The following is a 115,343-nucleotide window of genomic DNA, read 5'->3' as shown; positions in this document are numbered from 1 at the left end:
TTCTGTAGTAACAGGTTCTTCTATTGTTTCTTCAGTTGTTTCCGGAGTAGTTTCTTCCGGAACTTCTGCAATTATTTCTTCAACAATTTCCGGTTCTGGTGTTGGTTCTGCTTTCACTTCTTCAACAGGAATTTGTGTTTCAGTTACTTTTGAAATCGAAACTGTTTCTTCTTCTTTATTGAAAATGGTTTCGATTTCTTCTGTAATTTCACTATGGCTTATTGTTGGTTTTACGGTGTCGAAATTTTCGTCAACAAATTTTAAAATAGCCAGTTTCTCATATAATTTCTGCGTTTCAAGATACAATTGATTGATATCGGATTTGTTTTTAAGCTTTAAAATTCGATGTGCAATACTGATTAAATCGGCTTCCAATTTTTTTTTCATAACTGTTGAAATTATAGTGAATAAGGTATTTTAGTGTATTTGATGTCTGAATGTCTTTAATCTTAAAGAAATTCAAAAGATATTTTTTTATTTCTGTTAATAAACATTTCCAAATCTCCGATTTGATAAAATTTTTCTACTTTTGAAAAAATGTAAAACAGCACATTTTTACGTCGATTTATTACCAGTACAAAGTAATAAAAACTATTCATCTTTAAAGGTAGAAAAATACAAAATGTTTCTCGAAAATACAGTAAATCACAAAGAACAATTTGGTTGGATTGAAGTTATTTGTGGATCAATGTTTTCGGGTAAGACCGAGGAATTAATCCGCAGATTAAAACGCGCACAATTTGCCAAACAGAGAGTCGAAATCTTCAAACCTGCTATTGATACCCGTTATCATGACGAAATGGTAGTGTCTCACGACGCCAATGAAATTCGTTCAACGCCAGTTCCGGCGGCTGCTAATATTTTGATTTTGGCGCAAGGTTGCGATGTTATCGGAATTGACGAGGCGCAGTTTTTTGATGATGAAATTATTACAGTTTGTAATGATTTAGCCAATCAGGGAATTCGTGTAATTGTTGCAGGTCTTGATATGGATTTTAAAGGAAACCCTTTCGGGCCAATGCCTGGGTTGATGGCTACCGCCGAATATGTGACGAAAGTGCATGCAGTTTGTACCAGAACAGGAAACCTTGCTAATTATAGTTTCCGTAAAACGGATAATGATAAATTGGTAATGCTGGGTGAAACGGAAGAATATGAACCGCTTAGCCGTGCAGCATATTTTAATGCAATGAAGAAAATTCAGGAAAAATAGATTCAAAATTCATTTAAGCTTTACAAAATGCAAGACAAGCAAACTAAAAGAAAACAAAATATTTTACTATTACTTGTAATTGGAGTTGCAATAGCTTTGGCTGTTTATTTTCAGTTCTTTCTTTCCGAAAATAAAGAGGAAGTAAATACTGAAGTAATAGAATTAGTCGGGAAATATAATAAAAACTGCCCGCTGAATATCCAGGAAGGAATTCGTTTGGATAGTGTGAGTTTGCATGAAGAAGAAGTTGTTCAATACAATCTAACTTTGTTGAATGTTGAAAAAGAAACGGCAGAGGTTGATGTTATAAAAGCAGAAATTGAAAAAAGTCTTTTAAGCACAGCTAAAGCAAATCCAGGACTTCAGGTTTTTAGAGATAATGATTATACTTTGATTTATAGTTATAGCGATAAAAAGAAAGCATTTTTATTTACGGTGAAAATATTGCCGGATCAATATAAATAACAAAGAAAATATATGTTGGTAAACCCGACAGGTTTTTAAAACCTGTCGGGTTTATTTTTTAGATAAAATCAAAATGCGATATGTAAACTGGACTGAAGTCCAGCTCTACAAAATAATTCGTTCCTCCGGAACTAAAAGAGCCTTCGGCTCGATCCATATTGTAGGGCTGGACTTCAGTCCAGTTTAATATGCGAACGGAAAAAAAGAAACCCGACAAATTTTAAAATTTGTCGGGTTTGCTATTTTAAATGAACTTATATCTCTTATATGGTTAAAAAGAATTAAATCTTCTTTCTCATTCTCGCAACCGGAATATCAAGTTGTTCGCGATATTTTGCAATCGTTCTTCTCGCAATTGGATATCCTTTTTCTTTTAAGATTTCGGCCAATTGATCGTCTGGAAGCGGTTTCTTTTTGTCTTCTTCTTCAATAGTATTCTTCAGAATCTTTTTGATTTCTAAAGTCGAAACATCTTCACCCTGATCATTTTTCATCGCTTCAGAGAAGAATTCCTTAATCAGTTTTGTTCCGTATGGCGTTTCAACATATTTACTGTTAGCAACACGGGAAATCGTCGAAATATCCAAACCTACCATATCCGCAATGTCTTTTAAGATCATCGGTTTTAGTTTGGTTTCGTCGCCGTCTAAGAAATATTCTTCCTGATAATGCATAATTGCATTCATCGTAACAAAAAGTGTTTCCTGACGCTGTCTGATGGCATCGATAAACCATTTAGCAGAATCCAGTTTTTGTTTGATAAACTGAACTGCATCTTTCTGCGCAGTCGATTTATCGCGAGATTCTTTATAGGTTTGCATCATTTCCTGATAATCTTTAGAAACGTGCAGAGAAGGAGCATTTCGTCCGTTTAAGGTCAGTTCCAGTTCACCGTCTACAATTCTGATGGCAAAATCCGGAACAACATTTTCAGTAACTTTATTATTTCCGGTAAAAGATCCGCCCGGTTTTGGGTTTAGTCTTTCGATTTCGTGAATCGCTTTTTTAAGCTGTTCGTTCGAAACTCCGTATTTCTGTAATAATTTATCGTAATGTTTCTTTGTAAAAGCATCGAACTGATTTTCGATAATATCAATCGCTAAATCAACATATTCTGTTGGTGTTTTGTGCTTTAACTGAAGTAGTAAACATTCTTGTAAATCACGTGCTCCAACTCCCGAAGGTTCCAATTCATGAATTACAGTCAGCATTTTTTCGACCATCGCTTCATCAGTATAGATTCCCTGAGTAAAAGCCATATCGTCTACAATGTCTGGAACGCTTCTGCGGATATAACCCATATCATCAATACTTCCAACAAGGAATTCGGCGATTTCGCGTTCTTCGTCGTTCAAAATAAAAGTATTCAGCTGATTGATTAAATCCTGATGAAAACTAATTGGCGAAGCAAATGGCGTTTCGCGTTCTTCATCATCACTATAATTGTTTACCTGAGTTTTATAATCAGGCGTATCATCGTCGCTTAAGTATTCGTCTATGTTAATGTCGTCTGCTTCGATTCTGTCAGATTCTGCATCATCATAATCGTCGTAGTCTTCATTAGCAAATTCATCAGCTTCATATTCGTCTTCTTTTCCAGCTTCCAGAGCTGGATTTTCGTTCATTTCTTCTAATAAACGCTGTTCAAAAGCTTGCGTAGGCAATTGAATTAACTTCATCAGCTGAATTTGCTGTGGAGATAATTTTTGGGATAATTTTAAATTTAAAAATTGCTTTAGCATAAAAAAAGTTGCTAAGATACTAAGCTCCTAAGAGGCTAAGTATCTTATGTTGACGAATTGAATTCGCGTAAAATTATTTTATTTATATTTTAAAAACTTAGAATCTTAGTGTCTTAGCGACTTAGAATCTTAGATTAAAACTCTGCACTTCCAGGAGTTCTTGGGAAAGGAATTACGTCTCTAATGTTTGTCATTCCAGTAACAAACAATACCAAACGCTCAAATCCTAAACCGAAACCTGCGTGTGTTGCCGAACCAAATCTTCTTGTATCTAAATACCAGTATAATTCTTCTTCGTCGATTTCTAAAGCTTTCATTTTCTCAACCAAAACATCGTAACGCTCTTCTCTTTCAGAACCACCAACGATTTCTCCAATTCCAGGGAAAAGGATATCCATTGCACGAACTGTTTCTCTTCCAGGTTCTGTGTTGTCGTTCAAACGCATGTAAAACGCTTTGATGTTTGCTGGGTAATCAAATAAAATTACCGGACATTTAAAGTGTTTTTCAACCAAGTAACGCTCGTGTTCTGACTGTAAATCAGCTCCCCATTCGTTGATGATATATTGGAATTTCTTCTTTTTATTTGGAGTTGAATCTCTTAAAATGTCAATTGCTTCCGTATACGAAACACGTTTGAAGTTGTTCTCCAAAACGAAGTTCAATTTCTCTAACAAACTCATTTCGCTTCTTTCAGCTTGTGGTTTTGATTTTTCTTCTTCAAGAAGTCTTCCTTCTAAAAATTTCAAATCATCCTGACAATTGTCTAAAGCATATTTAATTACGTACTGAATAAAATCTTCAGCCAAATCCATGTTGTCGTCAAGGTCGTTGAAAGCAACTTCCGGCTCGATCATCCAGAATTCTGCCAAGTGACGAGAAGTGTTTGAATTTTCAGCTCTAAACGTTGGTCCAAAAGTATAAATCTGACCCAAAGCCATAGCAAAAGTTTCACCTTCTAATTGCCCAGAAACCGTTAAGTTCGTGTGTTTTCCAAAGAAATCTTTTTTGAAATCAATGTTTCCTTCTTCATTTTTTGGAAGATTATCCAATGGCAAAGAAGTAACTTGGAACATTTCTCCAGCACCTTCAGCATCAGCTCCAGTGATAATTGGCGTGTTTACGTAAACAAAACCTTTATCCTGAAAGTATTTATGAACTGCATAAGACAATACCGAACGCACACGCATAATTGCTCCAAAAGCATTGGTACGTACGCGCAAGTGAGCATTTTCACGTAAAAACTCCAAAGAGTGTTTTTTAGGCTGCATTGGGAATTTCTCCGCATCAGAATCTCCAAGAATTTCAAGTTTATTCACCTGAATTTCATATTTCTGACCCGCACCTTTACTTTCAACCAAAGTTCCAATTACAGAAACGGCAGCTCCAGTCGTGATTCTTTTTAAAGTTTCTTCCGGTGTATTTTCAAAATCAACAACACATTGAATATTATTAATTGTAGAACCGTCATTAAGCGCGATGAACTGATTATTTCTAAAAGTTCTCACCCATCCTTTTGCATTCACTTCCTGTAGCGTCGTCGTACTGTTTAATAAGTCTTTAACCTTTGTGTGTCTCATTTTAATTTTAGATTTATAGATTGCTGATTTTATATCAAAATAAAACCAGTGTTTTTTATATCGAATTGCAAATATAAACGATAATAATTAATTTTTGAAGCTATTTCCCGCTCTCCGCTGTATCTTTTTCTTGCTAAAGGAGCAAGAAAAAGGATGCCGCTTCGATCGGGGCTAGGGCACTCGTTTTCAAAAGAACCAATTGTTTTTTTGTTTTTGTCATTCCGAGGAACGAGGAATCACACTAGTAATTCCGCAAAGTAAATCGCCAATCTTTGTCGAGTTTCGAGTGTGATTCCTCGTTCCTCGGAATGACAAACTATGCGTAATCTTTGTCAAAGTTTAAAACTTTGACAAAGATTGATGTTTTTAATTCGTGCCAATTCGTGAAATTCGTGGCAAAAAAATTATTTCTCCAATCCCTCCAATTCCTCTTTATTAGTTTTCTTCTTCTCAAAAGTCAGAACCAAAGAAGGCAAAACAACCAAATTCGCAAACATCGCAAAAGCCAAAGTACAAGAGATTAATCCTCCCAGCGCAATCGTTCCGCTAAAGCTTGATAATGTAAAAGTGGCAAAACCTAAAATCAAAACTACAGAAGTATAGAAAGTACTGATTCCAGTTTCTCTTAAAGAACTGAAAACTGATTTCTTTACTTTTCCGCCACTTTGAATCAAATCATGTTTGTATTTCGCCATAAACTGAATCGCATTGTCTACCGAAATTCCGAATGCAATACTAAATACCAAAATCGTAGAAGGTTTTAACGGAATTCCGAAATAACCCATTAATCCAGATGTAATGCAAAGCGGTAAAACATTCGTGATTACAGATGCCATTACCATTTTGAATGATCTAAATAAATACAACATTAATATGGCGATAACAGCAATTGCAAAAATTAGCGATTCAATTAAGTTGTCAACCAAATAGGATGTTCCTTTTTGGAAAACCAATGCTTTTCCGGTAACGGTAACTTCATAACGGTCTTTCGGGAAAATTTCGGCAATTTTATTGTTTAATTTTTTCTCCACTTTCGCCATTTCATCCGTTCCAATATCTTTCATGAAAGTCGTGATTCTCGCGTATTGTCCGGTAGAATCTACATAAGCTTTCATTAAGTTTTCTTTGCTGTTTTTGGTCGCATTTTTGGCATAACTCAAAATGAAAGCCTGTTCTTGAGAAGTCGGTAATTGGTAATATTCCGGATTTCCATTATAAAAAGCTTGTTTCGAATATTTAACCAAATTCACAATAGAAACTGGTTTTGCCAATTCTGGAATTTCCGCAATTGTATTTTGCAGTTCATCCATTTTACGAATAGTTGAAGCTTTCATAACACCTTTTTTCTTTTTGGTGTCAATCATGATTTCCAATGGCATAACGCCGTTGAATTCTTTTTCGTAGAATAAAATATCTTTAAAGAAAGAAGCGCCTTTTGGCATTTCGCCAATTAAACTTCCTGAAACTTTCATTTGAGAAACTCCAATTACACTGAAAACCAAAAGTAAACCGTAAACGATATAAACAAATTTACGCTTCGTTTTAACTAAATTTTCAACCACATTCAATAAAGTCGAAATGTAAGTTTTGGTCAAATGGTACAAATGCTTTTCTTTTGGCAAAGGCATGAAACTGTAGATAATTGGCACAATAAAAAGCGTCAATAAATAAACAGAAATCACGTTGATAGAAGTCACTAAACCAAATTCAAAAAGCAAATCATTTCCAGTAATCATAAATGTTGCAAAACCTATCGCAGTCGTCAAATTCGTCATTAAAGTCGAAACTCCAATTTTAGAAATTACACGTTGCAACGCTTTTGCCTGATTGTTGTGCAATTTGATTTCCTGCTGATATTTATTAATCAGGAAAATACAGTTTGTAATCCCGATTACGATAATCAGCGGCGGAATAATAGCTGTTAAAATTGTGATTTTATAGCCAAATAATCCAAGCGTTCCAAACGACCAGATTACGCCAACAATTAAAATACAAATCGAAATAAATGTTGCTCTGAACGAACGGAAAAAGAAAAAGAAAATCAATGAAACAGTCAATAAAGCTGCTCCAATGAACAATCCGATTTCGCCTTTCATGTCATCAGCATTGATGGTTCTGATGTATGGCATTCCCGAAACTTTCAAATCGATTCCGGTTGTTTTTTCGAATTTATTGATTTTCGGAACTAAATTTTCAAGTATAAAAGTCTTTCTTTCCGGCGTGTTAACTAACGTTTTGTTGATATAAATCGCAGAACGAACACTTCCGCTTTCTTTGTTAAATAAAAGACCCTCATAAAAAGGTAAATTATTAAATAATTCGTGCTGAATACCTTTTAAATAGGCTGGATCTAAAGTTTTGCTTTGATCGATAAATGGCGCTAATACAAACTTTTCATTAATCGTATCTTTTTCCAGTTTTTTCAAATCGTTTAAAGAAACGACTAAATCAACTTCTTTCGATTTTTTTAAACCTGTCATTAATTCATTCCAGGCAGCATAATTCTTAGGCGTAAAAAAACTTTTATCTTGAAAACCAATCACGACAAGATTGCCTTCTTCTCCAAACTTGTCTAAGAATTTTTGGTAATCTTTGTTTGCTTTGTGATCTTTCGGAAGTAGGTTTGCTTCAGTATACGTCATAGAAAGGTTTTTCCATTGATAACCAAGGAAAATGGTCAAAGCCGAAAGAATAACCAGAATTGTTATTCTGTTTTTAAGTATGATTCGGGCCAGTTTTTCCCAAAATCCAACTTGAATAGCGTTTTTCATAAAATCTTTAAAAATGGTTGCAAATGTAGTGAAAAGTGCTCGAAATCATAAACAATCGATTGTATTTTACTTAATGTTAACACAAATATGGAAGTCTTTGTTTTGTGATAATTTTCTTGTTTTATGTTATAGAACCATTAGCTTTTCTCATATTTGTAGTGAATTTCAAAGGTGAAAACAAATGAATTCAGATCAAATCTGTAGAAATAATAGATAAATATGCAGCAAAACAACGCCACAACATTTATTTTTTTAGCGATTCTATTATTACTCGTCGTTATCATTTGCTTTATGGTTTACCAATTGGTACAAGCAAAAAAAGCAAAAGAGGATGCCGAAAAAAGTTTTTATGCACTCGAAGTAAAAGTAAATGACCTTCAGCTGGAAACTTTAGAATCAAAACTCAATCCGCATTTGTTTAAGAATATTCTAAACTCGATTCAGTCGCATGCGTATCAGACTTATTTTGCACTTGATAAACTCGCAAATGTTCTGGATTATATTTTATACGAAAGCAAAAAGAAATTCGTAACCGCGAAAGAAGAAATTGATTTTGCACTGAATTTAATCGAAATTAATAAGATAAAAATCAGTCCGCTTTTTGAATTGAAGATTAAGACTAATATCAATAAAGAAGACAAATTATACGATCAGCCGTTATTGGCACCATTAATTTCAATTGATTTAATCGAAAACGCTTTTAAACATGCCGATCTTCAAAGTGCTGATGCTTTTATTTCGGTTGTTTTTGAGTTTAAAGACAATGCTTTTTTTATGACCGTTTCGAATAAAATTTCGGATAAAAAAGTATTGAAAAAAGAACGTAGCGGTTTTGGACACGCTACTTTAGAACATCGTCTTCGAATTATTTACAAGAATAATTTCAAGCTCGATAAGTTTGTAGAAAACGACGTTTATATTGCTCATTTAAAAATAGATTTACTTGGATACAAAACTGAAATGCTTGCTTCTGGACGATGAGCTTCCGGGATTAACGTACCTGAAAATGCTTTGCGAACAAATTCCGGAACTGGAAATTGTAAAAACATATAATAATCCTGAGAAACTTTTGGCTGATTTTGCCGATCTTGATTTCGATTTACTGATTTCGGATATTGAAATGCCAGGAATCGATGGACTTCATTTGGCCGAAATGCTCCAAAATAAATTGGTTATTTTTTGCACGGCTTATAAGGAATACGCAGCTGACGCTTTTAATATTGATGCCGTAGATTATATTACAAAACCCGTAAAATTAGAGCGACTGCAGAAAGCGATTGCCAAAGCGATTGAACGTTTTGAAAAACCGGATGCAGGAAAAAAATTCCTTCAGTTAAATACAGACAAAGGAAAAACGCTGCTTTATTTTAATCAGATTCAGTACATAAAAACCGCAGTAAGCGACAGCCGTGATAAAACAGTGTTGCTGACAGATGGCAGTTTTATGAATTTGAAAAATATAAAATTCGACACACTTTTAAATGAATTGCCTGATGCCGATTTCTGTCGTGTGAATAAAAAAGAAATCATTGCCGTAAAAGCGATAAAATTCTTTAATCATAACGAAATTGTGTTGCACCATCAGGAAGAAAACAATAAAAATATAACGCTTATTTTGAGCGAAACCTACCGCGCAGACTTTTTGAAAAAGGTGAAATTATAACTTATTACAAAGTTTTACGGACTTATTACATACAATTAAAATTAGCGGTAAAATTGCTTTTTCACGTAAACTGGACTTCTGATATTTGTTCCATAATTTAAAAAAACGGATTATGAATAACTTTAAAAACTCCTTATTTTACATTACAGTTATTGGCGGTTTTACGACTCTGATATATTGGATAATTTCTCAGGGAGCATCCTTGGAAGCGGGTCGAAATGTATTAGAGAAAAAAATAGAAAGCAATCATTGGAATGATTTTTTACATTCAATGGTTGAAAATCTTCAGCATCCTCTGGCTATATTATTAGCGCAAATAGTAACTATTATTTTGGTTGCACGTTTGTTTGGATGGTTTTTTAGAAAAATCGGTCAACCCTCTGTAATTGGTGAGATGATTGCCGGGATTGTTTTAGGACCATCTTTGGTAGGGATGTATTTTCCGGAGTTTTCAGCAGCTTTGTTTCCAAAGGAATCTTTAGGAAATCTTCAGTTTTTAAGTCAAATTGGTTTGATTCTTTTCATGTTCGTTATCGGAATGGAACTGGATCTGAAAGTACTGAAAAATAAAGCGCATGACGCCGTTGTTATAAGCCACGCGAGTATTGTTATTCCATTTGCTTTAGGTTTGACTTTAGCTTATTTTATTTATGGAACTTTTGCACCTGATGGAGTAGCTTTTTCATCTTTCGGATTGTTCATGGGAATTGCGATGAGTATTACAGCATTTCCGGTTTTGGCAAGAATCGTGCAGGAGCGAGGTCTTCAAAAAACAAAATTAGGAACTATCGCGATTACTTGTGCTGCGGCGGATGATATTACGGCTTGGTGTATTTTGGCGGTTGTAATTGCTATTGTAAAAGCAGGTTCATTAACAAGTTCGTTGTATGTAATTGGTTTAGCAATTTTGTATGTAATTATCATGCTGAAACTTGTTCGTCCTTTCTTAAAACGTGTTGGCGATTTGAATTCAACTCGCGAGAGTCTGAATAAACCAGTTGTTGCTATTTTCTTTTTAACACTTTTATTTTCTGCATATGCAGCCGAGTTAATCGGAATTCACGCTTTATTTGGTGCTTTCTTAGCGGGCGCGATTATGCCGGAAAACAATAAATTCAGAAATATTTTTATTGAAAAAGTAGAAGACGTTTCGATCATTGTTCTTCTTCCATTATTCTTCGTATTTACTGGTTTACGTACTCAAATCGGATTATTGAATGATCCTGCTTTATGGAAAATTACAGGTTTGATTATTGTTGTCGCTGTAGTTGGTAAATTCTTCGGAAGCGCTTTGGCAGCAAAATTTGTCGGGCAAAACTGGAAAGACAGTTTGGCAATTGGTGCTTTAATGAATACACGTGGATTAATGGAGTTGGTTGTTCTAAATATTGGTTACGATTTAGGCGTTTTATCAACAGAGATTTTTACAATGATGGTAATCATGGCTTTGGTAACTACATTTATGACAGGTCCGGCTTTAGATTTTATCAATTTTGTTTTTAAAGATAAAGCGACTGTAGTTCCTGAAGAAATTGGAAGCAAAAGCAAATACAAGATTTTACTTTCGTTTGCAACTCCTGAAAAAGGAAAAAAATTACTTAAAATTGCGAGCAGTCTGGTTAAAAAACAAGGAGATAATTCTGTTGTAACTGGTATGCATTTGTCATTGAGTACAGAAATACATTCTTTTGATGTTAAAGATCATGAGCGAAAAATGTTAGCTCCGGTGATTGAAGAGTCAAAAGAGATGAATATGAATATGCTGAGTATATTTAAAGTAACAAATGATATTGATTCTGATATTATCGATACGGCAAATCAAGGCGAATACGATTTATTGCTTGTCGGTTTAGGACAATCTATTTTTGAAGGAACTTTACTTGGGAAAATACTTGGTTTTACAACCCGAATTGTAAATCCGGATCGTTTGATTGATAAGTTTACCGGTAAAGAAGGTTTGTTCGAAAACTCTCCTTTTGATGAAAGAACCCGTCATATTATTGCAAAAAGCAAAATGCCGGTCGGAATTTTTATTGATAAAGATTTAGAAGAAGTAGATCAGGTTTTCATGCCGGTTTTTAGCAAAGAAGATGCCTTTTTGATCGAATATGCGAAAAAACTAATCAACAATAACGGTTCTCAAATTACCGTTTTGGATGCCAGCGGTGAAGTGAAAAACACACGCGATATTCAGGAAACGATACGTTCAATTGAGCAAATTGCACCAAATCATATTATGATTATGCACGACAGAACAATCAAAAAAGAGTTTCTAGAAAGTCAAAACTTAATGATTATCAGTTTAGATAGCTGGAAAAAATTGATAGAATCTCAAAGTACATGGCTGAATAATACACCATCGGTTTTGATTTTGAAACCATAAAATTAAGAAAACGCCAATTTTTTTTAAATTCCAAATTCCAATTTTACGATTGGGGTTTGGGATTTTTTATTCCGTTTCAATATTCAGTAGAGGCGCACTGCAGTGCGTCTCCGTAACGAATATCCACTTACGTTAGGCGTACTGCAGTGCGCCTCTACAAATATGCTATGCTGTAATTTTTTGTGGTGAAAAACTTGAAAAATTGTTTAGAAATATGAATATTATTGATAAAATTCTTTTTGTCAGATATTTTAGGATTAAATTTTATTACAATCCTAAATCAATAACATAAGAAATCTTAACCGCAATATTATCTTCAAATTTCAATAATTGATTAGGTCCGTAGCGATAGAATCCGCCTAAACCAAAACCTTTGAAAATTCGGTTAAGTTCGATTCCCGATTCAAAATAACCTTTGTCTAAAGTTTTGTATGCCGGGCCAACATGCTGTTCCGGGTTTTCCATATTTCCCCAAGCCATTCTTGTCACTAAAACCAAAGAAGGACGAACTTTTTTCATGATTTTAATTCGGTCAAAGCCATGCTTTATCTGAAAAAATACATATTGACTGGAGAAAAACTCATTAAAATACATGGTTTCAAAACTATTTCTTCCGGCAAAAGTAATACGTTGAATAACGGTTTCTTTTGTTAGGTTGTTTGGCATCGTGTTGTACAAATGCGTAATCGGTACGTCGCCCATTGCGTAACCGCCCTGAAGTAGTAAACTTGTTTTTTGTCCGTTTAGGTATTTTTTTTCATACTCCGTTTTAAAATCAATTTTGCTGAAAGTAAAATCATTTTCTAAAACATTTGGAAGCGATTGCGTGTACTGAAAAGTAAATCTTGGGAATCTTTTATCTGTTTCTGTTCTTCCGTTTGGCGTTTGCATGAATTCACTGAATGGCGCCCAAACGATAGAAGCCATCGCAGTTGTCATGATATAACTCGAATACAATTGCCCGTTATAATTAAAAAGATAATCAAATTTTGGTTCAACATACGTTCTAGCCAATTCGAAAACGGCTTCCGTCTTCGGAATAATTTTGGTTTGAACATTCGCTTTCCATGCAATGTATTTATAAAAAGTACTAATGTTGATTGGCCTTGGATCATAAATTTTAAAAACGCGTTTATCTACTGCAAAAACGGTACTCGCAATCTCTCGCACATCATCCGTATACGATCCGTTTAGCCAGGTATTGGTGTTTTTGTCTAATAAAACTCCAGAACCGATGTTGTATTTAAAAACGCCGTCTTTTGTCCCATAAGCGCCATAACCTTCAATTCTGAAAAGTTTAGAAAATCGATCGTTGGTTACGCCGCCAAGACCCAAACGAAAACCTTCGTAGTTGTTATAACTAATTACCTTTTTTAAATCCAAATCAATTGGTCCGATAGGTAGATAACCGTTGATGATTTTTCGTCCCAGTCCCAGACGTTTTTCGATTCTTTTGCTCAGCGATAAACTGTCTATTAACTGATAGGTTTTTTGACCTTTAATATCTAAACTTTCCTTTCTGTAAGTATTCCAGAATTCTTCGGGTTTCTTATTGGCGTCTTCTTTGACTTCAATATAAAGCGAAGGGTTTTTTATGGACGGATTTGTGTTGTAATGAATATCAAAATTATTGCTTTCAGATATCAAATAAGTAAAATCTGAAGCTACTTTTTTTCTTTGTTCATAGTTGTCTTTAACATCACCGTCAAACTGGATAGTTCCGCCTAATATCTTGATGTCATCATCATTTTTACCTTTTACAATTTTGAAAGTAGTGTTGCTCTGAAACCATATTTTTTCCTCCGGCACATATTCAAATTCATGAATTCCGCTGATATCTAAAACCGCTTTAATACGCATTACCGCTTTCGCTACAGCGAAATTTTCCTGATCAATATACAATACACCTTCTAGAGCATTTGTTTTTCTTTTCTTGTTTTTAAAGTAAATCATAAAGGTATTTCGACCTTTAATGGGAACAGTGTCCAGAAGTTTGTAATTATAATCAGAAAATGCGTTATCAGCGATTGGACTTTGGTGTTTGGTTTCGAACAATTCATACTTCGAGTCATAAATCGAAATGGACTGCAGATTGAAAGCGATAATTTCGTAAACAGGCTGTTTGAAACCTGCCATTTTTGTTCCGAGAATCGTTTCTTTTAATTTGTTGTTTCCAAACTGATATTGTGAAACTTTCTCCGTTTGAAACAAATGCTGTTTGCTTATGATTTCTTTAAATTTATAATCTGAAGAATCGATGTTGATTTGTTTTTTATTGAAATCTTTATAGGTTGCAGAAGTATCGATTCGGCCGTCAATTGAATCAGGATTTGCAGTCACAATCAGTTTATTATACGTTTTGTATTCAAAACTCTTTAGTTTTTTCTGCGGATTATTTTTGTTTTTATTCGCAATAACTTTTTTAATGATAGTCAACGCCGGATTTTCATTTGAAACAACGACTTCTTTTAGATTGTCAGTCTTTTGCGAAAGCGCGACAGAGTAGAATTTTTTATCGCTGGTCACACCAACTATTTTGGTTTGAAACCCAATATATGAAACAGCGAAAGAGGTCGTATTTGAGCTAATTTTAAACTCAAACTTACCGTCAACATCCGTAATAGTATTAGTATTGTCTGCAGTGGTTATTGTTGCAAAGGGCAGTGGTTTGTTGTTTGGGTCGGTTACAATTCCGTTTATTTGAAATTGCGCTTGAATAGTAAGCGTAAAAAACAACATCACAAAACAGAATAGCTTCATACAGAGAATTATAATTTCAAAAACGAAAAGAATACGATTTTGGTATGCAAAAATAAGAATAAAAAAATCCGTCTGGTACAATTTTAACCAAACGGATTCTTATTTTGTGACAAATGTAATTACACTTTCATGATTTCAGCTTCTTTTGCAGCCAATAACTCATCAATTTTTTTAGTGAAAGCATTTGTTAAGTTTTGAACTTCTTCTTCAGCAGATTTGCAGATATCTTCTGAAGTTCCTTCTTTTTCTAATTTTTTAATATCCGTATTTGCATCTTTACGAGAATTACGAATACCGATTTTAGCATCTTCAGCTTCAGCTTTTGCTTGTTTTGCCAAATCACGACGACGTTCTTCTGTCAAAGGCGGAACGCTGATGATAATAACATCACCATTGTTCATTGGGTTGAAACCAATATTGGCAACCATAATTGCTTTTTCAATTGCTGTTAACATGTTTTTTTCAAACGGTTGTAAAGTAATTGTTCTAGCATCTGGAACACTGATTTTAGATACTTGAGAAAGTGGTGTTGCAGCTCCGTAATAATCAACAAAAACACCTCCAAGCATTGCCGGAGAAGCTTTTCCTGCACGAATATTTAGAAATTCTTTTTCTAAGTGCGCAATCGAACCATTCATTGATTCTTCTGTACTTTCTAATATGAAATCTATTTCTTCACTCATTTTTTTTATTTTTCAGTTTTCATTCTCAGTTTTCAGTTAAAGTCATATCGTGTTGACTGTAAACTGTTACTGATGACTATATATTTACGACAGTTCCGATGTTTTCTCCTTCGCAGATTTTCAAAAGGTTTCCAATTTTGTTCATGTCAAAAACAACGATTGGTAATTTATTTTCCTGGCTTAATGTAAAAGCAGTTGTATCCATTACATTCAATCCTTTTTTAAGAACATCATCAAATGAGATGAAGTCAAATTTTACTGCTGAAGCATTTTTTTCCGGATCAGAATCATAAACACCATCAACACGTGTTCCTTTCAGGATAACATCAGCATTGATTTCGATACCTCTTAAAACTGCAGCAGTATCGGTTGTAAAATATGGATTTCCCGTTCCGGCACCAAAAATTACAATTCTTCCTTTTTCTAAGTGGCGATCAGCTCTTCTTTTAATGTATGGTTCTGCGATAGATTCCATTTTCAAAGCGGTCTGAAGACGGGTTTTCATTCCTTTGTCTTCTAATGCTCCCTGCAAAGCCATTCCGTTAATAACGGTAGCAAGCATTCCCATATAATCGCCTTGTACTCTGTCCATTCCGGCGCTGGCACCAGCTACGCCTCTAAAAATATTTCCTCCTCCAATTACAATAGCGATTTCTACTCCTTTGCTGTGAATTTGCTTAATTTCATCTGCATATTCGGCTAATCTTTTTGGGTCAATTCCGTATTGTAAATCACCCATTAAGGCCTCGCCGCTAAGTTTTAGAAGAATTCTTTTATATTTCATTTGTGTGTTGCGTTAATTTGTGCAAATATAGACATATTCTGATTTTTAAAAATAATGTTTGCAAAAATAATCAGGTTGCCGATTTAAATTTATAAAGAATTTTACGGTTTTTTTACATCAAATGTGACAAAAGTCATTTATCAATCTTTAGAAATCCGTAATTTTATGCTAAGCAAAATAAATATTTATGAAAAGTATTGTAGCCAAAGCATTGTTCAACAGCCATTCGTATGCGGAATACCGAAAATTAGTTTCCGATTTATTATCTGAAGGAAAATCGACCGGAAATGAGCAGTCAGAGAGTCTGACAAATTATTCAAAATTGAATGAGGCCCGAATGAACCGACTGGAAAAGACGATTCAAATTTCTGAAAATGTTAGTTCAAAATTACAACACCTAGACAATCATTATATTTGGCTGGTTATCTCAGAAGGCTGGTGCGGAGATGCAGCGCAGATTCTTCCAATTTTAAATAAAATGGCACTTTCTTCAGATAAAAAAATTGATCTGCGAATTGTGCTTCGTGATGAAAACGAAGAATTAATGAATCATTATTTAACAAATGGCGGAAGAGCAATTCCGAAAGTAATTGTGATTTGTAAAGAAGCCGGAATTGTAAGAGCAGATTGGGGACCAAGACCTAAAGGCGCTTCTGAATTAATGGAAAAGCACAAAAGAGAAGTTGGGGCAATTGATGAAAAAATTAAAACAGACCTTCAATTGTGGTATTTGGCAGATAAAGGAATTTCTGTTCAGGAAGAGCTTCTCGAGATTATGGAGAACATTAAATACAATAGGCTTTAGTTTTAGTGTGCCTAAAAGAAATTGTTGATAACGTGTTGATAATTAACGAAATAAGATGTTAAAAAACAGGCTTATAATTTTTAATTAGTCTAATATTTCGTATCTTAGTATTGTTATCCCACTTCTATTATAACTTTCTGATTTACTCTTTTTATTGGTGTTTATTTAATGTTTAATTATTAAAAAATACACTATTATGAAAAAGTTATTCGAAAGATTCTATGATTTCTTTTCTACATTTTTATTTGGAGGGAAAAATGTGCCTCACTATTAATTGCGAATAAGTATGGAACAACTGTACTTTATTTAAGAGCCAGGCACATTACTTCATATTTGTAATGTGCTTTTTTTTATTTCAAGCTTTCTTCAAACAATGTAATATGAATCGCATTTTTTACATCATAATCGCCAATTTTTGTTCGGCGTAAAACGGTTAAATGCGAACCGGAATTCATTGCTTTTCCAAAATCGTAAGCGAGTGAGCGAATATATGTTCCTTTGCTGCAAACTACTCTAAAGTCAATTTCAGGCAAAGCGATTCTGGTAATTTCAAATTCGTGAATCGTTGTTTTTCTGCTCGCAATTTCTACGGTTTCTCCTGCACGTGCGTGTTCGTACAAACGAACGCCATCTTTTTTTATAGCAGAAAAAATAGGCGGTTTTTGATCGATTTCGCCCAAAAACTGTTTTACGGTTTCATGAATTAAAGCTTCATCAATATGTTCTGTTGGAAAGGTCTGATCGATTTCGGTTTCTAAATCGTATGACGGAGTAGTAGCTCCAATATAAAATGTTCCGGTATATTCTTTGGCCTGACCTTGAAGTTCAGAGATTTTTTTTGTGAATTTTCCAGTGCAGATTAATAAAAGTCCGCTTGCTAAAGGATCAAGAGTTCCGGCATGACCAATTTTAAACTTTTTTGGAAGCCCAACTTTATTAATTAAAAGGTATTTTAATTTATTGACAGCTTGAAACGAACTCCATTTTAATGGTTTGTCAATCAATAAAACTTGTCCGTTTAAATATTCTTCAGGTGTCATTATATGATGGTAAGCGGGTGAATGAAAAAGTGAATCAGTAATAAAACGATTCCGGCAATAATTCGGTAATAACCAAAAACTTTAAAACCATTTTTAGTCAAAAATCCAATAAATGTTTTGATCGCTAAAAGGGCTACAATAAAGGCAACAATATTTCCGATAATTAATATAGTAGTTTGATCTTGCGATAATTCGAATCCGGCTTTGTAATAATCGTAGCATTTTTTTACAGTTGCTCCAAGCATTGTTGGAACCGCTAAGAAAAATGAAAATTCGGCAGCTGTTGTTCTTGATAATTTTTGAGACATTCCGCCTACGATACTTGCACCACTTCGTGAAACTCCGGGAATCATGGCGATACATTGAAATAAACCAATTTTAAAAGCTTGTAAATATGTTATTTCCTGTGAAGTTTCTGCTGTATTTGGATTGTTGAACCATTCGTCAACTTTCAATAAAATCAATCCACCAATTAAAAGTGAAACGGCAACTGTAACCGGATTTTCCAACAAGCCATCGATAAAATCACTTAACAATAATCCTAAAACCACAGCTGGAATAAAGGCAACTAAAAGTTTAAAGTAAAAATCAAGTGTCTGGAAAAATCGCTTAAAATATAAAACGACTACAGAAAGAATAGCGCCAAGCTGAATAACAATTGTAAAAAGTTTGGTAAAATCTTCATGCGCAATCCCGAAAAAAGAAGAGGCAATAATCATATGTCCTGTCGAAGAAACAGGCAAAAACTCTGTAATTCCTTCAATAATGGCAAGAACGATAGCTTGTAATGTATTCATTTATTAGATTGTTAGATTATTAGAATGTTAGACTTCTTAGATTTTTTTAGAAAAGATTAATCTAAAGATCTAAGGTGTCTAAGATGTCTAAGGAGTCTATTTAGATTTTTTGAAAATAGAATAAATCGTAATTCCAAAACCAATTAAAACGGTTGTTGGCGCTAAACGAATACGTCTAAAGCTGAAAATATCTTCATTGAAAACGTTTGGATCCTGGCTTCCTCCGCCAGACATCAAAACAAATCCTAGCGCAATTACAACAATTCCAATCAATAAGATTTTGTAGTTGATGCTGTCAAAAAGAAATTCGTGATTGTCTTGTTTTTCTTCTTTTATATTGTTGTTTTTCATCTTTCTTTAATTTGTGACCCTGAACGTAGTCAAAGGTGTTTTGTTTAATACTGAATACTTAAAACTGCGACTGAATACTAATACAGATCGTCTGTTCTTAGATTTAAGAAACGTTGTGTTGCAAAATGAGTACTTACCCAGGTGATCAAAACTCCTAATCCGAAAACAGCCAGTAAAACCAATCCGATTAAGGCTTTGTCTTCTAAAATTCCTAAGCCCGGGAAGTTCGTTTCTACATAAAGAAGCAGTGCAATTAAAGCTATAATTGCTAATCCTGCGCCTAACATTCCTAATTTTACACTACGCATTACAAAAGGTTTACGAATAAAAGATTTTGTTGCGCCAACCATTTGCATGGTTTTAATGATAAAACGATTCGAGTGTATGGATAAACGCAATGAACTGTTGATTAATAAAACAGCAATAATCGCAAGGAAACCACTGATAATCAAAATCCACATACTTACTTTTTTGATATTATCGTTTACCAGATTTACCAATTGTTTGTCGTAAACAATATCTTCAATCATAGTGTTTTGACGCAAACTGCTTTCGATTTTAGAAATACTATCTCTTTCAACATAATCAGCTTTAAGATGTATGTCGTAGGAGTTCAATAATGGATTTTCACCTAAGAAAGTCAGGAAGTCTTCTCCAATGATATCTGTGTGCTCTTTTGCTGCTTTTTCTTTAGAAACATAAGCATATGATTTTGCAAAAGGAGCTCTTTTTAGTTCTGTATTGAATGCTTTGATAACACTATCATTAGCCTCATTTTTGAAGAAAACTGTCATTGCGATTTTTTCTTTAAAATCGTTTGCCAGTTTTTTAGAATTAATGATGAATAATCCCAGTACTCCTAAAAGGAATAAAACCAGAAATACACTTAAAACTACCGAAAAATAAGAGGAAATTAACCTGCGCTTTTGAAATTTATCAAAGTTAGAACTCATAGTTTGCTTAAATTATGTGGTAAAAATAATAAAGAATTTCTTTATTTAAAGTTATTAACGAACTTTTATACTATAAATGTACAATTCCCTATTGAATAAAATATGGGTTTAACCGTAAAGTGCGTAATTTTTTAGCAAAGTTTCCAAACAAAGTTGATTTAATCTCGCAAAGTCGCAGAGTCGCAAAGTTTTTCTTCAATCGATTATGAAAACTTTGCAACTCTGCGACTTTGCGAGCAAAAAAAGTAACGAAGTACTTTAGCGCTCAAAAAACTTAGTAGCTTAGAATCTCAGAACCTTAGCATCTTTATTTAACTTTATAAACTTCAATGCTTTTTAACCAATAAACATGTCGCGGTCCCGTTTTGATGTCGTTTTTGCAAATGGCGATCATTTCACCGTTTTTTACCGGTTTTCCATTTTCTTCAAAAAGAATATAAGCGTTATCTCCAGTTGGATTATTGAAAATTTCTGCCCACGAAAAAGTAGCTTTATAATCGTCTGAAGCTCTGGCTACGATATAGAAGTTTCTGTCTTTGTGCCCGTTTTGTTTGATTTTTGCTTTTTCAAGAATGTCTCTTAAAAGAACGCCTTTGCAAACTTTGTTGTCTTTTTTGACTTCTCCGCTTTGACAAACCACTTTAAAATCATCAATAGTTGCTACTTTCATCTTTTTTAAGGAATCGACAGTTAATTGCAGCTGATTTTCAACATCGCCTTTTACCTCGATAGAATGATTAACCATCTTTAAACTATCAGCAGGAGTAAGAACTACATGTTTGTCGTTGTCTGGTTTTGAAGTTTTTTCTGTGGAAACGGCTTCTTTGTTGTCTTTTTTAGGAGAATTGCACATCGCACATGAAAGTGCAATCAATAAAACGAGAATGTAATTTTTTGTTTTCATATAAAATTTATTTTTGAATTAGTTTGAACTGAAAAATCGAAGTGTGACAAAAAAGTTGCGTCCTTCTTCAGGATAACCTTCTACTAAACTGTAGTTTTTATCAAAGATATTGTTAAGACCTGCATCAACGCTGAAGTTTTTGGTGATTTTACCCGAAGCATAAAAATTCAAAAGCGTATAATCTGGAACTCTTACACCATAACTTGTGCTGAAACGTGACGAATTAAATTCGGAATTAGCAATCAATCGAAGGATTTTTATCGGACTATATTCTAAAGTTCCCATTACTTTAGTATTTGGAACATCAGTAAAATGAATAGTTGGATTGGTAATATTTTTTCTTTCGATATAGGTGTAATTTACGTTGAATGATAAATTTTCTAAAATTGGATAATTCAGCTGAGCCTCAATTCCTTTATATTCGGCTTTGCCAAAATTCTGCATTTGAGATTTTCCGGGTTCAACATTGCTAACACTTAAAATGGCATCGGAAAGTTCACTGTAAAAAAGTGCAGTTTGAAAAGTGATTTTATCAAAAATATTTGCCGTATAATTCACTTCATAATTTGTTGCTTTTTCAGGTTTTAAATCTGGATTAGGGATTGCAGTTCCCATTCGGTAGGAATAACGGTCTTTGATAGTTGCAAATCTTGTTTTTTGAGAAACCGTTGCGCCAAGTTTTTGTGTTTCATTTAATTGATAGAACAATCCAATTTGTGCATTAAAAGCATCACTCGCTTCCGCGGAAGGATAATCAGAAATTACTTTTGTTGTGCTGTTATAATCTTCAGCTTCGATGTTTTTTCTGATGTTGTAACTAACTCCGGGAATTACTGTAAATTTTGAATTCACTTTGTAAACATCTTCAATTCCAACCAAAACAGTGTTGTCTACAAAATGACGAACAGGTTCTCTAAGATTATTTTCGCGGTGAACATCTTCTTTAAAATGGAAAGCAAGTTTTAAATCGTTTTTCGGAATAAATTTAGTGTTGTATTCCAGATTTCCACCAAAAGTATAATCGTTGTAGATACTTTCAAAAGCATAAGGTTTTGTTTGAGTTGAATAAGAAGCATCGTCATAACTGTCCAAAGTATTTTTGAAACGATCAAAATACAACCTAGTTTTGAAACTGTTTTTGTCGTCAAAACTAGAATTCGAAATAAAATAAAAGCTTTCTTTATCCCAGTTTGGCCATTGCCAAAAACGTGGTTTTAATAAAAGTGTATTTAACGGATCATTGCCTGTATAAACTGGATTTCCTTTTTCTCCCTGTTGATTGATGTAACCAATGGCATATTCGCTTTTTTCAGTCGGCGTCCAGCCAATTTTAAAACTAATTTTTTGATCTGTTCGGTATGAATTATCTCTTTGTCCGCCATTTTCATTTGCTGTCGGAATAAAATTGGAAGACATTCTTGTTGAATTTCTATCCAAATAAGAAAATCCACCTTGAACATAAAATTTATTCAATTTTGCTCCAATATTGATATTTCCCTGATACCCATTTTCGTTTATCATTCCTAAAGATCCATCGTATTCCAGCTTTTTTAATGGTTTTCTCGAAACAAGATTTATAGCGCCACCAAGTGAATTGGGGCCATAAAGTACAGATGAAAATCCTTTTGAAACATCGACAGCTGCTAAATCAAAAGTGGTGAATCTGGCCAAATCGACATATCCATCATAAGGAACATAAACTGGAATTCCATCCATATAAACCGGAACTTGTCTCAAATCAAAACCTCGCACAGAAACCATAGATTCATTTCTTGGTCCCGAAGCCGTCAAACTTACTCCCGGAAGCATGTTTAAAGCTTTTGAAACTTCTGTTTTATTTTGAGATTCCATCTTTTTTGAGGTAACTCGGTTTAATGTGTCTTTGTTTTGATGATTGGTTATGATGACTTCTCCAAGCATAAAAATATTTGATGGTTTAATGGAGTCGATTGTTGCAGTGTTTTTTTGTTGTGAAAACCCGATCAGCGGAAAGAGTAAGAATGCAATAAATTTTAGTTTCATAATTTTAGGATATTTTCAGTATGTTTTTAAATGAATACTGACAGTTAAAAAAAATTGATTTTGACTAATTATATTTTTTTTGATTTTTTTCTTTGGCAAAAAAAGCCCTTTTATAAAACATAAAGTGTGATTAGAATCATACTTTAAAGTATTTGTATTTAAATTTTATTCGTTTCCCATACCAAAGACAAATAATATAAACCGCCAATCGATGGTCCGCCGAGAATTGATGTATACGATTTGTTTAAAACATTAGTTCCGCCCAATTTTGTTGTAATACCTGACTTTTTAAAATAATAATTAACCTGTGCATCCATTGTCCAATAAGCCGGAACGGTTCCGCTGACTAAAAAAGAAACATAATCAAAATTGTTTTGATAACGTGCCGTAACACTTGCGCCAAGATTCTTCCAGATATTTTGCGCCATTAATGTTCCGTTGACGTTGAATTCCGGAGTGTTGAAACCATCTTCAAGTCCGTCTTTGTCATCAGTTCTGTCGAGTTTTGTGTAGGTTAGGTTTGTCAAGGCTGTAAACATTTCGTCAAAGCGATATTTCAAGCCTAAACTTCCTCCGTAATTGTAAATTTTACTTTTAGAATTGGTCCAAAGCCTGTAACGACTTTGTGTGTTTTTAGAATATAAAGCGGTCGGAATTTGATTTGGATCTGTAGTGTTTGGAATACTCGCTTCGACTTGAGCTATGAAATTTTTGTAAGAGTTGTAATAGAAATCGGCGTCAATAAAAAGGTTTCGGTTTAATGTTATTCCCCTAAAACCAACTTCAAAAGATTTTACAAATTCAGGTTCTAAATATGTATATGGATTTTTCTGAATCGTATTTTTGTTTTTTTCGATTGCCTGCGCTTGAGTCAAACCATTTGTATTGACATCTGTATTTACCTGCGCTTGAAATTTATCAATCGAAGCTTTTGTAAACGAATTTTCGAAAATTCCATCCGACATAATTCGCAATCCGCCAACACGTTTTACACCACCGGAATTCACATTCGAAAAGCCTTCGAAAATACTCGGAAAACGATATCCATTTTGGTACGAAGCTCTAAAATTCAAACTCTCTTTTGGGGAATAAACCGCTGTAAATTGAGGAGTGAATTTGGCATCAAAATAATCGGCTTTGTCCATTCTGACCGTTGCGCCTAATCTTAATTTGTCAGAGAAAAAATCTTTTGTCACTTGCGTGAAAGCGCCAGTTTTTTGATACGTCAGATTTTCATCAGCATGAACCGGATTTATAAAATAGTTTCCGTCTGGAACAATTATGTAATTTCTATAATCGACTCCGCTTAATAATTTGGCGTCAATTTTTTCGAAGAAATCTCCAAAAGCTTTATCCCAATTAATCAACCCTTCGCCATGAACCAAAGTTGATTTTACGCGTAAAGCGGCACCAATATCCCAATTGTTGATATCGATTAGTTCTTCTTTTTTGTTTTCATACGCTTCAGTTCCGGGAATAAATCTTCCTTGATCCGATTGCGTTCTGGCAATTCTGTGCGCATCGGCAACGGTTGCACCACCAGTAATCGCATTTTTGTAGGCAGTTGTATAATCGGCAAACCATTTGTCATCTGATTTATAAGCGCGATCCATATTCTCAGCAAGTGAACGCATATTGTATGAATCTCCAGTATTTTCTGTTGTCGCGTAGGCTTTTACCTGAAAAATAGGATTGTGAAAATCAACAGCAAATTGATTTAGTGTATAATTGTCAAGTCGAAAACGATTGGAACGTTGGTAAATTGTATTTATTAAAGCCGTTTTGTAAGTCACAGAAAGTTCGTTTTCTGGTTTTGGACGAAAATAAAGTCCAACATCGGCTTTGTAATTTTTGATTCCATAATCAGAAATATCCGTTTCACGATAACCCGTTCTGGCCACAACATAATTTTTGCCGTTCAAGTTTAATGTTTTTCGATTTGCCGATTCGTTTCCGTAGCCGTTTACTTCGTCATAAGCCGGATTATCTGCACCAAACAAGCCAGTTGAAGCATTTGCATTTGGAGCCAAATCTGTTCTGTCATCCGCAACCCAATCTGTACCTCCGGTTGTCGAAGCATTAGCTTTAAAAGCGAATTTTTCATTAAAAGCTTTAGCAAATCTTAAATTAAATTGAGAATAAATCTTCGGTGAAAACCGATCAATATTGCCCACATGATTCACACCAGTTAATTGCTGAATACTTACGCCTTGATATTCAAAAGGATTTTTGGTTTGAATATTTGCCAAACCGTTAATCGCATTCATTCCATAAAGAGCGGCAGCAGTTCCAGGAATAATTTCGATTTTGTCAATATCCAAATCATTTGCACCTAAAGCATTTGCAATTGGTGCGCCTAAATGTGGCGCTTGATTGTCGATTCCGTCAACTAATTGTGCAAATCGAACATTGGTTGAATTGGCAAAACCTCTTGTATTAATAACTTTAAAACCCAAACTCGGCGTGATAATCTGAACGCCTTTTACATTTTCGAGCGCTTCATAAATACTAGGTGATCCCATTTTTTTGGCTTCCGCCGATTTTAATTGCTCGATGCTTATAGGAGAACGCATGATATTTTCAGAACGACGAGAAGCTGTAATAACAACTTCGTTTAGTTCTTCTTTTTTAATGCTGTCTTGTTTTGTTTTGGAATTTTCAGTTTGAGAAAAACTTTTCAGGCTTATAAAAATAAATAGGAGATATAGTTTTTGGTTCATGTTTTTTGGTTGTTGTTTTCAGTATGTTTCAAAATGAATACTGATGGTTAAAAAAATATGGCTTAGGTTAATTCTTTTTTTAACACATAGAAACATAGATTTTTACTTTAAAAAAAGATGATGAAAAAGAAACCAGTTTCTAAAACATAGATTTGCTATGTGTATTTAATTAAGTGAAACGCCTTTTTACGATTACTAAAGCTATGTTTCTATGTGTTTAAATATATTTTTAAAACTTCAAATTTTGAGTTTCTTTCTGAGCAAATTCTTTAATACGTTTTTCAACTTCGTAAAAAACTGCAATTGCTTTTTCACCGGCTTCAGTCAGTTTTGCACCGCCTCCGCCTTTTCCACCCAGAAGTTTTTCAACTAGCGGACTTTCGGCGCGCTGATTCATTTCTTCAACCAATTGCCAGGCTTGTCTATAAGCCATTTTCATTTCTTTTGCGGCATTTGTAATAGAACCCGTTTTCTGAATATTTTCTAAAAGCCAGATTTTTCCAATTCCAAGAAAAGCGCCTTCGGTTTCTTCAATCCAAACACGTACCTCAATTGAATATTTTTTATCGTTACTCATTTAATCCTTTTAATGACTTTGTAAAAATAATTCTTTTTAATGTAAAAATATTCTTCTATAATCGAAAAGTAAGCTTTAAAAAATAATCCATTTACGTATTTTAACTACAAACATAAGTATTTTTACGTAATTAAAAATAAGTATTTTGTTATTTTATTTGTTTGTCAATGAAATAGCTTTGCAACAAGAAACAATAAATGTAAATTTGCGGCATAATTCATTAAGTGATAAAACCTTTGAACCTTTGTCACTTTGCAACTTTGAACCTTTAAGATGAAATACAATCCAAACGAAATTGACGCCAAATGGCAAAAATATTGGGCAGAAAATCAAACTTTTGCAGCAAAAAATAACTCTGAAAAACCGAAACATTATGTTCTCGATATGTTTCCTTATCCATCTGGAGCAGGATTACACGTTGGGCACCCGCTGGGTTATATAGCTTCAGATGTGTATTCTCGTTTCAAAAGACATCAAGGTTTCAATGTTTTGCATCCAATGGGTTACGATAGTTTCGGATTACCGGCAGAACAATATGCGATTCAGACAGGACAGCGTCCAGAAGATACAACGCGTGTAAATATTGACGGTGGCGTTGACAAAGAAGGAAAACAAATTGCGGGTTACAGAAAACAATTAGATAAAATTGGATTCTCATTTGACTGGGCGCGTGAAGTTCGTACGTCAAATCCAGATTATTATAAACACACACAATGGATTTTTATCCAATTGTTCAATTCTTGGTATTGCAGAAAACAAGGAAAAGCTTTTGATATTGCTGAGCTTGTAAAAGTTTTTGAAGAAGAAGGAAACAAACTAGTTGAAGCAGTTTGCGATGACAACGTAGCCATTTTTACTGCTGAAGAATGGAACGCTTATTCTGAAGATCAAAAAGAGAAAATTTTGTTGCAATACAGAATGACGTATTTGGCAGAAACCGAAGTAAACTGGTGTCCTGGCTTAGGAACTGTTTTGGCAAATGACGAAATTGTGAACGGAGTTTCAGAACGTGGAGGCTTCCCTGTTATAAGAAAAAAAATGACACAATGGAGTATGCGAATTTCTGCTTATGCCGAACGCTTGCTTCAAGGTCTAAATGATATCGATTGGAGCGAGTCAATAAAAGAATCTCAAAGAAACTGGATTGGGAAATCGGTTGGTGCTTTGGTGACTTTTAATGTGAAAAATCATGATGAAGTAATCGAGGTTTTCACGACTCGTCCTGATACTATTTTTGGAGTTACTTTTATGACTTTGGCACCAGAACATGATTTGGTTGCTAAAATTACAACTCCGGAACAAAAAGAAGCTGTGGAAGCGTATATCGAAAAAACAGCAAAACGTTCTGAGCGTGAGCGTATGGCCGATGTAAAAACCATTTCGGGAGTATTTACAGGTGCTTATGCTGAACATCCATTTACAAAAGAAGCTATTCCGGTTTGGATTGGTGATTATGTTTTGGCTGGTTACGGAACTGGTGCTGTAATGGCGGTTCCTTGTGGAGACGAAAGAGATTACGCTTTTGCTAATTTCTTTAAAGGTCAAAACGGAATGCAGGAAATCAAAAATATCTTCGCAAATGTTGATATTTCTGAAGCGGCGCACGGTTCAAAAGATAACGTTGAAATCGCAAATTCTGATTTCTTAAACGGATTAAATTATAAAAATGCAACGCACGCAGCGATTAGCGAATTGCAAAAAATAGGTCAGGGAATTGGTAAAACAAATTACCGTTTGCGTGATGCTGTTTTCTCTCGTCAACGTTATTGGGGTGAACCGTTTCCAGTTTATTATGTAAACGGATTACCAAAAATGATTGACGCACAGCATTTGCCAATTATTCTTCCAGAAGTGGAAAAATATTTGCCAACCGAAGATGGTTTGCCACCTTTAGGAAACGCAGCAGTTTGGGCTTGGGACACAAAACAAAATAAAGTTGTCGATACAGATTTAGTTGACAATGTTTCAGTTTTTCCTTTGGAATTGAATACAATGCCAGGGTGGGCGGGAAGTTCATGGTATTGGATGCGTTATATGGATGCGCACAATGAAAATGAATTTGCAAGTAAAGAAGCTTTGGCTTATTGGGAAAATGTAGATTTATACATTGGTGGAAGCGAACACGCAACAGGTCACTTATTATATTCTCGTTTCTGGAACAAATTCTTAAAAGATAAAGGTTTTGCTCCAACCGAAGAACCATTCAAAAAACTGATTAATCAGGGAATGATTTTGGGTACAACGGCTTACGTTTACAGATTAGATGGAACAAATACTTTTGTGTCTAAAAATAAAATTGAAGGTCAAAATGTACAGCCAATTCGCGTTGATGTTCATTTTGTTAATTCTTCGGATGAATTAAATATCGAAAAGTTCAAAGCTTGGAGAGAAGATTTCAATACGGCAGAATTTATTTTAGACGAAAACGGAAAATACATTGTAGGTCGTGAAGTTGAAAAAATGTCGAAATCATACTATAATGTAGTTACGCCGGATGATATTTGTAATGAATACGGAGCAGATACATTACGTTTGTATGAAATGTTCTTAGGTCCGTTAGAGCAGGCAAAACCTTGGAATACTGCTGGGATTTCTGGTGTATTTGGTTTCTTGAAAAAATTATGGAGATTGTATTTTGATGATAACGGTTTAATCGTAAACAACGACGAACCAACAAAAGACAACTTGAAGTCATTGCATAAAACAATCAAAAAAGTAGCAGAAGATATCGAGAGTTTCTCTTTCAATACTTCGGTTTCACAGTTTATGATTTGTGTGAATGAATTGTCTTCTCAAAACTGTCATTCTAGAGCGATTTTAGAACCGTTAGCAATTTTGGTTTCGCCTTATGCGCCACATATTGCTGAAGAATTATGGTCGCAGTTAGGACATACAACTTCAATTTCAGAAGTAGCGTTCCCAATTTTTGAGGCAAGTCATTTAGTGGAAACAAATAAAGAATATCCAGTTTCTTTCAACGGAAAAATGCGTTTCACAATCGAATTGCCTTTGGATTTAACCGCAGCACAAATCGAAGAAATCGTTATGAAAGACGAAAGAACACAGAAACAATTAGACGGCAGAACACCAAATAAAGTGATTATCGTTCCTGGAAAAATTATAAACCTTGTAGGTTAGTAATTTTAAAGTTTCAATATATAAAAATTCCAAATTCCAATTTTACGATTGGGGTTTGGGATTTTTTTTTGTTTGTTATCTGGAAGAGGGAAGGATGGCAAGATTGTGGAAAAACTTTGTGAATAAAACACTTTTGCACACTTTGCGGTAAAAAATGACCCTAAAATTGGAAATTGGGATTTTCAGATTTGGAATTTCAAATTTAATGTCAAAATGTCATTTTGTTAAAATGGTTCGTAATTTGCGATTGGTTTTGTAACTTTAAAAATCAATCAAAAAGTAATACTATGGGAAGTGGATATTTAATAATTGCCGGAGCTATAATGTTATTTAGCTGGCTGGTAAGTGCAAAACTAAAAAGTAAATTTGAATTATATTCTAAACTGCAATTGCGAAACGGAATGAGCGGTAGAGAAATCGCTGAAAAAATGTTAGCCGATAACGGAATTACGGACGTTCGTGTTATATCGACTCCGGGTCAGTTAACGGATCATTATAATCCGTCAGACAAAACGGTAAATTTAAGTGAGGCAGTTTATAATCATAGAAATGCTGCAGCTGCAGCGGTTGCCGCACACGAATGTGGGCACGCGGTACAACATGCAATTGGTTACGAATGGCTTACAATGCGTTCTAAATTAGTGCCAATTGTAAGTGTTGCGTCTAACTATGTACAATGGATTTTAATAGCCGGAATTCTTATGATAAAGGTTTTTCCGCAGTTATTATTAATTGGGATTGTCATTTTTGCAGCAACAACTTTGTTTTCTATCATTACATTGCCAGTTGAATATGATGCAAGTAATCGTGCTTTGGCCTGGCTTGAAAATAAACATATGTTGACACAACAAGAACAAGCCGGAGCAAAAGATGCCTTAAAGTGGGCTGCAAGAACGTATGTTGTAGCTGCAATTGGTTCGATTGCGACGTTGTTGTACTATATCTCGATTTATTCCGGAAGCAGGAGAAATTAATTAGGAAATTGAGATAATTAGAAAATTAGATAATTTATAGCAAACCCGACAGGTTTTAAAACTTGTCGGGTTTTGTTTATTTATTCTGAAATTAAACCAATTAAAATCCGGCCCACAAATTTGATCGAATACAGGCTATTTATAGTTCCGAAGGAACAAATTATATTGTAGAGCTGGACTTCAGTCCAGTTTATAATAATAAGTGTTTGAATTATCAAATTGCCACATTCTCTAATTCTAAAGCTGAATCTGTCTATCAATCTGCTGATCCAATGAAATAAAGGTTTCCGTTCTTGAAACTCCTTCAATAGCCTGAATTTTAGTATTTAAAAGCTGCATTAAATGTTCATTATCGCGACAGATTATTTTAATCAAAACGGACCAGTTTCCTGTTGTGTAATGGCATTCTAAAACTTCAGGGATTTTTCTTAGATCTTTTACGGCTTCGGAGTTTCGGGAAGCTTTGTCCAGATAAACACCCACAAACGCCATGGTATTATAACCTAAAACTTTCGGATTTACTGTAAACTTAGATCCTGAAATAACGCCGGATTGTTCCAGTTTTTTTAATCGCTGGTGAATAGCGGCTCCAGAAATTCCAATTTTATTAGCAATCTGCAAAATTGGTTTTCGGGCATCATCCATTAAGTAGCGAAGTATTTCTTTATCGATACCGTCAATTTCAATTATTAGGGAATTGATTTTCATAACTTAAAATTTGAAACTATTTTTTGCATTTTGAGTTGTAAATAGAAAGCAAATGTAATTAAAATGCTCTGAAATAGAAAATTACAGAAAAGGGAAATTCCAAATTCCAATTTAAAGCAAATAGAGCAACGAACTGATTAAAAACAAAAAATCCAAATCCCAGTGATTAGTTGGAATTTGGATTTTAATCCCGAGACTTCGGGAGTATATTTTTATTCTTAGGTTATTTTCCTTTGTTTGCTTCGGCGATGTATTTTTCTAAAGCCATTGTCATTGAAGGAGTTTCAGGTGTTGGAGCAAGAATATCAATTCTTAAACCATGATCCAAAGCTTCTTTTTGAGTTGTGCTTCCAAATACAGCGATTCTGGTGTTGTTTTGTTTAAAATCAGGGAAGTTTTTAAACAAAGATTTAATTCCTGTTGGGCTAAAAAATGCTAAAACATCATAATAAACATCTGCCAAATCAGACAAATCGCTCATTACAGTTCTGTAAAAAATAGCCTGTGCCCAATCAACTTTTAAGTTGTTTAGTGTAACAGGTGCATCTGCATTTAATTGGTCAGATGCCGGAAGTAAAAACTTCTCGTCTTTGTACTTTTTGATTAGCGGAGATAAGTCTGCAAAATCTTTTGCTCCAACGTAAATTTTACGTTTTCTGTACACAACATATTTTTGCAGATAAAATGCTACAGCTTCAGATTGACAGAAATATTTCAATCCTTCAGGAACTTTGTAACGCATTTCATCAGCCACTCTAAAAAAATGATCTACAGCATTTCGACTTGTTAAAATGATCGCAGTGTAATGATTAAGATCGATTTTTTGTAATCGAATCTCTTTTGCGCTAACCCCTTCCACATGAATAAATGGTCTGAAATCAATTTTTATTTTGTGTTTTTGTTGGAGCTCAAAGTAAGGAGAATTCTCCACTTTAGGTTCAGGCTGTGACACCAAAATTGTTTTCACTTTCATATTATAAACATTTTCTAAGCACTCCCTTTTGTTAACCAATAATAAAGAAAATAATAAGGGGCTATTTCAAGAGCGCAAAGATATAAAATAAAATAAAATAACTTGCCGATTATTGCATTTTGATACGTTTTAATTGAAATAAAATAAGAGTATAAGCTGATACACAGCGAAATGCCTATGATTGCAAGTGGTATACTTTTTGGAATTCCTTCGTAATAGAACAAAACGGCATTGATAGGAAGGATTAAAACGCCAATATAGGTTCTATAAGTTACTTTTTGAAGGTTAAAAAGATCGACAAACTCATCAATATTGAAAGAAGTTGCTACAATTTTTTCTATTAAATATTTCGCCAGAATAAAATAAAGCAGGAAAGTTGCGATCTGAATAAATAAAACCCAGTCGGTTTTTGAGGCGTATCCGAAAATGTGCATCGTAAGCTGAATGAAAAAAGCAAACGAAACAACTTGCACAAAAAACAAACCAACTGTAAAGCTGCTTTTTAAATTATTGTTATCGCGATAGATTTTGGCGTATTTGTCTGAAAAAATTAGTTTGCTAAATTCACTAAATCGTGTTTCATAAGCTGATTTTGTCATGGCAACAACGGCAAAGGTGAGCACAAACAAAAGTGTGGCCCAATCTTTATTTTCGAGGATTCTGGGGTGGAGATGTTCAATCATAACGCTACAAAATTAGTAATTTTTTGTCTCAATACTTTTATTATAAATTTATTATGAATCAAATGCTATAAAAAGTTTACTTTTGCGATGAAATTACCCAAGAAAATGAATGATAGTATTGTCATAATTCCCACTTATAACGAAATTGAGAATATAGAAAGTATAGTTCGAGCTGTTCTTTCGCAACATAAGCCTTTTCATCTTTTAATTATTGATGATAATTCACCGGATCGAACTGCAAATAAGGTGATTGCATTGCAGGAAGAATATCCTGGAAGATTGTTTTTAGAAAAAAGAGAGAAAAAATCTGGTTTAGGAACGGCCTATGTTCATGGTTTTAAATGGGCTTTGCAGCGCAACTATGATTTTATTTTCGAAATGGATGCCGACTTTTCACATAACCCCAATGACTTAGAGAAATTATATGATGCCTGCCATTTTGGTGGCGCAGATTTGGCTGTTGGATCACGTTATGTAAAAGGTGTAAATGTGGTAAACTGGCCATTGAGCCGTGTGCTGATGTCTTATTTTGCTTCGGTATATGTGAAATTTATTACCGGAATGAAAATTCATGACGCTACTGCCGGATTTGTTTGTTATAAAAGAGAAGTTTTAGAAAAAATAAATCTGAATAAAATAAAATTTGTCGGGTATGCATTTCAAATTGAAATGAAATATAGAACATATTGTGGTAAATTTGAAATAAGTGAAGTGCCGATTATTTTTACGGACAGAACTAAGGGAGTTTCGAAAATGAGTAATGCAATTATCAAAGAAGCAATTCTGGGTGTGATTTCGCTGCGACTTAAAAAATTATTCAATACATTATAAAAAATATACGATGAACAGGATTTTAATCAAAAATGCTAAAATTGTAAACGAAGGGTCTATTTTTGAAGGAGATGTTTTGATTGAAAACGACCTAATCGTTGAGGTTTCTGATAGTATTAGTTTGAAAACCTCAGATTGCAAAGTAATTGATGCCGAAGGGAATTATTTGATTCCGGGTGCGATTGATGATCAGGTACATTTTAGAGAGCCTGGACTAACTCATAAAGGTGATATAGAATCAGAATCGAGAGCGGCTGTGGCTGGAGGAATTACTTCTTTTATCGAACAGCCAAATACAGTTCCGAATGCGGTTACTCAGGAAATATTAGAAGAAAAATATCAAATTGCAGCTCAAAAATCATTCGCGAATTACTCGTTTATGATGGGAGCAACGAATGACAATTTGGAAGAAGTTTTAAAAACAAATCCAAAGAATGTTGCGGGAATTAAAATATTTCTAGGTTCTTCAACCGGAAATATGTTGGTTGACAGAGAAGAAACTTTAGAGAAGATTTTCTCAAGTACACCAATGTTAATTGCGGTTCATTGCGAAGATGAAACTACCATTCAGAATAATCTTGCTGCTTTTAAAGAGCAATATGGAGAAGATGTTCCGGTAACGGCGCATCATTTAATACGTAGTGCAGAAGCTTGTTATATTTCGTCTTCAAAAGCTGTGGCTTTGGCGAAAAGAACTGGGGCAAGACTTCATATTTTTCATCTTTCGACTGCGAAAGAAATGGAATTGTTTACCAATAAAATTCCGTTAGAAGATAAAAAAATTACTGCTGAAGTTTGTGTGCACCATTTATGGTTTACGGATGAAGATTATAAAACAAAAGGGAATTTCATAAAATGGAATCCGGCTGTTAAAACCGCTGAAGATCGTGCTGAACTTTGGAAAGCTTTGAATGACGGCCGAATTGATGTTATTGCAACTGATCATGCGCCGCATACAAAAGAAGAAAAACAACAATCGTATTTGAAAGCGCCTTCTGGAGGTCCGCTTGTACAACATGCAGTAGTGGCAATGTTTGAAGCGCATCATCAGGGGAAAATTAGCGTGGAGAAAATTGTGGAAAAAATGTGTCACAATCCAGCTAAAATTTTCAAAATCGAAAAAAGAGGTTTTATCAAAGAAGGTTATTATGCCGATTTGGTAATTGTAAATCCGAGTTTGCCTTGGAGTGTAAATTCAGATAATATTTTATACAAATGTGGCTGGTCTCCATTTGAAAATATGGCTTTTAAATCGAGAATTACGCATACTTTTGTGAATGGAGAAATGGTTTACAATAACTTTAAAGTAAAAGATATCCGCGCCGGGAAAAGATTATTGTTTGATAGATAAAAAGCTGAAATGAAGAATTTTGTATTAATAATATTAGTTGTGCTGCTTTCAGTAAGTTGTAAAAAGGAGCTTGTAAAAGAGCCTAAAAAACTTATTGAAAAAGGAAAGATGGTTGATATTATGTATGATTTGGCTATTCTTGAGGCGATGCGATACCAAAATCCACTTTCATTAGATTCAGTTGATGCAAATCCGAAGAAGTTTATTTTAAAGAAATATAAAGTAGATAGTCTTCAGTTTGCACAAAGCAATATTTACTACGCTGCCGATTATAATACTTATAAAGATATGTTTGATGAAGTGAGCAAAAGAATTGCTGTACAACAACGAGCAACAGATTCTATCGTGAAAATTGAAGAGAAGAAAGCGGCAAAAGCGAATAAAAATAAGAAACCAAACGAAAGTCCTGCACCAAAATTAAATGAGGTGAAAAAATCGAGTTCAATAAATCTTGATTCGATCAGAAGGGCAATGCATACAAATAGGTAGATTTACAATCTTGAGATATTGTGCACATATTGGTGTACATCCATAAAAACCGTTCCTAGAGCGGTTTTTATTTTTTCATTAGAATACAAAGCTTTGGTGTAAGATGATTTTGCGGTTGCTTTTGTCAGACGCCTTTTTTGGAAAAATAAAGTAGAAAATACTGCATCGGCCATCCATAGAAAATTCATCAAAAAGGGTTTCGCATGAAGGTGTGGTTTTTTAACTTTTAAAACCGTTGCGATTGTATTCAAAATGTCTTTAAAAACTACGTTTTCTGCAATCAAAGTAAAGCGCTCATTTTTGATGTCGCTTTTCATTAATTGAATGGCAGTTTTTACAACATCGTCAACCGTGATAAAACCAGTACTTCCGAGTGTGTAAAACGGAAGTCCATTGGCTACTTTTACATATAATTCGGCGCTTCCTTGTTGCGCATTTTTTGTTTTCGGAATTGGTCCCAGAATTACGCCTGGATTTATAATTACAATATCCAAACCTTCCTGAACAGCGCGCCAGACTTCCATTTCGGCGCCATATTTAGAAATCGCATAATCGCTGTGCGGTTTTTCAGGATTCCAGTCGGTTTCTTCGGTAATGATATTTTCGTGTGGAGCTAAATCACCTAAAGCTGCGATGGAACTTACAAAACAGAATTTTTTTATTTCTTTGGCAATCGAAAAATTAACCATATTGGCCGTGCCTTCAATGTTGGTTTTTCGTAATGCATCTTCATCTTTCGGGTCAAATGAAATTAATGCTGCACAATGATAAACGTAATCAATGTCGATAAAAGCAAGTTCAAGTGAAGGTACGTCCAGAATATCGGCTTCAAGCCATTCTATTTTTTCAAATAAATTGCCTTTTTTATAAAGTTCAAAAACCGATTTTGCTTTTTGAATGTTGCTTTGAGTGCGGTAAATAGCCCGGACATTTTCTCCATTTTCAATGAGATGAAGTAATAAATGCGAGCCTACTAAACCTGTTCCTCCAGTTACTAATACCATTTTGTAAATATAAGTTTTTGTTGTAAAGTGGCAAAGAGGCAGAGGTTCAAAGTTGCAAAGGTTTTTTTGTTTTTACGACTAAGGCGTAAAGGCGCAAAGTTTTTGTTTTTTTTATAATATTTGTGTCTTTGCGCCTTAGTGGCATAACTTTTTGATATTGCCATTGCCATTGATTATATTTGCGCAAAATATTATAAAAATGAAGAATCTAGTTGAAGAATTAAAATGGCGCGGTTTGTACCATGATAGCATGCCAGGAACGGAAGAACAATTGCTAAAAGAGGTAACATCGGCTTATATTGGTTTTGATCCAACGGCAGATTCGCTGCATATTGGCAGTATGGTTCAGATTATTTTATTGGTTCATTTAAAGAATTTTGGTCATCAGCCAGTTGCTCTTGTAGGCGGCGCGACCGGAATGATTGGTGATCCTTCTGGAAAATCTGACGAAAGAAATCTGTTGAACGAAGAAACTTTGGCTAAAAATGTTGCCGGAATCAAAAGTGTTCTGTCTCGCTTCTTAGACTTTAATTCAAAAGAACCAAATGGTCCAATTATGGTGAACAACTATGACTGGATGAAGGAATTCTCGTTTATTGATTTTGCACGTGAAGTTGGAAAACGAATCACGGTAAATTATATGATGGCGAAGGACTCAGTTAAAAAAAGAATTAACGGAGAAGGTGAAGGAATGTCTTTCACAGAATTTACCTATCAATTAATTCAGGGATACGATTTTTATCATTTATATAAAAACAATAACTGCCTTTTGCAAATGGGAGGTTCTGACCAGTGGGGAAATATTACCACAGGTACGGAATTAGTACGCAGAATGGGTGGAGAAAATGCAAAAGCTTTTGCATTGACAACTCCATTAATTACAAAAGCAGACGGATCTAAATTTGGAAAATCAGAAGGTGGAAATGTTTGGCTTGACGCCGATAAAACTTCGGTTTACAAATTTTACCAGTTTTGGGTAAATGCTACAGACGCTGATGCTGAAAAACACATTAAAATCTTTACTTTCTTAGATAAAGAAACAATTGATGCTCTGATTGCAGAACATCAGGCAGCTCCGCATTTAAGAGTTTTACAAAAGAAATTAGCAGAAGAAATTACGATTTTTGTTCATAGTAAAGAAGAGTTGGAAAAAGCAATTCAGGCTTCAAATATCTTATTTGGAAATTCTACTGCAGACGATTTGAAGAAATTGGATGAAAAGACTTTCTTAGAAGTTTTTGATGGAGTTCCGCAAGCTGAAATTGCAAAAGCGGATTTAGAAAACGGATTGGATATTATTACTGTTTTGAATGAAAAAACAGGTTTCTTTAAATCTAACGGAGAAGCAAGACGTGCTTTAACAGCAAATTCTATTTCGGTAAACCGAGAAAAAATAAAAGAAGATTTTGTTTTAACGGCAAATGATTTAATCAATAATCAATTTGTGTTATTACAAAGTGGAAAGAAAAACTATTTTGTGATTAGAACTGTTTAATCGGTTAATTGTTTAATCGAGTTTGAACACGATTAAACGACTTAACAAATCAACGATTAAACATTAAAGAACCATCAAATTACAACCACGAATGTCAGAATTATCAAAACGTCCCAATACCTCGAAAGAGTTGTTGGGATTTTTTTTGCCTAAATCCTGTGTAGCGATAAAAGAACAGGAATTGATATTAGCCAAATCGATCACATTAATTCCGCCTGTTTTTCCATCGGCTACATAAGTCAAAGCATCTTCAGGATCGCGAACCAGAATATTCATCCAGGAAGTGCATTCAAACACACCGTCGCCTAATGAATAAGCTTGCGCTAAAAGTTCGGTCATACCGTATTCTGAATGAATCGAATTTACGCCAAAACCTTTGCAAAGTAGTTCGTGAAGTTCTTCGCGAATCATTTCTTTGCGTTTGCCTTTCATTCCGCCCGTTTCCATAATAATGGTATTTTGAAGGTTGAATTGGTGTTTTTCAATTAAATCCAACAAAGCATACGTAACGCCAATTAAAATTACATTTTGGCCGGATTCGTCTAATTCGGTTAGTTTTTTAATTAAGTCGTCATGATTGTGTAAATAAAACCCGCTTTCAGGCTGATTCGAGAGTTTTATGAGATCTTCGACCATGTAAATTAACGAAGAGCCATCGCGCTCGAGATAAGACGGTAAAAGGGCTAAAACGACATAATCTTCGATATTGCCATAAAATTGCGAAAAGCCTTGACGATAACTTTCTTCATAAAGAGAAGCATCGGTAACCAAATGTCGGCTGGTAATCATTCCTGTTGTTCCGCTGCTTGTGAAAGTAACTTGCGGTAAATCAGAATTAGAAACCACTTCATGGCTTTTGAAAAACTGAATAGGTAAAAAAGGAATTTGCTGCAGCGATTTTACGTGTTGCGGATTTACGTTTAAATAATCACAAAAGTCACGATATACTTTATTGTTCTCGTGCTGAAAACGGAACACTTTTAGTGCTATTTTTTCAAATTGTTTCTGACTCGAAATGGTAAATATATCGCTGGCTGTAATCAAAACTTTTTTTGTGCAAAGATATTGTTTTTAGTCTTTAGTCGCAGTTTTCAGTCACAGTTTTCGGCAAAGTGTGTAAACTGAAAACCGAACACTGCGACTGCGACTGTACACTGCGACTGAAAACTAAAAAAAGCTCCATAAAGGAGCTTTTTTCTATATTTTACCGAATGATGAGCTTTCGGGTTGCGGATGCATTTTCTTCGCTTATTTTTATGATATAAACGCCAGGGACCAAATCTGAAACATTTAGCTCTTTTGAACTAAGATGTGTCTGAAGTACTTTTTTGCCCAGAATGTCAAAAATGATTATTTCTTTTTCAAGATCATTTTTTGATGTAATGTATACTTTTCCGTTTAACACTGGGTTAGGGTACAAGCTTAGACCCTCAATGGAAGTTGTTTCCTGAGGTTTTGGTAATTGTTTACTGTCCTGTGCTGAAGCACTTACAGTAAAGAAAAAAGCCAATAAGAATGTAATATAAAAGTAGTTTTTTGCCATCGCACTTGTTTGGATAAGTAAATATACAAAAAAAATTACAAAAATTACGCCAAAAAAAAACATCCTAATATATTAGGATGTTTTTAACATTTATGTTTTAACTAACTGTTATTTAGTCAAGTCAACTCCGTTTACTGTTGCCCAAGCACCAGCTGTTAATGAAGCTCCTGTTGCAGTAGCATCGATTGTGAAGTTTGCTGCTGGGAAAGTTACAACACCATCCCATGGAGCTACTACTACACCTAAGATGTTTTTAGAAGTATTAACGATTTTAACTTTGTTAATTTTGATTTTACCACCATTTACTTGGTTAGTATTTGTAGAAGCATCTTGAATTTTTACTGCTGCTCCTGTGAAAACTGTAGTTCCTTCAGTATAATCACCGTAACCATCGATGATAATGTTGCTGAAATCACCGTTTCCGTCATTTTTGAATTGGAAAGCATCAACCTGAACATCTCCAACAGCTTCTGGTGTAGTACCAGCTACTCTTCTTAAAGTAATGTTTGTAACTTTAGGGTAGTAATCGTTGTTGTTTTTAGAAGATTCGATTTCAACACCGAAGTTTCCTTTTACACTTTGGTGAGCATACCAGTTTGTACTTAATTGACCTTGCCATCCATCTTGCCAGTCAAAAGAGTCATCTGTATTGTCATAAGAAATTGCATTTGTTAAACTTGCAGTTCCTCCGTAAAATTCGAATCCGTCATCAGCACCTTTGTAAGATACTAAGTGATCTAAAGTTGTTCCTGATCCTACAGAGTAGAAAGAGAATCCGTTTAATTCTTTTGTTCCGTCAGCTAATTTAGAACCAGCGTACTCAACTCTTACATATTTCAAAGAACCACCGTTGTGAGCAGCATTTGTTCCTCCGTAAGGTAAAGCATTTCCGTCTTCAGAAGTAGAAGTTTTTACACCTTTAATAGCGTTGATTGGAGCGTCTCCGTACATGATGATACCTCCCCATGAACCTGGAACTTTAGATTTCTCAGTAAATACAACTGGTTTGTCAGCTGTACCATTGATTACTAATTTACCACCGTTTAATACTACTAATGCATTGTCTCCAGTAGTTTTATCAACAGTAATAGTAGAACCAGCGTCGAAAGTCAACGTTACACCTGAATTTACTTTTACCATACCTTTCATTGTATAGTTTCCTAAAGGATATGTTTTATCAGCTGTGATTGGACCTGTAATTTCTCCTGTTGCAACTGGAACTGCAGTTACAGTTACCGTTTTAGTTACAGATACAGATTGTACAGTATAAGTAATAACAGAAGTACCTACAGAAACCCCTGTGATAACTCCTGTAGCAGGTACAACAGTTGCAACTGCTGGAGTAGCACTTGTATAAGTACCACCTGTTGTTGTACTGCTGAATGTTGTAGTTGCTCCAACGACAACACTTTCAGTTCCTGTTAAAGGAGCTACTGTAAATGGAGCAGGATCGTTGTCATTGCTACATGATGAAAATAATAAGCCAATTGAAAGGGCTAAAGCGAAAAATTTAGTTTTCATAATTGTTGTTTAATAGTTGATTTCTTTGCAGACAAAATTAGAACAGGAATTCTTTTTGTGTGTTAGCTAAGTATTACAATACCGTTATTATAAAAGCTCTAAAATGTGAAGCTAATGTTAAGAGATATTAAGTATTTGCATAAAAAAAGCCCTATCGAAATAGGGCTTTGTATTCTTGGGTTCAAAAGTCTTAAAATGTATATCCTAAGCTTAAAGAGAAACCTCTACTTTTCTTGTAGCTTCTTGTCAAAGGATCTTCAACAACTGGAGTTACACTGTTATCTCCAATTTTAAATTGACGTGCTGGATCAAGTAAGTTGTCTGCTGTGAATTTCAAATCGAAATGTTCTGATAATTTACTGCTCCAAACAAAATCTAATTGGCTTACCGGAAGTTCGTAAATATGATCTAATCCGTTTGTTCCTACCGCATAAATTCTTTTTCCGAATACTGAGTATACTAATGATACAGTATTGCTCCAGTTTTTGTTGATGTCAAATTGGTATTTTAAATCAGAGTTGATTAACCATTTTGATGCACCTTGTAAATCTCTTGATCGGTGTGTTTCTATAGATTCAGTAACACTACCGTCAGGATTTGTGATGAAAGGTTTTACTTCTGCTTTAGTGCTCATTAATGAAGTATTAAATCCTAAAGAGAAATTTTTAAAAGTATTAGTCAATCTCTCTAAGTCATAAATAAATTCAATTTCCGCACCATATAAAACTGCATTGTCTGAGTTTAAGTACGTAATGATTGTAGAACCTGCAGCATTAGCAGTTAAAGTTCTTTCGATTGGGTTTTTCATTTGTTTCCCGAAAATACCTACTGCAAACATTTCTTTTGCTGTTGGGAAAAGCTCATATTTAAAATCAACATTGTAATTGTCACTGTTTACCAAATATGGATTTCCTTTCATAGAAGTTCCATCAGCATTAACATACTCGATAGGATAAGCTTCCATGATAACTGGTTTTGTATAAGTAACACCTCCAGCTAAACGGATGTTAGATTTTTCAGTAAGACCGTATTTAGCATTTAACGATGGTAAGAAGTATACTTTGTCATAATTTAAAGTTACAAACGGATCATCAAAAGAACCTTGGTTTCTGTATTTAGTTTCTCTGTTTGCGCTTTCAACACGTACACCACCATTTACTTCAAGTTTATCATTGAATTTGTAAAGTAAATTTGCGTATCCTGCATTTGCACCTTCTTTTAATATTGCTTTGTAAGTAGCATTAGAACTTTCTTTGAAATAAAAATCACCATTTGCGATAAAAGTATTCAATTGATTATCGATACTGTTAAGCGGAGCAGCGATATTTGGACCAGGCGTTGGAGAAATAAAACGGTATGAAGACTCCATGTCTGATGCATTTCCGTTGTAACCAACTGTTAATTTATGACCTTTCTCAGATCCGAATTTTAAATTATATTCGGCTAAACCAGATAAATAAGAGTTACCAGTGATTTCTAAATATTGCTTGATAAAGTTGTTTCCGGCAATAGAAGCAATAATTCCATCATTTTCAGTTTTAATACCAGAGAATGCTTTTCTGTCCGGTTGATCGTATTTTGTTACCGCATAAGATACGCCAGCTTTTACAGTTTGGCTTTTATCTTCAGCGATTGCATATTCTCCTAACAATTGGTTGTTCCAATAATCAGACTGATCTAATTGGTTTGTACGGATAAGCGTTTTGTTTGCTCCTGTTCCTGTTTCAGCATTTGCTACACCAAATTGATCTTTGATTAAGTTGTCAGTCGTTCTGATGAAAAGACTGTTGTATGCTAATTTGAATCGGTTAGTGTTATAGTTTAAACCTAATAAACCAGTCAAAGAAGTTTTGTAATGATTGTCTGTAGTTACAAAATCAGTTTTATAGCTGATTCCTGTACTTTGGTAAGCAAAAGTTCTGTCAACTCCTTCTTGAATTGCATAACTGTTATCTGCATTTAAAGAGAAGATATAAGAAAGGCTTCTGTCTTTTTTCAAATCAAATTTTTCTGCATGTAAAAATCCGATACTCATATTAAGAGGAGTTCTTATAGAAGAAACGTCAAAACCACTTTTGAAAGAGTTTAAAGATTCTTCAGGAGTAAATACGTGGCCAGACGGAGTGTCTCCTAATAAAGAAGGCAATTGTCTGTTGTCGCCTGTCATTCCGAAGAAACCTTCTGCTGAATCAGCATCTTTAGAAAGAGAAAATCTTTTAAAGTTACTGTTTGCAAGAAAGCTTGTTCCTATAGTAATTTTTGTAATGCTTTTTGTTGGTTTTGAAGTCTGGATATTAAATGTTCCACCTGCAAAATCTCCGTAAACATTTGGGCTAAATGTTTTGTAAACTTCAATAACACCTACAACATCCGTAGAAAATAAATCCAAAGGGATAATTTTAAGGAATGGATTATTTGTTGGAGCAGCAAGATCGTTAATTAATAAGTTGTTGTATCTGTCTTCAAGACCACGAACGAATAAACCTCTTGAGCCTACTTTTGTGATTCCGGTAATTTTCGTTAAACCTTCTTCAACATCGCTAACGCCTTTTCTTGACATTTCCTGTGCACCAATACTTTGTTTGATTACTACAGCATTTTTTTGTTCAAGTAATAAGGCAGTTTCTTTTTCTCTGTTTGCTGTCGATTTTACAACAACATCCTTAAGAGTATAACCTCCTGATGATAGTACCTGATCAACAGTGATAGTTTCGCCTGCTTTTACAGTTACTGGTTTTTCTACAGATTCGTATCCAACGAAACTAAAGATAATAGTATAATTTCCTGGATTTACACTTAACGAATATTTTCCGTCAATGTCAGTGTTGGCACTAATGTTTGTTCCTTTAAGTAATACGTTTGCAAAAGGAAGTGCTGCATTATTAGTTTCTTTGTCGGTTAATACACCAGAAATCGTACCTTTGTTTTGCGCGATAGAAATCGTACAGATAAATAATGTGATTAATAGAAATTTTAAATTGAATTTCATTTCAGTGTTGTGTTTAATTTATTTTTGTGCAAAGAAAGACACGCATTGTAAAGTTCATGTTAGCGACCTGTTATGTTTTTGTGTTGTCAAGATTATCAAATTGTTACCAGATTAAATTACCGTTAACCGTAATTTTTAACGGTTGTTTTATTACTATATTTACGCTGTGAAATAAAAAACGTCGAATATATATTAAAGAGAATTTGATGTAAAAATCTCAATTTTTGCTATTTATGAAAAAAACACAAACCAAGATTTTATTAGTTGACGATGAACCAGATATCTTAGAAATCGTTGGCTATAACCTTGCCCAGGAAGGCTATCAGATTGTAACAGCTTCAAACGGAAAAGAAGCTATTGCAAAGGCCCAAAAAGAATTGCCGGAATTAATCATTATGGATGTTATGATGGCTGAAATGGACGGGATGGAAGCTTGTGAAAACATCAGAAAAATTCCAGAATTAAATAATGTTATCATAACATTCTTAACTGCAAGAAGCGAAGATTATTCGCAAGTTGCTGGTTTCGATGCAGGTGCTGATGACTATATTACAAAACCAATTAAACCAAAATTATTGGTAAGTAAAGTAAAGGCTTTGTTAAGAAGACTGAAAGAACAAGAAGTTGTTTCTGATACAATAAATGTTGGAGGAATCGAAATAAACCGCGAGGAATACAAAATCATAAAAGGAAATGTAGAAATTGCATTGCCAAGAAAAGAATTCGAGTTGTTCTATTTATTGGCTTCTAAACCTGGAAAAGTTTTTAAAAGAGATGAAATCCTTGATAAAGTTTGGGGGAATGAAGTAGTAGTTGGAGGCAGAACAATAGATGTTCACATTAGAAAACTTCGCGAAAAAATAGGCGAAGACCTTTTTAAAACCATAAAAGGTGTTGGTTATAAATTCGAGGTGTAAATTTGAACCATATAAGTTATATAAGTTCATTTAAATTGTAACCTAATATATCAATCAAAATTTATCTTTGTTAAAGTTTCGAACTTTGACAAAGATTTCTTTTTTAAGTTCGTATGTCAATCCAGACAATTAAGTTTAGTTTTTAAATGAACTTATATAACTTATATGGTGGGAAAAAAAATAATTTTTTAATGGTTCAAAATTTTCAATGAAAATCAATTTTAAAAAAACATACAAATTTGCGATTAAGTCGGCACTATATATAAGTCTGTTTTCAACAGGATTTGTGTTGATTTTAATGTCTTTGTTTTATAAAAATCAATTAAAACATCAAATTGCTTTTGGAATAGTATTCATTATTTCAATTTATATTTTTTCTTTTTTAGTGCTCCAATATCGCGTAGAGCGTTTTATATACAGGAGAGTAAAAAAGATTTACGATGAGGTTTCCTTACTAGAATCGACACCGCTGATCAATCAGCCTATAACGACGGATATGGAAACGCTTTCGCGTGAAGTAAAAAAATTCGCGACCGATAAAAAGCTCGAAATTGAAATGCTCGAAATTCGTGAGCAATACAGAAGAGAGTTTCTTGGAAACGTTTCGCACGAGCTTAAAACACCTTTATTTACTGTTCAAGGATATGTTTCGACTTTGCTTGACGGTGCAATGGATGATAAAAATATCCGTAAAAAATATCTGAAGCGTGCCGAAAAAGGGGTAGAGCGTCTTATTTATATTGTGGAAGATTTGGATATGATTACCAAATTAGAATCGGGAGATCTAGATCTGAATATGACTGATTTTGATATTGTTGAATTGATTCAAAACGTTTTTGATTTGTTAGAAATGAAAGCTGATAAGAAAAAAATCAAATTGGCTTTTGAGAGTAAAAATGTTCAGTCAGTAATCATTCGCGGTGATCAGGACAGAATTCAGCAAGTGTTGGAAAACCTGATTGTGAATTCGATTAAGTACGGAAAAGAAGGCGGTTTAACCGAAGTTGGTGTTGTAAATCTGACCAAGAAAAAAGTACTAATACGAATCAGTGATAACGGAGAAGGTGTTGAAAAGCAAAATATTTCAAGACTTTTTGAACGTTTTTACCGTGTAGACAAAAGCGGAACACGTTCTGAAGGTGGTTCTGGTTTAGGTTTGGCAATCGTAAAACATATTATTGAAGCTCATAAAGAGAAAGTTTATGTTGAAAGTGAGTTCGGAATTGGCTCAGAATTCTCTTTTACACTAGAAAAAGCGCAAAAAGTGCAAAAACCGGAGGTTAAAAAATTGTAATTAGCTTTAAGCTAAAAGCCCTAAAACAGGGCTCTTAACAATAAATAAACTTTCAGGTTTCGTGCATAACATTAAATTTTTATTATGGTAACATCTTGTTAATGATTTATTAACATAGGTGGTACATCTTTGCATCTTGAAATCTAGGGTATAGAAAAAATGATAAAAAAAATAATCACTGCGGTTTTAGTACTGCTTGCTTGCGGAGCTAATGCGCAGGAATTAAATAAACAGGATGTAAAAAACGAGGTAATGCGTATTTTAGATTCGATCAACAAAGCAAAACTTCCTGATACTAAATCCGGAGGAGGAGTTGAAGAACATTGGTACGACCGAATATCTTTAAGAGGTTATGCTCAAATTAGATACAATGGCTTGTTTTCTACAAACGACAAAATTACCTGTGACCAATGTGACAGATCTTGGGGAACCACTTCAACCGCCCCGGATGCAAAAGCAAATAACGGACTTTTTATTCGTCGTGCACGTTTAGTGTTTTCTGGTCAGGTTCATCCAAACGTATTTTTCTATTTTCAGCCTGATTTTGCAAGTTCACCAGTAACTGGAATCCAAAATTTCGTTCAAATTCGTGACTTGTATTTTGATGTTTCTTTTGATAAGAAAAGAGAATATCGAGTTCGTGTGGGGCAAAGTAAAATTCCATATGGATTCATAAACATGCAGTCCAGTTCACAACGTTTAACATTGGATCGTGCAGATGCTATCAACAGTTCGATAGCAAATGAACGTGATTTGGGGTTAATTTTTTATTGGGCGCCAGCCGAAATCAGAAAACGTTTTGAAATGTTGGTTAAAGACGGTTACAAAGGTTCGGGAGATTTTGGGGTTTTTGCATTTGGAGTTTATAATGGACAGATCGCTAATAAAATAGATGCAAACAGAGATTTGAATGTGGTAGCCAGAATATCGTATCCTTTTGTAATTGGTAGCCAAATTATTGAGCCAGGAATCCAGGCTTATGATGGTAAATGGGCTTTTACAGACGAAATTTCTACTGGTGTTATAGTAAATGATCCTAAATATGTGAAAGATGAAAGAATAGGTGCAACTTTTGTTTTGTATCCAAAACCTTTCGGAATCCAAACCGAATATAATATTGGAAAAGGACCTCGCTATAATCCTTTAACAAATACTGTTGATGATGCCAGTTTAAATGGAGGCTATGTTTTGCTAAACTATAAATTGGATTTCAAAAAACAGCATTTATATCCTTTCGCGCAATTTCAATATTATGACGGAGGTAAGAAATATGAAAAAGATGCCAGAAGTTACGTTGTAAGAGATTACGAATTTGGTATCGAATGGCAACCTATCAAAGCATTAGAATTGACAGCTGAATATGTTGTAGCCGATAGAAATTATGTAGATAGTGCCCGTCCGGTTAACAGACAACAAGGTAATCTATTGCGTTTGCAGGCACAGTTTAATTTCTAAAAAAAATAAGAATCCGCATTTATCTGCGCCTTCACGATAGTGAATCCGTTTAATCAGTGTTCCATTGTAGACACAGATTAAACGGATTTGCATTTGCAAAAGCGCTTATTAATACGGATTTTTTTATTGGTGAGAATTAATCTTCAAAAACAGAAAATAACGAATCCCAATCGATATCATTTTTAAATTGGGATAACCCTTTAAACGATTTTACCTTTGATAAATCTTCAATCGTAAAGTCGTCTTGCAATGCATACGGCACAAGTTTTTCTTCCTGAAGTTTTATGGCTAGATATTCTTGTTCATATTGCCCTGGAGTTGGAATAAAAAAGGCTTTTTTGCCTAATTTGGCCAGATCCATTACTGTTGTATAACCAGAACGGCATAACACTAATTCACTTTCATTGAATGTTTGTTCCAGTTGTTTGGAATTCATGAAATTGTAATAAGTAACATTTCCGTTTTGCCATTTGTTCTGAACTTTGTCAACAAGTCCTTGTATAAAAACAACATTTCCCTTATAATTGGCAATTTCTTTCTGAAGCTTTTGATCTAAGTAAGTACGTTGAGGTTCCGGCCCGGACAAAATAATCATCAGGTCGTATACTATTGGAGTTTCCTTTTTTTTCATTCGGCTCAAAGGCCCAATGTATTTTATATTGAGGTGATTAGTTGCTAGATGTCCTAATTCTCCGGTAAGATTAACATCGTCATTAGAGTCGGGAACCCAGCACTGATTGTATTTTTTTATAAAATATTGATGACATTTGCTAGTAAACCAAGTTGTATTTCCCGTCATCACATTCAATTGGTGCGTCATAAAAACAGATGGAATTTTTTTGCTGAAAACACCCAATCGGTTATCAGAAATAATTCCGTCGATGCCGTGTTTTTTAATCCAGGAATTCACTACTTTTTTTTCATCCAAAATTGCAGTAATCATTTTTGGAAGATTTTTGATGAGTTTCCATTTAAAGTTTTTGCCGTTTTTGGCATATTCAATATGATAGGAAGGTAATTCCAGTGTTTGTATATATGGAAACTCTTTTCGTAATAAAGCCAATGCAACACCATCTGAAGCGATAATTGGAATGAATTTGTTTTCCTGAAGCGCTTTGATAATAGGGATACATCTGGTGGCATGGCCTAATCCCCAGTTTAAAGGAGCAACTAATATAGTTTTGTTAGCAGAATAGTCAATGCTCATAATTTTAACGCTTTTTGAAAACGAAGATAAAGAAATATGTTTTCTATGGCATTTCGTACGTATTACTAAATTATTAACTGTAATTTAAGCTTCTAAGATGTTAAGCTACTAAGACACTAAGTTTCTAAGTTGCTAAGTTTTTTCAGAAATTGAAAAAAGTATAAATAAAAAAAACCGAACGAAAGTTCGGTTTTAATAGCAGCTTCTAAAGACTTAGAAACTTAGTGTCTTAGCATCTCAGTAACTTAGTAACTCAGTAGCTTAGCATCTCAGAACCTTAATCCTGAATATACGTTTTATTTCCATTTTTGTTAATATAGTATTTACCGCCTCTTGGACCAGTATATACTTTTTTACCATTGTATTCGCCAGTTACTTTGTCTGGTACAGATGGTGCTTTTTCATTAGTTTCTTTTAAAGTTTTACTAGCCGATTTTTTAGCAGCTGTGGCATCTTTCTTAGTAGCGTCAGCTTTTGCAGCTGTTTTCTTGGCATCAGCTTTGGTTTTATCGGCAGAGCTTTTTGCTTTGTCAGCGGTACTTTTTGCTTTATCCGATTCTACAGTAGCTTTTTTTGCATCAGCTTTTGCTTTAGTGGCTTGTTTGTCGGCAGTCTTTTTTGCTGCGTCAGCAGATTCTTTTTTTGCTTTTGTTGAAGCAGATTTTGCATCATCAGCAGCTTTTTTAGATTTTGTGGCTTCCTTTTTTGCGTCAGCCGAGGCTTTGTCTGCACTTGCTTTGGCTTTTTTTGCCGAAGCTTCTGTTTTACTTTTTGTTGCTTTTGCAGTTGTTTCCTGTGCATAAAAATTAGAAGAGAAAGCAACCATCAAACAGAACAATACTAATTTTTTCATAAGGCTAAGAGTTTAAAATTCAATTAAAATTAATCAATTTATTGTCATCTTTTTCGTAGTGCCTTAAAAATATGCTCGAAGCTGAACATTTCCTGTATGCACCGTTGCGCCGGTTTCACTTTTGCGTCCCTGATAGTTTAAATTAACATCCAGAAATGAAGTAATGTTTTTTTGTAATAAAAGTTTCCAGACTAGATTTTGCCCCGCCTGAAGTCCTTCAAGCATTTGAAATCCTACTGATGAAAATTCATTTCCGTCGAATTTATTTTCATAAAAGGAGAACTCTCCGTTTAAGGTCACCTTTTTTTCTCCGGCAAACGAAAAGGAAGTTCCAAGTCGGTTTTGAACCAAAGTTTCAAAATTTCCTATTTGGTTTTCTTTGTTCTGAAATTCATAAAAGAAATCCACACTTGTGTTTTTCGAAAATAAATAACTGATTTTTGGAGCAATTTGATACCCTTTTAAATCATAATTCTTTTCGGCAAAATCTTTAGAAATCAAATTCGTTTTTATGGTTTTGGTAAAGAAGTTAAACAACCAGCTTTTTTGAAGAAGATGAGTATATTGCAATTGATGCGAATTGTTTGTCACATTTTGAGAACCAATCGAGAGCAAATTTTTTCCTTTATTAACCAAATAGGAATAGGTTACTGAATGTTTCTGTTTTCCGCGATTGTAGAATAAACTGTTTCGGAAACTGGAATTCAGCCCCAGAATATTTTCCTCAGAAGAATCAAACGGATTAAGCTCCAAACTTTCGCCTTCGCTTTTTACTTTTCGATCCATTATAAAAGACGTTTGATTATAGAAATAGGACATCAATTTTTTGAATCCTTTTTCATTTTGCCATTGTAATGGATTTAAAATAACAGATTGCGAAAATTTGTTCTGGTTTGTTTTGATGTAAACCTGATTCGGCAAGAAGATCCGAATGAATTTTGCCTGATCGGGAAATGCGGCAATTTCAAACTCTTCCAGTTCCTGAATACCGTTTCCGTTATAATCATTCCAAGTATAAACACCTTGTCCCGTGGGAACTTCGATATAAGTAAATTCCTGTTGCGCGATAGTTCCTGAACTGGTTTCGTAAGCCGTTCCAATTTGCATGAACTGATTAAAAAAACGATCTGTGTATAAGATTCTCGAATTTAATGAAGGTTCATTTTCTTTTGTTTCATCAGTAAAATCGAGGTTTCGGTAACTAGCATAAACCGCCAAATCGGTTTTTTTTGTCTGAATCAGTTTTGATCTCAAATAATAGGTTTGCGAATTGTTTACATGTTGTAAAAATCCGTTTTGCAAACTGTCATTTCGGCGTTGTAGAAAACCCAATTCTACATAGACTTTTGTACTGTCACCGCGCCCTACAAAAGCGCCGTATTCTGAGAATCTTTGGCTTAAAGCCGAAAATTGATTCGTGATTTTATCTTTCTCCTGATTGTCCTCAAGCTGCATGCTTGCACCAACCCAGTTTTTTCCAAAATGATATTTGGTTCGGGTTTGATTTCTGATAAATTTTGAAGTCGAAGCCGTCGCATCAGAGTTCAGGAAACTGCCTTGATTTTCAATCGTCCAGTTTTTCAGTTTGAAAAAAGCAGTTGTTGTATGCCTTGTTCCGGAATAGCTTTCAGTAAAATCCAATTTCTCTAATTGATAGGTAAACAATCCCGTATTTGTAGTTTCTTTTTTCGAAAATAAATCAAAGTTTAAACCCGTAACCAGTAAACTTTGATTTCCTAAAAATACGGAGTTTAGGTTCCAATCGCGATTAAATTCAATATTATACAAACGCTCCACCGATTTGAAATTCTCTTCTACAAATTGATAATTGGCAAAAGCGTCCAATGTCCAGCTTTTGGTAAAAAGACGTTTTTTGATGTTGGTTTTAAAAGCAATTCCGCTATTGTCGCCATCGTCAATGCCTGAAAACAGGTTTTTATCATTATTGCTAACGGCAAGTTCAAAATCCGCAAGTGTTTTTTCGTTCGGATTGTATTTTCCTAAAAACGTTGCAACTTGCAGTTTCATTGGCGGAATCAGTTGTACTATCGGTTCGTAATTTCCTTGCGGAATTCCATTTACAGGTTCTCTATATTCGTAAATACGTTCTACTGAATTACTGTTTTGAATAACATAATTTCCGAGATTGTTTCCAACAAGACTAAATTTTACATTGTATAAAACATTATCCGGATTTTTCGAATATTCATAAACTTCAACCGCATTTACGATTGTTTTTTTGTACAGAATTTTATTGTCGGCATAAGTGTCTTCAAACGCTGAAGGCGCTTTCATTAAATCAGGATTATCTCCGGCCTGGCTTAAAACCTGAACCTGATCAGTCGAAAGATTTTGTTGTAGCGGTTGGTTTTTTAAATCATTTTCGGAATAAAGATAACCGCCAAAACTCCATTTTTTGTTTTCATGCGTAGCGCCTGCATAAGTCACTACACGATTGTAATTCCGTTCGGAATATTGGTATTCTATATTAATACGCATTTCTGAAGTAATCGTAAAAAGCGAAGTAAAAACAATTTCTCCCGCATTATAATCAATTACATAATCGTTGTTTTCGCCTCGTTTCAGCAAAACACCATTAACGTAAACACGCTCCGAACCCGAAATAACCAAAACGTACAATTCGCCATTTTGGCCTTTTAATTTATAAGGTCCCTGATTTCCTTCCTGTCCCGTAAAAGTACTTTTGGCATATTGTCCTTTTACAAACGAAACTGATGCAAAAACATTGGTTTTGCTTTTCCCGTTATCAAAATCAAAATTGGCAGAAAGTCCCTGTACTTTTTTATTAAAACTTAAAAACTGAGTTTTTCGGTTTTCCAGAAAAATATCTCCGGCGCGAATGTTCCAGTCATCACTGAAAAGTTCCATAAAGATATTATCAAACTGATCGAGTTTTTGACTGTAACCACCATCTTGTAACGGAATATTACTATCCTGAAGCGATGCCCGCAAACTGACTTTATCAGAGATTTTTCCGGTAATTTGTAAATCTAAGTTGGAGTTTAAAACCGTACTTTGATTGTTTCCCAAGGTAAGTCCGCGAGTAATACTTCCTGATGTATTCAAGCCATCGAATGGCGTTACTTTTTTGGTGTTTGAGTTTTCGATTCGGTACAATTTTTCAGTACCAACATCATTGGTTACAACCTGATCTGATTTGTAAAGACTGTATTCTTTGGTAATAAAATCAGGATAAAGTAGATAATTGATGGTTAAAGTATCAGAAACCGATTTGAAATTTTGGTTTAAAAGCAAAGTACCTTTTCTAAAATCGATAGTATAAAAAGTAGAATCGATCGCTTCATTTTTAGTATTCAGAAGCTGAAAAAAACCGGGATTGATACTGACTTTTTCTAAATGAATGGTATCGTGAGTTGCAATTACTTTTTTGGTTTTGTACGCTGATTCCGTTTCCTGAGCCTGAAGCGCAGAAAACCAGATAAAAACCGTTAAAAACAGTAATTTTTTCAACATAAATACTTTAACTCTAAAAAGTCAAAAGTAGTATTTATAATTGGGAATTGTAGCGTGGGTTATTTTAGATTTATGGGCTGCTTTTTAGGTTATTTCCCATTTTTGATAAAAGCTAAAATTATTAAAACCAATAGCGCAACGATTATTACGAAAATAGGATTTGCATAATTTGCATGCCATCCAAATTCATTTATTCTTTTTGGGAAATAGGATCTTTTGTCTTTCGGATTGTAATAAAACATTCCCCAAATCCAATTGTTAGGATCATTTTCCCATTCGTTCTTTGTTTCTTCACTCGGTTCATCCAACTTTTTCATAACTATTGGATTTATTGGTTAACAAGTTGGTGCGATTATTTTAACACATAGAAACATAGATTAAGAACGCTCAAAAAAGGCGTTTCACTTTTTTTAAATAAACATAGTTGGCTATGTGTTAGAAACAAGTTTCTTTTTGTCTTCTTTTTTGGGTATAAAATCTATGTTCCTATGTGTTAAATAAAAATACACCCAAATGATTGCTTGGTTGTTATAAAGTAAGTGATTTATTTTCATTTAAAAATAATCTTTATAGCTTTGTTTGGTACAAAACAAACTTAATTTATGGATACAGGCAAAGAACTTTTATTCTTCTTTAGTGCTTTAGGTTCTTTCAACGGAATTATTCTTGGAGTTTATTTTTTCTTTTTTACTAAGAAAAAATACCTGACGAATTATTTTCTTGGAGCACTTTTGTTTGCATTAAGTATCCGAATTGGGAAATCTGTTTTTATTTATTTTGATCCCGAACTACCAAAAATGTATTTGCAGTTAGGGCTTACTGCTTGTTTTTTTATTGGGCCATTTTTGTATTATTTTTTAAGATCGGCGGTCGAAGAAATAAATGTAATGCCAAAATCGTGGAAAATGATATTACTCTTTTGGGGAGTTTTAATTCTTGGAACCGGAATATTATACCCTTACGAAACTTATCCAGAACTTTGGCGTTTTTATTTTATCAGAATCATTTATTTTCAGTGGTTCCTATATGTTTTCTTTTCAGGATTTGTGATTAGAGGAATTTTAATGAAAATTTTTAATACAAAAGAAAAAGCAAATCCATCGGAAATCTGGTTTGGAACACTTTTTCTGGGTAATTTTTTATTATTTCTTTTTTACTTTTTAGCAATTTTAGGAGCTCCAGCCGCGACTTATATTAGTGGTGCTGTAGTTTTTTCTTTTATTTTATATCTGATTATTTCTATTCTTTTATACCGAAAGAAAACCGATGATCTGTTTTTATTGAACGAACCGAAGAATTCAGGTAAAAAAATCGAATCAGCCGAAGCGGTTTTGATAACTGAAAAACTCGAAAAGTGTATGAATGAAAAAAACCTGTATAAAAATCCAAATTTGAGTTTACAAGATTTGTCAAAAGAAATTAATATCTCGAGCCACCAATTATCACAGTTTTTGAATAACAACTTGGGGAAAAATTTCACCAGTTTTGTCAATGAGTTTAGAATAAGCGAAGCCTGCAAAATTATCACATCAAATGATAAACTGACTTTAGAATCGGTTGGTTACGATGTTGGTTTTAATTCTAAATCTACATTTTTTGCCGCTTTCAAAAAACATACAGGAACTACGCCTTTAAGCTATCAAACTCAGGCTTTGCAGGCATAAACATAGTGCCGAATTATAAATTCGTACTCCTGATTTCGTTTTCGATTACCTCGTAAAGCAATTAAGAGCTGACTTTTGTTTCATCAAAGTCAAACTGCTAATTGTTAAAGTTTATGAGATTTCAAAAATTGGTTATCCTATGTGTTTTTTTTCTGATTTTTTCATCAATAGAAATAAAAGCACAACGCATAAAAAAAGTCACAGATAAAAGTTATTATAGTGATGATGTACTCTTCGCGAAGTTATTAAAATCTCCTCAAGATACTGTACTTATTCAAGAGAAAGAGCACAATGAGTTAAATGAAGTGGTTATAAAAAGCCAACCTTTATTAGTAAAATATGGAGCAAACGGAAATATTGATGTCAATGTAAACGGAACTGTTCTTGCAACAAGTAGTTCAGTAAATGAGTTATTAAGCCGAGTGCCGAGTGTTGTGGTTGCGGAAGGGCAAATAAGCGTACTCGGAAAAGGCGAAGCAATTATTTACCTCAATGGAATTTTGATTAATTACGAACGTTTTGCTGCGATTCCGGTTTCGCAAATTGCCAAGATTGAAGTTATTTCGAATCCATCTGCCAGATATGATGCCGAAGGAAAAGCAGTTATCAATATTATTACAAAGCAAAATGTTGAAAGCGGTATAATGGGAACTGCAAACCAACATGTATCGGCTTCGAAATTTGGCGGAACGAGTTACAACACGCTTTTTGATTTTAGTTATTCTAAAGGAAAATTCTCTTTCATAAGTAATTACGGTTTGCAATTAGGAAGAAATCGTGAATTGTTGTATACTACAAGAACGCGCCCAAATCCTGATGATTTTATGAAATCTGAATTGACAACGGACTGGAAAAGACGTTTTAATAATTATTCCAATTTTGGTTTCGGACTTCAATATAATTTTTCTTCTAAAGATTATATTTCCTTAGCTTATAGCGGAAATGTGAACGATTTGGGCGGCATTACAGAAAGTAGAAATTCGATAACTAATAAATCGGGAAATAGTCTTTATGCCACCGATATAGACAGAAATGATGTTTTGTTAAATCAGTTTATCAATTTGAATTATAATTTGACAACCCAAAAAGGTGCTACACTTTTTGTGGGTTCACAATTTTCTAATTACAATCAGACAATAGGCGATTTTATCGAAGAAAACAGCTTTGTTGCAGAAACAGATTCAGAGAGATATTTGAAGAATAATGTAGGAAGCAGAATAAATATCTTTGCGATTCAGGCAGATTATACAAAAAAAATCGATGAAAAAACAAGATTTGAAACGGGTGCAAAGTTTAGTTATACTACCATAAAATCGGGAACAGATTTCCTTATCTCTGCTGATAATTCGGATTTTGAATTAGACGAAGAACTTTTGAGTGATTTTGAATACAATGAAAAAATTGCTGCAGCTTATTTCAACTATGTCAAAACGTGGAATAATAGATTTAATTTTTCAATTGGAGCAAGAGCGGAAAAAACAAGCTATAATTTATTTACGGATGCAAAGAAAGTTCAGGAATTTGAAAAAAGCTATGGCAATTTTTTCCCCAATGCACTTTTAAATTTTGATTTTTCGGAAGATTGGAAAGGGCATTTTTCGTATGCTGCGAGAATAACAAGGCCAAGATATCAAGCTTTAAATCCGTATGTAATTTATCAGGATCCATTTACTACAATTGAAGGAAATCCAAATTTGCTTCCGGAGAAAACACATGCCTTTGAAATAGGTACGATGTACAAAAAGTTTGATTTTAAAATAGGATATACGTATAAAATTGATCCTATTTCTGCTGCAGCGTTACGTGGTGATACACCAAATAGTTATGTTTTAAGAGCATTAAATCTGGAAAAAGGACATACTTTTTTTACTTCGCTATCGAGATCTTTCAACGTCAAATGGTGGAATTCTGTTAATACAGCGAGCATTACCTGGCAGAAATCTGTAGATAATTTTTATGGATTTGTTTTCAGTCCTGTAAAACCTCAATTTTATTTGTATTCTAATAATACATTTACAATTCCGAAGCTTTTCAAACTTCAATTTTTAGCTTGGTATTTAAGCGACCGAAGTTATGGATTAGGAACTGAAAACAGCCGTTCGACAGTTACTTTAGGAATAGAAAGAATTTTTTTTAAAGAAGCTTTAAAACTCAATTTCTCAGCAAATGACATTTTTCATAAGTTCATGGTTTCCGGAGATTATAATGTCGGAGAAACTCAAATTTATTATCATAGAACCTATACAAGTAACTATTTTAAACTTATCGCAACGTATAGTTTTGGGGATTCAAAAAAGGCAAATTATAAGAAATCTGAAATTGAACAGACAGAGAATAATAGAGCAAGATAATTTTTTAATGGTATTGTTTGTCTTGTTTTGCAGTGCTTTTTTCTTTTTTAATTTCTCCTTTATAGATCAAAAACATTGCAATACAGGTTAAGAATGGGCCAATTGAAAGTCTGAAGTCAGAAAAAGTAATATCTCTGAATTCTTTTGATGCTAAAGGAATCAAGTTTGAACCTATAAATAATATTCCAATAATTAGAATAAGTAGCGAAATATGTTTTTTAGTCATAATTAAAGTGTAGTAGTGAGTTTGCTTTATAAATCGTCCGAAGATAATTCATGTTTTAAAAACAGTAATCTGATTGCTAGAAAGTAAAGTTAATGAAACTTTTAGGTAAAGGAAAATTCTTATAAATAAAAAAGGCTTCACAATTAGGTGAAGCCTTTCTAAATATATGTTGAATTGAAATAATTACCTTTTAAAAAACTATTAGTTTAGTTCTTTAGTTACAATCTGCATGGTTTCGCGGCTAACTTGTTTCAATAAAACTTCTTTGTTCGCTTCAACCGTTTGAGCAGCTTCTTCCGTAAAGTGACGGATAGTATATAAAGTTACATTTTCGCTGTATTCTACTTTGAATTTTTTCGAAAGAATTGCGTTCAACTCTGGGAAGTTTCCAAATTTATCTTCCACACAAACAGAAAAACTAATCGCAGAATTCTGAATCAAGTTTACTTTAATTTTAAATTCATGGAATAATCCAAAAATCTCACTGATGTTTTCTTCCATAATAAAAGAAAAATCAATTGAGGAAAGAGAAATTAAAAGCTGTTCTCTTTTTACAATAAAACATGGATATTGTGGTTCTAAATCAACACCTTTAGAAACGCAAGTTCCTTTCAATAACGGATTGATAAAAGATTTAACGTACAACGGAATTTCTTTTTTCTGTAAAGGTTGCAATGTTTTCGGGTGAATAACAGTTGCTCCGTAAAAAGCCAATTCGATTGCTTCACGATATGAAATTTGATTTAACAAACTTGCATTTTCAAAATAACGCGGATCCGCATTCATAACTCCCGGAACGTCTTTCCAGATCGTTACACTTTCAGCATTTAAGCAATAAGCAAAAATTCCGGCAGTATAATCAGAACCTTCACGACCTAGAGTTGTTGTGAAGTTGTTTTCGTCAGCACCTAAAAATCCTTGTGTAATGTTTAGTTGTTTTCTCGGAACATTTTTACTGATATTTTGTTGTGTCGTTTCCCAATCAACTTCAGCGTCTCTGTAGTTTGCATTTGTTTTAATGAAATTACGAACATCAAGCCATTGCGTCTGAATTCCCATAAAATTCATAAAATGACTTAAAATATTTGTAGAAATCAATTCTCCAAAACTTACAACCTGATCGTAAACGAAATTGTAGTTTGGCGATTTATTGTGTGCTAAGAAATATTCAAGTTCAGAAAACTGCTCATTTACAGCAGCAAAAACCGCATGGTTTTCATCTTCGAATAAATCCAATAATATTTGATTGTGATATTTTTTTATTTCCTGTACAGAAGAACTCAATTCTGTCGATTTTTCAAAATAGTTCTTGATTACAACTTCAAGAGCATTTGTTGTTTTTCCCATAGCCGAAACTACCAGAATTACGTCTTCATAACCTACTTTTTGTAAAACGTCATATACGTTTTTAATTCCATCTGCATCTTTTACAGATGCTCCACCAAATTTAAATACTCTCATTTTTAATTAATAGATTTTAGATTTTAGATTTCAGATTCAAATCGAAACCTAGTATTTTGTTTTTTTGCCACAGATTATAAGGATTAAAATGATTTTATAATCTATGTCGGTTTGCCACGAATTGCGCAAATTTTCACTAATTAATTCGTGCTAATTCGTGGAATTCGTGGCAAAATATTTCTTTTATAACTTTTCTAAGAACGAATTAATTCCTGCTTCATCCATGTGAACGACTCTCCATTCTTCGAGAATCTTTGCGCCTGAATTCTCGTAAAATTTTACTGCCGGTGTATTCCAGTCTAAAACATTCCATTCAATTCTTCGAACATTTTCCTTCTTGCCTTCTTTCATGATTTCAGCATAAAGTGCCGATCCCAAACCAGTGCCGCGCATTTTTTCTTTCACAATCAAATCTTCAAGATGTATTGTCTTTCCTTTCCAGGTAGAATAGCGATAGTAAAATAACGCAATTCCAACTATTTCTTTCCCGTTTTTACTTTCTTCGGAATCACTTTCAATCTCTGCCACAAAAACCTGAAAAAGTGGTTTTTCTCCAAAACCATCGCGTATTAAATCGTCTTCTGTAATTACAACAGCATCAGGTTCTTTTTCGAATATTGCAAGCTCCTGAATTAGCCCCAACACCGATTTCATGTCTTCAGGATTTCCTTTTCTAATATTCATATATTCGTATTATTAATTGTTTATTAGCTAAAAAAGCACTTTTTTAACAGCTACTTTTTGCAGATAATTAGCAAATATACAATAGTAGCAAACTAACAAAATAATTTTTAAACCATTCTCACAAAAAAGGCGATATTTGTGACTTAAAAATAAAACTACAACGATATAGTAATGGAAGAACGCAATAAAACACTGGGAGAGTTTATTATTGAGAACCAAAAAGCATTTCAGTATTCGTCGGGGGAGCTTTCCCGAATTATCAACTCTATACGTTTGGCGGCCAAAGTCGTCAACTATAAAGTAAACCAAGCTGGATTAGTGGATATTATTGGCGCTGCAGGCGAACAAAATATCCAGGGAGAAGATCAGCAAAAATTAGATGTCTATGCCAATGAAGTATTTATCCAGACGTTAATAAACCGTGAGATTGTCTGTGGTATTGCTTCTGAAGAAAACGACGATTTTATAACTGTTCAGGGGAGCGACAACAGTCATAATAATAAGTACGTGATCTTAATGGATCCGCTTGACGGATCTTCAAACATTGATGTAAATGTTTCTGTAGGGACAATTTTTTCTGTTTTCAGAAGAATTACGCCAATAGGAACTCCGGTAACAAGCGAGGATTTTTTACAACCGGGAATCAATCAAGTGGCAGCAGGATATGTAATTTATGGAACTTCGACTATGCTTGTATATACAACTGGACATGGAGTAAATGGTTTTACACTGAATCCGGCAATTGGTACATTTTACCTTTCACATCCAAATATGAAGTTTCCGGAAAACGGAAATATCTATTCGGTGAACGAAGGAAATTATGTTCATTTTCCGCAAGGAGTAAAAAACTACATTAAATATTGTCAACGCGAAGAAGAAGACAGACCTTACACTTCTAGATATATCGGAAGTTTGGTAGCCGATTTTCATCGAAATATGATCAAAGGAGGAATTTATCTTTATCCAACAAGTTCTAAAGCACCAAAAGGAAAACTACGTTTGTTATACGAATGTAATCCGATGGCGTTTATTGCTGAACAAGCAGGCGGAAAAGCAACCGACGGTTTTAACCGAATTATGGAAATTCAGCCAACGGAATTGCACCAAAGAGTTCCGTTTTTCTGCGGAAGCAAAAATATGGTAGAAAAAGCGGAGGAATTTATGGCAGCTGAATAAAAGTATTCAGTGGTCAGTTTTTAGTATTCAGTCTACAATTTAAGCCCGACAGGTTTTTAAAAACCTGTCGGGTTATTTTTTCACATCTTCACACATCCAACCGGACAAAAGCCCAGCCCTACAATATAGACCGAGCCAAAGGCTCTTTTAAAGTTCCAAAGGAACGAATTATATTGTAGGGCTGGACTTCAGTCCAGTTGAATAAAGAATATAATATTGTTCATTAGAAATTAAGTAAACCAAATTTGCATTTACAGTATGTTTTTGCCTAAAAACAGCAAACCCGACAGGTTTTTAAAACCTGTCGGGTTATTTTATTGTCTTCAATTAAATTTCAATCGCCGTTACAAAACTGCGACCGCGACTGAACACTAAAAACTGAATACTATTTATGCATATGTTGCATTTCGTAGATAAAAGTATCTCCGTCAACTTTTTGATCTACTAATGACAAAGCTTTTGCAATAATATAATCCACGTTACTTGGAGTAAATCCTAAAGCTACGCTTATCTTTTTCAATAATACTTCTTGTTTATCCTCAAGATGATGATCAACATGTACCATTCTTGTTAAGTCATATAAACGTTCTAAACGCTGTACATATGAGTACGGTGGATTAATAGGATATTTTAACGGATCGCTAAGGATTTCTTCGTACTCAGACTCTGTAATTTCTAAACGGGAAGCCAATTTGTCCAAAAAGGCTTTTTCTTCTGGGTACACAACTCCGTCTGCTAATGCTACACGAACGATAGCTGAAAAGTGTCCTTTGTTTCTTTGCTTGAATTCGCTATCAAATAATTCTGAAAATGACATAATTATAAAGTTTTTTATAACACAAATATAAATCTTATTTTAATTTAACGATTTTAAATTACTCATAAAATTTAACGTATTTTTCTGCGTTGTTTTAGAGATGGACTTCGCGACATTTTCAAAATAAGTCGTAAGTTTACATCCCCTAATCATTTAATAGCAGTACCCTATGTCAGAGTTTTGGATTTATTTTCAAATAGGATTAAAACACGTTTTAGATATCAATGCCTATGATCACGTTCTTTTTCTAATCGCATTAACAGTTCCTTATTCCTTCAAAGATTGGAAACGTATTTTACTTTTGGTTTCGGTTTTTACAATTGGCCATACCATCGCATTAATACTTTCTGTTTTCGGAATAATTGCAGTAAAAGTTAATCTGGTTGAATTTTTAATACCAATAACGATTTTAATAACAGCTTTATATCATTTGTTTACTGCCGGAAAAGCGACAAAAAATGATGGTTTAAATCTAATTTTCTTCGTAACATTGTTTTTTGGAATTATACACGGACTTGGATTTTCAAATTATTTTAAAACGATTTTAGGAGGTTCGTCAACTTCAAAATTAATACCTTTAGGGGAATTTGCGTTAGGGATCGAAGCAGCGCAGTTAGTAGTAGTTTTTGTAGTTTTGGTACTATCATATATAGTGCAGACCGTATTTCGTTTTTCAAAGCGCGATTGGGCACTTGTAATGTCGGCTTTCATTGTTGGAGTTGTGATTCCGATGATTATTGAAAGCCCAATTTGGAACAGATAAAATAAATGGAGATAAAAAAATTAAACAAATACGATAAAGCGTATTTGCGAATTGCAAAAGAATGGAGCTTGCTTTCGTACTGCAAACGCAAACAAGTAGGCGCCATTATCGTAAAAGACCGAATGATTATTTCGGATGGCTACAACGGTACGCCTTCCGGATTTGAAAATTGCTGCGAAGATGAAGATGGCTTAACCCGTTGGGATGTTCTTCATGCTGAGGCAAATGCAATTTTGAAAGTGGCAAGGTCAACGCAATCTTGCGAAGGAGCAACTTTGTATATAACGCTTTCTCCTTGCAAAGAATGCAGTAAATTGATACATCAGTCGGGAATAAAAAGAGTAGTATACAAAGATGGATATCGTGATGATTCCGGAATTCAATTTTTAATAAAAGCAGGAGTTGAAGTACTACATATTCCTGTTTTAGAAGAGTAATGAGATTTAATTCTAAATATCTGCCAATTGTTATCGGAGCCACTTTTGCTCTCGGTACTTTACTCGGAAGCGTGATGAATGCTCCTGCAGATGATCAGCTTTTGGCTAAAAATTACTCCAAAACCAAACTCAATAAACTGATCGATTTTATTAATAACGAATATGTCGACAGTGTAAATACAGACTCAATTGTAAACCTGACAGTTGATAATATTCTTTCAAAATTAGATCCGCATTCTGTTTATATTCCGCCAAGCGAACAGGCCGAAGTGGCCGAAAGTATGAAAGGAGATTTCGTTGGAATCGGAATTAATTTTTATATGTATAAAGATTCTGTTGCCATTATTAAACCCGTCGAAAACGGACCTTCCGCGAAAGCAGGATTAAAATCAGGAGATCGAATTTTATTTGCAGGAAAAACCAAGTTATTTGGACGAAAACTGCCTTCAGATAGTTTGTTTTCGAAATTGAAAGGCGCCCAGGGCTCTGAAATCGAATTGACAGTTTTTAGAAAATCCGAGCAAAAGAAACTCAAATTCAAAATCAAAAGAGATATTATTCCGATAAAGAGTGTTGATGCTTCTTTATTGGTTGGAAATAATGTTGGATACATAAAAATCAATCGTTTTGCCGAAACTACGTTCAATGAATTTAAAACAGGTTTAACAAGATTAAAACAAAAAGGAATTCAGTCACTGGTAATTGATCTTCGCGATAATGGCGGAGGTTATATGGAAGAAGCAGTAGCAATTGCCGACGAATTTTTGAAAGACAAACAACTGATTGTTTTTACCAAAAACAAAAACGGTTCAACAGAAAAAACATACGCAACAAAAGCCGGAAGTTTTGAAACTGGGAAAGTTTATGTTTTAATAAATGAAAACAGTGCTTCTGCAAGCGAAATTTTAGCAGGAGCGATTCAGGATAATGATCGTGGAACTATCGTTGGACGCCGTTCTTTTGGGAAAGGTTTAGTTCAAAGAGAAATGGATTTCAATGACGGATCGGCTGTAAGATTGACTGTGGCGCGTTATTATACGCCAACAGGAAGATCGATTCAGAAACCGTATAAAAAAGGAAATGAAGAATATTTTAAAGAATCAGAAGCCAGAATAAAGTCAGGTGAACTTTATGCAAAAGACAGTATCAAAGTAGCGGATTCTTTGAAATTTAAAACGCCAAAAGGTAAAATTGTTTACGGCGGCGGCGGAATCGTTCCGGATGTTTTTGTTCCGATGGAAGCGGAACACGGAAATGAAAATGTTGCTTATTTATTACAAACCGGAATTGTAGGCCATTTTGTTTTTGAAGAACTCGATAAAAACAGAGATGCGTTTGCTGGCTTGCGTTTTAATGAGTTTTTGGAAAAAATGAAAACCTCTGACGAATATTTCAAAAAGTTCAAAAACTACGTTTATATGACAGGTTTGGACTTGAAGTTTGATAAAACAAAAGCACTCGTTAATCGTTATATTACTGCCGAGTTTGCTCGTCAGTTGTATGGAGAAATCTATTATTATGATGTGGTTTTGAAGGAAGATGTAATGATTAAAACGATTCTGAATCCAAAGAAATAATCCTGAAATTTTTAAAATATGAAAACAGAAGCTGTTGTAAATGCCGAAATTGAACTTTTGACAGCAATTAAAAATGCTGATGTTTTAACTTTAGAAAAAATTCTTCACGACGATTTGTTATTTAATTTACCTGATGGAAATACGATCACAAAAGAATTTGATTTAGAATCGTATCGTTCAGGAAAAATGAAAGTCGATTTGTTAGAAGCATCAGATCAAATTATTAATATAATTGGCGATACGGCTGTTGTAACTGTTGTGATTTCATTAAAAGGAACTTATGATAATGCTCCAATTAATGGTGTTTTAAAGTATATCAGGGTTTGGAAACAGTTTGATGAAGATTTAAAAGTTATTGCAGGAAGCTGTATTCCATTGGCGTAAATTTCAGAAGAAACTTAATATAAAATCAAATTTGGCAAACGAAAACAGGGTTTTGTTTTTTGCCATTAAAATCAAAATATGAAAAATTTAAAAAGAATAAGTTTCCTTCTTTTCATAATGACATTTGTAATTTCTTGCGCAAATATGAAAGATAGCAATAGAACAGTTTCAGGAAAAGTCGAGGCTATAGAAGGTGGCAAAGATGGCTACACTGCAAAAATCAATACAGATCAAAAAGAAGTATATTTTGCAACAATAAGTATTGTAAATGTTGGCGGACCTCAAAACTACAAACAAGTAAAAATTGGTGATATCGTCTCAGTAAAAGGAGAATTCTGGAAAAGCGAAGACGAAAATCATATTAAGGTTACGGAGATTCTCTCGGTGAAATAAAATATTTCTTATCGAATTAATTTAATACTTCGATTTTTTAGTGAGAAAGTTTTTGATTTTGCTTGTTCTTTTTGGCTTTGGATGTTCTTCAGATCCAAAAAAAATTTCGAGTATTGAATTAATCTCTTATAATTGGGATTTAAAGCTCCCTACACCATCGTTTAAGGGTGAGTTTTATATTCAGCCAAAATTATATTCGATATTAAATTTAGATGGTGAGAATGAAAGTTATGTTTGCGAATTTTCTCCAAATAAAAATGAGATTTATTTTCATTCGAAAATAGATGCGAGCATAGTAACTGCTTTAGTTGAATCTTTATCTTTAATCGAAAAAAATGAAATTTCTGTAGATTCTTATCGACAGGATGGATGTATGGAAAGTTCTCCAATGTATAGGTTAAAAGTCATTTTTTCTAATAAAGAAGAAAAGTTTTATCAATATAGCTTGCGTGAAGATGGTAAAGCTGATTTAGCTATACGTAAATTATATGGTGCTTTAAGGGTAAACCAGATTGAAGAAAATTACGAAAAGATGAAAGACACTGTTTCTTTCGGTGCAAAAAAGCAATCGTTTATAAACTTCTCAATGCATGCAGATACTTTAAATTTGCCTTTACCTCCGTTACCAAAGGATAATAAAGTTAAATTTATAAAATAATATTATCTAATGCTGTCGTGTGCGTGAGTCTGCACGCCATTATTCCATAAAGTTAGAATATCTGTGGCAACAGCAGCGCCGCTTCCTGCAGCAATGGCTAACTGGCTTCTCCAGCCTGCTAAAGTGCCAATTACATAAATGCCATCAGCAACTTTGTGATCGTCATTTTTTAATTGAATTCGCTGTTTTTCTGGAAGTGCTTTTTTATGCGGTTCTACAAATTGCATTAAACCATCAATGTTAAAAGTATTGGCAGAGCCAATTCCGACAACAATACTTTTTGTTTGATAGGAGTTTTTGTTTGTAACGACCGTAAATTCAGGATACGAACCTTCAATACGAATTACTTTTTCGTTTGCGATTTGAGTAATATGCGGATAATTTTCGGCTAAATCTTGGGTGCTTTCTGTGAGTAATTCTGAACCTAATTTTCCTGGCGTTATTCCATAAGCATTGTAGAAAATTGCTTCTTGTAACGAAGAATTCTTTTGATGTGTAAAAATTCCGATTTTCTTATCGGTAACAAAAGCTTTATTTTTTGCGGAACCTAAAACTAGAGCACAAGACATTCCTGATACGCCTCCGCCAATAATTAAAACGTCAAACATTATTATCTGCCGTTTGTTTTTTCTTCAATTCTTTTTGAAATTCTAAAAATCAAAAGAATCAATACTGCGCAAAAAGAAGCGACGATTCCAATAAAAGCTACCATACTGTCTCCCTGGAATGGGTTTTGGAAGTCTAATAGCGTAATATTAAAAACAATTAAAGCTAATGCTAAAAGCACTAAGATTGAAGTAAAGATTTTCATATTGGTTGTTTATTTGTCTAAAAAAATCAAAGTTAAACTTTAAGGAAAATGGCTTAAAGTTTTGTTTTTAGAAATTTTATGGGGTAAAAGTATAAAAATAATTGTTAGACAAACAAACCTTTAACATTAGCAGCGAATAATTTAACAGCAATTGCTAAAAGTATGACTCCAAATGTCTTGCGGACCACGCCCAGTCCGTTTTCACCTAATAAATTTTCGATTTTCTTTGATGATTTTAAAACGATGTAAACCAGAATGATATTCAACAAAATGGCAATAATAATATTGATCGTATGAAACTGAGATCGCAGAGATAATAAAGTTGTCATAGTTCCGGCTCCAGCAATCAATGGAAATGCTAAAGGTACGATTGAAGCTGATCCCGGTTCTTCGTCACGATAAATACGGATTCCTAAAATCATTTCTAAAGCAAGAAAGAATAATACAAAAGATCCGGCAACGGCAAATGAGTGAACATCTATACCAATAAGATTTAATAAACCTTCTCCAACAAATAGAAAAACTATCATAATGGCGCCGGCAACAATAGATGCTTTTTCAGATTCGATATGTCCGACTTTAGCTCTTAGGTTTACAATAATCGGAATTGAACCAACAATATCAATTACGGCAAAAAGAACCATACTAACGGTAATAATTTCTTTAAAATCGATTTCTAACATATCGCTTTGATTTTTAGGGTTTAAAAAACTGGTGCAAAAGTAGTTAATAAAGTTAGGTGTTTTTTCGATACAATGTGTTTTTGTTATAAAAACATCAATTCACTAAGTAAAATGTGATATTTGTAACATTGTAATCTTTCCATTGCTAATTTGTAGAAAAAGGATGGTTTATTTTTTGGACTTAATTTATTTTATTGCTGGAATGCGAAAAAGTTCTCAAAATCAAGAGTAAAAAATATAACTTACTGGAAATCAATTAGTAAATTTGTTGTAATTTAAAAAGGGAAGATTATGAAAAAGATGATGTTTGTTTTAGTTTTCTTGTGTTTGTTGTTTTCGTTCAATAGTTCACAAGCCCAAATCTGGCAGCAAATAAAAAAAGCAGCACAACAAAAGAGCCAAAATGGTACCACAGCTGCTGATCAAAATGCGAATATTGAAAATGCTGTTTTAAGTTACGGTAAAAATAAAGTAGATCCTTCGGTTGTGCCAAATTCGTATAATTTCAGTTGGAAATATAATATGGAAATTAAAACCGATGAAGGAAAAGCAATGAACGCTAATTATTTATTGGAGCCAAATGTGTCTTATTTTGGTATGAACATTTCGCAGGGACAAGGGCAGGATATGTTCATGATTATGGATTCAAAAAATAGTATTACGGTAACTGCTTTTGGGAGCGGAAAGGAAAAAATGGCATCAGCATCAAAAATGCCTGATTATACCGAAATGGCAAAAAAGGAAGGAGAGAAATCAAAATTTACGTATAAGACACTTCCAAACAAAACCTTTTTGGGTTATAACTGCAAAGGAATTCAGATGACAAATGATCAATATGATATTATTTGTTATTACACGAGCGAGGCAAAAGTCAGCTTTGGCGACATGTTTAAAAACCAGAAAGGCTGGAAAATGCCCGAAGGATTATCGAATTATTTTAAACCTGAAGATCGAACATTGTTAATGGATATGACAATGAAAGATTTGAAAAGCAGAAAAGTCACCACCATGAAATGTCTCAGTTTAGAAAAAAGTGCATACACGTTTAATAAATCGGATTATAAATTCATGTAGATAAAATGGCTCGTTGGGTGTAATTGATGATTTTCTTTTTTAAAGAGTAAAAAAAGAAACATGTTTCTCTCACATAGCCAGCTATGTTTATTTTAAATAAGTGAAGCGCCTTTTTTAGAGGAACAATTCTGTGTTTCTATGTGTTAGAATAATTACTCGCAACTAGTATATAAAATGGTAACATTCTAAATAAGTAGGGTTTGCAAACATATATTGGCGTGCGATTTTTATTTCCTGAATCTTTAGCTACCTTTGCAAAATGTTTCAATTAGGAAAAACCATAGTATCAGAGGATATCCTCGAAAAAGAATTTGTTTGTAATTTATCAGCATGCAAAGGGGCTTGTTGCGTCGACGGAGATGCGGGCGCGCCTTTGAATGAAGCTGAAACTAAAATCTTGGAAGAGATTTATCTGAAAGTAAAACCCTTTTTACGAAAAGAAGGAATTGCTGCAATTGAAGCCCAAGGAACCTGGGTGAAAGGAACAGACGGCGATCTTGAAACGCCTTTGATTGATAATAAAGATTGTGCGTATGTTATTTTTGACGGAAAAACGGCACTTTGCGGTATCGAGCAAGCTTACAATCAAGGAATCGTAGACTGGAAAAAACCAGTTTCTTGTCATTTATATCCAATCCGTGTGAAAGACTTTACCGAATTTGCTGCAGTGAATTATGATAAATGGGATATTTGCGATGATGCTTGTTCTTTAGGTAAAGAATTGGAAGTTCCAGTTTATAAATTTGTTAAAGAAGCATTGATTCGCCGTTTTGGTGAAGATTGGTATTTAGAACTTGAAAAGGTTGCTGAGGAACTTAAGAACTCGTAAAAATCAAGTTTAAAAAATACCTTTTTGTCAAGGTGTGTTTTAACTCAAAAAAATAAAGTTTTAGCTCAAAAAAAACTTTTAAAAACAATTTAAAATTTCTTGCTTTTTATTTCAAAAAGTCTATATTCTACGGGGCTTCAAGATGCTATTTGCGCTTTTAAAGTGTTCATTTGCAATAAATTAATTATTGTATGAAAATCATTTCAAATTTTTGGCGTTGTTAAAAACTACGTCGAATTGTGAATAAGTTTGACTTTCATTTTTGGCAGTAATTGACAATCTTTGTAGTCTACTGAGTTAGTAAAATTTCAGTATAAAAATTAAACAAAACAGTCATGTCACAAGTCGAACCAATATTACAAGAAAATAAAAATCGTTTCGTTATTTTTCCAATTAAACATCATGATATTTGGGAATGGTACAAAAAGATGGAAGCTAGTTTTTGGACTGCGGAAGAAATCGACTTGCACCAGGATTTGACAGACTGGAACAACAAATTAAATGAGGATGAAAGATATTTCATCAAACATATACTTGCATTCTTTGCGGCTTCTGACGGAATCGTAAATGAAAATCTTGCTGAAAACTTTGTAAACGAAGTTCAATACGCAGAAGCGAAGTTTTTCTATGGTTTTCAAATCATGATGGAAAACATTCACAGTGAAACGTATTCTTTATTAATTGACACTTACGTGAAAGACGAAGCTGAAAAAGCGGAATTATTCAATGCTTTGGAAGTTTTTCCTGCAATTGCTAAAAAAGCAGAATGGGCTTTAAAATGGATCGAGTCTGATTCATTTGCTGAAAGGCTTATTGCTTTTGCTGCTGTTGAAGGTATATTCTTCTCTGGTGCTTTCTGTTCAATTTATTGGTTGAAAAAACGTGGTTTAATGCCAGGTTTGACTTTTTCTAATGAGTTGATTTCTCGTGACGAAGGTGTACATTGTGATTTTGCAGTTCACTTGCATAATCATCATTTGATTAACAAAGTACCAAAAGACAGAATCAAAGAAATCATTGTTGATGCTCTTGATATCGAAAGACAATTTGTAACAGAATCTCTTCCGGTAAGTTTAATTGGTATGAACGCGACTTTAATGACGCAATACTTAGAATTTGTTGCCGACAGATTACTAGTGGAATTAGGTTGTGAGCGTGTGTATGGATCAGCGAATCCGTTTGATTTCATGGACATGATCTCTCTTCAAGGAAAAACTAATTTCTTTGAAAAACGTGTTGCCGAGTATCAAAAATCAGGTGTGATGAACACAGACAGCGATGCTCAGAAAATTTCATTTGACGCAGATTTTTAGAACAACAGCATTTATTAATTTCAGCTGATTTTATCTAAGGCTTTAATTAATTATTTACAGAACATTTTTTAGGTTGAATCTCTATCACCCAAATCGGAGATTTAATAGCAATTTTAACGACTTTTCGGTTTGATATTCAAATTGGAAAAGGACAACTATTGAGAATCCTGTAATTCTCAGAAAAATAATTTAAAAACACGCAATGTTTAAGTGCTGGAGTTCGTTCTCTAGGTACTTTCATTTTTTCAATAACTATAAAAGGTAAGCTTATGTATGTAGTAAAAAGAGATGGCCACAGAGAGCCCGTAATGTTTGATAAGATTACAGAAAGAATCAAAAAATTGTGTTACGGCTTGAATGAGCTCGTAGATCCGGTTAAGGTAGCGATGAGAGTTATCGAGGGATTGTATGATGGGGTTTCTACTTCTGAATTAGATAATCTTGCGGCAGAAACGGCGGCTTCAATGACTATTGCGCATCCTGATTATGCACAATTGGCAGCGCGTGTGGCAATTTCAAATCTACATTCAAATACTAAAAAATCGTTCTCAGAAACGATGAAAGATATGTATCACTACGTAAATCCAAGAAATGGACAAGATGCTCCATTAATTGCTGATGACGTATTTAAAGTGATTCAGGAAAATGCTGCTTTTTTAGATTCTCATATCATTTATACAAGAGATTTTAATTACGATTACTTTGGTTTTAAAACTTTAGAGCGTTCTTATCTTCTTAAAATAAACGGAAAAATCGTAGAAAGACCACAACATATGTTGATGCGTGTTTCGGTTGGTATTCACTTAGACGATTTAAAATCGGTAATTGAAACTTACGATTTAATGTCTAAAAAGTTCTTCACGCATGCAACGCCAACGTTGTTCAATGCTGGAACTCCAAAACCTCAAATGTCTTCTTGTTTCCTTTTGGCAATGCAAGATGATAGTATTGATGGTATTTACGATACATTAAAACAAACAGCAAAAATCTCGCAATCAGCGGGAGGAATTGGACTTTCTATTCATAACGTTCGTGCAACTGGATCTTACATTCGTGGTACAAACGGAACTTCAAACGGAATTGTTCCGATGTTGAGAGTTTTCAACGATACCGCTCGTTACGTAGATCAAGGTGGTGGAAAACGTAAAGGAAGTTTTGCGATTTATATCGAAACTTGGCATGCTGATATCTTTGATTTCTTGGATTTAAAGAAAAATACAGGAAAAGAAGAAATGCGTGCAAGAGATTTATTCTTCGCTATGTGGACTTCAGATTTGTTCATGAAACGTGTTCAGGAAGATTCAACTTGGACTTTAATGTGTCCTAACGAATGTCCAGGATTATATGATGTTTACGGAGATGAATTCGAAGCATTATATACGGATTATGAATTTAGAGGAAAAGGAAGAAAAACAATCCGTGCTCGTGAATTATGGGAGAAAATCCTAGAATCACAAATCGAGACTGGAACACCTTATATGTTGTACAAAGATGCAGCAAACCGTAAATCGAACCACAAGAATTTAGGAACAATTCGTTCTTCAAACTTGTGTACAGAGATTATGGAGTTTACATCTAAAGATGAAATCGCAGTTTGTAATTTGGCTTCTATTTCGTTGCCAATGTTCATTGAAAACGGAAAATTCGATCACGAAGCACTTTACAACGTTACAAAACGTGTAACGCGTAACTTGAACAAAGTAATCGACAGAAACTACTATCCAGTGAAAGAAGCTGAAAACTCTAACATGCGTCACCGTCCGGTTGGTTTAGGTGTGCAAGGTTTAGCAGATGCTTTTATCATGTTGCGTTTACCATTTACAAGTGACGAAGCAAAAGCATTGAACCAAGAGATTTTCGAAACTTTATACTTCGCTGCTGTAACTGCTTCTATGGAAATGGCAAAAGAAGAAGGACCATATTCAACTTTCGAAGGTTCGCCAATGTCTCAAGGAGAATTCCAACACAATATGTGGGGAATGAAAGATGAAGAATTATCAGGCCGTTGGGACTGGGCTTCATTAAGAAAAGAAGTTGTAGAACACGGAGTTCGTAACTCATTGTTAGTTGCGCCAATGCCAACTGCATCTACTTCTCAGATTCTTGGAAACAACGAAGCTTTCGAACCATATACTTCGAACATTTACACACGTCGTGTATTGTCTGGAGAGTTCATCGTAGTAAACAAACATTTACTAGAAGACTTGGTAAAACTAGGTTTATGGAACGAAGATTTGAAACAAGAAATTATGCGTCATAACGGATCTGTTCAAAATATTGATAAGATTCCGCAAGACTTAAAAGATCTTTATAAAACAGTTTGGGAAATGTCGATGAAAGATATTATTGATATGTCACGTCAAAGAGGGTATTTTATTGACCAATCTCAATCGTTGAATTTGTTCATGCAAGATGCAAACTATTCTAAACTAACGTCAATGCACTTCTATGCTTGGCAGTCAGGTTTAAAAACAGGAATGTATTACTTAAGAACAAAAGCGGCTGTAGATGCGATTAAATTCACATTAAACAACGATAAAAAAGAAGAAACAGCTCCGGCATTAGTTGCTGAAACTGAAGAAATCAGTGTTGAGGATTATAAAGCGATGCTTTTAAAAGCACAAGCTGCAGGTCCTGAGGATTGTGAAATGTGTGGATCTTAATTTTAGAGTTTTAATTATATAAAAAGCAGTTATTGTAATGATAACTGCTTTTTTTTTGCCACGAATTCACGAATTATTATTTTGAAAATCTGCGTAATTTGAATTAAATGACCACAAAGATTTGCGCTAATTCGTGAATTCGTGGCAAAAAAAACTTAGGATCTCAGCAACTCAGTATCTTAGCATCTTAGAAAAACCTCATTATAAATATCTCATTTTAAGCCGATTTTTTTATATTATCATACAAAACATCATAAATTTGTTAAGAAATCCTTTTTTGTTTCATAAAATGCAATCTTTTTTTTGGTGCACTAAAAATAATTTATACATTCGCAGAGAATTTAAAACATAACACAAACAAAATGGCATCTAACCGTTTTTATTTTAGCAACTCTTTTTATTTCTTCTTTAGTAGAAGTGAGGATTGTGCTATGGTTATTTGAGAAATATAAAGACAAATAAAACTAATATACAATCCTGATGCAAATCAGGATTTTTTTTTGAATATATGACAACGAAAATTGCAATACAGGGTATAAAAGGATCATTTCATCATCAGGTTGTGAAGGAGTATTTCTCTGAAAATGTGGATATTGATGAGTGTTTGTCTTTTGAAGAATTGATCGACAGCCTTATTGCCGGAAAATCTGATCAGGCTGTAATGGCGATCGAAAATTCAATTGCAGGGCCAATTATTCCAAATTATGCTTTGATTGACAAGAATAATTTACACATAATTGGAGAGCATTATTTAAACATTCAGCAGAATTTAATGGCTTTAAAAGGTCAGAAAATTGAAGATATAAAAGAAGTTCATTCACACCCAATGGCACTTTTACAGTGTATGGATTTCCTGAAACAATATCCAAATATCAAATTGGTTGAGGATAAAGATACGGCTGAAACAGCTAGAAGAATTCAGGAAAAACAGCTAACCGGAATTGCAGCAATTGCAAGTGTCACAGCTTCTGAAATGTATGATTTGGATATTATCGCATCATCGATTCAAACGATCAAAAACAATATGACTCGTTTCGTAATCATTAAAAAGCAAAATTCATTTTTGCCGGAAAGCGAAATCAACAGAGCCTCTGTAAAATTTGAATTAGATCATAAAAGAGGAAGTTTAGCAGCAGTTCTAAATGTAATGAGTGATTGCAAACTGAATTTGACAAAAATTCAGTCACTTCCAAAAATCGAAACGCCATGGAAATATTCATTCTTCGTAGATGTAACATTCGAGAAATACGAAGACTTTGCAAAAGCCAAAGCGTTATTAAATATAATGGCTGAATATTTCAAAGTTTTAGGAGAGTATAAAAACACAAAACCTTTAAGCGAGTCGTAAAGTCAAAAAAAAGAAAAGCATATAGCGTAAAGCTTAAAGCATATAGCAAAAATTAAAAACAATGATTACAACAGCAAAACGATTAGACACAGTTGAAGAATACTACTTCTCATCAAAATTAAGAGAAGTTCGTCAGTTGATGTCTGAAGGAAAATCGATCATCAACATGGGAATTGGAAGCCCTGATTTGAGTCCGTCAAAAGCAGTAATTGAGGCAGTCGCTGCAGCAATTCAAGACGAAAACGGGCATGGCTATCAAAGCTATCAGGGATTGCCAGAAATGAGACAGGCGATGGCCGATTTTTATCGTGATCAGTTTGGTGTTGAAGTGAATCCGAATAATGAGATTTTACCATTAATGGGTTCGAAAGAAGGAATAATGCATATTTCGTTAGCCTTTTTAAATGAAGGCGATCATGTTTTAATTCCGAATCCAGGTTATCCAACTTATACTTCGGTAACCAATTTGGTTCAGGCTGTTCCGGTTTATTATGATTTGAAAGAAGAGAATGGATGGGAACCGGATTTTGAAGCTTTAGAAAAATTGGATCTTTCGAAAGTAAAAATTATGTGGCTGGGATATCCGCACATGCCGACAGGAGCTAGAGGAAGTTTAGCGTTATTTGAAAAATTGGTTGCCTTTGCTAAAAAACACAATATATTATTGATCAACGACAATCCTTATAGTTTTGTTTTGAATGATAATCCGATGAGTTTATTGCAAGTTGAAGGAGCAAAAGAGGTGGCTTTAGAGCTGAATTCATTAAGTAAAACATTCAACATGGCAGGCTGGAGAGTCGGAATGGTTTTAGGAAATCATGAAATTATCGATGCAGTCCTAAAAGTAAAAAGTAATATGGACAGCGGAATGTATTACGGAATTCAAAAAGGTGCCATCGCCGCTTTAAAATGTGATAAAACCTGGTTTGAAGATCAAAATAAAATTTACAGACGCCGTAGAGAATTAACGGAGAAACTAGCTGAAAAGCTAAACTGTAAAGTGTATAAAGAAGGAGTTGGGCTTTTTGTTTGGGCAAAATTGCCAGAAGGAATCGAATCAGCAGAGAAGTTCATTGACGAAATATTATATGAGAAACATATTTTCATTACACCGGGAACCATTTTTGGAAGCAACGGCGAAGGATATATCAGATTCTCACTTTGTGTAAAAGAAGAAAAAGTACAGGAAGCAATTGATAGATTTTAGAATTAAGATTTCCTGCAAGGTTTTCAAAACCTTGTAGGTATCAGTTCAAAGGTCTTAATTATAAACCAACAAGGTTTTGAAAACCTTGCAGGAACGGCTTCAAATAAAAAGAAATATGAAAGTATACGTAATAGGAATAGGATTAATAGGTGGTTCGATGGTGTTGGACATCAAAGACAAACATCCAGATGCGGTTATTTTCGGAATTGACAATAACGAAAAACATTTGCAGGAAGCAATTGATCTTGGAGTTATTGATGAAGCGGGAAGCTTCGAAGATTTACAAAAAGCAGATTTTGTAATCGTTTCGGTTCCGGTAGATGTTGCGCTGACAGTGTTGCCTAAAGTTCTGGATGCAGTTGGAGACAAGACAATTGTTTTTGAAGTAGGATCTACTAAAAAACCAATCTGCGATGTGGTGGCCAATCATCCGAAAAGAAGAAATTTTATTGCCACGCACCCAATTGCAGGAACAGAGTTTTCTGGACCTTCGGCGGCGATAAAAGGTTTGTTTCAAGGAAAAACAAACATTATTTGTGAAGTGGAAAAAACCGCTTTCAAATTGCAGGAAAAAGCGTTGCAGCTTTTCAGCGAAATAGGAATGAGGATTCGATATATGGACCCAATTTCGCACGACAAACACATTGCTTACGTTTCGCATTTATCGCACATTAGTTCGTTTATGCTTGGAAAAACAGTAATGATCAAAGAAAAAGACGAACAAGATATTTTTGATATGGCGGGAAGTGGATTTGAAAGTACCGTTCGTCTGGCAAAAAGTTCACCCGCAATGTGGACACCCATTTTTAAACAAAACAAAGAATACGTTCTGGAAACCTTAGAAGGTTATATTGCAAATTTAACTCAGTTTAGAGATTTGCTGGCAGACGACAATTACAACGCCATTTTTGAAGAAATGGAAAGTGTAAATAAAATTAGAGAAATATTAAACGGAATAACTATAAAAAAGTAAACTATAAAAACGATGGAAAATAAAAAAGAAATGAGAAAGTGGTTAGAAGATTTCAATTTAAATCACCCACTTGTGATAGCTGGACCTTGTAGTGCAGAAACTGAAGATCAGGTTTTGAAAATTGCTCACGAATTAAAAGATTCAAAAGTAAGCGTATTCAGAGCTGGAATCTGGAAACCAAGAACTCGTCCGGGAGGATTTGAAGGTGTTGGTGAAATTGGATTAAAATGGTTGCAAAAAGCTAAAGCTGAAACTGGTTTATTAATGGGAACTGAGGTTGCAACTGCAGCTCACTGTAAACTGGCTTTAGAGCATGATATCGACGTTTTATGGGTTGGTGCTCGTACAACTGCAAACCCTTTCGCAGTTCAGGAAATTGCTGATACTTTGAAAGGGACTGATAAAATTGTTTTGGTTAAAAACCCAGTAAACCCGGATTTAGCTTTATGGTTAGGTGGTGTTGAGCGTTTACATATGGCTGGAATCGAGAAATTAGGTGTTATCCACAGAGGTTTCTCTACTTACGAAAAAACAAAATACAGAAACATTCCAGAATGGCAGATTGCTATCGAATTGCAAAATAAATTCCCTGATTTACCATTAATCATCGACCCATCTCACATTACAGGAGATCGCAAAATGATTTTCGAAGTAACACAAGAGGCTTTAGATTTGAATTACGATGGTATGATTATCGAAACGCACATCGATCCAGACAATGCTTGGTCTGATGCTGCACAGCAAGTTACTCCAGATGCTTTGAAACAAATCATTAAAGATTTGACAATCAGAAAAACGGATGATACTACAGATGAGTACAGCCAAAAAATGAAAAAACTAAGAGCTAACATCGACGTTCTTGATGCTAATTTATTAGAATTGTTAGGAAAACGTATGAAAGTAGCTGACGAAATTGGTCAGGTGAAAAAAGATGCAAACGTAGCAATTCTTCAAAATAACCGTTGGAATGAAATCTTAGGAAAAATGATTCTTGAAGGTGAGAAAAAAGGCCTTACTGAAGAATTCGTTTTGAGAATGTTCAAAGCAATTCACCAGGAAAGTATTGGTCACCAAGAGAAAATTTTCAACGCATAATTTTGTCTTAAACCATATAAGTGATATAAGTTAACTTAAGTTTGTTCTAAACTTTGATCTTGAGTTTTCTTATAGCATAATATTAAAAATAGATTGTTTTTTTTAAAATCCCTATCGCTTTGAAAGAAGTGGTGGGGATTTTTTTTGATTTTAAATGCTGAAACCAATGGGTTTCAATTGTAAAACAGTAATTTTGTGCTTTATTATTTTAGTTTTGAGAGAAATCTAAAACCTAAAATCGGAAATCTAAAATTAAAGAATGACAGGAACTGTTTACAAATCTACAGGAAGTTGGTATACCGTAAAATCTGAAAAAGGAGATTTTGTGGAATGCCGTATGAAAGGGAAATTCAGAATAAAAGGTATCAAAAGTACCAATCCTATTGCTGTAGGCGATATTGTAGATTATGAATTAGATGAAACTTCGGATGCCGTTACGGGAACGATTCATAATATTCATGAAAGAAAAAACTATATCGTTCGTAAATCGGTTAATTTGTCCAAGCAGATTCATATTATTGCTTCCAATATCGATCAGGTTTTTTTACTGATTACCATTGATAATCCGCCAACAACTACAAGCTTTATCGACCGTTTTTTGGTTACAGCCGAAGCGTACGGAATTGAAGCGATCCTGATTTTTAATAAAATTGATACTTTAAGTGATCAGACTTTAGATGATCAGCTTTACCTGCAATATATTTATTCTGAAATTGGATATAAATGCCTTAGAATTTCTTCAACAGAAAATAAAGGTGTTGACAAGCTGAAAGAAATGATGGTTGGCAAAGTAAGCATGTTTTCCGGACATTCGGGTGTTGGAAAATCAACTTTGGTCAATGCGATGGAACCTAGTCTTCACTTAAAAACTTCGGTGATTTCAGAACAAAGTAAACAAGGTCAGCATACGACAACTTTTGCCGAAATGTATGATTTGTCTTTTGATGCGCGAATTATCGATACACCAGGAATTAAAGGTTTCGGAATTGTCGATATGGAGCCTTCAGAAATCAGCGGTTATTTTCCGGAATTCTTTAAACTTAAAGATCAATGTAAGTTTAATAATTGTCTTCATAAAGAAGAACCACATTGTGCTATAAAAGCTGCTTTAGAAAAAGACGAAATTGCCTGGTCGCGTTACAACAGTTATCTTAAAATCCTTGAAGGCGATGATGAACATTATCGTACGGATACTTATGGTGAAGATCGTGCTGCAAGTGATGAAACGAGAAAATAATTAAAATTCCAATTTTAAAATTCCAAATTCCAAAGCAGAATACGAAAATGATTTTATTGTAGAGATGCACTGCCGTGTATCTAACGCCTTGATTATAAAATCTTTTTAATCCGTGTAATCTGTGGCTAAAAATAAAAGTAAAGAATGAGAGTAGTTATCCAAAGAGTTTCTGAGGCATCTGTCACAGTTGATGGTCAAAAAACAGCAGATATTCAAAAAGGTTTATTGGTTTTAGTCGGAATTGAAGATGCCGATACTCAGGAAGACATTGATTGGCTTGCGGGTAAAATCGTTAAAATGAGAATTTTTGGAGACGAAAATGATGTCATGAACTGCTCGGTTCAGGATATTGATGGCGACATAATTGCGGTAAGTCAGTTTACACTTCATGCTTCTACAAAAAAAGGAAATCGACCATCTTATATAAAAGCAGCAAAACCAGATTTTGCAATTCCGATGTATGAAAGCTTTGTTAAAGCATTGGAAAAAGAATTAAATAAAAAAATTCAGACTGGAATTTTTGGCGCAGATATGAAAGTCAGCTTGTTAAATGATGGTCCTGTAACTATCATAATGGACTCCAAAAACAGGGATTAAATATTACTAAACATTTGTTAAAGATTTCCAAAAAAAAATTATATTTGGAGAAAATCCTTATAAATGAAGACCCCTTTTATTGCGTTATTTTTTACATTTTTTACCCTTACTTCTTATGCTCAAAAGAGCAATTATTCAATTTTAACTATTGCCGATAGTTTAAAAGAAAATGCTAATGCTGTTGTTCGTTTGGATCAAATGGATATCACTATTGGTTCACAAAGAAGCATGAACATTAAGGTTCAAAGAATTGTTACCGTTTTTAATGACAAAGGTTTAAACGATATTGATGCTTATCAACATTATGATAAAACCACTTCTGTAAAAAGTATCGAAGCTATTGTTTATGATGCATTTGGAAATGAAATCAAAAAAATCAAAAAGAAAGATTTTAGAGACCAAAGCGCAGTAAGCGGTAGTACGCTTTTTTCAGATAGTCGCGTACTTTATTTAGAATATACTCCTGTTTCATATCCTTTTACTGTCGTTTATAATAGTGAAACAGAAACTTCAAATACAGCATTTATACCACGTTGGTATTTCTTGGGAGGTTATTATGTAAGTGTCGAAAAATGTATTTTAAATGTTACTTATCCTAATGATCTTGGATTTAAAAAGAAAGAGTTTAATTTCTCTAATTTTAATATAAAGAAAACGGTTGACAGCGATACTAAACTAAGTTATGAAACTTCAGGTATTTTGGCTCGCAAGCCGGAAGATTTGAGTCCGTCTTCAGACGATCTTTTTCCAAAAGTAATGATGGGTCTGGAAAAATTCCATTTAGAAGGTTTTGACGGAACTGCTACAACTTGGGAAGCATTTGGTAAATGGTACGGAGATAAAATTTTAACCGGAACAACGACTTTGCCGGAAGAAACAAAAGCAAAAATTAAAGCTATTGTAGGCGATGAAAAAGACCCAATCAAGAAAGCAAAAATCATTTATGATTATGTCCAAAAGAAATCCAGATACGTAAATATTGCAATTGGAATTGGCGGATGGAAACCAATGCTTGCCAGTGATGTTGATCGTTTAGGTTATGGCGACTGCAAGGCTTTATCAAATTATACAAAAGCGCTTTTGCAGGCAGTTGATGTTCCGTCATATAATACTATTTTATATGGTGATTCTGATAAAATGAATATTCAGTCTGATTTTGTTTCTATGCAGGGAAATCATATGATATTAGCTATTCCTAATGGTAATGATTATACTTTTCTGGAATGTACAAGCCAAGATAATCCGTTTGGATATCAAGGAACTTTTACTGATGACAGAGATGTCTTGGTAGTTAAGCCAGAAGGAGGGCAAATTGTCCGAACAAAAATTTATGATGATAAAGGCAATATTCAAAAAGACAAAGGCACTTATACAATCGACGAAAATGGACATTTTTCAGGTTCAATTTCGATAACTTCCGAAGGCTCTCAATACAATAAAAAGTACAGAATTGAAATGTACCAGCCAACAGAAAAAGAAGCACATTATAAAGAATATTGGGATAATATAAATAACCTTAAACTTGGTAAAATAACCTTTACAAACGATAAAGAGAATGTTCGCTTTACTGAAGATGTTCAAGTAAGTGCGATAAATTATGCATCAATTTCAGCAAATAAAATGATTTTTGCTGTTGATGCTTTCAATCAAAATACTGGAAATGTAAAGCGTATCAGAAATAGAAAAAATCCATTTCAGATTCAGCGTGGATATCTGGATTCTGATGAAATTGAAATCAATCTTCCAACAGGTTTTGCAATCGAATTCTTGCCTTCAAATTATGAACTCAAAGGGAAATTTGGAGAATATAAAACCGAAATCATAAAAAAGGATAATAACAAACTTATATACAAAAGGTCAATGCTTTTAAATAAAGGCAAATATTCTAGCAAAGAATATGATGAGTACCGCCTTTTTATGGAACAAGTCGCAAGAAATGATAACGCTAAAATTATATTAACCAAGATCTAATCAACCAATGAAAATTAACCAATTAACAATGATTTTACTTTTTTCTGTTTTTAAACTCTCGGCTCAGGAGTTTAGATTAGGAAAAGTATCAGTTGCAGAATTACAGGAAAAAATGTATCCGAGCGATACCTCGGCAACAGCCGCAATTCTATATAAAAAAGGTGTAGCCCGAGTGGAGTATAATGTAAATGACGGTTTTGTTTTAGTGACTGACGTCGAAACCCGAATCAAAATTTATAAAAAAGAGGGGTATGATTATGCCAACCAGAGTATAGGATATTCAATTTCGGGAGGATTAAAAGAAAATGTCCAGATACAGGATGCTGTTACATTTAATCTGGTTGACGGAAAAATTGAAAAAACGAAACTAAAAAGCGATGGAGAATTTGATGAAGCTGTAAATAAATATTATGGAAGAAAAAAAATTACAATGCCAAATGTAAAAGAAGGCTCCATCATTGAGTTTAGATACAAAGTTCGATCACCATATGTAAGCTGGATGCGTGACTGGAAATTTCAATATGATATTCCGGTAAAACATTCGGAATTGACTACTTACTTCCCTGAATACTATGTTTTTAATGTAATGCAAAAAGGATTTGCTAATTTGAAAGTTACGACAGATAAAAAAGCAGCATCCATTATGTTTACAAATAAAGAAAGATCAGATGGAAAAGCGGGAGGTACAACTTTTTCTTATGATAAGGTAGAATATCAGGAAACTAAAACGGCCTATGTAGGTGATAATTTGCCAGCAATGAAAGATGAATCTTATGTCAATAACATTGATAATTATACGACAACTTTATCACATGAACTGTCGATGGTTAAATGGCCAAATACGCCAATAAAATCATATTCATCTGATTGGAATTCAGTAGCAAAAACAATTTATGATTATCAGGATTTTGGGGATGAACTAAATAAAACAGGTTATTTTGAAAATGATCTGAAACCTTTATTAGCAGATAAGAAAACCGATGACGAGAAAATAAGTGCAGTATTAAACTATGTAAAATCGGCTGTAAAATGGAACAATCTTTTTGGTTACAGCTGTGATAATGGCGTTAAAAAAGCATACAAAGAAAAATCAGGAAATATTGGAGATATTAATCTAATGTTGACTGCGATGCTTCGTTACGCGGGTTTGAATGCAAATCCGGTTTTGGTTAGTACACGAGACAACGGAATATCATTATTTCCTAACAGAACAGCGTTTAATTATGTGATAGCTGCCGTTGAAACTACTAATGGGAATGTATTATTAGATGCAACAAGTAAATATAGCTATCCAAATATTTTGCCTTACAGAGTTTTAAACTGGGAGGGAAGATTGATTCGTAAAGATGGTACTTCGGAATCTGTTGATTTAATGCCGAAAAAAGTATCAAACGATAATGTTTTTATAAACTATTCAGTAGATGCTCAAGGGAAAGTTGCAGGAAATGTCAGAAGACAATATACCGACTATAATGCAATGTTTTACCGCAATGAAATAGATGAGGTGAAAGAAGATGCATATCTTGAAAAATTAGAAAATGACAACAATAAAATCGAAGTAAATGATTACACTCGAATAAATGAAAAAGACCTGTCGTTGCCAACAATTGAAAAATTTTCGTTTAAAGGAGAGAATCTGACTGAAATAATTGGAGACAAAATATACATTAATCCAATGTTGTTTTTTACCAAAACACAAAATTCTTTTAAACAGGAAACCAGAGAATATCCAGTTGATTTTGGTTATCCATTTGCTGATAAATTCAATATTTCTATTTCAATTCCTGATGGGTTTGCAGTTGAAACATTGCCGGCGCCAACTATTTTGGCTATGGAAGACAATTTGGGTTCGTTTAAATTTAATATCGTGACCAGCGGTAATATACTTCAGTTGGCTATTGTTCATCAGATAAATGAAGCTATCGTTTCGCCTGAGAAATATGAAATGCTAAAAGAATATTATCAGGGAATGATCGCAAAGGAAACTGAAAAAATTGTTTTAAAAAGAATATAACAATGAAATTTAAAAGTTTAGTAATAGTTGCTTTTTTGATTTTTAGCAATTTGAAAATTAACGCACAAAACTATGAACTTGAAAAAGTAACTATTGCGGAACTTCAAGAAAAGGTTTGTCCACAAGATACTGCAGCGCCAGCAGCAATTTTATTTAAAAAAGCAAGGACGTTTTTTACTTTTACCAGAGATGCTGGTTTTTCGGCAAATCATGTTTATGAGTTCAAAATCAAAATTTATAAAAAAGAAGGATTAAGCTGGGCTGATCAGAAAGTTCGGTTTTACATTGGTTATGAAAATTTACAAGAAGACAGACTGGAGTTTTCAAATGCTGCCACATATAATTTAGAGAATGGTAAAATTGTAAAAACTAAACTTGATAATCAGGGTTCATTTAAGAAAAAAATAAATGAATATTGGAAAGAAAAAACCATTACACTGCCCAATGTAAAAGTGGGGTCGATTATTGAATACAAGTATATTTTAAAAACAGAGAACATTGTCAAATTTCCTGATTTTGATATTCAATATGATATTCCTCTTAATTATTTTTATTATAAAACAGAAATTCCGGAGTTTTATATTTATAAGCCAATTTTGATAGGAAATATTCCGTTAGAATCCGAATCAAAATTTGCCAATGGAGGACAATCATTTGAGAATGAATACAATCAGACGAATTCAATTACTTATAAGCAAATTAACTCTTTCTACTCAGGAAAAGATATTCCTGCTATAAAAGAAGAACCCTATGTTGATAATTTCGAAAATTATAAAGGCACTATTAAACATGAACTTGAGAGGGTTCGTTTGCCTGAACAGCCTGTAAAAGATTATGCTTTAACTTGGGAAGGTGTAGCGACAACAATATTTAAAGATTCTCATTTTGGTACGGAACTCAATGAAAACAGTTTTTTGATTGAAGATGTAAGACGTTTGGTTGATAAGGTTGAATCTAAAACTGAAAGAATGAATCTTATTTTTACATACGTTCAAAATAGAATGAACTGGAATGAGACGAATGATTACTATACTGATAAAGGTGTTAAAAAAGCATATGCAGATCAGACAGGTAACGTTGCCGAAATTAATTTTATTTTGATCAGTATGCTAAGATTGGGAGGGATCGATGCGAACCCGGTTTTAGTTAGTACTGTAGAAAATGGTCGTCCAGTTTATCCAACCAGAACAGGATTCAATTATGTTATAGCAGCAGCTGAAATAGACGGCAAGCAAATTTTATTGGATGCAACTCATAAATTAACAGTTCCTGATATTTTACCTTTAAATGTTATTACTTGGAAAGGAAGATTAATTAAAAAAGATGGAACCTCTTCGGAAATTAACTTAGAACCTTTAAAAGCGTCAAGAGAAAATTTTGCATACTCAATTAAAATTGATGAACAAGCAAAAATTAGCGGGCAAGCCAGAATTTATCATACAGATTACGATGCCTATACTTTTAGAGTGAATAACAATACTAAAACACAGGACAATTATCTTGAAAAATTGGAAGAGGAGTTAGGCGCTTTGTCCATTTCAAATTATAAAATAGAAAATCAAAAGTCAAATTTGAATGAAGGTGTTCTGGAAACATTTTCTTTTACTTCGAATGATCAACTAGAAACTATCGGAGGTAAGATATTTATAAATCCTTTGATGTTTTATACCAGAAATAAAAATCCTTTTAGTCAGGAAAAAAGACAAATGCCGATTTATTTTGGATACAAAAATCAAGAAAGATTTATTTTTAATATTGAAATTCCTGAAGGATATGAAATTGAATCAGTGCCAAAAGCAGTTAAGATTAGTTCGGTTGATAATGAAATTAGCTACAGCCTGAATTTTTCTGTTAATGCTAATAAAATCCAAATTGGAAGTGTAAAAGAAATAAACAATAGTACTTTTGCACCCGAGGATTACGAAATGCTAAAAGAGTTTTTTCAAAAGATAATCGTAAGCCAAAATGAAAAAATTGTCCTTAAAAAAATATAATCATGGATTTGAAAAACGCACAACTTGACGTTGATACCTGGATAAAAGAACACGGAGTTCGTTACTTTAACGAACTAACCAATATGGCGCAGCTTACAGAAGAAGTTGGTGAAGTAGCCAGAATTATTGCGCGCCGTTACGGAGAACAATCTGAAAAAGAAAGTGATAAAAATAAAGATTTAGGCGAAGAATTAGCCGATGTAGTTTTTGTGGTTTTATGTTTAGCCAATCAGACAGGAATCGATTTGCAGGCCGCTTTTGATAAAAAAATGGATTTAAAATCAGTTAGAGATAAAGATCGTCACAAAAACAACGATAAATTGAAATAATTGTGAAATATCACTCATAAGTTTTGAATTATGAGTTTTGAATTTTGAATTATGAATGGGGAGTGGTAAATTGCGGGGCTGAATTATGTTTCTAATCATTCGTAATTCATACTTCACAATTTACAATTAAAAAAATGAATTTAAAATTAAGCACGAATTCATCATTCACAATTGATGATTCGCAATTAAATATTACAGGTTCTAAAAGTGAAACCAACCGTTTATTATTGCTAAAGGCGTTATTTCCAAATATTACTTTAGCCAATACTTCAAACTCTGACGACAGCGAAGTAATGGAGAAAGCATTAATTGGGAATGATGAAATCGTAGACATTCACCATGCTGGAACTGCAATGCGTTTCTTAACCGCTTATTTTGCTGTAAATGAAGGTAGAGAAGTCGTAATGACAGGTTCAAGCAGAATGCAGGAACGCCCTATCAAAATTTTGGTTGATACTTTAAGACAATTGGGAGTTGAAATCTCTTATGAAAAAGAAGAAGGTTATCCACCAATTCGAATTAAAGGAAAAAAAGTTACTGCTTCAAAAGTGAATTTGGCAGCAAATGTGAGTAGTCAGTATATTTCGGCACTTTTATTAGTGGCTTCAAAACTGGATAATGGTTTAGAATTGACTTTAGAAGGAGAAATTACTTCAGTTCCTTATATCAAAATGACTTTGGCTTTGCTGAATGATTTAGAGATAAAAACAAGTTTTGAAGGAAATGTAATTAAAGTTTATCCTAAAGAATCAGTTGAATCAAAAGAAATGGTTGTAGAATCGGATTGGAGTTCGGCTTCTTATTTCTTTAGTTTAGTAGCTTTGGCTGATGCTGCAAAAATAACTTTGAGCAGTTATAAAGAAAACAGCCTTCAAGGAGATTCAGAATTAGTTTCTCTTTATGAAAAAATGGGTGTAAAAACTACTTTCCAAGGCAATAAAATGACATTGGAAAAAGTAGCTGGTTTTAATTATCAAGATGTAAATTTTGAATTAAACAACACGCCAGATATTGCACAAACAATCGTTGTAACTTGTTTAGGTTTAGGGATTGGGTGTCACTTAACAGGTCTTCATACTTTAAAAATTAAAGAAACTGACCGACTTGAGGCTTTAAGAATCGAGTTGACAAAATTAGGTGCCAATATTTCAGTAACCAATGATAGTTTGACTTTGGAGCGTTCCGGAAATATTAATCACGATATACATATTGCAACATACAACGATCACCGTATGGCAATGGCATTTGCACCTTTAGCAATCAAAGTGCCAATAATTATTGATGATGCCGAAGTAGTTTCAAAATCATACCCTGATTTTTGGAACGATTTAAAAGCTTTAAATTTTCAAATTTCAGAATTGTAAAAATTTTTGGAACCATATAAGTTATATAAGTTCCTTTAAAGAAGGGTCTTATACAAAACTTAATCACTTAACCTCTGGTTTCAACCAGAGGTTTTTTTTGTCTTAGTTTGAATATAATCGCAAAGTTTGTCATTTCGACGAAGGAGAAATCTTCGCGAGTAACTCCGCAACGAAAATCCAATCTTTGTCGAGCTTCTTGTGGAGATTTCTCCTTCGTCGAAATGACAATAATATGTTGAAAATGTTTTTTATAGAAAAAAAACATTTTTAATGCTTTCCGAAACACCACAAAATCAAGGACTTTTGAAAATAAACATCAAAACACTTGACAACGCCTATCTCACAATCGTATATTTGCAAGCGATTTAAAATTTTAGATAAAAAAGTCTAAGATTGATATTTTAAAATCTAACTTCAAATATGAAATTATCACACTTCAATTTCAATTTACCGAAAGAACTTTTGGCTGAATTCCCAGCAGAAAACAGAGATGAATCTCGTTTAATGGTAATTGACCGTAAAAAAAACACTATCGAACATAAAATGTTTAAAGACGTAATCAACTATTTTGATGACGGAGACGTTTTAATTCTAAACAATACAAAAGTTTTCCCTGCTCGTTTGTACGGAAACAAAGAAAAAACGGGAGCAAGAATTGAGGTTTTCTTATTAAGAGAATTAAATTCTGAGCAAAGACTTTGGGATGTTTTAGTAGATCCTGCTAGAAAAATCCGTATTGGTAATAAACTTTATTTTGGTGATGACGATTCGTTAGTTGCTGAGGTAATTGACAATACAACTTCTCGTGGTAGAACTTTACGTTTCTTATATGATGGTTCTTACGAAGAATTCAGAAACAAATTGACAGAACTTGGAGAAACTCCAATTCCTAAATATATCAACAGAGAAGTTACTGCTGAAGATGCTGAAAGATACCAAACTATCTATGCAAAAGAAGAAGGAGCTGTAGCGGCACCAACTGCTGGTTTACACTTTTCTAAACACCTTTTGAAAAAATTAGAAATCAAAGGAGTGAATTTTGCTGAGGTAACTTTACACGTAGGTTTAGGAACTTTTAATCCAGTTGAGGTTGAAGATTTGTCTAAGCACAAAATGGATTCTGAAGAGTTGATCATTACACAACAAGCTTGTGATATCGTAAACGAAGGAAAAACAAAGAAAAAACGTATTTGTGCTGTAGGAACAACTTCTATGCGTGCAATCGAAAGTTCTGTTTCTTCTGCTAATACTTTGAATCCTTACGAAGGATGGACAAATAAATTCATTTTCCCTCCACACGATTTCAGTATTGCAAACTGTATGATTACAAATTTCCACACACCAAAATCGACATTATTAATGATGATTTCTGCTTTCTGTGGACACGATTTAATGAAAAAAGCATACGACGAAGCGATCAAAGAAGGATACAAATTCTATTCTTACGGAGACGCGATGTTAATATTATAATCTGAGTTTATTTCAGAACTTCAAAAACCTGTCAGTAATGACGGGTTTTTTTATAGTTTTCAGTCACAGTCTCAGTTTTCAGTCCCACACTGAATACTGAGACTGTGACTGCGACTAAAAAGTAAACTTGTTAAATTTTAACGAAATACTTCAAAAGTTGTTATTTTAGCAGACAAAACAAAAAACACAATGACTTTTCAAAATACCCGAGAATTTGCACGAGAGCTAGATTCGAACGATACACTAAACCATTATCAGGAGCAATTCATTTTTCCTAAAGTAAATGACAAACGAGTTATTTATTTTACAGGAAACTCATTAGGATTACAACCAAAACGCACTAAAGCTTATATAGACGAAGTGATGAATGACTGGGCAGAACTGGCAGTTGAAGGTCATTTTTATGCCGAAAAACCTTGGTGGGATTATCAGGAACGATTTGCAGAACCTTTGAGTAAGATTGTTGGCGCGCTTCCGTCAGAAGTTACGGTTATGAATACTTTGACTGTAAATCTTCATTTGTTGATGGTTTCTTTTTATCAGCCAAAAGGAAAACGTTATAAAATTATCTGCGAAGAAAAAGCTTTTCCATCTGATCAATATATGTTTCAGAGTCAGGTTCATTTTCATGGATATAAACCAGAAGATGCTATTGTCGAAATCAAACGTCGTGAAGGAGAGCATAATATTCGCTTAGAAGATGTTTTGGCAAAAATCGAAGAAGTTGGCGATGAATTGGCTTTAGTTTTAATTGGCGGAGTAAATTACTATACAGGACAAGTTTTTGATATTAAAACTATAACAGCTGCTGGACAAAAAGCCGGAGCAAAAGTAGGTTGGGATTTGGCACATGCAGCTGGAAATATCAAATTAGAACTTCACGATTGGAATGTAGATTTTGCCGCTTGGTGCAGTTATAAATATATGAATTCAGGTCCAGGAAATGCATCGGGAGTTTTTGTACACGAAAGACATCATAATGATCCGGATTTACCTCGTTTCGCAGGATGGTGGGGACATAATAAAGAACGTCGTTTTAAAATGGAGCCTAATTTTGATCCGGTTCACGGAGCGGGAGGATGGCAGATTAGTAATCTTCCGGTTCTTTCATTAGCGCCTTACTTGGCTTCTGTCGAAATGTTTGCTGAGGTTGGAATGGATGCTTTAATTAAAAAACGTGATCACATCACATCATATTTAGAATTCGTTCTTCACGAAATTGATAAAGAAGTAGAAAGTACTTTTGAAATTATTACGCCATCAAATCCTGAAGAAAGAGCGTCGCAATTATCTGTTTTTCTGCATGGAGAAGGAAGAGCTTTGTTTGATTACTTAATGAAAAACGGAGTAATTACAGATTGGCGCGAACCAAATGTAATTCGTCTGGCACCAGTTCCTTTGTATTGTTCTTATGAAGACATGTACGACTTTGGGCAAATTCTGAAAAAAGGAATTTTAGGGAAATAAGATTCTACTTAAAAGAATAACGGTACGCATTTTTTTGTTTCCCGCAGATTTTGCAGATTTTGCAAATTTTTTGATAAAGCTTCTCAAAGAATAATCCCCTAAATCTGCAGAATCTGCGGGAACTTTTTTTATTACATTTTAATTATTTAATCTGTGGCAATTTAAACTTTGCGTCTTAGCGACTTTGCGAGATTAAAACATTCGACGTAAATAAAAATTTTGCGAGAAAAAATCAAAATCTTCTAATCTTATAAACTTTCCAAAAAATTCTGTAATAAACATTATGGCAGATATTCCGTATTTTGTAGTGTATAATTATTAAAAACTACAATCATGAAAGGCTTATATATTTTATTTGCAGTTATGTTATTAGGTTCTTGTCAAAATCAGAGCAAGGACAATATTAATAAAGCCAAACAAGCCAGTATTGATTCAATGAAGGTTGAAATTAGCAAACAACGTGTCATCGATTCGATGAAAACTGAAATGGCTAAGATTAAGGAAGAGCAAAAAACAGAATCCCAAAAAGTTGTTGTAGTACATCAACAAGACGGGACATCGACCGCGAGCACAACAACTACAAAAAAGAAAGGTTGGAGTGCAACTGCTAAAGGTGCTGTTATTGGTGCCGGAGTTGGTGCGGCAACAGGAGCAATTGTCAGTAAGAAAAAAGGTGAAGGTGCAATTATTGGAGGTCTAGCTGGAGCTGCAGTAGGAACGGGGACGGGAGCTGTTATTGACAGTAAGAACAAAAAGAAAGAATAGGTTCTGAAAACTATAAATAAAAGAACGCCGATTTAGATTTTCTAAATCGGCGTTTTGCTTTATGCTAATTCCAGTGTCGGAATCTTAATGGCATTTAATTCCTTTTTATAAAAATCGAACTGATTTTTAATTTTATTTTCGTCGTTTTTAAAATATAAAGTCGATGAAAATAGATTTTGATAATATTCAATTCCTTCTAAAATATTCGTTTTGAAAGAATTCCATTTTTTTAGCTGCATGGCGGTTACTTCTCCTGAAATCGTTTCAATTTCGTTTCCGAAATAATCAACATACATTTTTAATTCCTTTACAAATAAATTAGGACGCTCCGTTCTTAAAACCGATTTTCCCTGATAAATGTGTTGAACCATTTCTTTTAGAGAAACTTCCTGATCAAAGTAAGCTAAATTTGGTCCCGGACAAATGACAACGCCTTGTGATTGTCCTTTTATTTTGATATCATTTTCAAGATAAGAAGCATTTGCCAAACCAACACACAAACATGATTTTTCGGTAATTTTTGTTTTGCTTCTTTCAAATTCATCAACGGTTAAAGTTTCTTTTTTAGCGTCTAATTCCTCCAGTTTTATATCCTGATATTTTTTAGATGCCGTACAAATTCCATGCGGATCGTATTCTTTGCTTAAAGCTAAAAATTTCTTGGGACATGAACTTCCGGCTTTGTTTTCGTGAATTCTTTTTTGTTTTAGAAATTCATTGGTTGTTCCTTTCAAAGTATTAAACGGAACTCCCAAAGGCGAAATATTACTCAAATAAAAATCATCTTCTTTGGCATTCATCAATAAATTTCTTGTTTCCTGATCTACTGATGTTGCTTCGGGAACTAATAAAAAAGGAGAACCCCAACCGACAGAATCAACTTGGTATTCATCTAATAAAAATTCATGTTCTTCTGAAGTTCCGACACCACCCTGAACCGTAATTTTCAATTCTAAAGGTTTTTCTGGGAAAGGCTGATTTTTTAGCTGTAAAGCTTTAATCATTAAATCGTGAGCCGATTGTACCAATTGTTCTTTTTTCTGCTTGAATTCTTCTAAAATGGTGCCTAATAAGAGTCCGTCAGTAGCGAAGGCGTGACCGCCACAGTTTAATCCTGATTCGATTCGGTATTCAGAAACCCAAAGTCCTTTTTTTGCAAGGAAATTTCCCTGTATCATCGCCGATCTGAAATCACTTACTTTTAAAATGATTTTCTTTTTCAATTCGTTCTTTTCATTCGGAAAAAAATCTTTGAAGTTTTCGAAGTAACCAAACAATCTCGGATTCATTCCGGCAGAAAGTACAACTGAAGATTCAAGATTGCTGTTTGCAAAACCTCTTAAAGCGGCGTGAGCATCATTAAATTCAATTGGAAGCTGTTCGTTTTTTACGAAATTACCTTTATCCAGTTTCGTCATGATATTCACATCAATTTCGCCTGGGAAAAGATGGGATTCGATGTAATGTTGAATGTTTTCTTTAAAAGAAATTCCGTCGTCCAATAAATTCTGAAATCCCTTTTTAATGTCAGAAGTATTAGGCAACATCGACATGAAATTTTCTAGTGCTGTTTTGCTTTCTGTTAATTCGGTTTTAAAACTTTCGAATTTCTCTTTTACGATTTTATCGACTAAATTTAAATAAGAAGTTATTCTTTCCGCGCGATAGTCATGAAATTTTTGTGTGATTTCTTCATACGGAATATTAAATTTTGTGCTGTAAAAATTGCGCATCTTCTCGATCAATTCATCATCGGCGAGAGCAATAACAGACGAAATTCCATATTGGGCGACGCGAATTGGACTGTCTATTGTATAAGCAAGTCCCATCACCGGAATATGGAAAGTATGTAAAGGGGTTTTTGTCATTTTTCTTCGGATTAAAGTAACGACAAATGAAAAAAAATATTTTTTTTTAAAACCTGATAATTGTCAGGTTTTGAAATTGTTGGTAAATTTTTTTGCCACGAATTACACAAATTAACACGAATAAATTTTTAAAAATTCTGAGAATACAAATTAGCGGAAATTTGTGTAATTCGTGGCGAAAAAATCATATCAAAATCTTCTTCAAAGATTCAGCAATACTTCGCCATAAAAAGTTGTAAAATGATTTTTCCTGAATTCTTTCTACTTCAACATCAGCGGTTTTGGCCTTGTCTTTTGAGTCGTTTTTCACTAGTAAATTAGCAATTGCTGATTTTAGTTTGGCTTCTTTTTCAGGATCTTTCTTTTTGTATAGTTTTACTTTCAGATCATCATAATCTAGAGAAGCATTTCCTTTTGAAACATTATCATTTCCGTAGAAATTAAAACGATATTTATTGAAAACGCCGGTAAACGATGCGTTCATGTAGGGTTTGCTGAATTGGCCCATTGCTCTGACATCAAAATTTGAGATTACGCCCTGAATATGAAAACCGTCATTTTTATCCAGAACATTAAAACTCCAATCGACATCTAGCGGTGAATTTTTCATGAAAATACATTTCACTTTGATCTTTACATCATTGGTTTTTTTTAACCCAAAACCACTTCGAAGATTGGTTGCCTGCAAATTGAATTTGTCAAAATTTAAAACGCCCGGGCCTTTTGAGAAGTCCATTTCTTCTTCGTAAACCAATTTCGATTTCAAAACTTGTAAAGTGTCAATTTGAAGCGGAAATTTGATGTTTCTCAGTAAATGATTGTAAAGGTATTTTTTACTCAAATCATCTTTTGGCATTTTACCGCGATAAATATTGGCGTCAAAATGATTGATTACAAGCGAATTTGCTTTAAAGAAAAAACGATCATTTTTGAAACCCCAATCCATTTTTGCAACTTGAGCCGAATCAAATTTCAGGGTGTAAATATCTTTTTCTTTTTCCAGACGTTTCACAAAATCCTTTCTGCTGAATTGTGGAAGATTTGAGAAATTATTGATTTTGAGAAAATTCTTTTCGGTGCTTATTTTGCCAATATTTATATGATAAAAAGCATTCGGGCGGTAAAATAAACTGTCGCATATTAAAGCATATTTTTCATAATGAAGCGGAATTTTTTCTTTTAAAGTGGCATCAGTTATGAGGATTCCTTCTAACTTTAGGATGATCTTTTTAATGCTGAAAATGGGTTTTTCAGTGTCCAAAGAAACAACATCAACTGTTCCATCATTTAAATAAATATTTGAAACAGCAATAATTTTGCGAAAAGGTTCTACAATTTCACTTCTTATACTTTTACTATTGTTTAGGAGTTTTTCGCCTTTTTTATATAAAATGACACGTGGTTTGTTTATAATAATGCTTTCTGCCTGAATAATATCGCGAAAAGCTAAATCCCAAATGTTAAAATGCTCAATAGTAATCGATTCAATTTTAGAAAAAAGTCCATTTTTGCTGTCTTTTGGTTCGTTTTTCGGATTCACCAATAATGTTTGAGCGTAGATATTTCGAGAAAAAAGCGATACTTCAATTTTTTCATAATTGATATTGTAAGCGGTTTTGTTTTTCTCGTGAATAATAATTGGAAGTTGTTTCTTAATCCAATAATTCAGCCCAATATTGATTAGAACTACAATTACAAACAAGGAAATTACTCCAATCGCTATTTTTTTATAGATAGACATTTATAGTATTAATTTTAAATACATAAATTTAGACTTTTAAAAAGAGGAAATATTACATTATTCTTTCTTTTGGTTACATCATTTTACAAACCTTATTTATCTAGATTTTTGCAAAATATGAGAAGATTTAAAAAATTTCTGCTGGTTTTAGTATTGCTTATTGTGGTTCTTGCAATCGCTTTGTTTGCCTATATTTTTCATTTGAAACCTAAATATGAGGGCGAACTTCAATTGAAAAATCTCCAAAAAGAGACTACAGTTTATTTTGATGAATTTGGAGTTCCTCATATTTATGCCGATTCTGAAAAAGATGCCATGACGGCGCTTGGCTACGTTCATGCACAAGAAAGATTGTGGCAAATGGAATTGCTTCGCAGAATTGCGCCGGGAAGATTATCTGAAATCTTTGGATCTGTTGCGCTTAAAAATGATAAATTTTTCTCTGGAATTGGTATCGAAGAAGCTTCGGCGAAAGCCATTGCCAAATTAGATAAAAATAGTGAAAGTTATCAATTGACTCAGGCTTATCTTGACGGAATAAACCAATATTTGGAAGAAGGTGTAACGCCAATTGAGTTTACGCTTGTTGGTGTGAAAAAGGAAAAATTTACTATAAAAGACGTTTATAACATCTTTGGTTATATGTCTTTCAGTTTTGCAATGGCTCAAAAAACGGATCCATTATTAACCGAAATTCGCAGTAAATATGGAGTTGAATATTTGAAGGATCTTGGAATAAACGGAGAATTCAATACCACGCAGCTTAAAAGTTCAAAAGAAGATATTGCAGAATATACCGAGATCTCAAAATCGGTTGCGGCTTTATTAGATAAATCACCAATTCCGCCATTTATTGGTAGTAATAGTTGGGTTGCCGGACCACACAAAACAAAAAGCGGAAAAGTGATTTTTGCAAATGATCCGCATATTGGTTTTTCGCAACCCGCAACTTGGTATGAAGCACATATTGTAACGCCGCAACATGAATTATATGGTTGTTATTTGGCTGGAACTCCGTTTCCGCTTTTGGCGCACAATCGTGAGTATGCTTATGGTTTAACAATGTTTGAAAATGATGATATCGATTTTTATCAGGAAAAGAACAAGCCGGAAGATGCGAATCAATATCAGACTCCAACGGGTTTTGCAACTTATGAAGTTAGAAAAAAGACAATCAAAGTTAAAGATACTTCTGATGTTGTAATGACAATAAAATCAAGTCGACACGGACCAATTATGAATGATGTTTTAGAGCGTTTGGATAAAAAGAATCCAATTGCGATGTCGTGGACATATACCAGAGAACCTATTCAGATTTTGGATGCTGTTTACGGACTTTCGCATGCTAAAAGTAAGGATGATTTTAGAAAAGCAGTTCAACTAGTAGCCGCGCCGGGATTAAATGTAATGTATGGCGATGCAAAAGGAAATGTGGCTTGGTGGGCAACGGGAAAATTGTATAAGCATGATAAAGGTGTAAATACCTTTTTGATTTTGGACGGTGCAAGCGGAAAAGACGATATTAGAGAATATTTGGATTTTTCGAAAAATCCATCTTCAGAAAATCCGAAGTGGGGTTATGTTTATTCGGCTAACAATCAGCCGGAAGCAATTGATGGATTTTTGTATCCGGGTTATTATTTACCGGAAGATCGCGCCAAAAGAATTTCGAGTTTGATGGATGCGAAAGCAGATTGGGATAAAGAAGCAATCAGTAAAATGATTTATGATAATACTTCACCAACTGCTCCGGTAACAGTTCAAAATTTGATTTTAAGTTTGAATAGTGAAAAACTTTCAGCAGAAGAAAAACAAGTTCTGGAAGTTTTAAAATCATGGAAAGGCACAACAAATCTTGAAGATGTTGCACCAACGATTTACAACAAATGGATTTACCTTTATATGAAAAATACATTTGAAGACGAATTAGGAAAAGACAATTTCGATTTGTTTTTAGGAACGCATATCGGGAAACAAGTTATTGCCAGACAAGTTGCTAATGAAAATTCGGTTTGGTGGGATGATATCAAAACAAAAAATATAAAAGAAACAAGAACAATTATTGTTTCAAAATCATTTCATGAAGCCGTTGCATCGCTTCAAAAGCAATTAGGAGATAAAATTACTGATTGGAATTGGGGCAAAGTTCACACTGTTGAACACGAACATCCGTTAGGGAAAATTGCAGCGTTGCGTAAATTATTTAATGTTGGGCCTTATGAATCACCGGGTTCAAATGAAGTAATTAATAATTTGTTCTTCGGCTTTAACGAAGAAGGAAAATATTACGTAAAAGGCGGACCTTCAACTAGAAGAATTGTTGATTTCTCTGATATTGAAAACAGTTGGAGTATTATTCCGACAGGACAATCAGGAAATCCGTTTAGCAAACATTACAGTGATCAGGCTGTGATGTATAATGAAGGTAAATTCAGAAAAATGAAATTGAATAAAGAAGAGATTGTAAAAACGTCAACGAAATTGGTTTTGAAACCTAAAAAATAGTTTCAAGTTTAATGTTTCAGGTTTCAAGTTGAAGCACAATAAAAATAAAGGTTCAAAGGATTTAGTTAGTAAAGCCTTTGAACCTTTGTTACTTTGCAACTTTGAATCTTTTACTTAGAAATATACTTTCCTAAAACAATATCATTTGCAAAAATGTTTAGATTATTAGCAAGTGCTTTATTGGCAATCATAACATTTTTGGTTTGATAAGCGGTATCTTTTTCGTAAGCTTTTAAAAGCGTTTCCAATTCAACTTCATCATAGAAAGCGAAAGAATTATAAATCGCATCTCTAAAATTTTTATAGTTGATACTTTCAGTAATTTCCATTGCTTTTTGGTCGTTCCAGCCTTCTTTGGCGGAAGCCTCATTAATTTTAGCTAAACAAAAATCAATTACATAAGCTTTGTAATGCGCCGCTTCGACAATTTTGTCTACAATAATCTTGTTTTGCTGTGTTGGCATTGCCGGCGGTGGCGGATTGTTTTGAGATAAGCATTTCGAAGAAATAAACAAACAGAAGAATGCAGTCAGAAGACTGTACTTTTTTAGATTTTTCATAGGTTATTCGGTTGTTTTTGGGAAGGCTAAAATAGTATTTTTTATGATAAATCACCGAATTTGAATGTTCCAAGTTATAACAAAAACTCCTATAAAACAGTTTTAAAACTGCTTTGTAGGAGTTTGTTCTTTTTAAGAAATGATATAAAATTACTTGGTTTGTTGTTTCGTAATTTCTTCTAATACTTTTTTACCGCCTTCATTCGATGGATCAAGTTCAACCGATTTGGAGTAATTTGCGATTGCTAATTTTTTATCTCCGTCGGCTAAATATGCTTCGCCCAAACTATCATAGACATTTCCTGATTTTGGAAAAGTTTCAACATTTATTTTGAAAACTTCAATTGCCTCTTTCTTTTTTCCAGATTGCAATAATTGATATCCAACTCTGTTTATGTCGCCTTCTTTAATGGCATAATTTGGGTCGTTTTTTAATTTTTTATACATTTCTGTTCCCGCCACAGCGCCTTTTGCGACATAAACATCCAATAAATCTAAAGCCAACGATTTTTTAGGCTGATTAAATGGTTTATTATATAATATAGCACGAATAGCATCGTTCATCTCGCCTAAAACCGTACCGCCTGTATTGTTTAAAATTACAATAAGATTTTTATCAGCAGGGATTCGTGAAATAATGGTATTAAATCCATTAATTCCGCCGCCATGTCCAACAACTTTAAGTTTTCCTTTATCACCATTATCAAAATCTTCAACAAACCAGCCATAACCGTAGAACGCTCGTCCCGCACTTATATATGGTTTAAATAAAGATTCCATTGATTTTTCTGAAAGCAATTTATTAGTATAAAGTGCCTGATCCCACAAATATAAATCCTCTACCGTTGAGTACAAAGATCCCGCTGCATAAGGAATACTCATATCAAGATATGCTGCATTTACTATCTCTTTTCCGTTTTTTTCATAACCAGCCGCTCTGTTTTTTGTTATCAGATCAGAATGATCATAACCTGAATTTTGCATTTTTAAAGGTGTGAAAATAACTTCCTGTAAATTTTGCTCGTAGGTTTTGCCTGTAACTTTTTCGATAATATAGCCTAGTAAAAAGTAGCCGGAATTGCTGTAATTGAATTTTTCTCCTGGAGTAAATTCAAGGGGAAGACTTGAAAAAGTTTTTACAAATTCTTCTGGAGTGTAAGGATTTCGGCTTTTATCTTTAAAAAAGTTAGGTGACGATGTGTAATTTGGAATTCCGGAAGTATGTGTCAGCAAATGATGAGTTGTTATCTTGTTGCCATTTTCTTTGGGATAATCCGGTAAATAAGTAGTGATTGGAACATCAAGTTTTAGTTTTCCTTCTTCGGCTAATTTTACAATTAAAAGGGCAGTGAATTGTTTGGAAATTGATCCTAATCTAAATTTTGTATCGGGCTGATTAGGAATATTCCATTCGAAATTAGCAGAGCCAAAACCTTTTTTAAAGATAACTTTTCCGTTCTCTGCAACCAAAGCCGAACCATTAAATTGTCCGTATTCGTTGTATTTACTTAAGAGTTGCTCGATTTCTTTGCTTTTGTTTTGTGCAAAAGTTGCTATGGTAAATAGAAACAAGAGTGCACAGAGGGCGATTGGTTTGATTGACTTTTTCATAATGACTGATAATTATGGTTTTGGATTGATAAAATAATTTGTTTTTGATTGATGATTGAAACTTCGTGAACGATTTATATTCAGTGTTTTATGGTTGAATTAATGAAATAAATCTGTCAGTTCTAATTGTTAGACGATTGACTTGTCATTTGGTTTCAATCTTGATCACTTTTTTTTCATTTATTTCCAAAAAAAAAGTGCTGTTTTTTAGTCTTGATAAGTCAATTCCAGATTAATTAAGATTTGAAGCGTATTCAATTATGGTTTCAGATTTAATTTTCTTGCCGCTTTTTTGAATAATTTTCGTTGGATAATTGTTGGAGTTGTATTCATATTCATAGGTATATGAATTGTTATCCGAATTACTAGATTTAAAATTATTTTTTGACATAGCACTAATTTTTAGATAAGCCTCAGGAAATACCAAATCAAATGGATTTCTTTTATCGTCATAATTCTTATAAGAATCGCTGGTTTTGGATTCTTTTCTTTTTAAAAGATTATGTTCATCGTCATAAGTGTATTCTGTATTATTGCTTCGACCATCATTTGATTTACTTTTTTTTCTTATAACTAATTTACTTGTATTGTAAAAGTAATAATCGAGTTGACGAATTTTATTATTTTCATAACCTGTAGCACTTTTAATTAAATCGTTTTCATAATTGTAAACAATATTCATAATTGATTCCAATTGAGTTAACGTTTTATCTCCTTTTTTATATTGCGCGTAAGGATAAATAATCAGCAGTTCCTTTAATTTTCCATTTTCGTATTTTATTGCAATGTCTTCTGTAATAACATTTTCATTAGTTGTAGTTACTATTTTCGAAACCAAACCATTTTCATAAGTATAGGTAAGTACTTCTTCATTTTGAAAAATGCCGTTTTCATAGTTTTTTATTGCCTTTTTTACTATTCTTATGCTATCATTAATTGTGATATTTACTAAATTTTTATTCTTTGAATGACAAATGATTCCAGTAAGTACAAAAAGTGAAAGAATAAAATTTTTCATGTATTAGGTTTTTGATTACGAGTGGTTTACTTAAAATATTTTTTGGTTTTAGTTAATTAAAAATACATTTTTTTTATAATTTTTACTAAAGTTTTTTTAGATAAAATCTGAAAAATAATCTCGTTTAGTATTAATCCATTCCTCAGAAATGATACTATAATAAACATCGTCTTTGCTGTTGCCTTCAGAATCAACATAATTATTTCTGAAAATCCCTTCCTTTAAAGCGCCTAATTTTTCAATTGCTCTTTGCGATCTTTCGTTTTCAAGATCGGCGCTAAATTGTATTCTTCTAAATTGAATTTTTTCAAAACCAAATTTTAGTAATTCATACTTGCAAGCCGCGTTTAATCCAGTTCCCTGAAAATCTTTTCCGTACCAAGTCCAGCCAATTTCACATTTTTGGCTCGCATGATTTAAATATCCATAACGTGTGCTTCCGGCAACTCTGTTTGTGACTTTGTCGATTATAAGAAACGGATAACAAATTCCATCAGCTTTTTGTTTTAAAGTGTTTTGAATATAATTTTCGAAATCCTGTTCGTTTCGAATATACATTCCCATATATTTCCAAATTTCATCATCAAAAATGATTTCTTTAAGTTCGATATTTCTTTCACTTTCAAATGGAAGTAGGATTACTTTTTCGTTTTCTAAAATAATGTCCGATTGAAAAATTTGGCTGTTCATGATTTTTGTTTAAATATTAAGTCAGATTTAAAGCAAAACTAATTGTTTAATTTTTGTAAATAAATCTATAAAAATAACAATTTGTTATAAAATATAATTTTTAGAAAGTAAATCAATTCAAAATCTATTTTTGTTTTATAGCGCTAAATAATTCGTTTATTTTAAGGGTTATGTATAATTATTACTTATTTTTACGACCCAATATATAGATTTTTCCTCGATGCAAACTTCATTAAAAATTGCGGTTGTTGGTTCCGGACTTGTAGGATCACTGCTGGCAATTTATCTAAAAAAAGCTGGACATACCGTACATGTTTATGACCGCAGTCCAGACATTAGAAAAATAAATTTCTCCGGTCGTTCTATCAATCTTGCTATGTCAAATCGTGGCTGGAAGGCGCTTGATGCTGCTGGTGTTGGCGATTCGGTGCGTGAAATTGCAATTCCGATGGACAAACGCGCCATTCATTTGATTGACAAACTGAATTTTCAGAATTACGGACAGGAAGGCGAATCGATTTATTCAATTTCAAGGGGAAAATTAAATCGAAGAATGATCGATCTTGCTGAGCAAGCTGGAGCCGAATTCCATTTTGAGCAGAAAGTTTGGGATGTTACCTTAAATGATGCGACTTTACATATTGGCGAAAGCGAAAGAGGCGAGTGGGAGGAAAGAAAATTTGATATGGTTTTTGGTGCCGATGGTGCTTTTTCGAGAATTCGCCACAGAATGCAACGTCAGAGCATGTTCAATTATTCACAGGAATTTTTGAATATGGGATATAAAGAATTAAATATTCCTGCAAATGCCGATGGAACACATAAGTTGGACAAAAATTCTTTTCATATTTGGCCTCGGGGCGAGTACATGTTAATCGCGCTTCCTAACCTTGACGGAAGTTTTACGTGTACGTTGTTCATGCCTTTTGAAGGTGAAAATTCTTTTGAATCGTTGACGGATCGTAAAATGGTTGAAGATTTCTTCGAGAAAAATTTCCCGGATTCAATTGAAGTGATTCCTGAATTGGCAAATGATTTTTTTAAAAATCCAACAAGTACCCTGGTAACAATGAAATGTTTTCCTTGGACTTTTGAAAATAAAATTGCTTTAATTGGTGATGCTTGTCACGCGATCGTTCCATTTTACGGACAAGGAATGAATGCTGGTTTTGAAGATATTACAGTTCTGAATGAAATGATCGAAAAGTATGGCGACGATTGGAAAAAGATATTTGCCGAATATCAGATTTCCAGAAAACCAAATACTGATGCTATTGCAGAATTATCGTATCGAAATTTCGTCGAAATGAGTACAAAAACGGCAGACGAGAAATTTCTTTTACAAAAGAAAATAGAAAAAGTTTTTTCAGATAAGCATCCGGACAAATGGATTCCGCTTTACAGTCGTGTTACTTTCAGTGATCGACCTTATGCTGAAGCTTTGGCAATTGGTGATTTTCAAAACGGAATTATGGAAGAGGTTTTAAAATTGGATAACATCGAAAACATCTGGGACACACCAGAAGTTGAAAATAAAATTCTTGAGTTACTTCAAAACGCATAATTTTTTTAAACCATATAAGTTATATAAGTTAATATAAAATGCATGGCACATAAAAAACAAACCCGACTGGCTTTAGAAACCTGTCGGGTTTTGTGTTTGTAAAACTAAATGAACTTATATCACTTATATGGTTTAAAAATTTTTCTACTTCTTAAAGATTTTAGTCAAAACGCCAAAAACACCTCTTATAAAAGTAGCGCTCGTAACCACTTTTAAAACCGATTTTCCAACAACGCTTGCTGTACTTGGTTCAGATTTAGAAGATTTAGCAGGAGCTTGTTCTTCTTGTTCAGCGGCAGCTTGATTGGCTTCTTCTATTTTTTTAGTCAGTATTTCATAGGCACTTTCGCGATCAATTTCTTCGGCATATTTTTTAACTAATTTTGATTTCCCATTTATTTCTTCAATTTCATTATCGGTCAAAATATCCATTCTGCTCATTGGTGCGCGCATCATGGTTGCGACCAACGGAGTAGGAATACCTTTTTCATTCAAAGCAGTAACCAATGCTTCTCCAATTCCTAAACTGGTTAGCAATTCATCAGTTTTATAATATTCAGATGTTGGATAGTTATCGGCAGTTTTCTTAATCGCCTGACGATCATTAGCTGTAAAAGCCCTTAGTGCATGTTGAATTTTTAATCCCAATTGCGCCAAAACTCCACTTGGAACATCCATTGGATTTTGTGTTACAAAATAAACCCCAACACCTTTTGAGCGAATCAATTTTACAATGGTTTCAATTTGTTCCAATAAAGCTTTGCTGGCTTCATTGAAAATCAAATGTGCCTCGTCAATAAAGATTACAAGTTCAGGCTGTTCGGCATCACCTTTCTCAGGCATCTTTTGATAAATTTCAGCCAAAAGACTTAACATGAAAGTCGAGAACAATTTTGGTTTATCCTGAATATCCGTCAAGCGGATGATATTTACATAGCCTTTTCCGTTTTCATCAATTCGCATTAAATCATCTGTTTCAAAAGATAATTCCCCAAAGAAAATATCTCCGCCCTGCTGTTCCAATTCTATTATTTTTCTCAGAATCGTTCCTGTAGTTGCTGTTGAGATTTTGCCATAACTGGCAGCGATTTCGTCTTTGCCTTCTTCAGTTATATAATTAATTACTTTTTTAATGTCTTTGAGATCTAAAAGTGGCATTTGTTTGTCATCACAATATTTGAATATTACAGCAACAACTCCGGCTTGCGTATCATTAAGGTCTAAAATTCGGGAAAACAATACCGGACCAAATTCAGAAACAGTTGCACGAAGGCGTACGCCATCCTGTGTGGATAAAGACATCAATTCTACTGGAAATGCAGCTACATTATAAGGTATGTTTATTTTTGCATGACGTTCTGTAATAAAGCCTTCCTCTTTACCTTCTTTTGCAATGCCACTAAAATCTCCTTTAATATCCATCATTAGCACCGGAATCCCAGAGTTTGACAGCTGTTCAGAAAAAACCTGAATCGTTTTTGTTTTACCGGTTCCTGTAGCTCCGGCAATAAGTCCATGACGATTTAACGTTTTTAAGGGTATTTTTACATGAGCTTCGGCAATTGCTTCACCATCAAGAATTGCGCCTCCAAGAATGATGGAGTCGCCCTTAGCAAGGTATCCGTTATTAATCTCTTGAATGAAATTATCTTTTTTATTCATGTTTTTATTTGTAATTTAGATGATTATAAGAATTTTGCTTTGCGTTTTAACATTTCGACTGTCTTTTTTTTAGTAGGAAAAAGCTTTTTTTCATTAAAAATAAGATAAAAAGTGATTTCGCAACTTTTTAAGAAGATTTCAATGGAATGTTTGAATATTTACTAAAACGTTGTAATTTTTTTATTATTCGTCCTTTTTTTTGTTTTATCTAAAAAATGACGGTTCCAAATTAATGAGATATTTTTTAAATTGACGTTAAATTTCCTTCAATAAAATTAAAAAAAGTTTTTTTATTTAAACTAAACATATAAATTTGCTCCTCTACAAGTTAAATATAACTAAAAAATAAAAATTATTTAAAACTATTAAAATTAAAAAAAATGGCAAACGTTAAAGTTAAAAAAGAAAGCACTTCAAATGGGGGAGGAATGATTTCAGGAATCATTATTGCAGCATGTGTTTTTGTAGGTTGGTTAATCTGGAAATTCGTTATGGGGGATTCAGCTAACTTTGAAGGAGGAAATCCTGAAACAGGTCACCCAATCAATACTTTAGGAATGGTGTACAAAGGAGGTTTCATTGTACCTGTATTATTAGGTATGCTTTTAATGGTTGTTGTTTTTTCTATTGAGAGATTTATCGTTATTGGTAAAGCTGCTGGTAAATCTAACTTAGATGCATTTATGAAAAATGTACAAGGTAACATTAAAGAAGGAAATATCGAGGCTGCTATCGCTTCATGTGACAAACAACAAGGTTCAGTTGCAAATGCAATTAAATCTGCTTTGATTAAATATCAAGACGTTAAAAAAGAAGGTTTCAACAGTGAAGAGGCTTCAGAAGTTATCCACAAAGAAATCGAAGAGGCTACTTCATTAGAAATGCCAATGTTAGAAAAAAATATGACTATTATCTCTACTTTAGTATCTTTAGGTACATTAGGAGGATTATTAGGAACTGTATCAGGTATGATTAAAGCGTTTGGTGCGTTAGCTTCTGCTGGAACTCCAGACCAGGCTGCTCTTGCAACAGGTATCTCTGAGGCACTTATCAACACTGCAACAGGTATCTCAACTTCTATCTTTGCAATTGTTTCTTACAACTTCTTTACTGCTAAAATTGACGATTTAACTTACTCTATCGATGAGGCTGGTACTACAATCGTGAATACTTACAGAAAATTCAGAGGAAGTTTAAAACAATAATTAATTTTTGATATATAAATAATTAGATTTAATTATATCAAAAAAATAAAATAAAAGATAATGGCTAAAATTAAAATGAAAAAGAAGTCGACATCGACAGATATGACTGCCATGTGTGATGTTGCGTTCCTTTTGCTTACGTTCTTTATCTTGACTGCTACTGCTAAAGTGCCTGAAGCGCTTCCTGTAGATATGCCTGCTTCTACTGTAGAACATAAATTACCAGATTCTAATTTGGCAATTATTACAATAGGAAAAGGTGCTGACGGGAAAAGCAAAGTGTTTTTCGATATCAAAGGAAGAGAGATTCGTAAAAGAACTCTTGAAGGTATGGGAGCAAAATTCGGTGTTAACTTTTCAGAAGATGATAAAAGTAAATTTGCATTAATGGATGACTTTGGTGTTCCAGTGGCAAATTTAAAGCAAATCATTGATATGAAAGCAGCTGACAGAACTAAAGCAAATCAGCCAGGTATTCCAATCGATTCTTTGGATAATCAATTAAAAGAGTGGCTTTTAATTTCAAGAAGAGCTACAATTGATCTTGAAGATAAAGAATTGGAGATTGCAATAAAAGGCGATGCTAAAGAGCAATATCCTCAAATCAAAAAGATTATGGATATTTTACAAGATCAGAAAATCAATTCCTTTAACTTAGTTACAGGTACGAGAGGAAAAGACTTTTAATTAAAAAAGATACACTAAAATGGCTGAATTAAATACCGGCGACGGTGGTGGCGGAAAAGGTGGCAAAGTAAGAAGTAAAAAGCAAAACTCGAAAGTCGATTTAACGGCGATGGTAGATTTGGCATTCTTATTGATCACGTTCTTTATGTTAACCACATCGTTGTCAAAACCTAAAGCGATGGATTTATCATTGCCAGATAAGGATCCTAATGATAAAACACCTCCTGTTAAAGTAGATGAAAATCGTACTATGACTGTAATGTTGGGTGAAAACAATAGAATGGTTTATTATATGGGATTATTGGCTACTCCAAAAGTGGGTCCAAAGGATATTGCATATGGTAAAGATGGTATTCGTAGAGAATTATTAAAGCAAAAGAAAGAAGTATTAGCTTATTCTACTGCTTTAGGAAAACCTAAGAATGGAATAATAGTTATTATTAAACCAACAAAGAAATCAAATTACCGTAATTTGGTTGATATGTTAGATGAGATGGCTATTACAGGAGTTGACACTTATGCAATTGTTCCTGAGTTTAGTCCTGAGGAAACAAAATTGATAGATAAAAAATAAGAATTATCTTGTTTTGAACATCCTAATAATCAAGAAAAATGAAATTAGATATTATAAAAAATCAGTGGCTTGATATCGTATTCGAAGGGCGTAATAAGATATATGGTGCATATGAGTTAAGAAAATCGAACAATAAAACTACGGTAAGAGCACTTATCATAGGTTCGATTATTTTTAGCTTTGCTGTAGCAGCTCCTCTTATTGCAAGCTATTTGCCAGATTCTGGTGAAGAGGATATGGATAAGGATATTAAGATCGCTACAGTTAAATTACCTCCTAAGAAAAAAGAAGAGGTAAAACCAAATGAACCGCCACCACCGCCACCACCACCAAAAGTGGACCAAGTGAAGTTTGTGAAGCCGGTTGTTGCTAAAGCAAATGAGGTTACAGAAGATCCACCAAAAATTGAAGATCTTAAAGATAAGAAAGTTGGTGCTGAAACTATTAAAGGAGATCCAGACGCAGTTTTAACTGTTGATGAGCCTGTAGGTACTGGAACTGCTGCAGTAGTTGAAGAAGATAACCAAGTATATAACACAGCTGGTATCGAAGTAAAACCAGATTTCCCTGGAGGAATTGATAAATTCTACAAATTCGTAGGAAACAATTATAAAACTCCGGAAGAAGAAGGTTTAAAAGGTAAAGTTTACGTTACGTTTGTAGTTGAAAAAGACGGTTCATTAACCGACATTAAAGTTTTAAGGGATATCGGTTACGGTACAGGAGCAGAAGCAATTCGTGTTCTTAAAAAATGTCCAAAATGGACTCCTGGCGAGCAAAATGGTAAAAAAGTTAGAGTACTTTACTCTCTTCCTATTACTATTCAATCTGCAGAATAATGTTAAAAGATATGCTTAATAATATTCAGAAGAAATCGCTCAAAGAGCGATTTCTTCTTGTTTTAGGAATACTGTTTTTTTTAATATATCTTGTACTCGGTTTAATGATCATGTTTTGGGAAAAATTGCCTTTAGACATGGAACCAAAATACAGATACGCCTTTGGAGGACTTCTGATTGTTTATTCAGGAATACGTTTTCTTAGGTTAATTAATTCTAATACGGACTAGTATGTTAAAGTATAGTAAAGTCTTTGGTTTGATAGCTTTTGTTTTTTTGTTTGCCATGTGCAACCAAAAAAGCAAGAATGAATCGAAGGAAACAATTTTAAAAGGATCTCTTGATATTACAGTTGATGAAACAGTAAAGCCAATTATTGATGATCAGGTGGCTGTTTTCGAAGGAACTTACTATGATGCTAAGATTACAGTAAAACCTAAATCAGAAGTTGAGCTTATAAATGATTTGCTTAATCAAAAGGCTAAAGTTGTTGTAACTGCTCGTAATTTGTCAGCTGAGGAATTAAAAAGGTTTGAAAAAAGTAAAATTAGTCCTCGTGTTACACCGTTTGCTATTGATGCGATTGCTTTAATTTCTAATAAAAGCAATAATGATACATTAATTGCGTTGAAATCTGTGTTGGATTTTATGCAAGGAAAAAAAGATACTGGAATAAAAGGACTTGTTTTTGATAATCCAAACTCCAGTACTGTTCGTTACATGAAAGACTTGGCTAAAGTGAAAGATGTTCCTGCAAATGGAGTGTTTTCTTTCAAAACCAACGATGAAGTAATTAAGTTTGTTTCTGAAAATGAAGGTATGATTGGCGTTGTTGGTGTTAACTGGTTGTCGCAACCTTCTCCCAATATGGTAGATTTTATAAAAAAAATCAATATCTTAGGGGTTAAAGGTTTTAAGGATAATGAATATCATTATCCAACACAAACTGAACTGGCAGAAGAAAAATATCCTTTGGCACGTGATTTGTTTATTATAAATTGTCAAGGCTATACCGGATTAGGAATGGGCTTTTCTTCCTTTATTGCGGGAGAGATTGGTCAGAGAATAATACTAAAATCTAGTTTGATGCCGGTAAAAACTCCGGGAAGAAAACTTCAGGTTAGAAGTGAAATTATAAAAGATAAAGAATAAATTAATTACAATTAAGATGAATAAATTTAAAATTTTTAGTCTTGCCATGGTTGCATCAGTTTCTGTTGTAAAAGCGCAAGACATCAAAGAAGCTCGAAAGGCTATCGATGCAGAGCAATTTCAAAAAGCTAAATCGCTACTTAAATCAATCATCAAAGCGAAGCCTTCTGATGGTGAAGCTAATTTTGTTTTAGGGAATATCTATTTAAATCAAAGTGTAGTAGATTCTGCTAAAATTTATTATTTAAATGGTATTGAAGCTGCAGATAGAAAAAATTTAAACTATATCGGTTTAGGTCAGATTGATCTTGATAATAAAAATGCTTCTGCTGCTCAGGCTAATTTTGCTTTAGCAACAAAAGATATGAAACGTAAAGATGTAGAAGAATATATCTACATTGGAAAAGCATACATGAATTCTGTTAATCCAGATTACAATAGCGCAATTACAAGTTTAAAACGTGCTTTGGCTATTGAGCCTCAAAATGCGACTGCTCTTTTGACTATTGGTGATGCTTATTATGGAGCTAACAATCAAAATGATGCTTACAAAGCTTACCGTGACGCTTTTACTGCAGACCCGACACTTTTGAGAGCAAAAATGCAATTAGGTGTTTTGTTAAAAGGTGCTAAATCTTATGATGAAGCGATTAAAGCGTTTAATGAAGTTATTGCTCTTAATGCAAGTTATGGTCCTGTGTACAGAGAATTAGCTGAAACATATTACAAATGGGGTAGAAACAAACCTTCTACGGCAAAAGTTAATATGCAAAATGCAATTACAAACTACGAGAAATATTTAAGTCTTACAGATTATTCATTAGATTCTAAAATGCGTCATGCAGATTTCTTGATTTTAGTAAAAGATTACAAAACTTTAGAAACTGTTGCTAATAAAATGATTGCTGAGGATAAAGTGAATCCTAGAATTTACAGATACCTTGGATATTCTGCTTATGAGAATGGAAATATTGATGTAGCTCTTAAGTCGTTGGAAGATTACGTAAAAGTTCCTTCTAACAAAGTTATCGCAAAAGATTATTTATACTTAGGTTTTGCAAAAATTAAAAAAGGTACTGCTGCTGACGGTACTGTAGAAGCTAGTGCTTTTGATGCTGGTTTAGCAGATATCAAAAAAGCGGTTGAGATGGAACCATTAGCTGTTGAAGATCTTGGGGATTTTGGTAAAGAATTGTTTACTAAAAAACAATACAATCAAGCGGCTGCGATTTATGAATTGAGCGCTAACAATGCTGAGCAAAAAAATTATTTGAATGATAACGTGTACTACGGTATCTCAATCTTTTATGCAAATGCAAACAAAGAAAAAACAGCTATCGATGCTGCTGGATTAGCTAAAGCTGATGCTGCTTTTGATAGAGTTTTAGTTGCTTCGCCAACTTACGATGAGGCTTACTTGTACAAAGGAAGAATCAATAACTTATTGGAGAAAGATGATTTAATTATCAAAAACTACGAGGAGTACGTAACAAAAACTACTGCTAAAGGTGCAGAAGAGCTTGCAAAACCAGCTACAGTTAAAAAAATTGTTGAAGCTTACAATGCTATTGGTGCGAGTTATGCAAATACAGATAAAGCTAAGGCTATTGAATATTTCAATAAATCTTTAGTTTTAGATCCAGCTAATACTTATGCGGCTCAATCTGTAAAAGCTTTAAAATAATAAAAAATTTATTGCAGAATAATAAAACCGATAGTTCAAAAAGCTATCGGTTTTTTTGTTCCGTAAATTATTGAGTATCTTTGCACTTTAAAATAAAGGAATGTTATCAAAAGAAATACAATTAGAAGTTAATAAAGGTGCGATGTTGCCCCTTATGGAAGAATTTTATACCATTCAGGGAGAAGGTTTTCATACGGGTACAGCCGCATATTTTATTAGAATTGGAGGATGTGATGTAGGTTGTCATTGGTGTGATGTGAAAGAAAGCTGGAATGCAGAGTTGCATCCGCCAACTAGTATTGACTTGATTGTGAAAAATGCTTCTACGTATGCGGATACTGTTGTTGTTACAGGTGGAGAGCCTTTATCGTGGGATATGTCTTTGCTTACGCAAAAATTAAAAGATGAAAAATTAAAAGTTCATATTGAAACTTCAGGAGCGTATCCTTTAAGTGGAACATGGGATTGGATTTGTCTGTCTCCAAAAAAGAATAAATTACCTACTCAGACGGTTTATGATAATGCACATGAATTAAAAGTGATTATTCACAATAAACATGATTTTATCTTTGCCGAAGAACAAGCAGAACTTGTAAACGACAAGGCTATTTTGTTTTTGCAACCAGAGTGGAGTAAGAAGGAAGAAATGACTCCATTGATTGTGGATTATGTAATGAACAACCCGAAATGGCGTGTTTCTCTTCAAACACATAAATACTTAAATATACCATAAAACAAAAAATCTCTTCAGTCGAAGAGATTTTTTTGTGCCATTTTGGAAATAATTATTTCCAATTTTTGAATTTCTTTAAAGAGGTAATGTGTGCCAAATGATGGTTGGAATGCCAGGCGTACATTCCTATTATTCGTTTTAATTGCAGTTCAGAATTATTTTCTGGATGAATGAAGGATTTTTCTAAATCATCTTCAGATAAATTTTTCAATATATAACATAATCTAAAATGGAGTGCTTCTAGTAAATTTAATGAAGGAATAATTGGCATTGTTAAATTATCATTTAGTCCTGACCATAATTTTTCATCATAAGGTTTTATAATCGGATTATCTTCTGTTAAGGTCCATTTTAATCTTATATAGAAATTCATGTGGCTTTCAGCGCAATGATGAATTAGTTGCCGAACAGTCCATCCGTCTGGACGATAGGGTGTGTCGAGTTGTTCATTGGTTAAATGGATAGTCTCATTTTTCAGTTTTTCTGGGAAAGTTGCAATTTCTTGAATTTTACTTGTTATATATTCCGATGTATATGCTATCGGAACTTCAAACTTTCCTATTGGATATTTTAATTTTTCTAAATCTAAGTCTTTCATAAGATTGTTGTAGTTTTTTATATTGAAAGTTTAGCCAAATAATCGTAATGTTCGCCTTCTAAAATTAACTCACATTTTAATCCGTTTGCATTTGCGGCATTCTGAAGTGTATTATAATCTAGATACAACCAATCAAAAGCATCCTCTTTTTCACCTTTATAGGAAATGTTAAAAACAAGCTCGCCGTAATAATTATTACTTGACGGAATCCATTTGCCGCCATCTTCATCTTCATCGAACATATATATAATGTCAGAACTGTCAATTAAGATTTGTCCGCCTGGATTTAATAATGATTTTAGTTTGGATAAATATTTATTGCAATTTTCAAGTTTTCCAAAAATTCCTGTACCATTCATTAATAAAAGTATAGTGTCAAATTTTTCTCCTTCAAAATCGAGTATATTTTGAACTTTTAGATTTTTTACTCCCCTTAATTTACAAGTTTCAATTGCTTTTTCCGAGATGTCTATGGCGATAACATCTAGTTTTCGATCATTTTGTAGTGAAAGACTATGACTTCCGGCACCACATCCGACATCGAGAGTCTTGCCAAAAGTTAGCTGCAATGCTTTTTGTTCTAATTTTGGCATTTCATCATAGGATCGAAATAAATACTCCACACTCATTTCATCTTCTTCAGAAATAGAGGTTTCAGTAATGATGTCTTCTGGATTATTATTAGTCTGGAAATCGTACATAGCTTTCCCAAATAGATCTTTCATCGTAATTTAGTTCAAAGATTAAGGTTTCAAGTTTAAAGTTGTTTAATTTTGCAGATCAACTGTAAAATTTAAACTTGAAACAGATTTTAAATAACTTAAATAAGTTAGCCAAAGATAAGCATATCGAAAACAAAAAGTATTTTGATAAGCTTAAAAAGAAACAGCCTAAAAATTTAGATTATGTTATGCAGGATTTGCATGATGCAGAATTTAAAAAGACAGATTGTTTGCAGTGCGCTAATTGTTGTAAAACAACAGGGCCATTATTTACTCTGGCAGATATAGAAAGGATTTCTAAATCTTTCAGACAAAAACCACAGCAATTTATTGATCAGTATTTGCGAATAGATGAAGATAAAGATTATGTTCTGAAAAGTGTTCCTTGCACTTTTTTGGATAATGAAAATTACTGTATGATTTATGATGTTCGCCCAAAGGCATGTCGTGAATTTCCGCATACGGATCGTAAAAAATTTCATCAAATCTCAGATTTGACATTGAAAAATGTTGCAATATGTCCTGCTGCGTACAATATTGTAGAGGAAATGAAAAAGAAACTGCCTTTATAAGAAACCTAAAAATTTCGTAATTGTTTTTTGCAGCAATCCGTTTCTTGTTTTTTAAATGTATTTTTGACTTAGCAAACAAAATTAGAGTTAGTATCAATTAAGAGTATTAAATTGAATTTAGAATATTTTATAGCCAAAAGACTTATTACTGCCAAAGATTACAAAAGCAGTATCTCGGCACCTATTATAAAAATTGCAATTTCGGCAATTGCGATTGGTATTATTATGATGTTGGTTTCTGTGGCAACAGGAATTGGTTTGCAGCAAAAAATTCGTGAAAAGGTTTCCGCTTTCAATGGTCAGATCATTATCTCAAATTTTGACAATAACAATTCGGAAGTTACGCTGGTTCCAATTTGTAAAAAACAAGATTTTTATCCAAATTTCAAAAGTGTTCCAGAGGTGAGCCATATTCAGGCAATTGCCAGTAAAGCTGGAATTATCAGAACCGAAAATGCGTTTGAAGGAATTGTTTTTAAAGGTGTGGGAGATGATTATGATTGGAATAATATTAAAGAATATCTTGTTGAAGGTAGAGTTCCTGATCTTTCGAAAGATATAACACAAGAAGTGGTGATTTCTAGATTTCTTGCCAATCGTCTTAATTTAAAGGTGGGAGATAGTTTTAATACTTTTTTTGTAAAAGAGGAGCAAGGTAAAATGCCTAATATTCGCCGATTTAATATTTCGGGAATTTTTAACTCTGGATTTCAGGATTTCGATGCCACCTTTATTATTGGGGATATCAGACACATTCAGCGTATTAATAAATGGTCTTCTGATCAGGTTGGTGCTTTTGAGGTATTTGTTAAAGACTTCAAAACGATAAAAGAAACTGGGAATAAAATTTACGAGCAGACATCTTCCGGACTTGACACAAAAACAATTGTAGAAAAGTATAGTTATATTTTTGATTGGTTGCAGCTCTTTGATTTTAATATTATTGTTATTCTTGCAGTAATGATTTTAGTTGCGACAATCAATATGGTAGTTGCATTGCTGGTCCTTATTTTAGAGCGTACTCAAATGATAGGTATATTAAAATCTTTAGGAGCGAGCAATTGGACTGTTCGTAAAGTGTTTTTGTATAATGCCTTTTATTTAATAGTGCGTGGACTTTTTTGGGGAAATCTAATTGGTATTTCGATATTGTTGATTCAACAACAATTCGGAGTTATTCCTTTAAATCCGGAAAACTATTACGTTAATCAGGCGCCTGTTTATTTAAATTGGGGATATGTAATTCTGTTAAACCTTTTAACTGTTACTATTTGTTTTCTGGTTTTATTAATTCCTTCCTATATAATAACAAAAATTTCTCCAGTGAAAGCGATTCGTTTTGATTAGCCGAGATAATTAAATTATTTCTAACCCGACAGCTTTCTAAAGTTGTCGGGTTTGCTTTTTCTAAACCTAGCTATATAAGATTAAAATGTCCGGCTGAGCGGAGTCGAAGCCTCTTTTGTTTGGAATTTGATTGTTGGATTTTAATAAGGAGCTTAATCCCGCTATCCGTTGCAATCTTTTTGTGGCGAACCCCGCCACAAAAAGGATTTCCGCTACTATCGGGGCTAGGGCATGGGTTTTCAGAAGAAATACAGCGAATAAAAAGCAGGTTCGGTAAGCAAGAGAGAACAAGAAATGCAAAAATTTTGCGTCTTAGCGTCTCTGCGAGATCAAAAACGGAGGAAAACCCAATCAGAGAACTTGAATTCTATTGGCAAAAGTGACCCAAATACTGAAAACTCCTCAAAACCGGCACCAGAAAAACCGGGAAAACCGCCAAAAACACAATGAAAAGAAGAAAAATCTCACGTGATGTTGAAAAAAGACATATTGTAAAGAATCCGTTATCAGAGAGTTAAGAAATAATTGAAAAAAAGAATAAAAAAAGAGGCAAAAAAAGCTTGTAAATGCGAATAAAGGTCCTACTTTTGCACCCGCAACAACGAAAGATGTTCACTGAAATACTGACAAGCGAGGCGATTGAAACAGAAAAAAAATTCTGAAAAAAAGATTGCGAAAAGCTTGTGGGATTCGAAAGAAGCTTTTACATTTGCACCCCGCAAAACACGGAAAGTTCATTGATAGATTGGTAGATGAGAGAAGAAAAAAGGAAAAGAAATTTTCTGAAAAAAACTTCAAAAAACATTTGCCGTTTTGAAATAAGTTTTCTACTTTTGTACCCGCTTTGAGAAACAAGCGAGATGATAAAAAAGAATACACGTTCGTAGACATATTGAATTGACAGCCGTCTTGTCCAAAAGACAAGACAAATAGAATAAGAGTAATAGGATCGCAAGATTCGGAAAGAACCACTAGATAAGGCATCGAATATATAATATAAAAATATACGATGAAGAGTTTGATCCTGGCTCAGGATGAACGCTAGCGGCAGGCTTAACACATGCAAGTCGAGGGGTATAGCAC

Annotated in this window: 97 protein-coding genes and 1 rRNA gene (1 of these 98 running past the window's edge); 55 read left to right on the top strand and 43 right to left on the bottom strand. The window is 33.7% G+C overall.

What is annotated here, in order from left to right; all coding sequences use genetic code 11:
• Window positions 1-387, bottom strand: the 5' end (the start) of a protein-coding gene (locus BD847_RS06315; RefSeq protein ID WP_115887457.1) for a hypothetical protein. It extends 615 nt beyond the left edge of the window; the window shows 387 of its 1,002 coding nt (coding positions 1-387); its start codon is at window positions 385-387; the stop codon falls past the left edge of the window.
• Between the two features lie 235 nt (window positions 388-622).
• Here BD847_RS06315 and BD847_RS06310 point away from each other — a divergent pair, with 235 nt between their 5' ends.
• Window positions 623-1,213 carry a thymidine kinase gene (locus tag BD847_RS06310; RefSeq protein WP_115887456.1) on the top strand — a complete coding sequence of 197 codons (591 nt, stop codon included), beginning with the start codon at window positions 623-625 and terminating at the stop codon, window positions 1,211-1,213.
• Between the two features lie 27 nt (window positions 1,214-1,240).
• Window positions 1,241-1,678, top strand: coding sequence for a hypothetical protein (locus tag BD847_RS06305; protein WP_115887455.1), 438 nt, complete (start codon window positions 1,241-1,243; stop codon window positions 1,676-1,678).
• Between the two features lie 281 nt (window positions 1,679-1,959).
• On the opposite strand, the gene rpoN is transcribed toward BD847_RS06305, so the two are convergent.
• From rpoN to BD847_RS06290, 3 genes are all read right to left on the bottom strand, one after another.
• Window positions 1,960-3,420: an RNA polymerase factor sigma-54 gene (gene rpoN, locus BD847_RS06300; protein ID WP_115887454.1), complete on the bottom strand. Its 1,461-nt coding sequence runs from the start codon at window positions 3,418-3,420 to the stop codon at window positions 1,960-1,962.
• A gap of 134 nt (window positions 3,421-3,554) precedes the next feature.
• Window positions 3,555-5,000, bottom strand: a complete 1,446-nt coding sequence (gene asnS / locus BD847_RS06295; RefSeq protein ID WP_115887453.1) for an asparagine--tRNA ligase — start codon at window positions 4,998-5,000, stop codon at window positions 3,555-3,557.
• A 404-nt stretch (window positions 5,001-5,404) separates the two neighbouring features.
• The gene (locus BD847_RS06290; RefSeq protein WP_115887452.1) at window positions 5,405-7,771 is read right to left on the bottom strand and encodes an efflux RND transporter permease subunit; all 2,367 of its coding nucleotides are present in this window, start codon (window positions 7,769-7,771) and stop codon (window positions 5,405-5,407) included.
• Window positions 7,772-7,990: 219 nt separating this feature from the next.
• Between BD847_RS06290 and BD847_RS06285 the strand changes: the two genes are divergently transcribed.
• The 3 genes from BD847_RS06285 to BD847_RS06275 all read left to right on the top strand — a co-directional run bounded on the left by BD847_RS06285 (window position 7,991) and on the right by BD847_RS06275 (window position 11,817).
• Window positions 7,991-8,752 carry a sensor histidine kinase gene (locus BD847_RS06285; RefSeq protein WP_115887451.1) on the top strand — a complete coding sequence of 254 codons (762 nt, stop codon included), beginning with the start codon at window positions 7,991-7,993 and terminating at the stop codon, window positions 8,750-8,752.
• On the top strand, window positions 8,715-9,434 hold the full coding sequence (locus tag BD847_RS06280; protein ID WP_115887450.1) for a LytR/AlgR family response regulator transcription factor: 720 nt from the start codon (window positions 8,715-8,717) through the stop codon (window positions 9,432-9,434). The genes BD847_RS06285 and BD847_RS06280 overlap by 38 nt, the downstream gene beginning before the upstream one ends.
• A 112-nt stretch (window positions 9,435-9,546) precedes the next feature.
• Entirely contained in the window at window positions 9,547-11,817 is a 2,271-nt protein-coding gene (locus BD847_RS06275; RefSeq protein ID WP_115887449.1) for a cation:proton antiporter, read from the top strand.
• Between the two features lie 267 nt (window positions 11,818-12,084).
• Here the strand turns inward: BD847_RS06275 and BD847_RS06270 are convergent, their stop codons facing one another.
• The 3 genes from BD847_RS06270 to pyrH all read right to left on the bottom strand — a co-directional run bounded on the left by BD847_RS06270 (window position 12,085) and on the right by pyrH (window position 16,044).
• Entirely contained in the window at window positions 12,085-14,577 is a 2,493-nt protein-coding gene (locus BD847_RS06270) for a DUF5686 family protein (protein ID WP_115887448.1), read from the bottom strand.
• 119 nt (window positions 14,578-14,696) lie between these two features.
• The gene (gene frr / locus BD847_RS06265) at window positions 14,697-15,260 is read right to left on the bottom strand and encodes a ribosome recycling factor (RefSeq protein WP_115887447.1); all 564 of its coding nucleotides are present in this window, start codon (window positions 15,258-15,260) and stop codon (window positions 14,697-14,699) included.
• A gap of 76 nt (window positions 15,261-15,336) precedes the next feature.
• Complete coding sequence (pyrH, locus tag BD847_RS06260; RefSeq protein WP_035681787.1) at window positions 15,337-16,044, bottom strand: UMP kinase; 708 nt, start codon at window positions 16,042-16,044, stop codon at window positions 15,337-15,339.
• A gap of 187 nt (window positions 16,045-16,231) precedes the next feature.
• Between pyrH and BD847_RS06255 the strand changes: the two genes are divergently transcribed.
• Window positions 16,232-16,849: a thioredoxin family protein gene (locus BD847_RS06255; RefSeq protein WP_115887446.1), complete on the top strand. Its 618-nt coding sequence runs from the start codon at window positions 16,232-16,234 to the stop codon at window positions 16,847-16,849.
• Window positions 16,850-17,199: 350 nt separating this feature from the next.
• Here BD847_RS06255 and truB read toward each other — a convergent pair whose 3' ends face one another.
• From truB to BD847_RS06215, 8 genes are all read right to left on the bottom strand, one after another.
• Entirely contained in the window at window positions 17,200-17,889 is a 690-nt protein-coding gene (gene truB / locus BD847_RS06250; RefSeq protein WP_115887445.1) for a tRNA pseudouridine(55) synthase TruB, read from the bottom strand.
• Entirely contained in the window at window positions 17,889-18,686 is a 798-nt protein-coding gene (locus BD847_RS06245; protein ID WP_115887444.1) for an undecaprenyl-diphosphate phosphatase, read from the bottom strand. Before BD847_RS06245 ends, truB begins: the two co-directional genes overlap by 1 nt.
• A 96-nt stretch (window positions 18,687-18,782) precedes the next feature.
• Window positions 18,783-19,037 (bottom strand): DUF3098 domain-containing protein, encoded by a 255-nt coding sequence (locus BD847_RS06240; RefSeq protein ID WP_115887443.1) that lies wholly within the window; start codon window positions 19,035-19,037, stop codon window positions 18,783-18,785.
• A 77-nt stretch (window positions 19,038-19,114) separates the two neighbouring features.
• A complete protein-coding gene (locus tag BD847_RS06235; protein WP_115887442.1) occupies window positions 19,115-19,990 on the bottom strand; it encodes a cell division protein FtsX in 876 nt (291 codons plus the stop codon).
• 307 nt (window positions 19,991-20,297) lie between these two features.
• The gene (locus BD847_RS06230; protein WP_167443828.1) at window positions 20,298-20,894 is read right to left on the bottom strand and encodes a molybdopterin-dependent oxidoreductase; all 597 of its coding nucleotides are present in this window, start codon (window positions 20,892-20,894) and stop codon (window positions 20,298-20,300) included.
• An 18-nt stretch (window positions 20,895-20,912) separates the two neighbouring features.
• Window positions 20,913-22,916 carry a TonB-dependent receptor plug domain-containing protein gene (locus BD847_RS06225; protein ID WP_115887441.1) on the bottom strand — a complete coding sequence of 668 codons (2,004 nt, stop codon included), beginning with the start codon at window positions 22,914-22,916 and terminating at the stop codon, window positions 20,913-20,915.
• Between the two features lie 158 nt (window positions 22,917-23,074).
• Complete coding sequence (locus tag BD847_RS06220) at window positions 23,075-25,636, bottom strand: TonB-dependent receptor (RefSeq protein ID WP_115887440.1); 2,562 nt, start codon at window positions 25,634-25,636, stop codon at window positions 23,075-23,077.
• A 229-nt stretch (window positions 25,637-25,865) separates the two neighbouring features.
• On the bottom strand, window positions 25,866-26,213 hold the full coding sequence (locus BD847_RS06215) for a winged helix-turn-helix domain-containing protein (RefSeq protein ID WP_115887439.1): 348 nt from the start codon (window positions 26,211-26,213) through the stop codon (window positions 25,866-25,868).
• A gap of 273 nt (window positions 26,214-26,486) precedes the next feature.
• Between BD847_RS06215 and leuS the strand changes: the two genes are divergently transcribed.
• Together leuS and BD847_RS06205 are read left to right on the top strand one after the other, a co-directional pair.
• Window positions 26,487-29,351 (top strand): leucine--tRNA ligase, encoded by a 2,865-nt coding sequence (gene leuS / locus BD847_RS06210; protein WP_115887438.1) that lies wholly within the window; start codon window positions 26,487-26,489, stop codon window positions 29,349-29,351.
• A 287-nt stretch (window positions 29,352-29,638) separates the two neighbouring features.
• Window positions 29,639-30,325, top strand: coding sequence for a zinc metallopeptidase (locus BD847_RS06205; RefSeq protein ID WP_115887437.1), 687 nt, complete (start codon window positions 29,639-29,641; stop codon window positions 30,323-30,325).
• A 237-nt stretch (window positions 30,326-30,562) separates the two neighbouring features.
• On the opposite strand, the gene BD847_RS06200 is transcribed toward BD847_RS06205, so the two are convergent.
• The 3 genes from BD847_RS06200 to BD847_RS06190 form a co-directional block, all read right to left on the bottom strand.
• A complete protein-coding gene (locus tag BD847_RS06200; protein WP_115887436.1) occupies window positions 30,563-31,033 on the bottom strand; it encodes an Lrp/AsnC family transcriptional regulator in 471 nt (156 codons plus the stop codon).
• A 223-nt stretch (window positions 31,034-31,256) separates the two neighbouring features.
• On the bottom strand, window positions 31,257-32,006 hold the full coding sequence (locus tag BD847_RS06195; protein WP_035653304.1) for a uroporphyrinogen-III synthase: 750 nt from the start codon (window positions 32,004-32,006) through the stop codon (window positions 31,257-31,259).
• A 14-nt stretch (window positions 32,007-32,020) separates the two neighbouring features.
• Window positions 32,021-32,689 carry a DUF4271 domain-containing protein gene (locus BD847_RS06190; protein WP_115887435.1) on the bottom strand — a complete coding sequence of 223 codons (669 nt, stop codon included), beginning with the start codon at window positions 32,687-32,689 and terminating at the stop codon, window positions 32,021-32,023.
• Between the two features lie 105 nt (window positions 32,690-32,794).
• Between BD847_RS06190 and BD847_RS06185 the strand changes: the two genes are divergently transcribed.
• Genes BD847_RS06185 through BD847_RS06175 form a run of 3 tightly spaced genes read left to right on the top strand, consistent with a single transcriptional unit; the run spans window position 32,795 to window position 35,360 of the window.
• Window positions 32,795-33,520 carry a polyprenol monophosphomannose synthase gene (locus BD847_RS06185; RefSeq protein ID WP_115887434.1) on the top strand — a complete coding sequence of 242 codons (726 nt, stop codon included), beginning with the start codon at window positions 32,795-32,797 and terminating at the stop codon, window positions 33,518-33,520.
• 10 nt (window positions 33,521-33,530) lie between these two features.
• Window positions 33,531-34,871 carry a dihydroorotase gene (locus BD847_RS06180; protein WP_115887433.1) on the top strand — a complete coding sequence of 447 codons (1,341 nt, stop codon included), beginning with the start codon at window positions 33,531-33,533 and terminating at the stop codon, window positions 34,869-34,871.
• 9 nt (window positions 34,872-34,880) lie between these two features.
• Complete coding sequence (locus BD847_RS06175; RefSeq protein WP_115887432.1) at window positions 34,881-35,360, top strand: DUF4296 domain-containing protein; 480 nt, start codon at window positions 34,881-34,883, stop codon at window positions 35,358-35,360.
• Window positions 35,361-35,362: 2 nt separating this feature from the next.
• Here the strand turns inward: BD847_RS06175 and BD847_RS06170 are convergent, their stop codons facing one another.
• Window positions 35,363-36,364, bottom strand: coding sequence for an NAD-dependent epimerase/dehydratase family protein (locus BD847_RS06170; protein ID WP_115887431.1), 1,002 nt, complete (start codon window positions 36,362-36,364; stop codon window positions 35,363-35,365).
• Window positions 36,365-36,563: 199 nt separating this feature from the next.
• Here BD847_RS06170 and tyrS point away from each other — a divergent pair, with 199 nt between their 5' ends.
• Window positions 36,564-37,859 (top strand): tyrosine--tRNA ligase, encoded by a 1,296-nt coding sequence (gene tyrS, locus BD847_RS06160; RefSeq protein ID WP_115887429.1) that lies wholly within the window; start codon window positions 36,564-36,566, stop codon window positions 37,857-37,859.
• Between the two features lie 63 nt (window positions 37,860-37,922).
• Here tyrS and BD847_RS06155 read toward each other — a convergent pair whose 3' ends face one another.
• The 4 genes from BD847_RS06155 to BD847_RS06140 form a co-directional block, all read right to left on the bottom strand.
• On the bottom strand, window positions 37,923-38,903 hold the full coding sequence (locus tag BD847_RS06155) for a LuxE/PaaK family acyltransferase (protein WP_115887428.1): 981 nt from the start codon (window positions 38,901-38,903) through the stop codon (window positions 37,923-37,925).
• Between the two features lie 160 nt (window positions 38,904-39,063).
• Window positions 39,064-39,402, bottom strand: coding sequence for a T9SS type A sorting domain-containing protein (locus BD847_RS06150; RefSeq protein WP_115888320.1), 339 nt, complete (start codon window positions 39,400-39,402; stop codon window positions 39,064-39,066).
• Between the two features lie 108 nt (window positions 39,403-39,510).
• Window positions 39,511-40,923: a hypothetical protein gene (locus tag BD847_RS06145; RefSeq protein ID WP_208641789.1), complete on the bottom strand. Its 1,413-nt coding sequence runs from the start codon at window positions 40,921-40,923 to the stop codon at window positions 39,511-39,513.
• Between the two features lie 190 nt (window positions 40,924-41,113).
• Entirely contained in the window at window positions 41,114-43,912 is a 2,799-nt protein-coding gene (locus BD847_RS06140) for a TonB-dependent receptor (RefSeq protein ID WP_115887427.1), read from the bottom strand.
• 233 nt (window positions 43,913-44,145) lie between these two features.
• On the opposite strand from BD847_RS06140, the gene BD847_RS06135 reads away from it, so the two are divergent.
• From BD847_RS06135 to BD847_RS06125, 3 genes are all read left to right on the top strand, one after another.
• Window positions 44,146-44,829: a response regulator transcription factor gene (locus BD847_RS06135; RefSeq protein ID WP_115887426.1), complete on the top strand. Its 684-nt coding sequence runs from the start codon at window positions 44,146-44,148 to the stop codon at window positions 44,827-44,829.
• Between the two features lie 208 nt (window positions 44,830-45,037).
• Entirely contained in the window at window positions 45,038-46,123 is a 1,086-nt protein-coding gene (locus BD847_RS06130; RefSeq protein WP_115887425.1) for a sensor histidine kinase, read from the top strand.
• Between the two features lie 159 nt (window positions 46,124-46,282).
• On the top strand, window positions 46,283-47,578 hold the full coding sequence (locus BD847_RS06125) for a porin (RefSeq protein WP_115887424.1): 1,296 nt from the start codon (window positions 46,283-46,285) through the stop codon (window positions 47,576-47,578).
• A gap of 136 nt (window positions 47,579-47,714) precedes the next feature.
• On the opposite strand, the gene BD847_RS06120 is transcribed toward BD847_RS06125, so the two are convergent.
• From BD847_RS06120 to BD847_RS06105, 4 genes are all read right to left on the bottom strand, one after another.
• Window positions 47,715-48,785 (bottom strand): glycosyltransferase, encoded by a 1,071-nt coding sequence (locus BD847_RS06120; RefSeq protein WP_115887423.1) that lies wholly within the window; start codon window positions 48,783-48,785, stop codon window positions 47,715-47,717.
• A 277-nt stretch (window positions 48,786-49,062) separates the two neighbouring features.
• Window positions 49,063-49,638: a hypothetical protein gene (locus BD847_RS06115; RefSeq protein WP_167443827.1), complete on the bottom strand. Its 576-nt coding sequence runs from the start codon at window positions 49,636-49,638 to the stop codon at window positions 49,063-49,065.
• A 63-nt stretch (window positions 49,639-49,701) separates the two neighbouring features.
• Window positions 49,702-53,133, bottom strand: coding sequence for a hypothetical protein (locus tag BD847_RS06110; RefSeq protein ID WP_115887422.1), 3,432 nt, complete (start codon window positions 53,131-53,133; stop codon window positions 49,702-49,704).
• A gap of 89 nt (window positions 53,134-53,222) precedes the next feature.
• Window positions 53,223-53,450 (bottom strand): hypothetical protein, encoded by a 228-nt coding sequence (locus tag BD847_RS06105; protein WP_115887421.1) that lies wholly within the window; start codon window positions 53,448-53,450, stop codon window positions 53,223-53,225.
• Between the two features lie 285 nt (window positions 53,451-53,735).
• Between BD847_RS06105 and BD847_RS06100 the strand changes: the two genes are divergently transcribed.
• Window positions 53,736-54,797: a helix-turn-helix domain-containing protein gene (locus BD847_RS06100; protein ID WP_115887420.1), complete on the top strand. Its 1,062-nt coding sequence runs from the start codon at window positions 53,736-53,738 to the stop codon at window positions 54,795-54,797.
• A gap of 113 nt (window positions 54,798-54,910) precedes the next feature.
• On the top strand, window positions 54,911-57,148 hold the full coding sequence (locus tag BD847_RS06095; RefSeq protein WP_115887419.1) for a TonB-dependent receptor domain-containing protein: 2,238 nt from the start codon (window positions 54,911-54,913) through the stop codon (window positions 57,146-57,148).
• A gap of 4 nt (window positions 57,149-57,152) precedes the next feature.
• Here BD847_RS06095 and BD847_RS06090 read toward each other — a convergent pair whose 3' ends face one another.
• The 3 genes from BD847_RS06090 to BD847_RS06080 all read right to left on the bottom strand — a co-directional run bounded on the left by BD847_RS06090 (window position 57,153) and on the right by BD847_RS06080 (window position 59,519).
• Window positions 57,153-57,374, bottom strand: a complete 222-nt coding sequence (locus BD847_RS06090) for a hypothetical protein (RefSeq protein ID WP_115887418.1) — start codon at window positions 57,372-57,374, stop codon at window positions 57,153-57,155.
• Between the two features lie 201 nt (window positions 57,375-57,575).
• Complete coding sequence (locus BD847_RS06085; RefSeq protein WP_115887417.1) at window positions 57,576-58,835, bottom strand: aspartate kinase; 1,260 nt, start codon at window positions 58,833-58,835, stop codon at window positions 57,576-57,578.
• 183 nt (window positions 58,836-59,018) lie between these two features.
• Complete coding sequence (locus tag BD847_RS06080; RefSeq protein WP_115887416.1) at window positions 59,019-59,519, bottom strand: GNAT family N-acetyltransferase; 501 nt, start codon at window positions 59,517-59,519, stop codon at window positions 59,019-59,021.
• Between the two features lie 171 nt (window positions 59,520-59,690).
• On the opposite strand from BD847_RS06080, the gene fbp reads away from it, so the two are divergent.
• Window positions 59,691-60,695, top strand: a complete 1,005-nt coding sequence (fbp, locus tag BD847_RS06075) for a class 1 fructose-bisphosphatase (RefSeq protein WP_115887415.1) — start codon at window positions 59,691-59,693, stop codon at window positions 60,693-60,695.
• 385 nt (window positions 60,696-61,080) lie between these two features.
• On the opposite strand, the gene BD847_RS06070 is transcribed toward fbp, so the two are convergent.
• Complete coding sequence (locus BD847_RS06070) at window positions 61,081-61,512, bottom strand: TerB family tellurite resistance protein (protein ID WP_035653359.1); 432 nt, start codon at window positions 61,510-61,512, stop codon at window positions 61,081-61,083.
• A 169-nt stretch (window positions 61,513-61,681) separates the two neighbouring features.
• On the opposite strand from BD847_RS06070, the gene BD847_RS06065 reads away from it, so the two are divergent.
• From BD847_RS06065 to BD847_RS06040, 6 genes are all read left to right on the top strand, one after another.
• Window positions 61,682-62,275, top strand: coding sequence for a HupE/UreJ family protein (locus BD847_RS06065; RefSeq protein ID WP_115887414.1), 594 nt, complete (start codon window positions 61,682-61,684; stop codon window positions 62,273-62,275).
• A 5-nt stretch (window positions 62,276-62,280) separates the two neighbouring features.
• A complete protein-coding gene (locus BD847_RS06060) occupies window positions 62,281-62,712 on the top strand; it encodes a deoxycytidylate deaminase (RefSeq protein ID WP_115887413.1) in 432 nt (143 codons plus the stop codon).
• A complete protein-coding gene (locus tag BD847_RS06055; RefSeq protein WP_115887412.1) occupies window positions 62,712-64,289 on the top strand; it encodes a S41 family peptidase in 1,578 nt (525 codons plus the stop codon). Before BD847_RS06060 ends, BD847_RS06055 begins: the two co-directional genes overlap by 1 nt.
• A gap of 18 nt (window positions 64,290-64,307) precedes the next feature.
• A complete protein-coding gene (locus BD847_RS06050) occupies window positions 64,308-64,673 on the top strand; it encodes a nuclear transport factor 2 family protein (protein ID WP_115887411.1) in 366 nt (121 codons plus the stop codon).
• A 78-nt stretch (window positions 64,674-64,751) separates the two neighbouring features.
• Complete coding sequence (locus tag BD847_RS06045) at window positions 64,752-65,066, top strand: hypothetical protein (protein WP_115887410.1); 315 nt, start codon at window positions 64,752-64,754, stop codon at window positions 65,064-65,066.
• A gap of 40 nt (window positions 65,067-65,106) precedes the next feature.
• Window positions 65,107-65,724, top strand: coding sequence for a hypothetical protein (locus tag BD847_RS06040; RefSeq protein ID WP_147298495.1), 618 nt, complete (start codon window positions 65,107-65,109; stop codon window positions 65,722-65,724).
• 2 nt (window positions 65,725-65,726) lie between these two features.
• On the opposite strand, the gene BD847_RS06035 is transcribed toward BD847_RS06040, so the two are convergent.
• From BD847_RS06035 to BD847_RS06025, 3 genes are all read right to left on the bottom strand, one after another.
• The gene (locus BD847_RS06035) at window positions 65,727-66,332 is read right to left on the bottom strand and encodes an FAD-dependent oxidoreductase (RefSeq protein ID WP_115887408.1); all 606 of its coding nucleotides are present in this window, start codon (window positions 66,330-66,332) and stop codon (window positions 65,727-65,729) included.
• Window positions 66,333-66,334: 2 nt separating this feature from the next.
• On the bottom strand, window positions 66,335-66,535 hold the full coding sequence (locus tag BD847_RS06030; protein ID WP_115887407.1) for a hypothetical protein: 201 nt from the start codon (window positions 66,533-66,535) through the stop codon (window positions 66,335-66,337).
• 104 nt (window positions 66,536-66,639) lie between these two features.
• Window positions 66,640-67,218 (bottom strand): MarC family protein, encoded by a 579-nt coding sequence (locus BD847_RS06025; RefSeq protein ID WP_091494800.1) that lies wholly within the window; start codon window positions 67,216-67,218, stop codon window positions 66,640-66,642.
• A 291-nt stretch (window positions 67,219-67,509) separates the two neighbouring features.
• Here BD847_RS06025 and BD847_RS06020 point away from each other — a divergent pair, with 291 nt between their 5' ends.
• From BD847_RS06020 to BD847_RS05930, 18 genes are all read left to right on the top strand, one after another.
• Window positions 67,510-68,292, top strand: coding sequence for a hypothetical protein (locus tag BD847_RS06020; RefSeq protein ID WP_115887406.1), 783 nt, complete (start codon window positions 67,510-67,512; stop codon window positions 68,290-68,292).
• A gap of 259 nt (window positions 68,293-68,551) precedes the next feature.
• Window positions 68,552-69,121 (top strand): DUF3109 family protein, encoded by a 570-nt coding sequence (locus BD847_RS06015; protein WP_115887405.1) that lies wholly within the window; start codon window positions 68,552-68,554, stop codon window positions 69,119-69,121.
• A gap of 335 nt (window positions 69,122-69,456) precedes the next feature.
• On the top strand, window positions 69,457-70,434 hold the full coding sequence (locus BD847_RS06010) for a ribonucleotide-diphosphate reductase subunit beta (protein WP_115887404.1): 978 nt from the start codon (window positions 69,457-69,459) through the stop codon (window positions 70,432-70,434).
• A gap of 269 nt (window positions 70,435-70,703) precedes the next feature.
• Window positions 70,704-73,097 carry a ribonucleoside-diphosphate reductase subunit alpha gene (locus BD847_RS06005; protein WP_115887403.1) on the top strand — a complete coding sequence of 798 codons (2,394 nt, stop codon included), beginning with the start codon at window positions 70,704-70,706 and terminating at the stop codon, window positions 73,095-73,097.
• A 508-nt stretch (window positions 73,098-73,605) separates the two neighbouring features.
• Window positions 73,606-74,445, top strand: coding sequence for a prephenate dehydratase (locus BD847_RS06000; RefSeq protein ID WP_115887402.1), 840 nt, complete (start codon window positions 73,606-73,608; stop codon window positions 74,443-74,445).
• 61 nt (window positions 74,446-74,506) lie between these two features.
• Entirely contained in the window at window positions 74,507-75,652 is a 1,146-nt protein-coding gene (locus tag BD847_RS05995) for a pyridoxal phosphate-dependent aminotransferase (RefSeq protein ID WP_115887401.1), read from the top strand.
• A 115-nt stretch (window positions 75,653-75,767) separates the two neighbouring features.
• The gene (locus BD847_RS05990; protein ID WP_115887400.1) at window positions 75,768-76,625 is read left to right on the top strand and encodes a prephenate dehydrogenase; all 858 of its coding nucleotides are present in this window, start codon (window positions 75,768-75,770) and stop codon (window positions 76,623-76,625) included.
• Window positions 76,626-76,637: 12 nt separating this feature from the next.
• Complete coding sequence (locus tag BD847_RS05985; RefSeq protein WP_026728420.1) at window positions 76,638-77,720, top strand: bifunctional 3-deoxy-7-phosphoheptulonate synthase/chorismate mutase type II; 1,083 nt, start codon at window positions 76,638-76,640, stop codon at window positions 77,718-77,720.
• A 259-nt stretch (window positions 77,721-77,979) separates the two neighbouring features.
• Window positions 77,980-78,957, top strand: coding sequence for a ribosome small subunit-dependent GTPase A (gene rsgA / locus BD847_RS05980; protein WP_115887399.1), 978 nt, complete (start codon window positions 77,980-77,982; stop codon window positions 78,955-78,957).
• A gap of 144 nt (window positions 78,958-79,101) precedes the next feature.
• Entirely contained in the window at window positions 79,102-79,554 is a 453-nt protein-coding gene (gene dtd, locus BD847_RS05975; protein WP_115887398.1) for a D-aminoacyl-tRNA deacylase, read from the top strand.
• A gap of 63 nt (window positions 79,555-79,617) precedes the next feature.
• A complete protein-coding gene (locus BD847_RS05970; protein ID WP_115887397.1) occupies window positions 79,618-81,525 on the top strand; it encodes a DUF3857 domain-containing protein in 1,908 nt (635 codons plus the stop codon).
• A gap of 28 nt (window positions 81,526-81,553) precedes the next feature.
• Entirely contained in the window at window positions 81,554-83,539 is a 1,986-nt protein-coding gene (locus BD847_RS05965; protein ID WP_317125299.1) for a DUF3857 domain-containing protein, read from the top strand.
• 2 nt (window positions 83,540-83,541) lie between these two features.
• Window positions 83,542-85,533, top strand: coding sequence for a DUF3857 domain-containing protein (locus tag BD847_RS05960; RefSeq protein ID WP_115887395.1), 1,992 nt, complete (start codon window positions 83,542-83,544; stop codon window positions 85,531-85,533).
• Between the two features lie 2 nt (window positions 85,534-85,535).
• Window positions 85,536-85,862 (top strand): nucleotide pyrophosphohydrolase, encoded by a 327-nt coding sequence (locus BD847_RS05955; protein ID WP_012022600.1) that lies wholly within the window; start codon window positions 85,536-85,538, stop codon window positions 85,860-85,862.
• Window positions 85,863-85,996: 134 nt separating this feature from the next.
• Window positions 85,997-87,226, top strand: a complete 1,230-nt coding sequence (aroA, locus tag BD847_RS05950; RefSeq protein ID WP_115887394.1) for a 3-phosphoshikimate 1-carboxyvinyltransferase — start codon at window positions 85,997-85,999, stop codon at window positions 87,224-87,226.
• Between the two features lie 420 nt (window positions 87,227-87,646).
• The gene (queA, locus tag BD847_RS05940) at window positions 87,647-88,696 is read left to right on the top strand and encodes a tRNA preQ1(34) S-adenosylmethionine ribosyltransferase-isomerase QueA (RefSeq protein ID WP_115887392.1); all 1,050 of its coding nucleotides are present in this window, start codon (window positions 87,647-87,649) and stop codon (window positions 88,694-88,696) included.
• Window positions 88,697-88,885: 189 nt separating this feature from the next.
• Window positions 88,886-90,163: a kynureninase gene (gene kynU / locus BD847_RS05935; protein ID WP_115887391.1), complete on the top strand. Its 1,278-nt coding sequence runs from the start codon at window positions 88,886-88,888 to the stop codon at window positions 90,161-90,163.
• Window positions 90,164-90,496: 333 nt separating this feature from the next.
• Window positions 90,497-90,928: a YMGG-like glycine zipper-containing protein gene (locus BD847_RS05930; RefSeq protein ID WP_115887390.1), complete on the top strand. Its 432-nt coding sequence runs from the start codon at window positions 90,497-90,499 to the stop codon at window positions 90,926-90,928.
• A gap of 59 nt (window positions 90,929-90,987) precedes the next feature.
• Here BD847_RS05930 and BD847_RS05925 read toward each other — a convergent pair whose 3' ends face one another.
• Entirely contained in the window at window positions 90,988-92,796 is a 1,809-nt protein-coding gene (locus BD847_RS05925; protein WP_115887389.1) for a hypothetical protein, read from the bottom strand.
• A 184-nt stretch (window positions 92,797-92,980) separates the two neighbouring features.
• Entirely contained in the window at window positions 92,981-94,537 is a 1,557-nt protein-coding gene (locus BD847_RS05920) for a hypothetical protein (protein WP_115887388.1), read from the bottom strand.
• Between the two features lie 117 nt (window positions 94,538-94,654).
• Between BD847_RS05920 and BD847_RS05915 the strand changes: the two genes are divergently transcribed.
• Window positions 94,655-97,042 (top strand): penicillin acylase family protein, encoded by a 2,388-nt coding sequence (locus tag BD847_RS05915; protein ID WP_115887387.1) that lies wholly within the window; start codon window positions 94,655-94,657, stop codon window positions 97,040-97,042.
• A gap of 110 nt (window positions 97,043-97,152) precedes the next feature.
• Here BD847_RS05915 and BD847_RS05910 read toward each other — a convergent pair whose 3' ends face one another.
• From BD847_RS05910 to BD847_RS05895, 4 genes are all read right to left on the bottom strand, one after another.
• Window positions 97,153-97,602 carry a hypothetical protein gene (locus tag BD847_RS05910; RefSeq protein WP_115887386.1) on the bottom strand — a complete coding sequence of 150 codons (450 nt, stop codon included), beginning with the start codon at window positions 97,600-97,602 and terminating at the stop codon, window positions 97,153-97,155.
• A gap of 150 nt (window positions 97,603-97,752) precedes the next feature.
• Window positions 97,753-99,213, bottom strand: coding sequence for a serine hydrolase domain-containing protein (locus BD847_RS05905; RefSeq protein WP_115887385.1), 1,461 nt, complete (start codon window positions 99,211-99,213; stop codon window positions 97,753-97,755).
• Between the two features lie 232 nt (window positions 99,214-99,445).
• Complete coding sequence (locus BD847_RS05900; protein WP_115887384.1) at window positions 99,446-100,231, bottom strand: hypothetical protein; 786 nt, start codon at window positions 100,229-100,231, stop codon at window positions 99,446-99,448.
• 96 nt (window positions 100,232-100,327) lie between these two features.
• The gene (locus tag BD847_RS05895) at window positions 100,328-100,921 is read right to left on the bottom strand and encodes a GNAT family N-acetyltransferase (RefSeq protein ID WP_115887383.1); all 594 of its coding nucleotides are present in this window, start codon (window positions 100,919-100,921) and stop codon (window positions 100,328-100,330) included.
• A gap of 220 nt (window positions 100,922-101,141) precedes the next feature.
• On the opposite strand from BD847_RS05895, the gene BD847_RS05890 reads away from it, so the two are divergent.
• Complete coding sequence (locus BD847_RS05890; protein ID WP_115887382.1) at window positions 101,142-102,485, top strand: FAD-dependent oxidoreductase; 1,344 nt, start codon at window positions 101,142-101,144, stop codon at window positions 102,483-102,485.
• A 144-nt stretch (window positions 102,486-102,629) separates the two neighbouring features.
• Here the strand turns inward: BD847_RS05890 and BD847_RS05885 are convergent, their stop codons facing one another.
• Window positions 102,630-104,147 (bottom strand): helicase HerA-like domain-containing protein, encoded by a 1,518-nt coding sequence (locus tag BD847_RS05885; protein WP_115887381.1) that lies wholly within the window; start codon window positions 104,145-104,147, stop codon window positions 102,630-102,632.
• 380 nt (window positions 104,148-104,527) lie between these two features.
• Here BD847_RS05885 and BD847_RS05880 point away from each other — a divergent pair, with 380 nt between their 5' ends.
• From BD847_RS05880 to BD847_RS05845, 8 genes are all read left to right on the top strand, one after another.
• A complete protein-coding gene (locus tag BD847_RS05880; protein WP_115887380.1) occupies window positions 104,528-105,352 on the top strand; it encodes a MotA/TolQ/ExbB proton channel family protein in 825 nt (274 codons plus the stop codon).
• A 60-nt stretch (window positions 105,353-105,412) separates the two neighbouring features.
• The gene (locus BD847_RS05875) at window positions 105,413-106,039 is read left to right on the top strand and encodes an ExbD/TolR family protein (protein ID WP_115887379.1); all 627 of its coding nucleotides are present in this window, start codon (window positions 105,413-105,415) and stop codon (window positions 106,037-106,039) included.
• Window positions 106,040-106,058: 19 nt separating this feature from the next.
• Complete coding sequence (locus tag BD847_RS05870) at window positions 106,059-106,613, top strand: ExbD/TolR family protein (protein WP_115887378.1); 555 nt, start codon at window positions 106,059-106,061, stop codon at window positions 106,611-106,613.
• 38 nt (window positions 106,614-106,651) lie between these two features.
• On the top strand, window positions 106,652-107,452 hold the full coding sequence (locus BD847_RS05865) for an energy transducer TonB (protein WP_115887377.1): 801 nt from the start codon (window positions 106,652-106,654) through the stop codon (window positions 107,450-107,452).
• On the top strand, window positions 107,452-107,682 hold the full coding sequence (locus BD847_RS20950; protein ID WP_115887376.1) for a hypothetical protein: 231 nt from the start codon (window positions 107,452-107,454) through the stop codon (window positions 107,680-107,682). The genes BD847_RS05865 and BD847_RS20950 overlap by 1 nt, the downstream gene beginning before the upstream one ends.
• Window position 107,683: 1 nt before the next feature.
• Window positions 107,684-108,604, top strand: a complete 921-nt coding sequence (locus BD847_RS05855) for a PstS family phosphate ABC transporter substrate-binding protein (protein ID WP_115887375.1) — start codon at window positions 107,684-107,686, stop codon at window positions 108,602-108,604.
• Window positions 108,605-108,620: 16 nt separating this feature from the next.
• Complete coding sequence (locus tag BD847_RS05850; protein WP_115887374.1) at window positions 108,621-110,288, top strand: tetratricopeptide repeat protein; 1,668 nt, start codon at window positions 108,621-108,623, stop codon at window positions 110,286-110,288.
• A gap of 100 nt (window positions 110,289-110,388) precedes the next feature.
• On the top strand, window positions 110,389-111,021 hold the full coding sequence (locus tag BD847_RS05845) for a 7-carboxy-7-deazaguanine synthase QueE (RefSeq protein WP_115887373.1): 633 nt from the start codon (window positions 110,389-110,391) through the stop codon (window positions 111,019-111,021).
• Window positions 111,022-111,073: 52 nt separating this feature from the next.
• Here the strand turns inward: BD847_RS05845 and BD847_RS05840 are convergent, their stop codons facing one another.
• Complete coding sequence (locus tag BD847_RS05840; protein ID WP_115887372.1) at window positions 111,074-111,619, bottom strand: YfiT family bacillithiol transferase; 546 nt, start codon at window positions 111,617-111,619, stop codon at window positions 111,074-111,076.
• A gap of 17 nt (window positions 111,620-111,636) precedes the next feature.
• Window positions 111,637-112,344, bottom strand: coding sequence for a class I SAM-dependent methyltransferase (locus BD847_RS05835; RefSeq protein WP_115887371.1), 708 nt, complete (start codon window positions 112,342-112,344; stop codon window positions 111,637-111,639).
• A gap of 74 nt (window positions 112,345-112,418) precedes the next feature.
• Between BD847_RS05835 and BD847_RS05830 the strand changes: the two genes are divergently transcribed.
• From BD847_RS05830 to BD847_RS05820, 3 genes are all read left to right on the top strand, one after another.
• The gene (locus BD847_RS05830; RefSeq protein ID WP_089054237.1) at window positions 112,419-112,913 is read left to right on the top strand and encodes a YkgJ family cysteine cluster protein; all 495 of its coding nucleotides are present in this window, start codon (window positions 112,419-112,421) and stop codon (window positions 112,911-112,913) included.
• Between the two features lie 111 nt (window positions 112,914-113,024).
• Window positions 113,025-114,260: an ABC transporter permease gene (locus BD847_RS05825; RefSeq protein WP_115887370.1), complete on the top strand. Its 1,236-nt coding sequence runs from the start codon at window positions 113,025-113,027 to the stop codon at window positions 114,258-114,260.
• A 1,006-nt stretch (window positions 114,261-115,266) separates the two neighbouring features.
• A 16S ribosomal RNA gene (locus tag BD847_RS05820) occupies window positions 115,267-115,343 on the top strand; the annotation flags it as partial.

The sequence above is a fragment of the Flavobacterium cutihirudinis genome (assembly GCF_003385895.1).
Lineage (GTDB): Bacteria > Bacteroidota > Bacteroidia > Flavobacteriales > Flavobacteriaceae > Flavobacterium > Flavobacterium cutihirudinis.
This window is presented reverse-complemented; position numbering and strand designations above follow the sequence as displayed.

What these genes read in the sequence shown, in the direction of transcription:
- BD847_RS06310 (WP_115887456.1), top strand. Translation starts at nt 623, where the DNA reads ATGTTTCTCGAAAATACAGTAAATCACAAAGAACAATTTGGTTGGATT.
- BD847_RS06305 (WP_115887455.1), top strand. Translation starts at nt 1,241, where the DNA reads ATGCAAGACAAGCAAACTAAAAGAAAACAAAATATTTTACTATTACTT.
- rpoN (WP_115887454.1), bottom strand. Translation starts at nt 3,420, where the DNA reads ATGCTAAAGCAATTTTTAAATTTAAAATTATCCCAAAAATTATCTCCA.
- asnS (WP_115887453.1), bottom strand. Translation starts at nt 5,000, where the DNA reads ATGAGACACACAAAGGTTAAAGACTTATTAAACAGTACGACGACGCTA.
- BD847_RS06290 (WP_115887452.1), bottom strand. Translation starts at nt 7,771, where the DNA reads ATGAAAAACGCTATTCAAGTTGGATTTTGGGAAAAACTGGCCCGAATC.
- BD847_RS06285 (WP_115887451.1), top strand. Translation starts at nt 7,991, where the DNA reads ATGCAGCAAAACAACGCCACAACATTTATTTTTTTAGCGATTCTATTA.
- BD847_RS06275 (WP_115887449.1), top strand. Translation starts at nt 9,547, where the DNA reads ATGAATAACTTTAAAAACTCCTTATTTTACATTACAGTTATTGGCGGT.
- BD847_RS06270 (WP_115887448.1), bottom strand. Translation starts at nt 14,577, where the DNA reads ATGAAGCTATTCTGTTTTGTGATGTTGTTTTTTACGCTTACTATTCAA.
- frr (WP_115887447.1), bottom strand. Translation starts at nt 15,260, where the DNA reads ATGAGTGAAGAAATAGATTTCATATTAGAAAGTACAGAAGAATCAATG.
- pyrH (WP_035681787.1), bottom strand. Translation starts at nt 16,044, where the DNA reads ATGAAATATAAAAGAATTCTTCTAAAACTTAGCGGCGAGGCCTTAATG.
- BD847_RS06255 (WP_115887446.1), top strand. Translation starts at nt 16,232, where the DNA reads ATGAAAAGTATTGTAGCCAAAGCATTGTTCAACAGCCATTCGTATGCG.
- truB (WP_115887445.1), bottom strand. Translation starts at nt 17,889, where the DNA reads ATGACACCTGAAGAATATTTAAACGGACAAGTTTTATTGATTGACAAA.
- BD847_RS06245 (WP_115887444.1), bottom strand. Translation starts at nt 18,686, where the DNA reads ATGAATACATTACAAGCTATCGTTCTTGCCATTATTGAAGGAATTACA.
- BD847_RS06240 (WP_115887443.1), bottom strand. Translation starts at nt 19,037, where the DNA reads ATGAAAAACAACAATATAAAAGAAGAAAAACAAGACAATCACGAATTT.
- BD847_RS06235 (WP_115887442.1), bottom strand. Translation starts at nt 19,990, where the DNA reads ATGAGTTCTAACTTTGATAAATTTCAAAAGCGCAGGTTAATTTCCTCT.
- BD847_RS06230 (WP_167443828.1), bottom strand. Translation starts at nt 20,894, where the DNA reads ATGAAAACAAAAAATTACATTCTCGTTTTATTGATTGCACTTTCATGT.
- BD847_RS06225 (WP_115887441.1), bottom strand. Translation starts at nt 22,916, where the DNA reads ATGAAACTAAAATTTATTGCATTCTTACTCTTTCCGCTGATCGGGTTT.
- BD847_RS06220 (WP_115887440.1), bottom strand. Translation starts at nt 25,636, where the DNA reads ATGAACCAAAAACTATATCTCCTATTTATTTTTATAAGCCTGAAAAGT.
- BD847_RS06215 (WP_115887439.1), bottom strand. Translation starts at nt 26,213, where the DNA reads ATGAGTAACGATAAAAAATATTCAATTGAGGTACGTGTTTGGATTGAA.
- leuS (WP_115887438.1), top strand. Translation starts at nt 26,487, where the DNA reads ATGAAATACAATCCAAACGAAATTGACGCCAAATGGCAAAAATATTGG.
- BD847_RS06205 (WP_115887437.1), top strand. Translation starts at nt 29,639, where the DNA reads ATGGGAAGTGGATATTTAATAATTGCCGGAGCTATAATGTTATTTAGC.
- BD847_RS06200 (WP_115887436.1), bottom strand. Translation starts at nt 31,033, where the DNA reads ATGAAAATCAATTCCCTAATAATTGAAATTGACGGTATCGATAAAGAA.
- BD847_RS06195 (WP_035653304.1), bottom strand. Translation starts at nt 32,006, where the DNA reads ATGAAAGTGAAAACAATTTTGGTGTCACAGCCTGAACCTAAAGTGGAG.
- BD847_RS06190 (WP_115887435.1), bottom strand. Translation starts at nt 32,689, where the DNA reads ATGATTGAACATCTCCACCCCAGAATCCTCGAAAATAAAGATTGGGCC.
- BD847_RS06185 (WP_115887434.1), top strand. Translation starts at nt 32,795, where the DNA reads ATGAATGATAGTATTGTCATAATTCCCACTTATAACGAAATTGAGAAT.
- BD847_RS06180 (WP_115887433.1), top strand. Translation starts at nt 33,531, where the DNA reads ATGAACAGGATTTTAATCAAAAATGCTAAAATTGTAAACGAAGGGTCT.
- BD847_RS06175 (WP_115887432.1), top strand. Translation starts at nt 34,881, where the DNA reads ATGAAGAATTTTGTATTAATAATATTAGTTGTGCTGCTTTCAGTAAGT.
- BD847_RS06170 (WP_115887431.1), bottom strand. Translation starts at nt 36,364, where the DNA reads ATGGTATTAGTAACTGGAGGAACAGGTTTAGTAGGCTCGCATTTATTA.
- tyrS (WP_115887429.1), top strand. Translation starts at nt 36,564, where the DNA reads ATGAAGAATCTAGTTGAAGAATTAAAATGGCGCGGTTTGTACCATGAT.
- BD847_RS06150 (WP_115888320.1), bottom strand. Translation starts at nt 39,402, where the DNA reads ATGGCAAAAAACTACTTTTATATTACATTCTTATTGGCTTTTTTCTTT.
- BD847_RS06145 (WP_208641789.1), bottom strand. Translation starts at nt 40,923, where the DNA reads ATGAAAACTAAATTTTTCGCTTTAGCCCTTTCAATTGGCTTATTATTT.
- BD847_RS06140 (WP_115887427.1), bottom strand. Translation starts at nt 43,912, where the DNA reads ATGAAATTCAATTTAAAATTTCTATTAATCACATTATTTATCTGTACG.
- BD847_RS06135 (WP_115887426.1), top strand. Translation starts at nt 44,146, where the DNA reads ATGAAAAAAACACAAACCAAGATTTTATTAGTTGACGATGAACCAGAT.
- BD847_RS06130 (WP_115887425.1), top strand. Translation starts at nt 45,038, where the DNA reads ATGAAAATCAATTTTAAAAAAACATACAAATTTGCGATTAAGTCGGCA.
- BD847_RS06125 (WP_115887424.1), top strand. Translation starts at nt 46,283, where the DNA reads ATGATAAAAAAAATAATCACTGCGGTTTTAGTACTGCTTGCTTGCGGA.
- BD847_RS06120 (WP_115887423.1), bottom strand. Translation starts at nt 48,785, where the DNA reads ATGAGCATTGACTATTCTGCTAACAAAACTATATTAGTTGCTCCTTTA.
- BD847_RS06115 (WP_167443827.1), bottom strand. Translation starts at nt 49,638, where the DNA reads ATGAAAAAATTAGTATTGTTCTGTTTGATGGTTGCTTTCTCTTCTAAT.
- BD847_RS06110 (WP_115887422.1), bottom strand. Translation starts at nt 53,133, where the DNA reads ATGTTGAAAAAATTACTGTTTTTAACGGTTTTTATCTGGTTTTCTGCG.
- BD847_RS06105 (WP_115887421.1), bottom strand. Translation starts at nt 53,450, where the DNA reads ATGAAAAAGTTGGATGAACCGAGTGAAGAAACAAAGAACGAATGGGAA.
- BD847_RS06100 (WP_115887420.1), top strand. Translation starts at nt 53,736, where the DNA reads ATGGATACAGGCAAAGAACTTTTATTCTTCTTTAGTGCTTTAGGTTCT.
- BD847_RS06095 (WP_115887419.1), top strand. Translation starts at nt 54,911, where the DNA reads ATGAGATTTCAAAAATTGGTTATCCTATGTGTTTTTTTTCTGATTTTT.
- BD847_RS06090 (WP_115887418.1), bottom strand. Translation starts at nt 57,374, where the DNA reads ATGACTAAAAAACATATTTCGCTACTTATTCTAATTATTGGAATATTA.
- BD847_RS06085 (WP_115887417.1), bottom strand. Translation starts at nt 58,835, where the DNA reads ATGAGAGTATTTAAATTTGGTGGAGCATCTGTAAAAGATGCAGATGGA.
- BD847_RS06080 (WP_115887416.1), bottom strand. Translation starts at nt 59,519, where the DNA reads ATGAATATTAGAAAAGGAAATCCTGAAGACATGAAATCGGTGTTGGGG.
- fbp (WP_115887415.1), top strand. Translation starts at nt 59,691, where the DNA reads ATGGAAGAACGCAATAAAACACTGGGAGAGTTTATTATTGAGAACCAA.
- BD847_RS06070 (WP_035653359.1), bottom strand. Translation starts at nt 61,512, where the DNA reads ATGTCATTTTCAGAATTATTTGATAGCGAATTCAAGCAAAGAAACAAA.
- BD847_RS06065 (WP_115887414.1), top strand. Translation starts at nt 61,682, where the DNA reads ATGTCAGAGTTTTGGATTTATTTTCAAATAGGATTAAAACACGTTTTA.
- BD847_RS06060 (WP_115887413.1), top strand. Translation starts at nt 62,281, where the DNA reads ATGGAGATAAAAAAATTAAACAAATACGATAAAGCGTATTTGCGAATT.
- BD847_RS06055 (WP_115887412.1), top strand. Translation starts at nt 62,712, where the DNA reads ATGAGATTTAATTCTAAATATCTGCCAATTGTTATCGGAGCCACTTTT.
- BD847_RS06050 (WP_115887411.1), top strand. Translation starts at nt 64,308, where the DNA reads ATGAAAACAGAAGCTGTTGTAAATGCCGAAATTGAACTTTTGACAGCA.
- BD847_RS06045 (WP_115887410.1), top strand. Translation starts at nt 64,752, where the DNA reads ATGAAAAATTTAAAAAGAATAAGTTTCCTTCTTTTCATAATGACATTT.
- BD847_RS06035 (WP_115887408.1), bottom strand. Translation starts at nt 66,332, where the DNA reads ATGTTTGACGTTTTAATTATTGGCGGAGGCGTATCAGGAATGTCTTGT.
- BD847_RS06030 (WP_115887407.1), bottom strand. Translation starts at nt 66,535, where the DNA reads ATGAAAATCTTTACTTCAATCTTAGTGCTTTTAGCATTAGCTTTAATT.
- BD847_RS06025 (WP_091494800.1), bottom strand. Translation starts at nt 67,218, where the DNA reads ATGTTAGAAATCGATTTTAAAGAAATTATTACCGTTAGTATGGTTCTT.
- BD847_RS06020 (WP_115887406.1), top strand. Translation starts at nt 67,510, where the DNA reads ATGAAAAAGATGATGTTTGTTTTAGTTTTCTTGTGTTTGTTGTTTTCG.
- BD847_RS06015 (WP_115887405.1), top strand. Translation starts at nt 68,552, where the DNA reads ATGTTTCAATTAGGAAAAACCATAGTATCAGAGGATATCCTCGAAAAA.
- BD847_RS06010 (WP_115887404.1), top strand. Translation starts at nt 69,457, where the DNA reads ATGTCACAAGTCGAACCAATATTACAAGAAAATAAAAATCGTTTCGTT.
- BD847_RS06005 (WP_115887403.1), top strand. Translation starts at nt 70,704, where the DNA reads ATGTATGTAGTAAAAAGAGATGGCCACAGAGAGCCCGTAATGTTTGAT.
- BD847_RS06000 (WP_115887402.1), top strand. Translation starts at nt 73,606, where the DNA reads ATGACAACGAAAATTGCAATACAGGGTATAAAAGGATCATTTCATCAT.
- BD847_RS05995 (WP_115887401.1), top strand. Translation starts at nt 74,507, where the DNA reads ATGATTACAACAGCAAAACGATTAGACACAGTTGAAGAATACTACTTC.
- BD847_RS05990 (WP_115887400.1), top strand. Translation starts at nt 75,768, where the DNA reads ATGAAAGTATACGTAATAGGAATAGGATTAATAGGTGGTTCGATGGTG.
- BD847_RS05985 (WP_026728420.1), top strand. Translation starts at nt 76,638, where the DNA reads ATGGAAAATAAAAAAGAAATGAGAAAGTGGTTAGAAGATTTCAATTTA.
- rsgA (WP_115887399.1), top strand. Translation starts at nt 77,980, where the DNA reads ATGACAGGAACTGTTTACAAATCTACAGGAAGTTGGTATACCGTAAAA.
- dtd (WP_115887398.1), top strand. Translation starts at nt 79,102, where the DNA reads ATGAGAGTAGTTATCCAAAGAGTTTCTGAGGCATCTGTCACAGTTGAT.
- BD847_RS05970 (WP_115887397.1), top strand. Translation starts at nt 79,618, where the DNA reads ATGAAGACCCCTTTTATTGCGTTATTTTTTACATTTTTTACCCTTACT.
- BD847_RS05965 (WP_317125299.1), top strand. Translation starts at nt 81,554, where the DNA reads ATGATTTTACTTTTTTCTGTTTTTAAACTCTCGGCTCAGGAGTTTAGA.
- BD847_RS05960 (WP_115887395.1), top strand. Translation starts at nt 83,542, where the DNA reads ATGAAATTTAAAAGTTTAGTAATAGTTGCTTTTTTGATTTTTAGCAAT.
- BD847_RS05955 (WP_012022600.1), top strand. Translation starts at nt 85,536, where the DNA reads ATGGATTTGAAAAACGCACAACTTGACGTTGATACCTGGATAAAAGAA.
- aroA (WP_115887394.1), top strand. Translation starts at nt 85,997, where the DNA reads ATGAATTTAAAATTAAGCACGAATTCATCATTCACAATTGATGATTCG.
- queA (WP_115887392.1), top strand. Translation starts at nt 87,647, where the DNA reads ATGAAATTATCACACTTCAATTTCAATTTACCGAAAGAACTTTTGGCT.
- kynU (WP_115887391.1), top strand. Translation starts at nt 88,886, where the DNA reads ATGACTTTTCAAAATACCCGAGAATTTGCACGAGAGCTAGATTCGAAC.
- BD847_RS05930 (WP_115887390.1), top strand. Translation starts at nt 90,497, where the DNA reads ATGAAAGGCTTATATATTTTATTTGCAGTTATGTTATTAGGTTCTTGT.
- BD847_RS05925 (WP_115887389.1), bottom strand. Translation starts at nt 92,796, where the DNA reads ATGACAAAAACCCCTTTACATACTTTCCATATTCCGGTGATGGGACTT.
- BD847_RS05920 (WP_115887388.1), bottom strand. Translation starts at nt 94,537, where the DNA reads ATGTCTATCTATAAAAAAATAGCGATTGGAGTAATTTCCTTGTTTGTA.
- BD847_RS05915 (WP_115887387.1), top strand. Translation starts at nt 94,655, where the DNA reads ATGAGAAGATTTAAAAAATTTCTGCTGGTTTTAGTATTGCTTATTGTG.
- BD847_RS05910 (WP_115887386.1), bottom strand. Translation starts at nt 97,602, where the DNA reads ATGAAAAATCTAAAAAAGTACAGTCTTCTGACTGCATTCTTCTGTTTG.
- BD847_RS05905 (WP_115887385.1), bottom strand. Translation starts at nt 99,213, where the DNA reads ATGAAAAAGTCAATCAAACCAATCGCCCTCTGTGCACTCTTGTTTCTA.
- BD847_RS05900 (WP_115887384.1), bottom strand. Translation starts at nt 100,231, where the DNA reads ATGAAAAATTTTATTCTTTCACTTTTTGTACTTACTGGAATCATTTGT.
- BD847_RS05895 (WP_115887383.1), bottom strand. Translation starts at nt 100,921, where the DNA reads ATGAACAGCCAAATTTTTCAATCGGACATTATTTTAGAAAACGAAAAA.
- BD847_RS05890 (WP_115887382.1), top strand. Translation starts at nt 101,142, where the DNA reads ATGCAAACTTCATTAAAAATTGCGGTTGTTGGTTCCGGACTTGTAGGA.
- BD847_RS05885 (WP_115887381.1), bottom strand. Translation starts at nt 104,147, where the DNA reads ATGAATAAAAAAGATAATTTCATTCAAGAGATTAATAACGGATACCTT.
- BD847_RS05880 (WP_115887380.1), top strand. Translation starts at nt 104,528, where the DNA reads ATGGCAAACGTTAAAGTTAAAAAAGAAAGCACTTCAAATGGGGGAGGA.
- BD847_RS05875 (WP_115887379.1), top strand. Translation starts at nt 105,413, where the DNA reads ATGGCTAAAATTAAAATGAAAAAGAAGTCGACATCGACAGATATGACT.
- BD847_RS05870 (WP_115887378.1), top strand. Translation starts at nt 106,059, where the DNA reads ATGGCTGAATTAAATACCGGCGACGGTGGTGGCGGAAAAGGTGGCAAA.
- BD847_RS05865 (WP_115887377.1), top strand. Translation starts at nt 106,652, where the DNA reads ATGAAATTAGATATTATAAAAAATCAGTGGCTTGATATCGTATTCGAA.
- BD847_RS20950 (WP_115887376.1), top strand. Translation starts at nt 107,452, where the DNA reads ATGTTAAAAGATATGCTTAATAATATTCAGAAGAAATCGCTCAAAGAG.
- BD847_RS05855 (WP_115887375.1), top strand. Translation starts at nt 107,684, where the DNA reads ATGTTAAAGTATAGTAAAGTCTTTGGTTTGATAGCTTTTGTTTTTTTG.
- BD847_RS05850 (WP_115887374.1), top strand. Translation starts at nt 108,621, where the DNA reads ATGAATAAATTTAAAATTTTTAGTCTTGCCATGGTTGCATCAGTTTCT.
- BD847_RS05845 (WP_115887373.1), top strand. Translation starts at nt 110,389, where the DNA reads ATGTTATCAAAAGAAATACAATTAGAAGTTAATAAAGGTGCGATGTTG.
- BD847_RS05840 (WP_115887372.1), bottom strand. Translation starts at nt 111,619, where the DNA reads ATGAAAGACTTAGATTTAGAAAAATTAAAATATCCAATAGGAAAGTTT.
- BD847_RS05835 (WP_115887371.1), bottom strand. Translation starts at nt 112,344, where the DNA reads ATGAAAGATCTATTTGGGAAAGCTATGTACGATTTCCAGACTAATAAT.